Genomic DNA, 115,343 nt, shown 5'->3' on the forward strand with positions numbered 1-115,343 from the left:
CCCTTCGCCCCGCCTCGCAAACAGCGTGCCGCAAAATCCAATTCGCTGCTGTGGATTCTTGAACCGCTGGAACGAGACGGAAGCTACACGCATCGCAAGATGTTCGGCGCCGACGCCGCGTACCTGGACGGCTTGCTGTATCTGATCGTCGCTGACCGCGACGACCCGTGGAACGGGGTCATGGTCTGCACGTCGCAGGAACGCCACGCGGCGCTGCTGGCGGACATTCCCGAGCTCTTGCCGCACCCGGTGCTGGGCAAGTGGCTGTATCTGCCGCAGTCGAGCGAATCCTTCGAATCGACCGCGGCGACGCTAGCGGCATTGGCCGTGGCGCGCGATCCGCGCCTGGGGGTGGCGCCCAAGCCAACTGCGCGGCGCAGCAAGGCGCGCACGATCGGCCAATAGCACGCCATACCGCCAGTGCGTCAGTCCCCCACCCGCACCACCAGCTTCCCGAAGTTCTTCCCCTCGAGCAGACCGATCAACGCTTCGGGCGCATTTTCCAGACCGTCGACCACATCCTCGCGCCAGCGCAGCTTGCCCTCGCGGATCCACTGCCCGGCCACGTGCAGGAACTCGTCTTCCTGTTCCTTCGGAAAGTCGAACACGATGAATCCCTTCATGGTGATACGGCGGGAAAGGATCTCGCGCATGGTGGCGGGCAGGCGGTCCGGGCCGCTGCGGTCGGCGGGGCCGTCGTTGTAGTTGGCAATCAGGCCGCACACCGGCACGCGGGCAAAGTCGTTCAGCAGGGGCAGCACGGCGTCCCACACGTGGCCGCTGACGTTTTCAAAATAGACGTCGATGCCGTCGGGGCAGGCCTCGGCCAGCTTCTGCGCGAAATCCGGCGCGTGGTGGTCCACAACCACGTCAAAGCCCAGCTCTTCCTTCACAAAAGCGCATTTCTCCGGACCACCCGCGATGCCCACGACGCGCGCGCCCTTGATGCGCGCAATCTGCCCGACGACCGAACCCACGGCGCCGCTCGCGGCCGCGACGACGACGGTTTCGCCCGGCTTGGGCTGGCCGATGTTCAGCAGCCCGACGTAGGCCGTGAGGCCGGGCATGCCCAGCACGCCGAGCGCGGTCGAGGGCGGCGCGTTGGCCGGATCGAGACGGCGCAGGCCAGTACCGTCTGACAGCGCGTAGCGTTGCCAGCCGGCAGACGACAGCACGATGTCGCCTTCGCGCCAGTCGGGATGACGCGACGTATGAACGCGGGCAACGGTGCCGCCCACCATCACGTCGCCGATCTCCATGGGGGTAGCGTAGGATTTTTCGTCGCTGACGCGCCAGCGCATGTACGGGTCCAGCGACAGGGTCTGGACTTCCAGCAGCACCTGGCCATCGGCCGGTTGGGGAATAGGCGCGCGTTCGACGCGGAAATCGCTGGCCTTGGGGCGGCCAACGGGCCGGGATGCAAGGACGACGCGCTGATTTTGGGGTTGGTTCATGGTGGATGGCTCCTTGAATTGAGTCGGACATTTCGCGACAAGGGTCATCCTAGGCACGCGGCAGGGTTACAGCTAGACTGATATCTCGTAAACCAGATTTCAGGTATTGATAATGTCAGCCGATTTCGACCCCGCCCTGCTCCGCACCTTTGTTGCCGTCTGCCGCTACGGCAGCCTGAGCCGCGCAGCGGACCAAGCCGGCCGCGCGCAGTCAGCGCTTAGCACGCAGATCCGCCGGCTGGAGGAAATGGTGGGCAAGCGGCTGCTGCATCGCACCGGCCGCGGCATGGCGCCCACCACCGAGGGCGAAGTGCTGCTTAGCTACGCCAACCGCATCCTCGCGCTGGGAGAGGCCGCTGCGGCGCGGCTACGCGAACGCGCGGTGGCGGGCAGCGTGCGCATCGGACTGTCCGAGGACGTGGCGGTGGCCGCATTGCCGGCGGCGCTAGGCCGGTTGCGGCGCTCGTGTCCCAACCTGCATCTGGATGTCGTCATCGACGACGGCGAGCGGCTGGCCGCGCGCTGGCAGGATGGCACACTGGACGTGGCGGTGGGCGCCTGCGTGGGGTTCGTCGACGAACCCATCGAATCGTGGACGGTAGATCTGCATTGGGCATGCGGCATCGACGAAACCCTGGACCCGGACCAGCCGCTGGATGTGATCGTGTATGCGGAGCCGTGCTCGTGGCGCCGGCTGGCCTTTGATGCGCTGACGGCGTCAGGACGGGATTTCCGGGTTTCGCTGACCAGCCACAACGTGGGGGCCACGATCGCGGCTGTCGAGAATGGCTTGGGCGTTGCCTTGCTGACGACCGAGTGCCTGAGGCCCGACACCATGCGCGTGATTTCCATCGGCGATGAAGGCGCGCTGCCGCTGAGCGCGCAATTCGGCCTCTATGCGGCGCACCGCCTGAACGAAAGCGGCCAGGCTGCTGTATCGCTGCTGCGCGACAGCCTGCGGGGTTGGACCGCGAAGGCCATGCCGCGGGAGGCGGCGCTGATCCCTGCCTGACGCGGAACGGCTAGACCGCGCTGATTGTGCGGCACGCGTCTGGCGCACTTTCGCGCCAGATTTGTTACCCCTGCGCCGCCCCTCCCGGTGCCACACTGTTCCCACACCCCGCGCCGCCCCTGCGCCCACGGGATCAAAGCCACCAGGAGGATCAAGCCATGTCCACGCCCCCCGCATCCGCCGGCAATGGCGCCCGGCCCGCCATGCAAACGCCCCCGGTCGTATCCGCTGAAGACTGGGAAGCCGCCCGCCAACAACTGCTCGTCAAGGAAAAGGCCCACACCCGCGCGCGCGACGCGTTGGCTGCGGAGCGCCGCCGCATGCCCTGGACGGCAGTCGAGAAGGAATACGTCTTTGAAGGCCCGGCGGGCAAGACCACATTGCGCGACCTGTTCGACGGCCGCCGGCAGTTGATCGTCTACCGCGCGTTTCATGAACCAGGCGTGTTCGGCTGGCCGGACCACGCATGCCGCGGCTGCTCGATGGTGGCGGACCAGGTGGCGCACCTGGCGCATCTGAACGCACGCGACACGACGCTGGTTTTCGTGTCCCGTGCGCCGCAGCCGGACATTGAACGGCTGAAGGCGCGCATGGGTTGGACGATGCCGTGGTTCACGCTGACCGACGGTTTCGATGCGGACTTTGGCGTGGACGAATGGCACGGCACCAACGTGTTCTTTCGCGACGGCGACCGCATCTATCGCACGTATTTTCTAAACAACCGTGGCGACGAGCAGATGGGCGGCACGTGGAACTACCTGGACATCACGCCCCTGGGACGGCAGGAGACCTGGGAAGATTCACCGGCGGGCTATCCGCAAACGCCGCCGTACAAATGGTGGAACTGGCACGACAGCTACGTGCAGGACGCGCCGCCCGATCAGAAGTGGGTAGAGGTGTCCGACGCGGGCGAGAAGGCGTTCCGGAATCACTGCGATCCGAAGTAGGCAGGAATCGCGGAAAGGCGTGTGTTATAGCGCGTGTTTTTACGCGTTCTCTAGGGCCTGTTTAAAATTGGCGCTCGCAAATTCTGCAGCGCGCGCCATGAAAACAGACCAAGGCCCCCACTCACGCCGTCAACGTTTCTCCAGTCAGCCGGCATGAGCAGTGAACTGGCTGACTGGAAACGCGCCTTCCTGCCTTGCCGCATTCCCGCGATTGCCGCGCTCGTACTCGCCGGCATCGCCATCTACTGCTTCAACGCGGCGAAAAACATTCGCCTGCCTTACGACCCCGCGAAACTGAACACGATCAGTCTGCGGGTGGACAAGGTGGCAAGCTGCGACACCAAGGCGAAAATTCGCGGGCGGTGGGAGTCCTACGGTGCGCTCTGCGTGTATTCGGGCAACTATCCCTACATGGTCTTCAAGTTTTTTGAAGCGACCTACAAGGTCCCATACACCGAGGGCGAGCACGTGCAATTCATGGTGCTGGAAGACGACGCGCAGCTGACCGACAGCACGATTGCACTGCAGTACAACATGGCCATTCCCGTCCGGGTCTACGGCGTGCGCAAGAACGGTGAAACGCTGGTCGATGCCAAGCTGGTTCACGACGCGAACTACGCCCGCAAAATGAAGTTCAACATGAACGGCTGGATCGCGCTGATTCTGGCGGTCGGGGCGGCCGTCATCACGTTCAAGCGCGCCCGGAAGATCCTGAACGAAGGTATGTGGTGAATCTCAGGCGCGCTGGCCGGCGTCGTTGAACACGCGGGACCACGCGTGCAACAACGTAAGCGCGTCGTCGTCGGACACATACTGCGGCGCGGCACGTGCCATGGCCGCAAACAGCAGCGCGTCGCACGCCGCTTGCCACATCGGATTCAACACCTGCTCGGTCTCGCCGTCTTCCTCGATCAACGTAAACGCGTTGCCGCCGTCCAGTTGCTCGGCGCGCTGCCGCAATTGGCTGTGAATCAGCAGAAAGCCGGAATGAACCGGCGACCGAGCCTTGTCGCTCTGCCGGGTGGCGGCCAGCGCGCCGCGCCAATCGCCCTCTTCATCCACTGCCGGCTCGCCGTCCTGCTGCGACCAGCGCATCCAGGCGCGGCTATAGGCCATCCAGGCGTTCTCCGGCAGATGGTCCGCCAACGCCTGCGCGTCCGTGCGTGACAGCGTGCTGATCTGCGCGATGATCTCCAGCACCACCTCGCCCTTCGGACCAAACAGCGCCGACAAGGGCAACGCTTCCAGCAATTCGATTGCACTGGCGCGCCAATAGCCGGGCTGCGCAACCAGATCGGACATATCGCCCTGCTTCTCGACGCGCACGCGCCAAAGCTTCCCGGGCCAGCGGCTGCCGATGACGATGGACTCGAGCGACTCGTCCACCACGATCCACGGCGGAACGGGCTTGATCAGCGCCACGCGGCCGGCGGTCCTCATCAATTTGAATGCGGGGTCGGGCAGGTCGAACCAATATCCGGCGGGCATCGCTTGCCGCACCGCGGCCAGGCCGCTCTCCGTCACATCGCCCCCGCAATGCCGGCATACGCGCGCCTCGCGCAGAATGCGCTCGCCGCAATGCAGGCATTCGATATGCGCGGAAAGGAGCGGCTGGCTGGCGAGCGGCGACCGGTTCGGAATGCGCTTGAGGAAAATGCCGGCGACCGGCGCACTGATCAGGCCGGCAAGCAACGCCCACCCGATGCCATTGCGCCCGCGCTTTCGCGCCATGAAGCCGACCACGATGGCGAGCGCAATCCAGAGAAAGATGATGAATAGCATGGCGCGATGTTAAACCGGGGATGCGCGCCTTTTTTTCAAGGCATTCGTCCTTCGACGTCGCCTCCCCACGCGAGCCGGGGTAATCTCCCGCCAGGAGATGATTTGATGTGCATCGTTGGTCACCCACAAAAAGGAAGCGCAAATGCTTGATATCACTTCAAAATTCCGCAGAACCGCCGTCGCCGCCGTCACGCTGGGCATGGCGGGTTTTCTTTTTGCGGGCTGCACCACGACGGACTCGCGCGCCACGGCAAGCGCCGCCGAAAAGCGCCAGGAACTGGACGCCGCCACCGCGGCCACGTTGTCCAAGCTGTATGAATCCTCGCCGCAATCCCGGCAACTGGTGGAACGCGCCCGCGGCGTGCTGGTGTTTCCGGCAGTGCTGAGCGCCAGCTTCATCGTGGGCGCACAGCACGGGACGGGCGTGCTTCAGGTCAGCGGCCAGGACAAGGGCTACTACAGCGTCACGGGCGGATCCATCGGCCTGCAAGCGGGCGCGCAGTCCAAGGCGATGGTGCTGCTTTTCATGACGGATGACGCATTGGCCAAGTTCCGCGCCAGCAGCGGCTGGACCGTTGGCGCCGACGCCACCGTCGCCGTGGCCAACGTGGGCGTCAACGGCAGCATCGATTCCAACACCGCGCAGCAACCCATCGTGGGCTTCGTGATGAACAACGGCGGCCTGATGGCGGGCGTGTCGGTGGATGGCAGCAAGATTTCGCCGCTGTTGCTGTAGCTGTAGCTGTAGCTGTAGCTTTATCTTTAGCTGTCGCCCCCATGCCGGCGCGGGCGGATCCGCGCCGGCCTCAATCTTTACAAGGAGATCACGCGTGATTACCGAAGAGGACAAGAAGCACCTGGCACGCTGCGTCGAGCTGGCCCGGCAGGCCCTTGATGCCGGAGACCAGCCGTTTGGATCAGTACTGGTGTCCGGCGACGGGCGGGTGCTGTTTGAAGACCACAATCACGTCTCCAGCGGCGACCGCACGCGGCATCCGGAATTCGAGATTGCCCGCTGGGCCGCCAACAACGTGCCGGAAGCGGAGCGCGCCGCCTGCACGGTATACACGTCCGGCGAGCACTGTTCGATGTGTTCGGCGGCGCACGGCTGGGTGGGACTCGGCCGGATCGTCTACGCCGTGTCGTCCGAACAGTACGGTGAATGGATGCGCGGATGGGGTGTGCCGCCCTCGGCGGTGCGGCCCCTGCCCATCTCCGAAGTGGTCAACGGCATAGAGGTCGAAGGACCCGTGCCCGAGTTCGTCGAGCAGGTGCGCGCGCTTCACGAGGAGAACGTCCGACGCAGGGCTTGACGGCGTTCAGTACGCGGGGCGGTGAAGCATTCTGTTTTCCGTCTAACGATTGGATACAGCTACGCTAAAACCCGCAATTATTTGCGCGCAAGGGCGTGATAAGTTGGCGCCCGTGCCGTAATCGGGGTCAGGGTCGACGACCGGTCCCATCAAGACGAAAGCCGGCGCATCCCCTCTCCTCTCTTGATACAGACCATGCAAACTCACGTTGCCCGCGCCTCGGGAATCAAACGCAAGTCCGGAAACCTGCTGCTTGCGCTGGGCCTGGCCTTCGCCGCCTCCGCGCCCGCCTTCGCAGCGCAAGATCCTGGCGCCGCCATCCTGCCGCCGCGCGCCAACTCCGGCAATCAGGCGCCTGCCCCGCAGCAAGCCCCGGCCCAGCAGGCCCCCGCACAGCGCGCTCCGGTTCAACAGGCGCCCGCGCAACAGGCTCCTGCCCAGCAAGCGCCCGCGCAGCAAGCCGGCGGCGCCCTCGCGCCGGTGCAGAAGACCCAGATCAATGATCAGGCCGCCTACGAACGGCTCCTGAACAACAGCGGCGTCACGCTGCAATGGCTGTGGTCCGCCAAACGCGGCAAGATGAACGCCATCGACGACAACGATGTGGTTCGCCTGGAAGGCACGCAGGCCAACCATGAAGGCACCTTGAAGGTCAAAGGCGAGGTCGTCTCCATTGGCCGCGACAGCTTCGTGCTGCGCGGCACGATCCTGATCCTGGACGCGCCGGACAAGGGCCGCCGTTGCGAGCGCACCGGCGACTACGAGTTCAAGGCAACCGGCAAGCGCAAGTACTGGCGCCTGCAGCAGATGGAAGCGTGCGGCGGTCTGACCGATTACGTCGATATCTACTACTGACCTTTTAGAAGCGACCCGCCCCCATGCCCCCCACCGCAATCAAATGGCTCGTCAGCATCGTCTTCGGATTGCTGATCGGTAGCGCCAGCTTTGGCATCACCAATCCGCTGCTGCTGGCGGTGTTCGGCCTGTTTCCGGACGGGGGGGCAGCTTCTGAGCCGCTGGATTCCGGGTCGCTGGACCGCGTCACGCTGATAAGTGTGATCCTGTATGGCATGGTCGCGGTGATTGCCGCCGTGGCGCTGGCGCGCATTGCCAACCTGCGCCGTCTGTTCGGCTGGGGCTGCGCGACGCTGGGGGTGATGTTGCTGCTGACAGCGGCCATCGCCATGTTGCAGATCGATCCTGCGATGCACACCGGCGGCGGCGCGGGCGCGCGGGATGCCAATACGGCGCTGTTCTTTACCCTGCTGATCTTTGGCTTGCCGTATATCGGCGGCGGTCTGGTGCTGACGATCGGCGGCGCGGTGCTGATTCGGAAGAATCGGGATAAGCCCGCCGCCTGAACGCGCCAAATACCGCTTAAACCACCGGCAGCTTCAACACCTGCTCCGTCTCGTCAACACATCCCGAATGTGTCGTCGATGCTTGCCAGTGCGGCCCGAGGTAGGCTGTTGTGGTAGACCACCCTGTCGCCGGCGTGAGCCATCAGAGGGTCGCCACGCGACGCTCGGAACAGCGCTATGACGCGCCCGCCCCAAGTTCCCTGTCGAAGCGCAAATTGTGCAAAAATTGAAACTCGTTTTTTGCCATTTACACAGGGAGCGCGAAACCAATGGCTGATGAGCGGCATTCCGCTGTTGGCGGTCGGATCAGCATCTATCGCCGGCCGAACAGCAGGTTCTGGCAATGCCAAGGCACGTTTGACGGCAAGAGCCAGCGTGTCAGCACCAAGACTGACGATCTGACCCAGGCCCGGCATTTTGCGGAGAACTGGTATCTGGCCAAGACAGACGACGCATCAATTGCAGTGGGACAAACCACGGCTTCGCGCACTACTCCCCGCGCCGACCGCCCGACCTACAACTTGCCGCAGCACGACAAGCGTGCGCGATTTCTGGCGGCCGCCATTGATCTGGTCGCAAGCGTGGGCTTTCGCGAAACACAGGTCAACGCCATCGCCGAGCGCGCGGGGATGTCGCCGGCGACGCTATACCGATACTTCAAGTCGCGCGAAAGCCTGCTGGTCGAGGTCGTAGCGCACGTTTCGCAGCACGAGGTCAATGTCGTGGCCGGCGTTGCGATGGGCGACGACACCCCGGCAAATCTGTTGAAGGAGTGCGCATACACCTTCGGCAGCCGCGCCATCCGCGCCAAACAGCTCGGCTATGCCTTGGTCGCGGAGCCTGTCGATTCGGCCATCGAGATCGAGCGGCTCAAGTACCGCAGCAAACTGATGCGCGTGTTCGAAACGATCATCGAACGCGGCATCCGTGGCGGGGAGTTTGCCGACCAGAACCCGGACGTCTCGTCGGCGTGCATCGTCGGATCGCTGTTTGAAGCGCTAGTGGGTCCGCTTGCGCGTAACAACGACGTTCATGAGCGCCTGCGCCTAGATCGCGTCAGGGACATTGCGGATTTCTGCGTGCGGGGCGTTTCGCGGCGATGACGAGTGCGTGCGGCCGACGAACTGCGCCAGTCCCGTCTGCATGGCTGGCGTGCCGGCGTGCAACTCAAGTGTCCTGATTTCATTTTCCAACGCGTCCGCCTTGCTAAGCGTGTAGGACGCGACGAGCAACGACTTGGCCCTTGCAAGGGTGTCGCGATGCGCGACGGACATCTCTTGCGCAAGCGCGAGGGCGGAACGCGTCAAATCCTCTGCGGGTACGACGGAATGCAGAATGCCCCAATCCACCGCCTGCACCGCCGTGATGGATTGGCCAGACAGGATCATCCACTTGGCTCTTTGCACCCCGATGGTCCTGGGCAGCCGGACGCTGCTGCCCCCGCCTGGCAGCAACTCGCGCAAGGCGTGCGCATCGCCAATGGTGGCGTCTTTCGACGCGATCACTGCGTCGCAGCACAGCAACAACTCCAGCCCCCCCGCACGCACGGCGCCGTGAGCCATGCCCACGACAGGCAGCCGGGAGGTCTCGAATCGCCGGCACACCTCTCGGAAACGGTCCAGCAGGGTACGGACAGCCGTGCGTCCGCCTTCCAGCAGTTCTCCGAGATCGGCGCCCGCGCAGAAATTGCGGCCGGATCCGGAGAAAATGATCGCCTTTACGTCCGGCGCCGACTCTGCCGCGTCGATTGCGGCCAGCACCTCATCCAGCAGACCGGAACTGACAGCATTTGCCTTTTCGGGCCGGTTCAGCGTGATCCACGCCATGCCAGCCTTCACGATGCAAATGGGCGTCAGACGATGCCCCGTGCCATTCAATTCTGCGTCGTTCATCACATCACCTTGGTTTTTCATCGGCATTCACCTTGCAGCGGCCCTGCGCGCCGCGCTCGCATCGGCTCGTCATGGCGCAAACCGGGTTCCGCCGTCAAGCCGATAGCACGTCCCATTGACGTACGGATTGGCGAGAATGGACTGCACCATGGCAGCAAACTCCGCCGGCAGGCCGCAGCGCTTCGGATAGAGAAAGCCTTTCTCCATGGCCTCCATGCCCTTTTGCGGCACGTTCATGGTGAGCTCGGTTTCGAAAACGCCCGGTGCGATAGCCATGCAACGGATCCCGTACTCGGCCAGGTCACGCGCGATCGGCAGCGTCATTCCGGCGATCGCGGCCTTGCTGGCGCTGTAGGCGGCTTGTCCTTTCAGTCCGTCGAAAGCGGCGATCGAACTGGTGTTGACGATCACGCCGCGCTGCCCATCGGCGTCGGGGTGGTTATGGATCATCCTTTCGGCCGCCAGTCGCAACACGTTGAATGATCCCGTCAGGTTGATGGCCAGGACCCGGTTCCAGACATCCAGATCGTGTGCCACGCCGCGCGAGACCGTTTTGGCGGCCGATGGCACGCCGGCGCAATTGACAACGAATCGAAGGTCTCCGAAAGCTGCCGCGCCCGCGTCCACGCAGGCTTTCACCTCCTGCGCATCGCACACGTCGGCGTGAAGGGCCACATGCTCGCCGGGCAATTCCGATCGGGTGCGTTCCAGCCCTTCGTCGTTCATATCGAGCAGGACAAGCCTGGCGCCCTGCCTCGCTAACAACTCCGCAGTCGCCCGCCCCAGTCCGGAGGCGGCGCCGGTCACAATTCCAGCCGCGCCAGCAATGTTCATGCCTTGACCTCCACACTGCCGCGCAGCTCGTTGCGCAGCACGAATCGTTGGGTTTTTCCGGACGGGGTCTTAGGCAGTTCGTCGCGGTAGTGAATGCGGCGCGGATAGGCGTGCGCCGCGTAATCGGCACGCACCTTCTGCCTGAGGGCCTCGGACAGTTCTTCGGTGGCGGCGTAGCCGTGGTTCAGCACCACGACGGCTTCGAGGACCTCGCCCCTGATCGCGTCGGGGACCGCAACGACCGCCACGTCCCGCACCGCCGGATGCGAGGCGATGACAGACTCCACGTCAAAGGGGCCGATGCGATAGCCCGCCATGATGATCACGTCATCATCCCGCGACGAAAAGCGGAAGTAGCCCTCACCGTCATACGAGGCCAAGTCTCCGGTCAGATACCACCGCCCGCAGGGCGTCAGCCGGTCGGCGTTCTTTTCAGGAGTGCGGGCATAGCCGTCAAACCACGCCAACGGACTGCCGGAGAGCCGCGCGGCCAGCAGCCCGGGCTGGTTCGGACCCAACTCTTCATGCGTCGCTGGGTCGATGACCGTCATGTCCCAGCCCGGCAGCGCGCGGCCCATGGAGCCCGGCTTTATCGGCATTGCAAGGTCGGGATGGTGATGATTGTTAAGCAGCATCCCGGCTTCGGTCTGCCCGAAGTGATCATGCACCTGCGCGCCCAGACCGGCAGGCGCCCACAGATTGACGTCCGGCGTAAGCGGCTCACCCGCGCTGGATGCGCAACGCAAGGCGACATGACCATCCGGCACGCCATGCGCCTTCAAGCTGCGGTACACCGTGGGCGCCGCGGTGAAGTTGGTGACGCCTTGGCGCGTGAGGACAGCCAAGGTCCCGTCGGGCGTGAACTTCTCGACGTGCATGATGGACTCCACGCCGGTCGACAGCGAAACCAGCACGCCAAAATAAAGGCCATAAGCCCAGCCCGGATCGGCTGCATTCCAGAAGATATCGTCCGAAACGAGTCCGAGACCAAATTCCCCATAGGCCTGAAAGCCCGCGACTGCCCGCAGCGGCACCACGACCCCCTTGGGCTTGCCGGTGGTACCGGACGTGTAGACCTCGATGACGGCCCCATCGCCCGACGTGACGTGGGCAGGGAAGTTGGCTTCGCCGCTCATCTCGATGTCGGCAAGGGTCAGCTCGCTACCCGTCGCGGCCCCCGCCACGGCCAGCGCAAGCCCGGGAAGCTCGCGCACCAACGCATCGAGCTTGGGCTTCTGAGCCGCGTCGCAAACCACGAGCTTTGCCCCGCTGCTTGCCAGCCGCATCTCAATGGCCGGCTTGGCAAACGCCGTGAAGAGCGGCACATACACCGCGCCCAGCCGCCAGATGGCAAGCAGCGTGACGAGGTAATCCTCTCCCTTGGACATCAGCGACGCAATGCGATCACCGACGCCGTAGCCACGTCTTTTCAAACCCGACGCGAGCCTTTCGGAGCGCTCGCGCAGCTGGCCATAGGTAAGGACAACTGCTTCGCCGTTGCTTGTGACGATGCGATAGGCGATGGCCTGCGGATCGTGGCGGTCGCACAGCAGATAACTCGCGCACGCATCCTCGCCTCCGTAGGCGTCGATAAGGCTCGCAAGCCGTTGTCTTATCGCCGGGCTGTATTCCCCTGCCTTCATGGTTGTCTCCTTTCGTATGTCTTTTCATGCGTGCGCCAAAATCCAGGCGCGCGCGGCCACCTCTATCACCCGCGAGAGATATCAGTCCCTTTGGTTTCGCGCGCAAAGATCAGGCTGAGCACGGTGCAGGCCACCGCAATGCCGACCGGGTAATACAGGCCCGCGTAGATGTTTCCGGTGGCCGCCACGATCGCGAAGGCGGTCGCCGGCAGAAAGCCGCCAAACCATGCTGCGCTCAGGTGATACGGAAACGACATGGCGGTGTAGCGGATGCGCGACGGGAACATCTCCAGTAGCGACGTCGTGGACGGTGCAAAGGTGATGGTGCCGAAGCTGAGGAGCACCATCAGCAGCAAAACAATGACCGGCGCATTGACGTCCTGCGGGTTGGCCGTGCCAAGCGGATAGCCTTTGTCGACCAGCGCTGCGCGCAACTCGGCATCGAACCGCTGCTTCTCTTGCGCCGCGTTCGGGGCATCCGCCTGATACGACACGATCACCTTGTCGCCCACCCGGATTTCGGCAAGGGCCGTGTTCGTGCTGGCAAGGCTTGTGTAGTTCAGCCCGAGCCCCGTCATGGCGTTGGTTGCTACGTCGCAGGACGACGTGAATTTTTTCGTGCCCAGCAGGTTGAACTGCACGGAGCAATCCGCAGGGTTGGAAGCGACGGAGATGGGCGCGGCGCGTTGGGCGCGTTCCAGCGCGGGGTTGGCAAAGTGCGTCAGCCCTTGAAATATCGGAATGGTCAACAGAGCCGCGAGCACGTAGCCGCCGATGTAGACCGGGCGTCTGCCAATACGGTCCGAAAGATTGGCAAAGACGATGTAGAGCGGCGCCGTGAGCAGCGTCGCAACGATCAACATGAAATTCGCCGTCAGCGTTTCGACCTTGAGCACCTTGGTCAGGAAGAACAGCGAATAAAACTGCCCCGTGTACCAAAGCACTGCTTGCGCGGGCAGGATGCACAATGCACCGATCAGAATGAGGCGCACGTTTTTCCAGGTGCCGAACGTTTCGGCAAGGGGAGACTTCGACGCCCGGCCTTCGGCCTTCATCTTCTTAAATTCGGGAGACTCGTCCAGCTTCAGGCGGATCCACAACGAGATCAGAAGCAGCGCGATGGAAATGATGAACGGAATCCGCCAGCCCCACGCGCCGAACGCTTCCTGCCCCATCGTGAGCCGAAGCGGAATGATGACGGCCACGGCAAGCAGGAAGCCGACCGCGGCCGTCAGGATCACCCACGCCGTCCAGGTTGCGCGCTTGTTCGCCGGGGCATGTTCGGCCACGTAAATCATCGCGCCGCCGAATTCCCCCCCGAGTGCCAGGCCCTGGATCATGCGCATCACGACAAAGCCTATGGGAGCGATGAGGCCGGCAGTCTCGTACGAGGGCAGCACGCCGATCAGGAACGTCGAACCGCCCATCAGCACGATGGTGACCAGAAACGTGTACTTGCGTCCCACCAAGTCGCCCAACCGGCCAAAGACAATGGCGCCGAACGGACGAAGCATGAATCCCGCCGCGAACCCTAGCAGCGTGAAGATGAATCCCGCCGTGGGATTTACGCCAGAAAAGAACACGCGGGCGATCTCTGCCGCCAGCAGCCCGATCAAAAAGAAATCGTAGAACTCGAACACCGTGCCCAGGGATGCAGCGACGATGACGCGCTTGTCCCTTTTTGACATGGACGATGAACGCGGTGCAGTTGCGGTAGCTTCCATTTCCCCTCCTCCTGTGTGAAGGCCTTCATCTGTTAATGCTGAGGATTCACCCGTATTGCGCAGCGGATTTGCCGTGCGAACGCACTTCCGCTTTATGTGCAGGAATAATATTTTCAATTATCGTATTTGTCCATATATGTGAAAACCCTCATATCGGGGCGAAACTCGGAAGCAAGCGCGGTGCGAATCCTCAAGCGGCACCGCCCATCCGACCCCAGTGGTCTGGACGTTCGCCAGTACAATTCCCGCGCTCTCCCCTATTTCTTTCCCGGCAGTCCCATCCCCATGTCCAACCTCATCGTCCACGGCGGCACGCCTTTGCGCGGCCGCGTCGTCCCTTCGGCCAACAAAAACGCGGTGCTGCCGATCCTGTGCGCCACGCTGCTGACCGATCAGCCGTTGGCACTGCATGGGGTGCCGGACATCACCGATGTGCGCAAGATCCTGGACATCTTCCGCACGCTGGGCAGCGACGTCCGGCTGGACGATGCGACGCGCACGCTGGCGCTGCATCACAAGAACACGGTCTTCGATGCGGCGAACCACCGTCTGCCCGAGGAGATGCGTTCGTCGATCATGCTGGTGCCGCCGCTGCTGGCGCGCTTTGGCGTGGCGCGGCTGGAAGACAACGTCAAGGGATGCACGCTGGGGGTGCGCGAGATCGATCCGCACGTGGACATCTTCCGATCGTTCGGCGGCCAGGTGGAACGCGCCAGCGGGTCATTGCTGGTGCGCGCGAGCGGTCCGCTCAAGCCCACGCATCATTGGCTGGACTATGCGTCCGTGACCACGACCGAAAACTTCGTGTTGTGCGCGGCCGCAGCTGAAGGCGAGTCGTCGTTGACGAATGCAGCGTCCGAGCCGCACGTGCAGGAGTTCTGCCGGTTCATGGCGATGATGGGCGCCGATATCGACGGCATCGGCACCTCGCGGCTGGTGGTGCGCGGCGGCAAGCGACTGGGCGGCGGCGAATTCACATTTGAAGAAGACTTCCACGAGATCACGACGTTTCTCGCGCTGGGCGCGATCACGGGCGGCGACGTGGTGGTGCGCAACCGCACGCCGGGCAATTTCCCGCTGATCGACCGCACGTTCGCCAAGTTCGGCGTGCGGATCGAGCACAAGGACGGCTGGTCGCGCGCGCTGCGCGACGGCCCGCTGAAGGTGCAGACGCCGTTCACCAGCAACGTGCTGACCAAGGTCGAGGCGGCGCCCTGGCCGTACTTTCCGGTGGACCTGCTGCCGATCTTCATTGCGCTGGGCGTGTGCGCCGAGGGCAATGCGATGTTCTGGAACAAGGTCTACGACGGCGCGCTGGGCTGGACGGGCGAGCTGTCCAAGTTCGGCGCGCACGTGTTCTCGTCGGACCCGCATCGCGTGGTGACGTTTGGCGGCAATCCGCTGACACCGGGCGTGGTCGAAAGCCCCTACATCATCCGCGTGGCGATCGCGCTGTTCATGGTGGCCAGCAGCATCAAGGGCCGCTCCGAGATCCGCAACGCCACGCCGATCCGCCGTGCCCACCCGCGCTTTGTCGAGAACCTGCGCAGCCTGGGCGTGCAGGTCGAGTGGGCGAACGACGAATAAAGCGAAGACGAATCGACCGAAGTCGAATCATCCGCATTCGATTCAACCGCAGTTGATTCAAACGGCGCCGGCCCATCGAGTTGGCCCGCCAGTGCAATATGTCACGCCAGGCCATGAACTATGTGCCGGCGGAACTGGAGCGGCGCGGCTATCTGCTGCGACGGCCCGGCGCCGCGTCGAATTCGACAGCGTTGCAACTCACGCATAAGGGCCGGCAGATGTACGTGCCGATGCGCAGTTGCGTGACCGCCGTCGAACAGGAATGGAAGGAACACCTGGGCGAACAGCGCTTTAACGCGTTGCGCGAGACCTTGCAGGATCTGCCGTCGTGGCTGGGCAAAGTGGATTGATGCCATCGGACGGTGCGCGGTGCGGGACCGCGACTTTTTGATTTAAGCCACGCTGCTGACACGGAACTGAATGTTATTGTCTTGTCTTTCCGGCACGCGGGCGGCCCGCCGCAAGCGTGACTTGAACGCCATACCCAAGGAGCCGCAATGAAGTTGATCCCGTCCCTGTTGCTGGGCGCAAGTGCGCTGTCGATGACCTTCGCCGCGAATGCCGCGCCTGTCACTTATGACTTGGACCCGTCGCACACGTACCCCAGCTTCGAGGCCGATCACTTCGGCGGGTTGTCGACGTGGCGCGGCAAGTTCAACCAGTCCAGCGGCGTGGTCGTGCTGGATCGCGAGGCCCGCACCGGTACGCTGGAAGTCACCGTGGACATCAAGTCGGTGGACTTCGGCCACGACGAGATGAACCAGCACGCGGTCGCGCCCGACATCTTCGATGCCGCTAAATATCCCACCGCCACGTTCAAGGGCAAGTTCACCAAGTTTGACGGCGATAAGCCGGAAGAAGCCACGGGCGACCTGACGCTGCGCGGCGTCACGCGCCAGGTGAAGCTTGATATCGACGACTTCAAGTGCATCGATCACCCGATGGTCAAGCGTGAGGTCTGCGGCGCCGACGCTTCCACGGAGTTCAGCCGTAAGGATTTCGGCATGAATTTCGGGCTGGACATGGGCTTCAAACCCGAGGTCAAGCTGAAGATCCAGGTTGAGGCGATTCGCCGGCAGTGAGGCTGGCGCGGGCATTGCAGGGGACCGGCGTTGCCGGTCCCTTTTTTATTGGGCGTGAGCCGTCTTCGCTTGGCACGGTGTCAGACACCCTGTGCTTCGCTTGGCACGGTGTCAGACACCCTTGTGGCGCCTGATCCACTTGGTGGTCACTTCTGACGGGTGTCAGACACCTTGACGCAAATCGAGGTGTCTGACACCCGCAGAGCCGCTGTCACATGCTGACGACCCTCTTGCCCGGGTGTCTGACACCGGCCCGGCTGAGCCGCCGGCCCGCGCGGGATATCCTACCCTTGCCCAGTCCGCGCCTGCGCCAGGAAATCCAGCACCGCCCGGTACGATCCCTCGTTCCCGGCCGCGTTGGCCGACGGCGTGCCGCCCGCATCCAGCAGCAACCCCGACATCGCGTGCGGCTTGTTGATCAGTGTGGCGGGCAGGCAGGGATAGTGAACGTGGTGGCCCGCCCCGGCGCAGACGTAATGGTGCGTGGGCAGATCAAACGCCTGGCGCTGGCGCACCACCATTTCGGAATACGCGGTGCTGGGCCAGAAGCCGTCGTCCGATGCACTGACCAGCATGACCGGACCGGGATAGCTTTCGACGGGGATGCGCGCGCGCTCGAAGGCCGAGGCATCGCGCGTGGCGCTCAGGAACGCCAGCGTTTGACGGTACGGCGGCTCGCTGGCATAGGCGGCGTTCCAGTCGGCCGTGGCGTTGTCTTGCCACAAATGCGGCAAGGGCTCGCCATGCCGGGTCCAGACCTGCGCATCTCGTCCCGTGCCCGGCGCCCCGGCGCTGACCACGCCATGCGTCACGGGCGACGGCACGTACGCGACGACGGCGCTGACCAGGTCGGGAAAATGCGAGGCGACGAGCAATGAGGTTTCGCCGCCCCGGCTGATGCCCGACACCGCCACGAAGCCGTCGCGCGGCTGCAGCGATTTTCGGATCCATTTCAGCGCGGCTTCGAAGTATTCGAGCGGCATGTCGTTCAGGTACTTCGGACGGCCGTCGTAATTGAAAATGGCCAGCGCCAGGCACTGGTAGCCGCGGGCGGCAAACAGCGCGGCGCGCGGCGCGTTCACGCCGCCAGACGAGCCGTTCATGTACACCACGACGGGATGCGGGCCCGGGCCGGCAGGCACGTACAGTTCGCCGGACAGCGTCATGCCGTCCACCTCTTCGCGCACGGACCGGTGCGTGACGCCGTCGGCCAGAAATTCCTGGACCAGCGTCGCCTCGGCCGACAGTGCACCATTCGTGGCGTGAAGGTGCACGGTCAGCGCGTCAGTGCGGTCAGGCGGAAATACCACGCGGTCCATGTCCTGGCACACCATGGACCAGACAATGCCCATGGCGGAAGGCTCGGCGTAGGAACCCGACACGGGGCTGTCACGCCGCAGGTCCAGCCGGCCGTCGTGGCCGGCCACGAACACGGCCTCCGAACGCCACGCCGCGCCGCACATCTGCATGCTGGCCGTGACGGTGATGAAGGCATAGGCCGGAAAGCCTTCGATGTGGATGTCGCGCTCGACGTCGATCAGCGCGCGTTCGGGCGTTACGGTGATACGGGGCTGCGTCACAGTCGTCTCCTTGCCGCTCGCGGCCTCATGCCTTCAGATCGGTCTTGGGAACGCCGTTGGCCTTGATGACCTGCGCCCACATGGCGGATTCGTCGGCGATGACCTTGTCCAGGTCGGCGGACGACGTGAATTCCACGGCCACGCCCTGATCGGCGAATTGCTGCACCAGGCTGGGGTCGCGCGTGCCTTCGCGCACGGCGTGTTCCAGCGTCTTCACGACGTCGGCGGGCATGGCGGCGGGGCCCGAGATCATCATGCGGGTGTAGAGCTCGAAATCGTCGACGCCCGCTTCCTTCATCGTCGGCACATCGGGCAGGCTGGACAGCCGCTTGTCCGCGGTGACAGCCAGCACCTTCAGCTTGCCGGACTTGATGTTGGGCAGCGCCGAGGTCGGGAAATCGAACGTGCTTTGCACGGTGCCCGCCATCAGGTCCAGCAGCGCCGGACCGCTGCCTTTGTAGGGCACGTCCTGGAACTGGGTGCCGGTCTTCGATTGGAAATGCAGCAGCGCCAGATGATTGATGACGCCGCGGCCGGCATGCGCGCAGGTGATGTCGTTGGGCTTTTTCTTGGCCAGGGCAATGAATTCCTGCACGGTGTTCACACCCAGATCGGGATGCACGATCAGCAACATGGGAGATTTGCCCATGGAGCCCAATTGCTTGAAGTCCGACGGCTGGTACGGCAGGTTGTTGTAGAGCAAGGGGTTGAGGATCATGCCGTTGGTGCCGGCAAAACCCAGCGTGTAGCCGTCGGGCTCGGCGCGCGCCACCGCGACGGTGGCGATGATGGCCTGCCCGCCCGGACGGTTTTCAACGACGACGTTCTGCTTGAGGGTCTTGCCCATGCGATCGGCCAGTGCGCGCGCGGCGATGTCGGTCAGCCCGCCGGGCGCAAAGCCAACCAGCAGGCGTACGGGACGCGTCGGAAAGGCGTTCTGCTGAGCCCAGGCCGGGCGCGAGATCAACGGCAAGGCGGCAAGCGCGCCCAGGGCATGACGGCGGGTGAATCGCATACGGCTCTCCAGACAAAGGCAAAGGCCAACGCGCGGCCGTTGCGGGCCGCGAGGCAAGACAATGAAAAGGGGAAGGACGCACAGGCCGCCGCCGAACGGCGACGGTCACAATGATCGTATGTTGTATGCAATACAACCGATGGGCTATCTAGGGATATCCCGGTGGACGTCAGCCCGTCAGGCCTTGGTCATCAGCTTCTTCCAGCCTTCCAGACCAAGTTTGTTCATCGTGTCGATGTTCTTCTCGTAGATTTCTGCGGCATCCGGGAACGACTCCACCGCGCGGTCGATGCTGTCTTCGCGCAGCAGGTGCAGGATGGGATACGGCGAGCGGTTGGTGAAGTTCTCGATGTCGTCCGGCTGCGTGTCGGCGAATTGGAACTGCGGATGAAAGGTGGCGACTTGCAGTTCGCCTACCAGACGCATGCGCTTGAGCAGGCGGTCGGACAGATCTTCGAAGTCGTTGAACTCCATGAAGTCGTCCAGCGCGTCGGGGATGATGAGCAGCGTGGTGTCGATCTTGTCGGGATCGGTTTCAGCCAGCAGCGCCAGCTCGTCTTGCAGGTCGGTCAGCACGCCCTCGGCGTCCGTGGCGTCGCTGACGGCAAAGCGGATCTGGTCCTTGACCTGCACCGCCTTGGCGAAAGGACAGAGGTTCAGGCCGATCACCGCCTGGTTCAGCCAGTGGCGGGTTTCTGCGACCACGTTGGCGTAGGCATCGGAAGTGGAAATCATGGAATCAGTCCTGGAAATAGAAAGAGCGCAAGGCCGACGGCCCCGCGCTCTGCATGGCACGCGTGTGCGTCAGGCTGCCGGCATGGCGGCCATGGTCTGGGCCACGGCGGCGGTCAGCTTCTTGCCGTACGGCACGTGCAGGAATTCGTTGGGGCCGTGGGCGTTGGACTTGGGACCCAGCACGCCGCAGACCATGAACTGCGCCTGCGGGAAGCCCTTTTGCAGGATGCTCATCAGCGGAATGGTGCCGCCCTGGCCGATATAGCCGCACGGCGAGCCGTAATACTGCTGCGAAGCGGCGTCCAAAGCTTGGGTCAACCACGGCACGGTGGCGGGCGCGTTCCAGCCGGTGGCGGCGCCTTCGTTGGCCTTGAAGATGACCTTGGCGTTGTAGGGCGCGTCGGCTTCGAGCAGTTCTTTGATTTCCTGCGACGCGGCCACGGCGTCCACCAGCGGCGGCAGACGCAGCGACAGCTTGAACGCGGTGCGCGGGCGCAGCACGTTGCCGGCGCTGGACAGCGGCGGCAGGCCTTCGGCGCCGGTCACGGACAGCGTCGGACGCCACGTGCGGTTCAGCAGCGCCTGCTCGGGTTCGGTGGTCATCGGCAGCACGAAGCCGCCATCAGCGCCGCAGCTCCAGGGGAAACGGCGCCACACTTCGTCGCCCAGAATGCGCGCGGTGGCGCTGACCTGTTCGATGCGTTCGGCGGGGATTTCGCAGTGCAGGCTTTGCGGCAGCAGGCGGCCGGTGCCGCTGTCTTCCAGGCGGTCCAGCAGGTGACGCAGGATGCGGAACGAGGACGGCACGACGCCGCTGGAGTCGCCCGAGTGCACGCCTTCGTCCAGGACCTGGACTTCAAGCGTGCCCGACACCATGCCGCGCAGCGACGTGGTCATCCAGAGCTGGTCGTAGTTGCCGGCGCCGGAGTCCAGGCACACGACCAGGGCCACGTTGCCCAGGCGATCGCGCAGCGCGTCCACATACGGCAGCAGGTCGTAGCTGCCGGATTCTTCACAGGTCTCGACGATGCCGACGCAGCGCGGACGCGGAATGCCTTGCTTGTCCAGCGCCATGATGGCGGTGAGCGAAGCGTACACGGCGTAGCCATCGTCGGCGCCGCCGCGGCCGTAGAGCTTGCCGTCTTCGTACTTGGGCGTCCACGGACCGAGACCGGCACGCCAGCCCGAGAATTCAGGCTGCTTGTCCAGGTGGCCGTAGAGCAACACGGTGTCGCCGTTGTCGCTGCGGGTGGCGGGCGCGTCAAAGAAGATGACCGGCGTGCGGCCCGGCAGGCGCACCACTTCGAGCTTCAGGCCCGAGACTTTTTGCGCTTCGACCCACTGCGCCGCATCGCGCACCACGCGCTCGATGAACGCGTTCTTTTCCCAGTCGGCGTCAAAGGCTGGACTCTTGGCGGGAATGGCGATGTAGTCGGTCAGCGCGGGAATGATCTCGTTGTCCCACTTGTCGTCCACAAAGTCTTGTAGGGCTTTGGGGTCAAGGGTGGGCGGCAATGCGTCTTCGGGGATGCGTGCGTTCATGGCGCTGGCTTCCTGTGTGCGGGAAAGGGGCAAACCGCTATTTTATGCCTGCGCGGGTGGGATGTTTTGGTGGGGGTGGCTTTTTTATGACGGTGTCAGACACCCCGTGGGCGGGTGGCGGGACCTTGAAGGCTGTCTTGGCGGGGTGTCAGACACCTGAACTGGTCTGACTTTTGCCGCCAATGGGCGCTACTTGGCGGCGTAGGCCTCGATGCGGGTCCAGACCTCGCGGGCCAGGAGCTTGGCGTTGCTGACCGACTGGTACAGGCGGATTTCCATGTGGATGTCGTTGCGGGCGCCGTCGGCGCGGACCAGGCGGCCCTCGCGCAGGTCGGACTCGACCAGCGTATGCGGCAGCCAGGCCAGACCAAATCCCTGGCGCGCCATGGCGTGCAACGCGTCGGCCAGGTCGGACTCGTAGGTGGTCTGCAAGAGCGGCACCTCGCACAGGCCGCGCAGCTTGTCGTGCAGGATGCGGCCCAGCGACATGCTGTCGGCGTAAGCCAGAAACGGCACGGGCGGGTCGGACGCCAGCTTGGGCACGGCATGGCGAGGATGGTGGCCGCCAGGCGCGACCGGGGCGCTGACGGCCACCAGCTTGTCAGCGCCCACGCGCCGGTACCGGTAATTGGAATTGTCGATCTTGGCGTACAGCGGCTCGTGGGCGTGGCACAGCAGGAAATCGACCTCGCCGTCCTCCAGCATGTCCACGCCGTAATTCAGCGTCGTGGTGATCACCTTCAATTGAAAGGCAGGCAGACTGCGCTGCACGCCCGCCATCAGCCCGGGCAGCACGGAGTGCGCCAGCGTCTTGCCTGACGCGATGGTGATCTTGCGAGCGCGTTCCTGCTCGGGCTTTTGCAGCGTTTCTCGCGTCTCGTGCAGGATGTCCAGCACGTCGATGGCGGCGGCCAGCACGCTGCGGCCCGCGGCGTTCAGCGTGGACACCTGGTGCCCGCGCTGGACCAGCGGCACGCCCGCCCATTCCTCAAGCGCCTTGATGCGGCGCCCGAACGCCGGGTGCGTCACGTTGCGCGACTCCGCGGCCTGATACAGGTTGCGCGACTTCGACAGCGCGACGAAGTCTTCCAGCCATTTGATGTCCATACGTCTCGTCCTTCCCTGCCCGCCCCATGTCTGCCCGGGGCTGGGCGCGTGTTTGCCAGCGGCTCATCGTCTGTGCCGCTTCGGCACAACGAGTGCGCATTTTGCACAAGACAGAAACACCTTGCAACTAATATCCCCGCATCCACTCCTGGAAAACCCTATGCCCGACACGCCTGTCCAGCTCAAGTCCATCCGCAGCCACTACCTCGGCGGCGTCGAAGTCGTCGCCGGCGGCCTGCCGATGCAGCAGCAAAAAGTGGTCGGCAACGCGTCGCCCCGGCTGATCGACATGAACGGCGGCTACAGCGCCGGCCAGCTGTATGTGCAGGAATACCGGCTGGCGCAGCCGACCCAGCCCTACCCCGTCCTGCTGTGGCACGGCGGCGGCATGACAGGCGCGCAGTGGGAAAGCACGCCGGACGGGCGCGACGGCTGGTTGTGGCGTCTGCTGCAGGCCGGCTACGACGTCTTCGTGTCCGACGCGCCGGAACGCGGCCGTGCGGCCTGGGCGATGTTTCCCGAGATCTACGACTCGGCCCCGATCTTCCGCTCCAAGGAAGAAGCGTGGCGGCTGTTCCGCATCGGCCCGGCTTCGGGCTATGCGCGGGCCGGCGAGCCGCGCCATCCGTATCCCGGGCAGCAGTTTCCCGTCGACGCGTTCGACACCTTTTCCAAGCAGTTCGTCCCGCGCTGGCTGACGCACGGCGACATGGCGCTGGAGGCCTATCGCGCGCTGCTCGACTTCGTGGGCCCCTGCATCCTGGTGGGACACAGCCAGGGCGGCGGCTTTGCCACGCAGCTCGCCCAGGAGTATGCCGCGACCGTGCGCGCCGTCGTGGCGGTCGAGCCCACCGGCACCCCGGCCCAGGCCACCAGCGAGTTGCCTCCGCAACTCCTGGTCTGGGGCGATCACTTCACCGCGGACGACACCTGGCAGCGCTATCGCGCCCAGACGGACGCCTATTGGAACGCCCTGCGCGCGGCCGGCCAACGCGCCGACGTGCTGGACCTGCCCGCTGCCGGCATCGCCGGCAACTCGCACTTCTGCATGCTGGATCGCAACAGCGACCACATTGCCGGATTGATCGTCGATTGGCTCGATCGCAGCCTCGACTAACCTTCTCGTGGAGATACAGATGACCCTGAAGAAAACCACCATCGCCCTGGCGCTCTTGACCGGCGCCACGCTGGCGGCTGGCGCTTCGGCCCAGCAGTCCGACTACCCGAGCAAGCCCATCCGCATGATCGTGCCGTTCGCCCCGGGCGGCACCGCCGACATCATCGGCCGCGTCTTCGCCGCGCAACTGGGCACCGAACTCGGCGTCACGGTGGTGGTCGAGAACAAGGCCGGCGCCGGTGGTTCGATCGGCACGCGCTACGTCGCCGACGCCGCGCCCGACGGCTACACCATCCTCCTGGCCTCCTCCAGCACGCACGGCACCAACCCCGCCGTCTACAAGAACCTGACGTACGACGCGTCGCAGGACTTCACGGCCATCACGCAACTGGTCACCGTGCCGGGCGTGCTGAGCGTCACCAAGGACTTCCCCGCCGCCGACCTGAACGCGCTGATCGCGCAATCGAAGGCCAATCCGGACAAGTACACGTACGCGTCGTCCGGCGCCGGCGGCCTGGGCAACCTGGCAATGGAACTGATGAAGTCGATGACGGGTTCGCACCTGATGCACATCGCCTACCGCGGCGCGGGCCCGGCCTTCACCGACGTAATCAGCGGCCAGGTGTCGATGATCTGGGAACCGGTGCCGGCCTCCCTGCCCTACATCAAGAGCGGCCAGATCCGTCCGATCGCCATTGCCGCCGACGTGCGTTCGCCGGAACTGCCCGACACGCCGACGTTCAAGGAAGCCGGCCTGGCGCGCTACGAAGCCAACGCGTGGAACGGCCTGCTGGCGCCCAAGAACCTGCCCGAAGCTGTGAAGACCAAGCTGCACGACGCCTCGGTCAAGGCGCTGAACACGCCCGAAGTGAAAGCCAAGATGGCCAGCCTGGGCGGCACCGTGGTGGCCGGTTCGTCGGACGCCTTCCAGCAAGTGATCGCCAGCGACGTGAAGAAGTGGAAGAACGTCGCCAACGACGCCAAGATCCAGCTCGACCAGTAATACAAAAGGCCCCGGCGCGTTGCGTCGGGGCCTTGCGTGATACATGCAAGCCGGCCTTTTTCGGGGCCGGCTTTTTTGTTGGAGCGTAACCTCGCCGGGCGGAATCAGGCGCCGATGAGCGCCGGCTCGCCGCCGCGGTTGTCCAGCGCGGGGGCTTCGGCATCGATCACCCGGCCGGATTGCAGTTTGAACACCGCAACCGCGTCGCGCAGGCGCTGGGCCTGCGTTTCCAGCGATGCCGCCGAGGCCGCGGCCTCTTCGACCAGCGCCGCGTTCTGCTGCGTCACGCTGTCCATCTGCGACACGGCCTGATTCACCTGCTCGATGCCCTGCGACTGCTCTTCAGACGCGCTGGAGATCTCGTTGATGATGTCCGCCACGCGGCGCACCGACGTCACGATCTCCTGCATGGTGGCGCCGGCGGCCTCGACCTGGTCCGAGCCCACCGACACCTTCTGCACAGAGTCGTCGATCAGGCCTTTGATCTCCTTGGCGGCAGCCGCGCTGCGCTGCGCCAGCGCGCGCACTTCGCTGGCCACCACGGCGAACCCCTTGCCCTGCTCGCCGGCGCGCGCGGCCTCGACCGCGGCGTTCAGCGCCAGGATGTTGGTCTGGAAGGCGATGCCGTCGATCACGCCAACGATGTCGGAGATGCGGTGCGAGCTGTCGGCAATGCCGCGCATCGTGCCCACCACGTCGCCGACGGCCTGGCCGCCGCGCGTGGCCACTTCCGACGCCGCCATCGCCAGTTGCGCCGCGTTGCGCGAGCTGTCGGCGTTGTTCTTCACGGTGGAGGACAGTTCGTCCATGCTGGCGGCGGTTTCTTCCAGCGACGCGGCCTGCTGCTCGGTGCGCGAGGACAGGTCGATGTTGCCGGCCGCGATTTCGCGCGAGCCGGTGTGGATTTCTTCAACGCCCAGACGGACGGCCGACACCGTGCGCGCCAGGCTGTCCTGCATGCGCTTGACGGCGCCGTACAGGATGCCGATCTCGTTGTTGCCGCGCTGCTCGATGCGGTTGGTCAGGTCGCCGCTGGCGATGCGGTCGAACAGACGTCCGGCTTCATGCAGCGGACGGAAGACGGCGCGGCCGAAGACCACATACAGACCCACGACCAGTGCGGCCACCACGACCAGCAGACAGATCAGGAAGATGATCGCGGTATTGATGCGCGCGGCGGAATCGCGCGCCACGCGCTGGCCGACTTCGTCGGCAAAGTCCACGTATTGCTGGTTGGCCTGGGTGAATTTGGTGCCCAGCGGACTCACCTTTTCCTGATTGACGCGGCCAGCTTCCTTGGCGTCGCCGGCGCGAATGGCGGCGATCATGGGGCCAATGGCCTCGCGCACGTAGACGTCATAGGCAGCCAGCGCGGCCTCGAACAGGGGCTTACCCTGCGGCGACGTTTCCGGCAGCTTGCGCGCGGCTTCGATCTGACTGGTGGCCTTGGTGACGTAGCTGTCCATGCGCTGCATGTTGCTGGCCGTCGAGTCCAGGCTCTTGCCTTCCAGCAGCGCGCTGTGCGCCGCCAGCAGCACCACGCGGGCGCGCAGCAGGTCCGAGGCCGCGTCGTCCAGCGAATTGGCACGGACCAGATTGGTGTCCAGCATCACCTCGATCGAGGTGCGGTTGGACGTCAGTTGCTGGTAGACCGCGATGCCGGTCACCAGAAAGAGTGCAAAGAAGACGGCCAAGGCGGTCGTCAGGATTGCGCGGATACTTAAATTCTTGAACATTGAAAGCCACTCCGGGGGTTGCGTAACGCTTTCCCCTTAACGGCGCAATGCAATGAAAAGTTAAATATTTCACCGGGTTACACGTGATCGGGCGGCCCAGGCGCTGCAAGAAAACAGAGCGCGGGCCGCGGTTCGATAACCGGGCGCCGGGCTTTCAACGCAAAACCGCCGCGGACGTGCCGCGGCGGTTTTGGTGGCATAAGTTTCCGGGGCTTAGCCCCCGACGCTTACTTTAACCAGGCTCGCGCGTTGCGGAAGATGCGCATCCACGGGCTGTACGCGCCGCCCTTGTCCGCATTGCCCCATTTCTCGGGCGCCCACGACATCATGACGTTGCGGGTCACGCGTTCCGGGTGCGGCATCATGACCGTGAAGCGGCCATCGGCGGTGGTGACCGACGTCAGGCCGTTGGGGCTGCCGTTCGGGTTGAACGGATAGGCTTCGGTGGCCTGGCCGTAGTTGTCGATGAAGCGTGCGCCGGCCAGCACGCGGCTGGCGTCGCCCTGCTGGGAGAAGTCGGCAAAACCTTCGCCGTGGGCCACGGCGACCGGCACGCGGGCGCCTTCCATGCCGGCAAAGAAGATGGACGGCGACTTGGCGATTTCAACCATCGACAGGCGGGCTTCGTACTTTTCGGACTGGTTGCGCGTGAAGCGCGGCCAGTGCTCGGCGCCCGGGATCATGGGCGCCAGCGCGGCCATCATCTGGCAACCGTTGCACACGCCCAGCGCGAAGGTGTCGGGACGCGCGAAGTACGCGGCGAACTGGTCCGACAGCTTGCTGTTGAAACGGATGGTGCGCGCCCAGCCTTCGCCGGCGCCCAGCACGTCGCCGTAGCTGAAGCCGCCGACGGCGACCAGGCCCTGCATCTCGGCCAGGTCCAGGCGGCCGGACAAGAGGTCGGTCATGTGGACGTCGATGGCCTCGAAGCCCGAGGTGTCGAAGGCCCAGGCCATTTCGACCTGGCTGTTGCAGCCCTGCTCGCGCAGGATGGCAACGCGCGGACGCTTGCCGGTGTTGATGAACGGCGCCGCCACGTCCTCTTGCGGGTCGAACGCAACGGTCGGGCTCATGCCCGGGTCCTTGGTGTCGTTCCAGACGTCCAGTTCAGCCTGTGCGCACGCGGGGTTGTCGCGGCGCGCCATGATGCGGTGCGAGACTTCGGACCACGCGCGGCCCAGATCGGCGCGCGGCTGGCCCCAGACCTTGCGGCCGTCGCGGTAGAACTCGACTTCGTCGGCGCCGTTCAGGCCGCCGATGACGTGCGAGTGGGCCGACAGGCCCGCGCCGCGCAGCACCTGCATGACGGCATCGCGCTGCGAGGCCGGCACCTGAATGACCGCGCCCGCTTCTTCCGAGAACAGGGCCTTCAGCGTCAGTTCGTCGCGCTGCACCGCGACCTGTTCCGGACGGATCTTGTAGTCGCCCCAATCGGCCGACTGCGGATCGAAGGTCAGCATGTCCAGGTTGACCGAGATGCCGGTGCGGCCGGCAAAGGCCATTTCGACCAGCGTGGCGAACAGGCCGCCGTCGGAACGGTCGTGATAAGACAGGATGGTGCCGGCTTCGGCCAGCGTGCGAATGGTGACGAAGAACGCGCGCAGGTCTTGCGGCGCGTCGATGTCCGGCACGGTCTGGCCGACCTGGTTGTAGGTCTGCGCCAGGATCGAGCCGCCCATGCGGTGACGGCCGCGGCCCAGGTCGATCAGGATGAGGACGCTGTCGCCCGCGTCGGTGCGCAATTGCGGCGTCAGGCTGGCGCGCACGTCGGCAACGGGTGCGAACGCCGTGATGATCAGCGACACCGGCGCGACGACCTGGCGCTGCTCGCCGTCCTGTTCCCAGGAGGTTTTCATGGACAACGAGTCCTTGCCGACCGGAATCGACAGGCCGGTGGCCTGGCACAGTTCGCTTACGGCGGACACGGTGTCGTACAGCGCGGCGTCTTGACCGGCCACGCCGCAGGCGGCCATCCAGTTGGCCGACAGCTTGATGTCTTCAAGGCGCGCGACGTCGGCGGCGGCCAGGTTGGTCAGGGCTTCGGCGACGGCCATGCGGCCCGAGGCTGGGGCGTCCAGCATGGCGATGGGAGTGCGTTCGCCCATCGACATGGCTTCGCCGCGGAAGCCTTCGTAGTCGGCCAGCGTGACCGCGCAGTCGGCGACGGGAACCTGCCACGGACCGACCATCTGGTCGCGGCTGGACAGGCCGCCAACGGTGCGGTCGCCGATGGTGATGAGGAACGACTTGTTGGCCACGGTGGGGTGGCGCAGCACGCGGTAGGCGGCTTCGGTCAGGTCGATGCCGGCCAGATCCAGGGGCTCGGACACGCCAGGCAGGCGCGTCACGTCGCGCGTCATGCGCGGCGGCTTGCCCAGGATGACGTCGATGGGCACGTCCACGGGCCGCACTTCGGCGTCGCCTTGCGGGCGGATCGTGTCCAGGCCGGGCAGGCCTTCGCCGTCCACCACGCGCAGTTGGCGCTCTTCGGTGGCCACGCCCACCACCGCGTACGGGCAGCGTTCGCGGCGGGCGATGGCGTCGAAGCGTTCGAGGTCTTGCGGGAGGATCGACAGGACGTAGCGTTCCTGCGATTCATTGCTCCAGATTTCGGCGGGCGACAGACCCGATTCTTCGAGGGGCACGCGCTTCAGGTCAAAGATGGCGCCGCGGCCGGCGTCGTTGACCAGTTCAGGAAACGCGTTGGACAGGCCGCCCGCGCCCACGTCGTGGATCGCGATGATGGGGTTGTTCTCAGCCTGCTGCCAGCAGCGGTCGATGACTTCCTGGGCGCGGCGTTCGATTTCCGGGTTGCCGCGCTGGACGGAGTCGAAGTCCAGTTCAGCCGAGTTGCTGCCCATGCTGATGCTGGAGGCGGCGCCGCCGCCCATGCCGATGCGGAAACCGGGACCGCCCAATTGAATCAGCAGCGCGCCGGGGGGAATCACATCCTTGTGCGTGAGGCCGGCGTCGATGCTGCCCAGGCCGCCCGCGATCATGATGGGTTTGTGGTAGCCCCAGCGCGTGCCGCCGGCGGTCTGCTCGAACGAGCGGAAGTAGCCCAGCAGGTTGGGACGGCCGAATTCGTTGTTGAACGCGGCGCCGCCGATGGGGCCGTCGATCATGATGGACAGCGGCGAGGCGATGCGGTCCGGCAGGCCGTGGTGATCGGCTTCCCAGGGTTGCAGCGCGTCGTCAAAGCGCAGGTGCGACACGGTGAAGCCCGTGAGGCCCGCCTTGGGCTTGGAGCCGCGGCCGGTGGCGCCTTCGTCGCGGATTTCGCCGCCGTTGCCGGTGGACGCACCGGGGAACGGGGCAATTGCGGTCGGGTGATTGTGCGTTTCCACCTTCATGAGCGTGTGCACGGTGGTGTCGCGGCGGATGTACTTGGCGCTGTCAGTGCCCTGACCTGCCAGGCCCGGCACGCCAGCCTGGAAGCGCTGCGCGGGGCCGCCTTCCATGATGGCGGCGTTGTCCGAATAGGCGACGACGGTGCCTTGCGGCTGTGCCTTGTGCGTGGCGCGGATCATGCCGAACAGCGTGTTGGGCTGCGACTGGCCGTCGATGACCCATTCGGCGTTGAAGATCTTGTGGCGGCAGTGTTCGCTGTTGGCCTGCGCGAACATCATCAGCTCGACGTCGGTGGGATCGCGGCCCAGGTCGGTGAAGGACTTGGCCAGGTATTCGATCTCGTCGTCGGACAGGGCCAGGCCCAGCGTGGTGTTGGCTTCGACCAGGGCATCCGCGCCGCGCGTCTGGACGTCGACCGTGCGCATCGGCTTGCCCGCCAGCGGCTGGAACAGGGCCTGGCCGTCGAAGCTGGCGTCGACCACGGTTTCGGTCATGCGGTCGTGCAGGCAGTCGGCCGCGCGCGCCAGCATGGCTTCGTCGAGCGACTTGGCGCCGAGCAGGCCGCGTTCAGGGGTGATGACATAGCGCACGCCGCGTTCGATGCGATGCACGGACGACAGGCCGCAGTTGTGGGCGATGTCGGTGGCCTTGCTGGCCCAGGGGGAAATCGTACCCAGGCGCGGAATCACGAGCAGGGACACACTCTTGGCGGGCGCGTCACCCGTGGCCGGCGTGCCGTAGTCGAGCAGTTGCGTAAGTTGCTGCTGCTGTTCGGCCGTCAGGGCGGCGTCGGTGCTGACGAAGTGCTCGTAGCGGGCGGATATGTCGGCCACCGGCAGGCCGGCTTCCTTCAATTGCGCCAGAAGGCGATCACGTCGAAAGGAGGACAGGACGGAGGAACCAGGCAGATGCTGAACTAGGGACACGATGCGGGCGCCGTATAAAGAGGGGTGCAAAGAAGGGATTTTACCTGTTTAAGGGGTTTTCCCGGAGCCGAAGTTCGCGGCGGGTTCCGGCGATCCGATTCGGCCATTGTTACAAAAGAATTCCGCGCGTCTCGCACTACCATGGTGCATAGCAATATCGACGGCGTCACGGGATGGAAGGCGGTACTTTTGCCCTCCCTGGCGCGTTCCCGTGCGAGCCGTTTGACGCAGTGCAGCATGTTGCTTCGGCCCCGCATTGCGGGAAAACACGAAGACCTGCCCCGGCACTGCGACGGTAGGATGCAGCGACCCTTCCAACAAGAAAAGCGCCTCTCCCCGCGCCCGCTGGCCGCTGCCTCACATGTCCCGCCCAGAAGCCCCCGCCGAGCCCGTAGAACCCATCATCCCCGTAGAAGCAGATCCCGCCGTGAAGGTGCCGCTGGCCGTCGAGGACTGGCTGGCCGTGATCCTGCTGGCGACGCTGGCCATCATCACCTTCTTGAATGTGCTGGTGCGCTATTTCACCGATCAGTCGTTCGCCTGGACGGAAGAGATTTCCGTGTTCCTGCTGATCGTGCTGACGATGGCCGGCGGCAGCGTGGCATTCGTGCGCAACCATCACATCCGCATCGAGATCCTGGCGGACTCGGGCTCGCCGCGGCGCCAGCGCATCATGGCGCTGATCTCGAACGGCTGCGTGCTGGGATTCTTCGTGCTGCTGACCGTGCTGTCGGTCAAGCTGGTGTATGACGAATACATCTACGAGGAAACGTCGCCGGCCATCGGCGTGCCGACCTGGTGGTATTCGATCTGGCTGCCAGTGATGGCGGCTGCGATTTCGCTTCGCACGCTTGGCACGCTGCGCCGCATTGCGCGCGCCCCGGGCCAGGAAGCCCAGCGATGATCGCCGCCATCCTCTTTACCGTCTTCATCGTCCTGATGATCATCGGCGTGCCCGTTGGGGTGGCGCTGGGCATCGGCGGCACGGTTGCGATCGTGCTGACCAACCTGGACACGCCCTGGTATGGCCTGCTGACGGTGCCGCAGAACTTCTATGCCGGCCTGGCCAAGTACCCGCTGCTGGCGATTCCGATGTTCGTGCTGGTGGGCTCCATCTTCGACCGCTCGGGTGTGGCCAAGCGGCTGGTGGATTTTGCGATCGCCATCGTCGGACGCGGTCCGGGCATGCTGCCGCTGGTGTCGATCGCGGTGGCGATGTTTTTGGGCGGCATCTCGGGCTCGGGACCAGCGTGCGCCGCGGCCGTGGGCGCGGTGATGATTACCGCGATGTCGCGCGCCGGCTATCCCGGGTCGTTCTCGGCGTCCGTGGTGGCCGCTGGCGCCGCCACCGACATCCTGATCCCGCCGTCCGTCGCATTCATCATCTATTCCGTGCTGGTGCCGGGCGCGTCGGTGCCCGCGCTGTTTGCCGCCGGCATGATCCCCGGCATCCTGGCTGGCTTTGCGCTGATCATTCCCGCCGTGTGGCTAAGCCGCAAATACAAGATGGGCGCGCTGGAAGCGCACCTGCCCCGCCCGCCATTCTGGAAGAGCCTGCGCGAGGCGTCGTGGGGACTGGCGGCGCCGGTGCTGATCCTGGGCGGCATGCGGATGGGCTGGTTTACGCCGACAGAGGCCGCCGTCGTCGCGGTGTTCTATGGCCTGTTCGTGGGCGGCTTCATCCACCGCACCATCAAGTTCCGCGACCTGTACAAAATTCTGCGCGAAGCCGCCGAACTGTCCGCCGTGATCATGCTGGTGGTGACGCTGGCCGGGATCTTCGCCTGGGCGCTGTCCACGCTGAGCGTGATCGACCCGATCACGCATGCCATCGTCAATTCTGGCCTGGGTGAATGGGGCGTGCTGGCGCTGCTGATCCTGCTGCTGATGACCGTGGGCATGTTCCTGGACGGCATCTCGATCTTTCTGATTTTCGTGCCGCTGCTCATGCCGATCGCCAATGCCTACGGCTGGGATCCGGTGTGGTTTGGGGTGATTCTGACTTTGAAGGTGGCGCTGGGCCAGTTCACCCCGCCGCTGGCCGTGAACCTGATGGTGTCATGCCGCATCGCGCGCGTGCCGATGGAATCGACCGTGCGCTGGGTGGTGTGGCTGCTGGGCGCGATGTTCATGGTGCTGGTCGCGGTGCTGGTGTTTCCCGAACTGGCGCTGTGGCTGCCGCGCAAGCTGGGTTATTGAGAGAGGCTGGACGGGGCCGGCCCGGCAAGGGTTCTCGGCCATGGATGACAACAACAGAAAGACTCGCAGAGAGAGGAGACGCAACATGAAATTCCGCAACCTGATAGGCGCGGCGCTGTACGCGGCAGCCGTGGTGGGCATGTCGCCCGCGCATGCGCAGAACTACAAGCCCGAGTACAAGCTCTCCATCGTCGTGGGCACCACGTTCCCGTGGGGCCAGGGCGCCGAGATCTGGTCGAACCTGGTGCGCGAGCGCACCGAAGGCCGCATCAACATCAAGGTCTACCCCGGCACCTCGCTGGTCCAGGGCGATCAGACCCGCGAGTTCACCGCGATCCGCCAGGGCGTGATCGACATGGCCGTGGGATCGACCATCAATTGGTCGCCGCAGGTCAAGCAGTTGAACCTGTTCTCCCTGCCCTTCCTGATGCCCGACTACGCCGCCATCGACGCGCTGGTGCAGGGCGACGTGGGCAAGGACATGTTCAAGCTCATCGAGAAGGCCGGCGTGGTGCCGCTGGCCTGGGGCGAGAACGGCTACCGCCAGGTCAGCAACTCCAAGCGCGAGATCAAGCGGCCCGAGGACATGAAGGGCATGAAGCTGCGCGTGGTGGGATCGCCGCTATACATCGACACGTTCACCGCGCTGGGCGCCAATCCCACGCAGATGAGCTGGGCGGACGCGCAGCCCGCGCTGGCCAGCGGCGCGGTCGACGGCCAGGAGAATCCCCTGTCGATCTACACGGGTTCCAAACTCTACACCGTGGGCCAGAAATACCTGACGTTGTGGAATTACGTGGCCGATCCGCTGATCTTCGTGGTCAACCGCGAAGTCTGGAATTCCTGGTCGGAAAAGGACCGCGACATCGTGCGCCAGGCCGCGCTGGACGCCGGCAAGCAGCAGATCGTGATCGCGCGCAAAGGCGTCACGCCGGAAGACCCGTCGCTGCTCAAGGAAATCGCCGGCCATGGCGTGACCGTGACGACGCTGTCGCAGGCCGATCACGACGCCTTCGTGAAGGCGACCAAGCCGGTCTATGAAAAGTGGAAGAAGCAAATCGGCGAGGACCTGGTCAGCAAGGCCGAAAAGTCGATCGCAGAACGCAAGAAGTAAACCGCGGAAAGTTCGCAGCAAGCCCCAGGGGAACCGGCGGCGCAAGCCGCCAACCGAGGCAGGGACGCTAGAATCCCGCCCACCAAACGGGCGCCGGCCACAAACCGGCGCCCGTTATCTTTTTGGGTGTCTGACACCCAACAGGCATTCGTGCAGACTTGAGACCATGCTCCATGGGTGTCAGACACCTAGGCCGGCTTGATACGGCATAGGCGTAAAACACCCGGGCAGACTTGACGCAGCGTAGGCGTCTGACACCCCCGACGCATCCGCGCCGACTTGAGACCGTCTACCCGGGTGTCTGACACCGGGGACGATCGGTGACAGTCACCCGCCCCTATTCCGGATAGCTGACTTCCAGAATATCCAGCTCATCAATGCCAGCCGGCGTGCGCAGCACCACCGTGTCGCCTTCCCGCGCCTTGATCAAAGCGCGGGCCACCGGCGAGATCCAGCTGATCTTGCCGGCCAGGGGTTCGGCTTCGTCCACGCCGACGATGGTGACGGTGTGTTCCTCGCCAGCCTTGTCCACGTAGACGACCGTTGCGCCGAAGAAGGCCTGGTCGCGGTTGGGTTGGGCCGTGGGGTCCACGACTTCGGCGATGTCCAGCCGCTTGGTCAGAAAGCGCATGCGCCGGTCAATCTCGCGCAGGCGCTTCTTGCCGTAGAGGTAATCGCCGTTTTCCGAGCGGTCGCCGTTGGACGCGGCCCATGACACCACCTGCACGACCGCCGGACGCTCCACGTTCATGAGCTGCGTGAGTTCGGCGCGCAGGCGCTCGTAGCCCTCGGGCGTCATGTAGTTCTTGGTGCCCGCCGGCAGCGCCTGGGCCTGCGGCAGATCGTCGTCGTCCTCGTGGTCGGACTCTTTAACAAAGGCTTTGTTCATGGCGGTTGCATCGCGATGGCGCGATCACTATCGAAGCTTGCAGAATGAGCGGCGCGTGCCGCCCGCGTCAGAACCAGTCGTGCCAGACCGGCTTCAGGTCGGAAGGCAGCGGCGGCAGTTGGCCCAGGTCCATCCGGCTTTCCTTGGGACTGTGGAAGTCCGAGCCGCGCGAGGCCAGAAAGCCGTAGCGGCGCGCCACGTCGGCGTACTGGCGGGCTTCTTCCACGGTGTGGCTGCCCGTGTTGACCTCGATGCCCACACCGCCCAACTGCAGGAACTCGTCGAACAGCGCGGCAAACTGCAGCGGCGTGTACTTGTAGCGGCCCGGGTGGGCGATGACGGCTTGGCCGCCCGCGCCGCGGATCCAGCCCACGGCGTCGGCCAGCGTGGCCCATTTCATGGGTACATGGCCCGGGCAGTCGTCGCCCAAATGCTTGTTGAAGACGGTTTGCACGTCTGGGCAATAACCGGCTTGCACCAGGTATCGCGCAAAGTGCGTGCGGCTGATCAGTTCGGGGTTGCCGGCAAACGGCAGTGCGCCTTCGTAGGCGCCTGGCATGCCCATGTCCGCCAGGCGGTCGCCGATGCGCTTGGCGCGCTCGGCGCGTCCAGAACGGGTCTTGCGCAGGCCTTCGACCAGCGCCGCATTGGTGGGATCAAACCGTAGGCCGACGATGTGCACGGTCAGGCCGGCCCACGTGACGGAGACTTCGACGCCAGTGGCAAAGCGCATGCCCAGTTCCTGGGCAGCCGCGGAGGCTTCGGCAATGCCGCCCACCTCGTCGTGATCGGTCAGCGCCCAGACATCGACGCCATTGGCGAACGCCCGCTGCGCCACGTCCCGGGGCGCGAGCGCGCCGTCCGAAACGGTGGAATGGCAATGCAGGTCGATGTTCAGGGTGGGCGATTTCATGCGGCTATTGTAGAGAAGGCCCGGCAGCGCGCCTAGCGCGGTGCCGTCCCCACATTGCCGCCCGTCCGGTCACGCCAGCAGAAAATCCGCGACCGGATTCACTTGATCATCCGCGATGAGCGTGGGGGCATGGCCCACGCCCGGCACTTCAAGCGCCTGGGCGCGCGGATTGCGCTGGCGCATTTCGTCCACGGTGGCCCGCGTCAGCAGGTCGGACAGTTCGCCGCGCACAATCAGCACCGGGCAATCGAGCGCGTCGTACGACCGCCACAGGATCTGCTCGCCGGCCGCCAGTTCTTCGGGCGTCTGGGCCGCCAGCGCCTGGGCGATGGCCAGGTCGTAATGCTTGACCCACTTTCCGCCCTGCTGCGGGTACAGGTATTTGGCCAGCTCGGCCCACTGGAGGTCGGTGTGCGGACCAAAGGTTTCCGAATTGGCGCGCATCGTCGCGACGGCCTCTTCGAAGGTGGCGAACTCGCCGGGCGCCCCCACATACTGGCCGATGCGCGACAAGGCGCCGTTCTCCAGCCGCGGGCCCACGTCGTTGAGCACCAGTTTGTCCAGGCGCAGCCCCTGGTCGGGCGGCAGCATCCCGGCATGCGGGCGCATCGCCAGCATTGCCTTGGCGAACGCGGCGGCGCCTGACAACGCCATGCCGATCAACCCGCCCATCGACGTGCCGACCCACGACAGGCTGGCCGGGCGCAGGCGCGCGATGAGCGTCACCATGTCGGACACGTACTGGGGCACCGTATAGAACGCCGGGTTGACCAGCCAATCCGACCGGCCCCGCCCGACCACGTCGGGGCAGACCACGCGGTAGGTGCCCGCCAGCCGCCGCGCCAGCGCGTCAAAGTCGCGCCCGCTGCGGGTCAGACCGTGGACGCAGAGCAGCACGCGGTCATTGGCGGGATCGCCCCATTCCCAATAGGCCATGCGGTGCAGGCCCGCCGGGCTGGCGCACGTGACGAATTCCAAACGGGGTTCCAGGCTGGCATCCACTTCGATAGGCTCCACGATCGGCGCGCGCCGGCAGGGCCGCGCCACTTTGGCCGCTATCTTATCGGTTATGCAACGCCGGTGCGGCCTGCTCTGGACTATCGCGCCCGTCGTGGCTACGATCCTTGCATCCTCTGTGCGCCGGGTACGCGCCGCCTGCCCACCTGCCGCGCGACCGCTTCCAACCCGGCACACCCCGCCCGCCGGACATTGCCGGAGGCTATGGGCGCGATCTAATCATTAAATTGGAGTTGCACACCTTTCAAGGCGCACAGTAAAAAGCTTCAGGCATTGCCAGATCAGTCATCCCAAAATTGATATGGAGTCCGTATGCAGCAAAGCAGTCCCGTCACCCCGCTGACCGAGCAGCCTGCCGGTCAAACCAGCGTCATTTCGCCTCCCCCCGCCCCCCCGAAAATCCTGCAGGACCTGATGGCGCGCGCCGACGTGCAGATCAACGGCTCGCGGCCCTGGGACATGCAGGTGCATGACAAGCATATGTACGAGCGAGTGTTCGCCAGCTGGTCCTTGGGGCTGGGCGAGTCGTACATGGACGGCGAGTGGGACTGCGACCAATTGGACGAGCTCTTCACGCGCCTGCTGCGCGCCGACATGGGATCGGCGGCGCTGGGCGTGGCACGCATCAAGCTGATCGCCGAGCACCTGCGCCACAAGTTGTTCAATCTTCAGTCCAAGCATCGGGCGTTTGAGGTCGGCGAGCAGCATTACGACGCCGGCAACGACGTGTTCGAGGCCATGCTGGACAGCCGGATGATCTACTCCTGCGCGTATTGGGAACACGCCCAGACGCTGGAGGAGGCGCAGGTCGCCAAGCTGGACATGATCTGCCGCAAGCTGCAATTGAAGGAGGGCGAGACGCTGCTGGACATCGGCTGCGGCTGGGGCGGATTGGCCAAGTTCGCGGCCGAGCGCTACGGCGTCAAAGTGACGGGCGTGACCGTATCCAAGGAGCAACTGGCCCTGGCGCAGGAACGCGTGAAGGGCCTGCCCGTGGAGCTGCTGCTGCAGGACTACCGCGATCTTCAGGGCCGTTTCGACAAGGTGGTGTCGGTCGGCATGTTCGAGCACGTCGGCCCCAAGAACTACGACACCTACTTCACGAACGTGCAGCGGCTGATGGCGCCCGAGGGCATTTTCCTGCTGCACACGATCGGTATCGCCGCCACCAGCCAGAGCACCGATCCGTGGATCGACCGCTACGTGTTTCCCAACGGCAAGCTGCCATCGGCGCGCGAAGTCGCGGCGGCCGTGGAAGGACGCTTCATCGTCGAGGACTGGCATAACTTCGGGGCCGACTACGACCGCACGCTGATGGCGTGGTGGGACCGCTTCGAGCGCGCCTGGCCCACGCTGGAGTCGCGCTACGGCACCCGGTTCTACCGGATGTGGAAGTACTACCTGATGTGCTGCGCGGGCTTTTTCCGGTCGCGTGAAGGACAGCTTTGGCAGGTGATACTGACGCATCCGCAGCGGCACGAGACGTACCGGTCGCTGCGCTGAGGCGCCGCGTCCGCGCATGAATCGGCAAGCCGCCCCTGACCGGGCGACTTGTTTTCATGGACGCACGGCTACTGACCCGCCCCCGCCTCTTCCCGGATCATGTCCGCCGCCCGTTCCGCAATCATGATCGTCGGCGAGTTGGTGTTGCCCGACGTGATGCGCGGCATGATCGAGGCGTCGGCAATCCGCAGGCCTTGCAGCCCGTGCACGCGCAGCCGCGCGTCCACCACCGCGCCGCTGTCGGCGTCCTGCCCCATCGCGCAGGTGCCCACCGGATGGAAGATGGTCGTGCCGATCTTGCCGGCCGCCTGGCGCAATTCTTCTTCTGTCTGGAAGGCCGGACCCGGCAACCATTCATCCGGCCGGTAGCGCTGCAAGGCCGGCGCGGCGGCGATGCGGCGCACCAGACGGATCGAATCGGCGGCGACGCGCAGGTCGTCGTCGGTGCTCAAGTAGTTGGGGCGGATGACAGGCGCCTCGCAGCCCTTTTGACCCGCCGGCCCTTGCGCGTGAACGCTGCCGCGCGACGTGGGACGCAGGTTGCAGACGCTGGCGGTGAAGGCGTCGAAACCGTGCAGCGGCTCGCCGAACGCACCCAGCGACAACGGCTGCACGTGGAACTCGACGTTGGCGCGTTCCTGGCCAGGGTCGGATTTGGCAAACGCCCCCAACTGCGACGGCGCCATGCTCATCGGGCCGCTGCGGCTGACCAGGTATTCCAGCCCGATGCCCGCGCGGCCCAGCCACGTGGACGCGATGCGGTTCAGCGTCTTGACGCCGTTCACCTTGATGATGACGCGCAATTGCAGGTGGTCCTGCAGGTTCTCGCCGACGCCCGGCAAGGCGTGGTGCAGCGTGATGCCGGCTTCGCGCAGGCGCGCGGGCTCGCCGATGCCGGAGACTTCCAGCAGGTGCGGCGAATTGACGGCGCCGGCGGCCAGCACCACTTCGCGCCGCGCGCGCAGCGACTGAGAACGGCCGCCTTGGTTGACGCGCACGCCGACGCAGCGATTACCGTCGAAATCGAGTCGTTCGGCCAGCGCGCCGGTCATCACATGCAGGTTCGGGCGTTTGCGCACCGGCCGCAGAAACGCCTTGGACGTATTCCAGCGCCAGCCACTGCGCTGGTTGACCTCGAAGTAGCCGCTGCCGAAGTTGTCGCCGCGGTTGAAGTCCTGCACGCGCGGAATCCCTTCCTGTTCGGCCGCCGAGGCGAAGGCTTCCAGGATGTCCCAGCGCAGGCGCTGCGACTCCACGCGCCATTCGCCGCCCGCGCCGTGGAACTCGTCGGCGCCGCGGTGGTAGTCCTCGCTGCGCTTGAAGACCGGCAACACCTGGTCCCAGCTCCAGGCCGCGTCGCCCGAGAGCGCGGCCCAGTCTTCGTAGTCCTGCTTCTGGCCGCGCATGTAGATCATGCCGTTGATCGACGAGCATCCGCCCAGCACGCGGCCGCGCGGATAGATGAGCGAGCGCCCGCCCAGCCCCGGCTCCTCGGCGGTGCGGTACATCCAGTCCGTACGCGGGTTGCCGATGCAGTGCAGGTAACCGACCGGGATATGAATCCAGTGATAGTTGTCGCGCCCGCCGGCTTCCAGCAGCAGCACCTGCACGGCGGGATCGCGGCTCAGACGGTTGGCCAGCACGCAGCCAGCCGAGCCCGCGCCCACGATGATGTAGTCGTATGTCTCCATAAGCTCTTCTTATCAGGTCGCGGGCCCGAAACGGACGCCGGCACGGTGAGCCGCCCCGGCTACGGCATAGGATGCGCGCCGGGAATCTGGCAAGACTCTCGCTCAGGACAGGGCGGCTGTCCAATGAAATGTTGAAAAGGGGATTATTAGCGTCTCTAATAATGCTCAGCTGATTTCTGACTCGGGGCGAGGTGTCTGACACCCGTGCGAGACAGTCGTCAAGCCGAAACGCCCGCGCAAGGGTGTCAGACACCGGCGGCAGGCCAAGAAAGGCACCCATGGCTGCGTAGGACGAAATAAGGTGTCTGACACCCGTGCGAGACGGTCGTCAAGCCGGCACGCCCGCGCAAGGGTGTCAGACACCGGTGGCATGCCAAGAAAGGCACCCATGGCTGCGTAGGACGAAATAAGGTGTCTGACGCCCTCCAACTCGATTTCCAGGAGCATGCATGGACCTGAAGCACATCCGCACGTTTGCCGCCGTCGCGCGGGAAGGTAATTTGACGCGCGCGGCCGAGCATTTGCATTTGACGCAGCCTGCGCTGAGCCTGCAGCTCAAGAACTTCCAGGAGTCGCTGGACCTGACGCTGTTCTCGCGCACGGCGCTAGGGTTGGCGCCCAACGCGGACGGGCGGGCGTTGTTGCCTGCGGCGCAGCGGGTGCTGGACGCGCTGGATGACTTCCAACGCGCCATCGGTGCGTTGCGCGATACCGTGCAGGGCGAATTGCGCATCGGGACGATCCTGGACCCGGAATTCTTGCGGCTGGGCGCCACGCTGCAGTATCTGGTCGAGCATTATCCGAAGATCCGCCCCACCCTGCGGCACGGGATGTCGGGATCGGTCGGCCGGCAGGTGCGCACTGGGGAGTTGGACGTGGGTTTCTTTCTGGGACCGCAACCCCGCGACGAGGATGCGCGGGGCGGCCCGTCGCGGGACGGCCAGCCGCGGAACACTCATCCCCGCGGCAGCCAGCCATCCGGCCTGCACGCGCAGCCGCTCGCGTCCTTTTCCTATTACGTCGTTGCCCCAAAAAGCTGGAACGCGCAGGTCGCCGGCCGTGGCTGGGCTGAGATCGCGGCGCTGCCCTGGATATGGACCCCGCCCGATTCGGTCCATCATCGCCTGCTGTCCGACAAATTCGACGCCCTGGGCATTGCCCCGCACGCGGTGGCCGAGGTGGATCAGGAGGCTTCGATGCTGGATCTGGTGCGCTCGGGCGTGGGCCTGTCCCTCGCCCGCGATGCCATCGCGCTGCGCGAATCGCAGTCCAGCGGATTGCAGCTCGTAAAAGGCCTGTCGATCCAGGCAGAGCTGTCGTTCATCACCCAGGCCGCGCGGCGTGACGACCCGTTGGTGGCGGCGGCTTTCGCAGCGGTGCAGGCGGCGTTCGCCTGAATAGGCTTTCAGCCACCACCACCCGACTATGTTGCGCTGCGCCAAATGGGTGCAGGCCGCACGCAGAAATGCACCGATACGAAGCACGGGCGCGATCACCCGCAATCCGGCCGCTTCACCTCATCGCGCTTTCAAGGCCCCCTCCTTCCCTATGAATCGCAAGGGAATTTCCCCCAGAACATCGCGCTTCGACATACCTGGCACGGACTTTGCTTAATTGCCTATGTGCGGGTGCAAACCCGGCAAGACAACGTGAGCAGTACCGGCAATGGCGCCCCGACCGAAAGGTCCAGGGCGCCGTTTGCCTTTTGAAATCCGAAAATCCAAGCCTGGGGAAATCCCATGAATGCAGCGGCCACATCCGATTCCTTGCAGACGCTGGTTGTCATCGGCAACGGCATGGTGGGTCATCATTGCGTCGAGCAATTGATCGCCCGCGGCGCCCTCGAGCGCTATCGCATCACCATCTTTGGCGAGGAAACCCGCCGCGCCTATGACCGCGTCCATCTGTCCGAATACCTGAATGGGCGCGACGCCGAGTCGATGGCGCTGGGCGAGGCTTCGCTTTACGAGCAGGACGGCGTGTCGCTGCGACTGGGCGAGCCCGTGCTGGACATCGACAGCCACGCCCGGGAAGTCATCACCGCCAAGGGCCGCTTTGCCTACGACAAGCTGGTGCTGGCGACGGGCTCGTATCCCTTCGTGCCGCCCATCGCGGGCGCCGAGGGCAATTCGCGCCTGGTGTACCGCAGCATCGACGACCTGGACCTGATACGCGAGGCAGCCAGCGGCGCGCGGCGCGGCGTGGTCGTGGGCGGCGGGCTCTTGGGACTGGAAGCGGCCAACGCGCTCAAGTCGCTGAATCTGGAAGCACACGTGGTGGAATTCGCGCCGCGTCTGATGCCGGTGCAGCTGGACGAGGCCGGCGGCGCGGCGCTGAAAGCGCGCATCGAGGCGCTGGGCGTGGGCGTGCACCTGTCGCGCGCCACGCAGGACATCAAGCCGGGCACCCAATACCGTTACCGCATGCGTTTTGCTGAAGGCGCGCCGCTGGAAACCGACCTGATCGTGTTTTCGGCCGGGATCCGTCCGCAGGTGTTCCTGGCGCGCAAAGCCGGGCTGGCGCTAGCCGAGCGCGGCGGCGTCGCCATCGACGAACGCTGCCGCAGCAGCGATGAAAACATCTACGCCATCGGCGAATGCGCGTCCTGGAACGGCACCGTCTTTGGCTTGGTCGCGCCCGGCTACCAGATGGCCCGCATCGTCGCCGCCGACCTGTGCGGCGCGCCCGAACAGGCATTTTCGGGCGCCGACATGTCCACGAAGCTCAAGCTCTTGGGCGTGGACGTGGGCTCGATTGGCGACGCGCACGGCGTCACGCCCGGTTCGCGCAGCTACCGCTACATCGACGAGGCCGGCTCCGGTTACCGCCGCCTGGTGATCTCCGAAGACGGCAAGCGCGTGCTGGGCGCGGTTCTGGTGGGCGACAACAGCTACTACGACACGCTGCTGCAATACGCGCAGAACGGCATCGCGCCGCCCGCGGATCCGTCCAGCCTGATCCTGCCGCAAGGCCAGGCCGCGCCGCTGCTCGGCGTGGACGCCCTGCCCGCCACCGCCACGATCTGCTCCTGCCACAACGTCAACAAGGGCGCTATCTGCGACGCCATCGACGGCGGCTGTACGGACCTGGCCGGCGTCAAGGCCTGCACCAAGGCGGCCTCGGGCTGCGGCGGCTGCGCGGGTCTGCTCAAGCAGGTGGTCGAACACGAACTCGCCAGCCGCGGCGTCGTGGTGGACAAGAGCCTCTGCGAGCACTTTGCCTACACCCGTCAGGAGCTGTACGCGATCGTGCGCGTGAGCGGCGCCGAGACCTTCGAAGAAGTCCTGGCCAGCCACGGCCGCGGCCACGTCGGCTGCGAGATCTGCAAGCCCGCCATCGGCTCGATCCTGGCGTCCTGCTGGAACCGTCCCATCCAGGACCCGCACCTCGTGCCGCTGCAGGACACCAACGACACCTTCATGGCCAACATGCAGAAGAACGGCACCTATTCGGTGGTGCCGCGCATGCCGGCCGGCGAAGTCACGCCCGATGGCCTGATTGCCGTCGGCATGGTCGCCAAGAAATACAACCTGTACGTCAAGGTGACCGGCGGCCAGCGCATCGACCTGTTCGGCGCGCAACTGCACGAGCTGCCCGGCATCTGGTCCGAACTGATCGCCGCCGGCTTCGAGACGGGCCACGCCTACGGCAAGTCCACCCGCACCGTGAAGTCCTGCGTGGGCAGCACCTGGTGCCGCTTCGGCGTGCAGGACAGCGTGAAGATGGCGCTGAACATCGAGCACCGCTACAAGGGGCTGCGCGCGCCGCACAAGCTGAAGTTCGCCGTGTCCGGCTGCACCCGCGAGTGCGCCGAGGCGCAAAGCAAGGACATCGGCGTAATCGCCACCGAGAACGGCTGGAACCTGTACGTGTGCGGCAACGGCGGCATGCGCCCGCGCCATGCCGAGCTCTTTGCCACCGACCTGGACGACGCCACCCTCATCCGCTACATCGACCGCGTGCTGATGTTCTACATCCGCACGGCCGACAAGCTGCAGCGCACGTCGGTGTGGCGCGAGTCGCTGGAAGGCGGGCTGGACTACCTGAAGGCGGTCGTGATCGACGACAGCCTGGGTCTGGGCGCCGAGCTTGAAGCGCAGATGCAGCTGGTGGTGGACCGCTACGAATGCGAGTGGGCCAACGCCATCAGCGACCCCGAAAAGCTCAAGCGCTTCCGCACCTTCGTCAACGACAGCCAGGGCGACCCCGACATCCAGTTCGTGCAGGAACGCGGCCAGCCCCGCCCGGCCCCGGCGCGCGCCGCCCAGCGCGTCATCCCGATTGCCGAGGAGATCGTCTGATGGCCGCCTTGCCCAAAACCCAACCCGCCTGGCGCCGCGCTTGCGACCGCCAGGACCTCGTCGCCAATTCCGGCGTCGTCGCGCTGGTCGACGGCGCGCAGGTCGCACTGTTCTATCTGCCGGACGCGCCGGGCCAAACCCTGTACGCCGTGTCGAACCGCGATCCGAAGTCCGGGGCCAACGTCATTGGCCGGGGCATCGTGGGCCAACTGGCCGGCGACCTGGTCGTGGCGTCCCCCCTTTACAAGCAGCACTTCCGGCTGGCGGACGGCAGCTGCGTGCAATTTCCCGAGCAGCGCCTGCAGACCTGGCAGGCGCGCTTTAACGGCGACGCGGTCGAAATCGCCTGACGGCCGCCGCGAACGTATTCAACACATCAGCACAGCAACAGGAAACATCATGTCCTACCTAGCTCCCTCCGAGTTCGTCACCAAGATGGTGGATGCCGGCGAATCGAAGCTCTACATGGCGACCCGCGACGTCCTGATCCGCGCCTTCATGGCCGGCGCCATCCTCGCGATCGCCGCGGTCTTCGCCGTCACCGTCACGGTGCAAACCGGCTCGCCCATCCTCGGCGCCGCGCTCTTTCCGGTCGGCTTCTGCATCCTGTACCTGATGGGCTTCGACCTTTTGACGGGCGTATTCGTGCTGACCCCGCTGGCGCTCTTCGACAAGCGGCCCGGTGTCACGATGGGCGGCATCCTCAAGCACTGGGGCAAGGTCTTCGTGGGCAACTTCCTGGGCGCGCTGACCGTCGCCGTGCTGATGGCCATCGTGTTCACTTACGGCTTTTCGGTGCCGCCCAACAAGGTCGGCCAGGTCATCTCGCACATCGGCGAAGACCGCACGCTGGGCTACAAGGAATACGGCGCGGGCGGCATGCTGACCATCTTCATCCGCGGCGTGCTGTGCAACTGGATGGTGTCGCTGGGCGTCGTGGGCGCCATGATCTCGACCACCGTCAGCGGCAAGGTCATCGCCATGTGGATGCCCGTCATGCTGTTCTTCGCCATGGGCTTCGAGCACTCCATCGTCAACATGTTCCTGTTCCCGTCGGCCATGATCATGGGCGGCAACTTCTCGATCATGGATTACATGATCTGGAACGAGATCCCCGTGGTGCTGGGCAACCTGATCGGCGGCATTTCGCTGACGGGCCTGACGCTCTACACCACGCACATGAAGACCGCGCCCAAGCGCCGCTTCAACTGATACGCCCCGGCATGGACAGCTTCTCGCCCGCCACCTCGCCCGCCGTCTCGCTCAGGGTGGCGGTGGGCCAGCACACCGATCCCGGCGTCAAGTCCGTCAACCAGGACTTCCACGGACTGTGCGTGCCGGGCGAGCCGCTGCTCGGCGCCAAGGGCATCGCCATCGCGCTGGCCGACGGCATCAGCAGCAGCAACGTCAGCCACATCGCCAGCGAAACGGCAGTGGCAAGCTTTTTGGAAGATTATTACTGCACGCCCGAAACGTGGTCGGTGAAGAAGTCCGCCCAGAAGGTGCTCAGCGCGGCCAATGCCTGGCTGCATTCGCAGAGCCGCCAGCGCCACGGGCAGGATCAGGACAGCGGCTACGTCTGCACGCTGACCGTGATGGTGCTCAAGGGCGCCACCGCGCACATCCTGCATATCGGCGACGCGCGCATCTATCGTCTACGGGACGGCGTGGTCGAGCAACTGACCGAGGACCACCGCGTCTGGGTCGCGCACGACAAAAGCTACCTGGGCCGCGCGCTGGGCCTGGCGCCGCATCTGGAAATCGACTATCACACGCAGGCCGTGGAACCGGGCGATGTGTTTTTGCTGGCGACCGACGGCGTGTACGAGCATGTCGGCGACGACGATCTGCGTGCGGCCGTCACCGCCAATACCGGCGATCTTGACGCGGCCGCGCGCGCATTGGTCGCGCTGGCGCTTGCCCGCGGCAGCGACGACAACCTGACCATGCAGATCGTGCGAGTCGACGCCCTGCCCGCGCGCCAGGCCGGCGAGCTGGCCCAGTACTCCGGCAGCCTGCCCTGCCCGCCGCTGCTGGACGTGGGTCAGACATTCGAAGGCTTTCGCATCACCGACGAGTTGCGCGCCAGCAGCCGCAGCCACGTCTACCTGGCCGAAGACATCGACAGCGGCGACACCGTCGTCATCAAGATACCGTCGCTGGATCTGCGGCACGATCCCGCCTATCTGGAGCGCCTCTTGACCGAGGAATGGCTGGCGCGCCGCATCGACAGCCGCCACGTCGTGCGGGCCTGGCCGCGCACGCGGCAGCGCCGCTCGCTCTACACCGTCAGCGAATACATCGAAGGCCGCACGCTGACGCAATGGATGGCCGCCAACCCGCGTCCCGCGCTGGAACCGGCGATCGCCATCATCGAGCAGATCGCGCGCGGCCTGCAGGCCTTTCATCGGCTGGAGATCGTGCATCAGGATCTGCGGCCGGACAACATCCTGATCACGCCGGACGGCACGGCAAAGATCATCGACCTGGGCTCGGCCCGCACGGCGGGCATCCAGGACCTGAGCGCCGAGGGCGACGACGCCTTGCCGGTGCTGGGCACCGCCCAATATTCGGCGCCCGAGTACTTTCTGGGCGAAGCTGGCACGGCGCGGTCCGACATCTATTCGCTCGCGGCGATCCTGTACCAGATGCTCTCCGGCCGCCTGCCGTACGGCGCCGACGTGGCGCGCTCGCGCAGCCGCGCCGCACAATTGCGTCTGACCTACGTGTCGGTGCTGGACCGGGAACGCGAGATTCCGGCCTGGATCGACAGCGTGCTTAGCCGCGCCCTGCATCCCGACCCGCAGCACCGCACGCCCGAGCTGTCCGAATTCACGCACGCGCTGCGCAATCCGCCCGACGTGCGCGGCGGCGAGCGACTGCCCCTGCTGGAACGCAATCCGGTGGCTTTCTGGAAAGGCCTGTGCCTTGTCCTGGCCATCGTGATCGTGATCCAGGCCCTGAACTCCTGATACGAGACGACCATGCCCGCCACGAATCCCACCGTGTCCCTGATCGGCGCCGGCCCCGGCGACCCCGAGCTGCTGACCTTGAAGGCCGTCAGGGCGCTGGCCCGCGCCGACGTGGTCCTGGTCGACGACCTGGTCAACCGCGAGATTCTGCAGCACTGCCCCCACGCCCGAATCGTTCGCGTGGGCAAGCGCGGGGGCTGCCGTTCCACGCCGCAGGACTTCATTCAACGCCTGATGCTGCGTTATGCGCGCCAGGGGCTGCGCGTGGCGCGCCTGAAGGGTGGCGACCCGTGCATCTTTGGCCGTGGCGGCGAGGAAGCGCAGTGGCTCAGCGACCACGGCGTCGCCTGCGAGATCGTGAACGGCATTACCGCCGGGCTGGCCGCGGCCACCTCCGCCGGCATCCCGCTGACGCAACGCGGCATGGCTCAGGGCGTTACACTCATCACCGCGCATTCGCAGGACGGCGCAACGCCCGATTGGTCCGGATTGGCGCGCAGCGGCACGACGCTGGTGGTCTACATGGGCGTGGCAAAGGTGCACGACATGACCCGCCAGTTGCTGGCCGCCGGGATGGCCCCGGACACGCCGGTGGCGATGATCGAGCGCGCGTCGCTTCCCGGCCAGCGGGTCTGTGCGTCGACGCTGGCCGGCATGGCGTTGGACGCCCAGGCCTTCCGGTTACGCAGCCCGGCCGTGCTGGTCATCGGCGAGGTTGCCGCCTGCCGGATGTTCGGCGTGCTGGACGACGCGGCAGGCGCGATTGCGCCGCAACGCCGGACGGCCTGATTTCCGCGAAGACACCGCGCCTCACCCCGCATAGAGATTTCGATGGCCGAACGCCACATGCCGCCGCCGCTGCGCTTTCTGCTTGCTGCCCGACGCAGCGAGCTCCAGGGCCTGGAAATCCTGGCCGCCACCTGCGACCTGGTGCTGCGCATCAGCGCGCTGGTGCATGCGCTGCAAAAAGAGCGCGGCTATTCCAACCTGACCCTGTGCAGCCCCGCAGGCCGGCTGCAGCCGGCGCTGGCCGGCCTGTCGAGCGACGCGCAGGTCGTGGAAGCCGACGTGCGCGCATTCCTGGATGGGCTGGAGGCCGACACCGCGGCCGGCAGCAGCCGCGCGCGCCTGCTCAATTGCATTGCGTACGCCCTATTCCGTCTGGACGAATTGCCGGCCTTACGCCGCCAGATCCGCGACCGGTGCGTGGCGGTGGAAGACGCCGATACCCACTTCACCCAAGTGATCGGCAGCCTGCTGGCAGTGGTCTTCGAAGCCGCCGACTCGTCGCTGGACCCGGACGTGACGCGCCTGTTGGTGGCGCTGTTGAATTTCATGCAAGGCAAGGAACTGAGCGGCCAGGAGCGCGCCTGCGGCGTCATGGGCTTTACGGCCGGCTGGTTCGACGACGCGCGCAAGGCGCGCATGCTGGGCCTGGCGGCCAACCAGGCGCGCAGTTTCGGCGTCTACACGCAGTACGCGCAAGGCGCGCCGCTGCAGGCCTGGGATCAAGTTCAGCAGCAGGCGCAGCCGGTGCAACGCATGCGCGACATGGCGCAGCACACGTCAGACGCGCAGCGTGTCGACAGCGGTCTGGCCGAGTTGTGGTTTGACTTGTGCACCGCGCGCATCGACGCCATGCGCAGCGTCGAGACACAGTTGGCACAGGAACTGGCGCAGCAATGCGCCCGGCGCATCGCCGACACCCGCCAGGAATTGGACGACCGCCGCCTGCTGCTTAGCCGCTACACCGATCACGCCAGCGGCCGCGCCCCCAGCATGGTGTTCAGCGTGCAGAGCCGCATTCTGGACGTGCCGCCCGAGGACGGCGTGGGCAGCGAGCTGGAACGGTCGATCCTGGACATGTTGCGCGAGCAGACGCTGCGCATGCAGCACGCCGACGATGCGCTGACCAGCGTGCGGGGCGCGCTGGACGACAGGAAGCGCATCGACCGCGCCAAGCTGCTGTTGATCAGCCGCTATGGCCTGACCGAGCAGGCGGCGCATGAACGCCTGCAACGCGCGGCGATGGACGGCGGCCTGTCGCTGGCGGACGTGGCGCGGCAGATCATTGCGCAGCTTGGCGGCAACTGAACCGCCCCCCCCTAGCGGAACACGCGCTGCACCAGGCTGACGGCCGCCGCCGCCAGCGCCACCCCCGCCACGATCTGGAAATGATCCAGGCTGGCCAGCAGCACCGACTGCTGGTTCAGCAGTTGCGCGATCTGCGCCGTGGCAAGTTGCGGCGCCGCTGCCGGCCCCACCGCCGCGGTGAAATAGGCGGTCAGCTGCGCCATCGCCGCCTCGAACTGCGCGTTGCCGGTCGCGATGCTTTCCTGCAACACCGTGTAGTGGCGGGAGGTGAACCACTGCTGGCCGACGGTGGCCAGCATGATGCCCAGCGCCTGGCCGATCTGCGCCAGCATGTTCTTGACCTGCTGCGCATGGGCGAACACCGCAGGGTCGCCCGTCAGGCCGGTGAAGGTCTGCATCGCGGTCGTGGGCATGAGGGTCATGATGAACATGCCGTAACAGGCCAACGCGGGAAACACGTCGGTCCACATATTGGCTGTGGGCGTCAGACGCGACATCCACACCCCGAACGCCGCCAGCGCCAGGAAGCCGGTCACGAAGAACTTGCGTGGCGACGGCCAGCGCGGCAGCAGTTGCGACATGACGGCCCAGGTCAGCACGCCCGCCCCCAGCCCCATCGCGAAGAACTCGCCTGCCGTGATCCATGCCTGCCCCAGCGCGCGTTGCAACATCAGCGGCACCAGGTAGCCATTGGCGCCAAGCATCACGTAGCAGACCATGAAGAGGCCCAGCCCGCACAGGAACCGCACTTCCTTCATGCCGCCCAGCCTGAGCAGCGGCGCGCCGTTGCGCGTCTCCGACCACACGAAGTAACCCAGCGCGGCCACGCCCGCCGCGGCCGACAGCGCCAGGAAGCTGCCCTGGCTGAAGAAGTCGTAATAGGCGCGCTGCAACGCATGCAGCACAAGAAAGCTGCCCGCGCCCAGCGCGGCGATCGGCAGCAAACGCACGTTGCCAGCCAGCACCGACCCCGCTTCACGGCCCGGCATGGCCAGCATGACGGGCGCCATCGCCAGCAGCGACAGCGCGGCGATCAGCCAGAACATCAACGGCCAGCCATCGTGCTCGACCGCCATCGCGGCCAACCAGGGCGCCAGCGCCGTGCCCACGCAAAGCCCTGTCGCCAAGGCCTTGATGCCCAGAAAACGCGCCGGACTGGGCGGAATCAGGTTCACGGTCAGCCGGGACGACGTGAGCATCGCCGCGCAGCCCATCGCCATCAGCACCCGCCCGAGCAGGAACCCGGCCTGGTCCTGCGCCAGCGCGCACACGGCCGCGCCCACGCCCGCCGCGGCCAGCGACGCCAGCAGGTAGACCCGCAGACCCAGCCGATGCGTCAGCCAGCCCTGCAACGCGATCATCATCACCGCCACGCAGGCGTAGATCAGCGCGATATGGGTGTATTCCTCGGGGCTGGCGCCGATTTCGCCCATGATGGGCGCGGCGCCGAACGTGGCCATGCCGTTCTGCAGGAAGTCGATGAACGTCAGCGCGCCGATGACCAGCAGCAGCGAGACCGGGGGCTTGGGGTGGGACATGTGCGCCGCCCGATCAAAGGTTGGCGTCGATGATGGCGCGCACCTGGGCGTCGGCCTGGGCCAGCTCGTCGGCATATACCGCCGTCGTGTAGGCCTGCGCCTGCCCTTGCGCCGCGACCAGGCGCTTGCCGTCGCGCGCCTCGGTGTCCACCTCGACCCGCATCGACAGGCCAAGCTGCAGCGGCTGCGCCGCGACCTCTGCCGGGTCCAGCGCGATGCGCACCGGCACGCGCTGCACCACCTTGATCCAGTTGCCGGTGGCATTTTGCGCCGGCAACAGCGAGAACGCGCTGCCCGTCCCCGCATCCTGGCCCAGCACGCGTCCGTGATAAACCACGCCGCCCCCGTACAGATCGGTGGTCAACTTGACGGGCTGGCCGATCCGCACATTGCGCAACTGCGATTCCTTCAGGTTGGCGGTGACCCACAGCTGATCCAACGGCACGACCGACATCAGCGCCGCGCCGGCCGCCACGCGCTGTCCGACCTGCACGCCGCGCTTGGTCACCACGCCGCCCACCGGCGCCGGGACCTTGGTCCGCGCAAGCGCCACGCTGGCATTGCGCAGTTGCACGGCCGCGGCCCGCACGTCCGGGTGCGACTCGACCGTCGTGCCGTCGATCAGCGCATGGTTGCGCTTGAGCTGTTCGTTCGCAACGTCCAGCGCGGCGCGCGCGGTGCGCACGGCCTGCTGCGCATGGACCAATTCCTCGCCGGGGATGGCGCCGATCTTGGCCAGCGCAGACCGGCGCGACACGTCCTCCTGCGCGCGGGCCAGATCGACCTTGCGCAGCGCCACGGTGGCGCCGTCCTGCCCGGCCATCGCAAACTGGCCGCGCACCTGCCGCACGCTGCGCGCCAGATTCGCGCGCGCGGCGTCCAGCGCCAGCTGCGCGTCCACGCCATTCAGCTCGATCAGGACCGCGCCCGCCTCGACCCTGTCGGTGTTGTCCGCGCGGATCGCGGTCACCACGCCGCCGACCTGCGGCGTCACCTGCACGACGTTGCCTTCGACATAGGCGTCTTCCGTCGATACCCAACGGCCGTCGGAATACTCGGCATAGGCGCCGGCCAGCACGGTGAAGGCCAGGATCGCGGCGCCGCCGACGGCGACTTTGCGTGCCAGGCTGCCGCGCGGACGGGACGAGGAGGAAGGCGGGTTCGGGGTGGCTTCGGGCTTCATGGCTTGCGGGGAATCGGTATGGGAAGGAGCGGATGGATGGGGATGACGGTTCATGACGGACGCCCGGCTTCGGTGAGCGCGGCCGCGCCGGATGCCGCGGCTGATGCGGAGGCTGCGGACGTCTTTGACGCCTCGGGCACATAGCCCCCGCCCAGCGCCCGGATCAGTTCCAGATGCAGCGCGCGGTTGCGCGTATCCAGTTCGATCAGCAACTGCTTTTGCTGCAGCACCTGACCTTCGGCGGACAGCACCTGCAGATAGCTGCCCACGCCGCTGCGGTAGCGCGCGGACGCCATGTCGTAGGCTTCCTGCGTCAGCCGCAGCGCTTCCTGCTGCTGCGCTGACCGCTCGGCCTGCCAGCGCAGCGACACCAGCTGGTCCACCACGTCGTGCAGCGCCGTGACCAGCGTGCCGTTGTATTGCTCGACCGCGACGTCGTACTCGGCCTGCCGCGCGCCCAGGTTGCCGCGCAGCCGGCCGCCGTCAAAGACCGGCAGCGAGATCGCCGGGCCGATGCCCAGCACGCGGCTGCCGGCGTTCATCAGGTCCGACAGGCCCAGGCTTTGCAGCCCGGTAAATGCCGTCAAGCTGACGTTGGGATAGAACTGCGCGCGGGCGACCTTGATCTCTGCGCCGGCCGCTTCCACACGCCAGCGCTGCGCCACCACGTCGGGACGTCTCCCGATCAGTTCTGCCGGCACCGTCGTCGGGATCGCGCCGGCAAAACCGCCGCGCAGCGACGGCCGGCCCACCTGAATGCCCGCGTCCGGTCCGCGGCCCACCAGCGCCGCCACCTGATTGCGCGTCAGCGCGATCTGTTCGTTGAGTGCGGCGATGCGTTCGCGCGTCGCGGGCAGCGCGGCTTCGGCCTGCTTCATGTCCAGGCGCGAATCCAGTTGGGCGTCGACGCGGCGCTGGGTCAGTTTGAGCGTGTCCTCGCGCTGGCGCAGCGTGTCTTCGGCCAGGTCGCGCAGCAGATACGCGGTGTCCAGCTTCAGATACGCGCGCACCAGCGACGTCGTCAGCATCAGTTCGGCGGCATGGCGGTCCACCTCGGCGGCCTGCGCGCGCTGCAGCGCGGCGTCCAGCGCCGCCCGGTTCTTGCCCCAGAAGTCGATTTCGTAGCCCACGCCCGCCTGCAGGTCGGCCGTCCAATCCCACGAGCCGGCCAGCGGCTGCGGCGTGGTGCTGTGCTCGCTGAAACGCTGGCGCGTTGCGCGGCCATTCAGATTGCCCTGCGGCGACAGCGGCGCCCCCGCGACGCTGGCCAGCGCATCCGCCTGCCGCACCCGCGCGGCCGCGACCCGCAGACTCGGCTGCTCGGCCAGCGCGGCGACCACAAGCTGGGTCAGCTGCGCGTCGCCAAAACTTTCCCACCACGCCTCGGTCGGCCATACGGCCGGGGACACCGGCGTCCCGTCGAGCGACGCGGTTGCCGCCAGCTGGTTGGCGCTGCCCACCGTCGAATGGGTATGCAGGTCGCCCGTGCTGGCGCATCCGGCCAGCAGCAGCGCCGACAGGGTGAGGCCCAGGATGTGACGGGGGCACCTTGGGCTCAGGAGAGTTGGGGAGGAGACTTGCATGGTGAAGGGGCCTTTCTTTTGCTCAGGCCGTATATGCCTAGGCAGATAAATAGATAAAAAAAATCGGCGGACCCGGGAAACGCTAGTCCGCCCGCGCGTTGATCAGGATGCGGGACAGCAGCTTTTGCAGCAGTTCCGCTTCCGCTTCGGAAAACCCGTCCAGCAACCTGCGAAACGCCACCTCGGTGAGCTGCCGTGCCTGGGGGAATGCCGCCTTGCCCTGCTCGGTGAGTTCGATGAGCGAGCTGCGGCGGTCGGACTCGTTTTCCACCCGGCGGATGAAGCCCTTGGCGGCGATCCGATCCAGCAGCCGGGTCATGGCGCCCGAGTCATAGGCCAGGACGCGGCAGAAGTCGCTAAGCGTGCGGCCCCACCCCTTGACGATGCAATTGAGCACGACATACTGCTGAACGGTGATCTGCAGCGGGGCCAGCTCGCGGTCCAGCGCTTCGTGAATGCCGTTGCGCACGGAGGTCACCAGGAAACCCAGCTCGCCGGTGCACAGTTCGTCCAGTACGGAAGGTGATGCGTTGCTCATGATGGGCCTGGCGCGTAGTCGTTGGAATCAACGGACGCATATTAGCTGCCTAGGCAGTTATTTAGCAAGCGAAATCTGACGGTGGGTGCCGGATTTCATACTTCCCGTTCCCCCGGCTACCCCCGACGTGTCATCCGATCCCGATCCGCCGCGCGCCCTCGCGGAACAGCGCCTGCGTGTCCGGCTCCAGCCGGAACGATGCCAGGAAGTCCTCTACCCGATAGGACGACTGCGCCTTGCGGATGGCGGGCAGAAAGCCCAATGCCTCGTCGGTCCGGCCGGCCAGCGACAGACAGCACGCGGCAATCGCCAGAATGTGCACGTGCGCGTTGGGCCGCGCGGCCGCCTTGATCGCCCATCCAGCCGCCTCGTCGATCCGGCCGAGCCGCACCAGCGCCAGCGCGCGCACCGCCAGCATGCCGAAAAGCAGCGGATCGAAGGGGCTCAGATGGCGAGAATGGTCGGATGCGCCGATGGCGGCCTCTGCGTCGCCCATCTGGCAGTCGACAAAACCTAGCGTGTAATGGCCCAGCGCGAAGTTCGGGCTGAGGTCCACGGCGATCTGCAGTTCACTGACCGACTGGTCCTGGCTGCCGCGCAGCCACAGCGCCCGCCCCATCGCCCAATGCGCCGCCGGATCCCGGTCATCGGCGATCAGGCTTTGGCCGGCCGTTTCGAATGCCCGATCGATGGCGCCGCCCTGCTCGTCCCAGCGCTGAAACGCCGTCTGCCAATGCGTGAACGACAAGCCCGCGTAGGCCCGCGAAAACGTCGGATCCAGCCGCACCGCCAACTCGAAGAAATGCCGCGCCTGCTCGTTGTCGGTACGGTTGAACCGGTACATGTGCCACAGGCCGCGGTGATGCGCCTGCCACGCGTCCAGCGAATTGGGCGGCGTGAGGATCGCGCGGTTGCGCTCGGCGGCTTCAATTTCAATATCGACGGACGCCACGATCCGGTTGCCGATCTCGTCCAGCGCCAGCAGCGCGTCGTCATAGGGGTGGTCAAGGACATCCGCCCAGACGATGCGCGCCGTGCGCGAATCAACCAATTGCACGTCCACGGCAAGCCGCTGGCCGTGACGCCGCAGCGAGCCGCTGACGACGTAATCCACGTTGAGTGTGCGGCCCGCTTCCTCCGGTCCCACGCTGCGCTGATCCAGCGCAAACACCGTGCCCTGCGCGATGACGAACAGGCTGCGCAGCTTCGCCAGCCTCGCGATGACGTCAAAGGCCAATCCGTCCGCCAATCCGCCGCGTACGCCCGCCTGCGCGGACCGGTCCACAAACGGCATCACCGCGATGGAGGCGCGCCCGCGCCGGTCGGGCGGGGGGTCGGTAAGGCGGGAAGGAGGATCGGCTTCGGGTGGCGGCTGGCCCGTTGTGTCGGCCGCAAACGGCGCGGCGGTGTCCGTCGTGATCGTTGCTGCGGCCTCTCCAACCCGCGGCATCGCTTCCGATGTCCCGACCTGATCCGAGGCGGAGCTGGGGATCTGCCCTGACGCCTGCACGCCGCCCGCCCGTCGGGCGCGCACGTCGCGCCACGCCTCGCGCAGCAGCCGCCCGTCCAGTCCCTCGGCCTCAAACGCGCGCACGGCCGCAGCCAGATGCTCCTCGCCTTCGCGCCACTGCCCGCGCAGTCCCAGCGCGTCCAGCATCAGTTCATGCGCCTGCGAATCGAACGGCGCCAGTTGCAGCCATTTATCCAGGCAGGCGAAGCGTTCTTCCGCCCTCGCCGGCAGGCTCGCGGCCTGGTGCGCCAGCACGGCCGCATGGCACGCCCGCAGGCGCCGCCGCTGCGCGGTCAGCCAGCTATGGAAGAACGGGCTGCGGCCGATTTCCAGCCCTTCCAGGAAATCACCCTTGAACAGCGCCGACAGGGCGCGCAGCCTGTCTGGGCTTGCCTTGTCGATGCCCGCCTGCATCGCCGTGCCGATTTCGATGACATCCACGCGGCAATCGGACAGGTCCAGACGCACGGCGTCCTGCACCGTCTCGACCCGGCGCCGGCCCGGCTCGTCCAGGAGGCCGCGCGCCTTGCTCAGGCACCAGCGCAACTCACCGCGCGGATCGTTCGGAATGTCCCACAGCAATTCGCACAGGTGCGAGCGCATCACGGCATTCGGGGCCAGCGCAAGGTAGGCAATCAGCGCCCGCAGCTTGCGCGACGGCGGCAACGCCAGCGGGTCGCCGCCGCGGCTGATCGCCATCGGCCCCAGCATGCGCACGTGAATGCCCGCGCCGGTCGAATCCACGGCAGATTCCACGCCGGCTACCACGCTCGCCTCCACGCCCGGTTTTTATCGTTGTTTCCGGGGCGCACGGCACGCGAATTCCTTCGCGGCGCTGGTTGCACTACCCCGGCGCGCTGGCAATGGATGCCGTCGCGCACCCCACGCAATAACGGAGAATCACCATGTCCATTTCCTCCCTTGCCACCAGTGACGTGCGCGAAACCGCACAGCCCGACCTGGCCGCCTTGAAGACTCGCCAGCAGGGCACCTGGTCCTCCGGGGACTACGCCGTCGTCGGCACCACGCTGCAGATCGTGGGAGAACAGCTTTGCGAAGCCCTTGATGTCCGAGCCGGCCAGAAGGTGCTGGACGTTGCAGCCGGCAACGGCAACGCCACACTGGCCGCTGCCCGCCGCTGGTGCGACGTCACGTCGACCGACTACGTGCCCGCGCTGCTCAGCCGCGGCCGCGAACGCGCCGCCGCGGAACGCCTGAAGATCGAATTCCAGGAGGCCGACGCCGAGGCGCTGCCCTTCCCCGACGCGGCGTTCGACGTCGTCATGTCGACTTTCGGGGTGATGTTCACGGCCGACCAGGACAAGGCCGCGTCCGAACTGATGCGCGTGTGCAAGCACGGCGGCAAGATCGGCCTGGCCAACTGGACGCCCGACGGCTTCATCGGCCAGATCTTCAAGACCATCGGCAAGCACCTGCCCCCGCCCGCCGGCGTCAAGTCGCCCGCGCTGTGGGGCACCAAGGCGCGCATCGAAGAGATGTTCGGATCGCAAGCCGCGTCGATTCAGTGCGAACCGCGTCATTTCGTGTTCCGCTACCGTTCGCCCGAGCACTGGATGCAGGTCTTCAAGACCTACTACGGCCCGCTGCTCAAGGCCTTCGGCGCGCTGGAACCGGCGGCGCAGACGGCGCTGACGGCCGACATCACGGCGCAGATCCAACGCTTCAACCGCTCTGGCGATTCGGCGGTCGTGGTGCCCAGCGAGTACATGGAAATCGTGATCACCCGCCGGTGATCGCGCGGCGAGCCCCGCCTCGCAAGTGGCGGGGATGGCCTGGCGGTCGGCTGTGTGGTCCATGGCGCAACGCCTTCACGGCCGCCCACCGGCAAGCGCCGGGCAACCGTTGTTGAGGAACCATCGTTGAAGTAGGCAGCGGCGTACCCCGCCGCTGCCGCACTGGGTGCGAGCCCATAGCCGAAATAATACGCCCGCGATCCGCCGATTGGCGCAGATGCGGACGCTTGACCGATCCGACGTGTAGGACTGAATGAGGTGTCAGACACCGGCTCAAAACGTAGGACTGAATGAGGTGTCTGACACCCTGGGGAGACAGTCGTCGTGCCAAGGGCTTGCCTCAAGGGTGTCAGACACCGGGCCACATGAGACACCGCGGCCACATGAAGGGTGTCGATGAGGTGTCTGACACCAGCCCAAAACGTAGGACTGAATGAGGTGTCTGACACCCTGGGGAGACAGTCGTCGTGCCAAGGGCTTGCCTCAAGGGTGTCAGACACCGGGCCACATGAGACACCGCGGCCACATGAAGGGTGTCGATGAGGTGTCTGACACCAGCCCAAAACGTAGGACTGAATGAGGTGTCTGACACCCTGGGGAGATGGTCGTCGTGCCAAGGGCTTGCCTCAAGGGTGTCAGACACCGGGCCACATGCACGCCGCCGCCCCTACGGCAAGTTCTCCCGGAATATCACCTGGCTACGTGCCAGCTCCACCCCATTCATCGCGCTGCGCTTGTCCCGCAGGTTGCTGAAAATCCGAACGCAGCTCATCAGCGCTTCCATCGGGCTCTGCGTAATCACCGCGTCCATCGTGCCGTCGATCAGCAGCGACCGTGTATCCGGCGTCAGTCCATGCCCGATGAAAACAACCCGGTGCTGCTGCCCTGCCTCTTTCAGCGCGCGAGCCACGCCGTCTGACGCGCCGCCGATGTTGTAAATCCCGGCGAGCTGCGGATATTGCTCCAGCAGCTGCCGCGTCTGCTCGTAGTTGCGCTGCGCGTCGTCATACCCTTCGCGCAGGTCCACCACCTGCATCGCCTGAAACTGTTCGGCGTAGAGCTGCAGAAAACCGCTTTCCCGCTCTTCATGGGCGCGGTAATGCCGCGACCCCGCGATCAGCGCCACATGGGCCGCGCGTAAACCGATGAAGCGCGCGATCAGGTAGCCGGCCGTGCGCCCGGCGGCGCGGTTGTCCAATCCCACATACGCCGTGCGCGCGCTGTTGGCGATGTCCGAAATCACCGTCACTGTCGGCACGCCCTGTTGCGCCAGCGCGTTCACGGCTTCGCGGACCACGGGGTGCTCCAGCGCCATGAACGCAATCCCGTCGGCCCGCTTGCCATGCTTGACCAGCGCCTGCGCCAGCGCGTCGGGGTTGAAGCTCTCTACATATTCGACGTGGCACTTGGCATTGAGCGGCGCGAAGTGCTCGTGCGCGAAGCTGACCGTGTCGCCCAGCATGCGCAGGTAGCGGTTGCTGCCGCGCGGCAGCAGGAACACCAGCCGCATGGGCTCGGGCGCGGGGGCCGCGTACGCCTCGTCGTCCGGCAGGTAGTCCAGATCGATGGCGGCCTTGAAGACCTTTTGCGCCGTGGCCGGGCGCACGCCGGGCCGGCGGTTCAGCACGCGATCGGCCGTGGCGGTCGACACGCCGGCGCGGGCGGCCACATCCGCCAGCCGGGCCAGTCCACGAGAGGAAGCACTTTTATTCACATCAAAAACCATCATGAATAAGATTTGACGATGATAGCGCCTATTCACTATTGTCCACAGTGCCGCATGGCTCAGGCGGTTTTGTGGCACATCAAAAAACATCATAAGTAAGACAACGGAGACAACCATGAAGCTGCTTACTCGCCGCAGTGCCCTGCGCCGCCTTTGCGCGGTCCCCGCCCTTGCCGTCGCCGGCACCGGCTTTCCGCTGATCGCCCGCGCCGCCGATTACTCGCTCAAGTACGGCAACAACCTGCCGGTGACGCATCCGCTGAACATCCGCGCGCAGGAAGCGGCCGAACGCATCCTCAAGGAAAGCAACGGCCGCGTCGACATCAAGATCTTCCCGAACAATCAGCTGGGCGGCGACACCGACATGCTGGCGCAGGTGCGTTCCGGCGGCATCGACTTCTTCACGCCGTCCGCCCTGGTGATCGCCACACTGGTGCCGGTGGCCGCCATCAACGCCGTCGGCTTCGCGTTCAAGGACTACGACCAGGTCTGGAACGCCATGGACGGCGCGCTCGGCGCCCACGTGCGCGCCGCCATCGCGCAGCGCAAGCTCTACGCCTTTGAAAAGATGTGGGACAACGGTTTCCGCCAGACCACCAGCAGCAAGAGCCCGGTCAACACGGCCGCCGACATGGACGGCCTGAAGATCCGCGTGCCGGTGAGCTCGCTGCCGATCTCCATGTTCAAGGGCCTGGGCGCTGCGCCCGCCAGCCTGCAGTTCAGCGAGGTCTACTCGTCGCTGCAGACCAAGGTGGTGGACGCGCAGGAAAACCCGCTTCCCATCATCCAGGTCGCCAAGCTGTACGAAGTGCAGAAGTACTGCTCGCTGACCAAGCACATCTGGGACGGCTACTGGTTCATCGCCAACGGCCGCATGTGGGAAGGCCTGCCCGCCGACTTGAAGACGGTTGTGGCGCGCGGCATCAACGAAGCCGGCCTGGCCCAGCGCGAAGACATCAAGAAGCTCAACGCCTCGGTGCAGGCAGACCTTGAAGCCAAGGGTCTGGTGTTCAACCAGCCGTCCGCGGACAGCTTCCGCGAACAGCTGCGCACCGCGGGCTTCTACAAGGAATGGCAAGGCCGGTTCGGCAACGAGGCCTGGGGCTTGCTGGAGCAGTCCGTCGGCAAGCTGGCCTGAGGTCGCGCGTCATGTCCTCCCTGTCCGCTCCCCACGCCGCGGCGCCCGCGCTGCCGGCCAATCCCCTGCGCCGGGCGGCCGGCGCGCTCGACAGCGTGTTGGGCACCGTGGTCGAACACGTTGCCGCGGCCATCGTGCTGGTCGAGATCCTCGTCCTGTTTGCCGGCGTGGTGGCGCGCTACGCGTTCCACAGCCCGCTGGTCTGGTCCGACGAACTCGCCTCCATCCTGTTCCTCTGGCTGTCCATGCTGGGCGCCGTCGTGGCATTGCGGCGCGGCGAGCACATGCGCATGACCGCGCTGGTGAACAACGTCAGCCCCGCGCGGCGCGCGCAGCTTGAAACCGCGGCACTGGCGGCCTCGCTGGCCTTCCTGGTGCTGATCCTGGCGCCCGCCATCGAGTACGCGCATGAAGAGCACTTCATCATCACGCCCGCGCTGGAGCTCAGCAACGCCTGGCGCGCCGCGGCGATTCCGGTGGGCATGGGGCTGATGGGCATCATCGCGCTGCTGCGCCTGCTGCGCACGCAGCCGCTGCCGCAGGTCGCAATGGCGCTGGCTGGCGTGGCGGCGGTCGTCGGGCTCTTCTGGATGGCGCAGCCGATGTTCGCGGGCCTGGGCAAGCTGAATCTGGTGATTTTCTTCGTGGGCATCGTCGCCGCCACCGTGTTTTCGGGCGTGCCGATTGCCTTCTCGTTTGCGCTTGCCACGTTCTCGTACCTGGCGCTGACCACCAACACGCCGATGGTCGTCATGGTGGGCCGGCTGGACGAAGGCATGTCGCACCTGATGCTGCTGGCGGTGCCGCTCTTCATCTTCCTGGGCTCGCTGATCGAGATGACCGGCATGGCGCGCGCCATGATCCAGTTCCTGGCCAGCCTGCTCGGCCACGTGCGCGGCGGGTTGTCGTACGTGCTGATCGGCGCCATGTATCTGGTGTCGGGCATCTCGGGCTCGAAGATCGCCGACATGGCGGCCATCGCGCCGGTGCTGTTCCCGGAAATGAAAAAGCGCGGCGCCAAGCCCGGCGATCTGGTCGCCCTGCTGTCCGCCACCGGCGCGCAGACCGAAACGATTCCGCCATCCATCGTGCTGATCACCATCGGTTCGGTGACCGGCGTGTCGATCGCCGCGCTGTTCACGGGCGGCCTGCTGCCCGCCGTCGTGTTGGGTCTGGCCCTGTGCGCCGTGGTCTGGTGGCGCTACCGCAAGGAAGACCTGAGCCTCGTCCAGCGCTTCACCTTCAAGGAGATCGGTCGCTTCTTCATGATCGCGCTGCCCGCCGTGGCCCTGCCCTTCGTGATCCGCGCCGCCGTCGTCGAAGGCGTGGCGACCGCCACCGAGGTCTCCACCATCGGCATTGTGTACTCCGTCGTCGTGGGCCTTGTGATCTACCGCTGCTTCGACTGGGCGCGTGTGAAGCCCATGCTCATCGAGACCGCCTCCCTGTCCGGCGCCATCATGCTGATCGTGGGCTGCGCCACCGCCATGGCATGGGCGCTGACGCAATCCGGATTCTCGGGCGACTTGGCCAAGCTGATGGCGGGCATGCCCGGCGGCAGCTACGGCTTCCTGGCTGTCTCCATCGTGGCCTTCATCATCCTGGGTAGTGTGCTGGAAGGCATTCCCGCCATCGTGCTGTTCGGTCCGCTGCTGTTCCCGATCGCAGTGCAGGCCGGCGTGCACGAGGTCCACTACGCCATGGTCGTGATCTTCGCGATGGGCATTGGCCTGTTCGCACCGCCCTTCGGCGTCGGCTACTACGGCGCCTGCGCGATCAGCCGGGTCGATCCCAACGAGGGCATCCGCCCGATCTGGGGCTACATCGGCGCGCTGCTGATCGGTCTGATCGTCGTGGCCGCCTTCCCCTGGTTCTCCATCGGTTTCCTGTGACGCGACGCGGCCCCTTGCGGGCCGCGCCCTTCCCGTCTCTCAGCCACCCTTCTTAAAAAGATCCAACATGAGTCGTTTCCTGGGCGAGATCCGCCAACTCGGTTATGTCGTGCACGACATCGAAGCCGCCATGGACTACTGGAGCACCAAGCTCGGCGTGGGCCCCTGGTACTACAACCCGCACGTGCCCATCGTCAATTACCAATACGATGGCGAACGCCACGAGCCGCACAACTCCGTCGCCCTGGCCAACTCCGGCTATGTGCAGGTCGAACTGATCCAGACCCGCAACGACGTGCCCTCCATGTACCGCGACTTCCTGCAAGCCGGCCGCACCGGCCTGCAACACGTCGCCTACTGGACCGAAAGCTACGACGCCGACCTCGAGCGCCTGCTGGCGCAGGGCTTCAAGCCCAAGATGAGCGGTGAAGTCGGCGAGAAAGGCCGCTTCATCTACTTCGACACCGAATACCACCCCGGCACCGTCATCGAGCTCTCCGAAGTGGCCGGCCCCAAGGGCCGCCTCTTCGACCTGATCCGCGAAAGCTCGGTGAACTGGGACGGCAAGGACCCGGTCCGCGCCTTCCCCGACCTGAGCCGCCTCTGATACGCCCCTGCCGCACACCGCCACCATGAATTCCCAATCGTTTACCGCCACCTACCTGATTGAAACCCCCGTCGACCCCGCCAAGGTTGCGGAGGTCATGGCCGGCGAGCAGTCCTGCGGCACGTTCACGCGCGTTCAGGGCGAAACGGACGAGCTGCGCGCCCGCGCACGCGCCCGCATCGAATCCATCGAAACGCTGGAAACGGTCGGCACGCCCAGCCTGCCCAACGCCTACCTCGCGCGCCAGCCGGGCGGCATGCCCGCCAAGTTCCAGCGCGCGCGGATTCGCATCGCGTTTCCCGTCGCCAACGTGGGCGCCAACCTGCCCACGCTGGCCGCCACCGTCGGCGGCAATCTGTACGACCTGGGCGAAGTCACCGGCCTGCGGCTCGAAAGCATGGAGCTGCCCGCCAACTACCGCGCCCAGTTCGACCTGCCGCAAGTCGGCATCGCCGGCACACGCGCACTGACCGGCGTGGACAAGGGCCCGCTGGTCGGCACCATCATCAAGCCCAACGTCGGCCTCTCGCCCGAACAGACCGCGCATCTGGTGGCGCAGCTGTGCGCGGCCGGCGTGGACTTCATCAAGGACGATGAGGTGTGCGCCAACCCGGCCCACGCCCCGCTCGCCCAGCGCGTGGCCGCGGTCATGGCCGTCGTGCGCGCGCACCGCGAACGCACCGGCCGCAACGTGATGGTCGCGTTCAACATTACCGACGAGACCGACGCCATGCGCCGCCACGCCGACCTGATTGAACGTGAGCGCGGCACCTGCGTCATGGCCAGCCTGAACTGGTGCGGCTACTCGGCCATCCAGACCCTGCGGCGCAGCACGCCGCTGGCGCTGCACGGTCACCGCAATGGCTTCGGCGCGCTGTCGCGCCATCCGCTGCTGGGCATGGGCTTTCAGGCGTACCAGACGCTGTGGCGGCTGGCCGGCGTGGACCACATGCACGTGCATGGGTTGCAAGGCAAGTTCTCGCAGGAGGACAGCGAAGTCGTGGATTCGGCCCGCGATTGCCTCGCGTCGCTGACGCCGGGGATCGACGACGCCGTCATGCCTGCTTTCTCGTCTGGTCAATGGGCCGGGACGGTGCCTGCCACGTGGGCCGCCGTGCGCAGCGACGATCTGCTGTTCATGTCCGGCGGCGGCATCCTGGCGCACCCGGACGGTCCTGCGGCGGGTGTGCAGAGCATCCGGCAAGCGTGGCACGCCGTGCGCGACAACCAGCGCCTGGAAGACTACGCCCGCAACGCGCCCGAACTGCAGCGCGCGCTGGAATTTTTTGGAAGCCGCGCATGATTGGCGGCACCGCGCCGCAGGTCTGTTGGTATGGCGACGACTTCACCGGCGCCACTGACACGTTGGCCGAGGTCGCCCGGGCGGGCCTGCGCAGCCTGCTGTTTTTAGGCGTGCCGTCTTCTGCGCAACTGGAGCGTGCCGGCCCGCTGGACGCCATCGGCATCGCCGGCGCCGCGCGTGGCATGACGCCTGCGGAGATGGAGCCCGAACTGGACGCCGTGGGCCGGTTCATGGCAAGCACCGGTGCACGCGTGCTGCACTACAAATGCTGTTCCACCTTCGACAGCGCGCCGCATGTTGGCAGCATCGGCGCCGCCGTCCGCACGCTGCGGCGCCACCTGCCCAATCCGCTGGTGCCCATCGTCGGCGGACAGCCCAGCATCGGGCGCTATTGCAGCTTCTCCCAACTCTTTGCGCGCGCGGGCGCCGCGCCGGAGATCCACCGCATCGACCGCCATCCGGTCATGAGCGTGCATCCGGTTACGCCGATGCACGAGGCCGACCTGCGGCTGCACCTTCACGCGCAGGGGCTCTCCAGCATCCACGCCGTGCCGCACATTGCCTATCCGCCGGCCGCCGACAAGCCCGCGCTCGACGCGTGGATCGACCACGTGATCGATACCATCGACGGTCCCCTTCTGCTGGACCTGGTGGATGAATCGCAGCTAGCCATCATCGGCCGTCTGATCCGCCGCGCGGCGGCGCGCGCGCCGCTCCTGGCCGTGGGGCCGAGCAGCGTGCAGCAGGCGCTGGCCCGCGCCACCACGCCCGCCCCCGGACACGGCACGCAAGCGGCGCCCCTGGGCCTCGCAGACGGACCCGTGCTGGTGGTGGCGGGCAGCCTGTCGCCGGTCACCGCGCGGCAGATCGCTGCCTGCGAGCATTACGTCCGGCAGCCGCTGCAGGTCGATCGGCTGCGAACGGATGCCGCCTACGCGGCCGAGCAGGCGCAATTCGCGGCCGCCACGCTGGCCCGGGGCCGCAACGTGCTCGCGCACACGGACAAGCCGCCCGGCCCGGTGAGTGCGCAAGACACCGCCGCCACCGCCCGCGCCACCGGCCGCCTCGTGGCGGACATCGTGCACGCCAGCGGTCAGGCCGGCAGGCGCCTGGCGCGCATCGGCATCGCCGGCGGCGACACCTCCAGCCAGGCCACGCTGGCGCTGGGGTTGTGGGGGTTGGCATTCAGATGCGTGCTGGCGCCGGGCGTCACCGTCAGCGTCGCCCGCAGCGACGATCCCCTGACCGACGGCATCGAGCTGATGCTCAAGGGCGGGCAGATGGGCGGGGACCGGTTGTTTGATCAGTTGGCCACAGGGAACGGCTGAGACGCCTGCGGTCGTTAGCGACCATGCCAATACCGTCCCGCTCGCTCCCGCTGTGCCCACACTTCCAACCCATCGGGTCCCGATTCCGCCCTCACCGCGCCGTCCCGATCGCTGCGCCAGAACTTGCCCCCCGCGCGCATCCAACGCAGTTCCACCGCCCGCGCCGGATGCTTGAACCGATTCAGGTGTCCCGCCTGCGCAATGACGTGCTTGGCCTGCGCTGCCGCCACCAGTTCACGGCTGGACGATGAAGACGAACCGTGATGCGGCGCCAGGACGACGTCAGCATCCGCCAGCCCCAGCGCGACCAGCGCCCTCTCTTGTGCCACGCCCACATCTCCGGTCAACAACAGGGAATGGTCCTTACCCTCCACACGAAGCACGCAACTATCAGCATTGCGGTCATCCGCCTTGCCACTGCGTTCCGAAGGCCCCGGATGCAGGAAAGTGAACACCACCCCATCCGCCTCCCACCGCCCTCCCCGTTCGCACCGCTCCATCTCATCAGGCAAGACCGGCTGCGCATTGCCCACGTCCGGCCACATGCGGGCGTCCCGCCGCACGTAGGCCGGCAGATCGAACGACGTATAACTTCGCCGCACCGGCACCGCCGCCAGCACCGCGCGCGTGCCGCCGACATGATCCATATCGGCATGCGACAGCACCAACACATCCAGCCGTCCGATCCCCCGCGACTGCAAGAATGGCGCGACGACGCGTTCGCCCGCGTCGCTGCCGCCGTAGCTGCGCGGCCCGGCATCGAACAGCAACGATTGGCTGGCCGTTTCCACCAGGATCGCGCTGCCCTGTCCCACGTCCATCGCGCTCATGCGCCAATAGCCGGGTTCCGGCTTGTCCGGCCGCCAGAACAGCAATGGCAGCATGCAGGCCCATCCCAGATGACGCCCCGGCCAGCCGCGCGCCTGCAGCGCCCACGCCATGCCCGCGACCGCCAACAGCAGCCACATCCAGCCGGCCGCCGCAACCGGCACGCTGGCCCAGCTTGCGTTGCCCACCCATGCCACCGGCACCATGGTGAGGTCGAAGGTGCCCAGCCCTGCCTGCCCCGCCCACGCCGCCAACGTCTCCGCCCCGGGCAGGCAGGACAGCGCCGCGCACAGCAGCGCCAGCGGCGTCACGATGAACGTCACGACCGGTATCGCCACCGCATTCGCCAAAGGCGAGCCCAACGAGACTTGATGCACCAGAAAAGCCAGCAACGGCATCAGCCCCACGGTCACCATCCATTGCACGCGCACCGCCTGCCCCAGCCGCGCCGCGCAGCGCGCGCGCCAACCGGCATCGATATCAATCGGCGCGGCGGCAATACGCAACAGCACCGCCACCGCGCCGAACGACAACCAGAAGCCGGCGGACACAGGCGCCCACGGGTCCAGCGCCACGACGGCAGCCGCCGCGCACGCCAGGACGCGGCCGCCCGACAACGGCAACCTCGACAACGCCGCCGCCAGCACCACCAACAACATGAAGAACGTGCGGCGCGCAGGCACGCCCCAGCCGGCAAGCAGGCAGTACAGCAGCGCGACCATCGCGGCTACCGCCCCGCCCGCGATACGCGCGGGAACACGCTCAGCCAGTCCCACGCCGCGCCAGCGCAATCGTCGCCATAGCGCCGAGGCGAGCAGACCGCCAATGCCCGCGATCGACGTCACGTGCATCCCGCTGATCGACACCAGATGCGTAATGCCGCTGCGGTTGAAGATCCGCCAGTCGTCGCGCGACACACCGGCCTGGTCCCCGATCGCCAACGCAATCAACACCGGTGCATAGCGATGCTCGCCCAGCGCAGCACGCATGCCTTCGCGCACGTGGTGCCGCGCGCGTTCAATCGCGATGCCAGGCGACGCCCATGGCCGGTCGTCCAGCAGCACGGGTTGTCCGCGCACGGTTCCCGTCGCGCGAATACCTTGGGCAAACATGCGCCCCTCCGTATCCGGCCCTGCGGGATTGAGCAGGCCATGCGGTCTGCGCAACACCAAAGCCATGCGCCACACCTGACCGGGCAGCACCAGCGGCACGGTCTGATTGGCGCCGGCCCCGGCCTGCCACGTGACCTGGATATGCGAGGGAATACCGGGGCGCGCGGGCGAATCAAGCTCCGCCAGGAACCGCAGCCGGTTCGCGTCGCCATCGGGCAATCCCACCACACGCAACACCAGCCGCGAGACCTGATCCTGGTGCTCGTCGGCCAGCGTGTCGTCCAGGCGGTGCTGGGCTTGCAGGGCCGCGTTGAAAAGCCCGGCGCAGGATCCCAGCGCCAAGGCGGCAAGCACACGCAAGCAAGGATGCCGAACGAGCGCCCATGCGGCGCAGAAAGCCGCGCCGGCGGCAACGAGCAGCCACAGCACAAACGCACCGGGCAAGCACGGCGACATCTGCACCAGCCCCGCACCGGCCACGAACGCGAGGCAGAATGATCGGCCCGTAATCGCCTTCTCCTGAAAAGAGAAAGCGTAGGACGCCACACAATCGGCGGACGAGCCAGTGAACGGATTGATCCACCTCGGCTAACCGCCATTGTCCGGGCGCGCGAAGTACAGTAGCGCCAAATCAGCCCAAACCCGTCACCCGCTTACCGCCCCGTATGAAAGGCACCCGCAACTCCCTATCCTCCCTGCGCATCTTCCTGACCGCCGCCGAAACCCTGAATTTCAGCCGCGCCGGCGAAGCGCTGAACCTGACCCAAAGCGCGGTCAGCAAACACGTTGCAGCGCTGGAGGACAGATTAGGCACGGCCCTCTTCAAACGCATGCCCGCCGGCTTGCGGCTGACCTACGCCGGCGCCCTGTATCTGGAACGCATCAGCGCCGCGGTGCGCCTCATCGACGAAGCCGACGCGCTGGTCGCCAATCCCGCCTCGCGCGTTGCCCTGAATGTGGCGGTATCGCCGTCCTTTGCGCAGTTTTTCCTGCTGCCCAGGTTGTCCGAGTTCTTCGAACTGCACCCCGAGATCCGCGTCAACATCCGTCCTCGCCTGCTGCATGCGCGCGACCGCTCGGAACGGTTCGACGCGGAGATCCAGCTCCATACAGGCTATGTGTCCGGCATGAGCGCTCAGTATCTCTGCGGCCGTGAGATGACGCTGGTCGCGGCGCCGTCTCTGCTGGAACGCCATCCCGTGAAGTCGGTGGATGACATCGCCCAATTGCCGCTCCTTAAGCGTGCCCAGCGCGGTTACGGCTGGGACGAATGGCGAGCCGACGTCGCTCCGCTGTGGTCCGGCCCTGCCGCCACCGCGCCAGAGTACGAAGGCTTTTCCATTCTGCTGCCTGCCGTGCTGAACGGATTGGGTGCGGGCATCATGCCGTTGTGCATGGTGCTGGACCATTTGGAATCCGGACAGTTGGTGCGGCCGTTCAAAGAGACGGTGGAAGGCCGTTATGGCTATCACCTGATGCAGCCTCGGCCCAACGTCGGCGGGCCGTACAGTCAGGCGTTTTGCGACTGGGTCATCGCCCAAGGCCAGGCGCTGAATATTCGAACGCGTCGCTACGCGGGAATGGCGTAAAGACCAGCGCAACCGGCCAGTCAACCTTCTCGCACCCGAAAGGGCGCGTTATAGGTATTCCAATTCGGAATATCCCATGCGCATACTTCCTTTGCCCGTGGAAAATGCAGCCGCCACAATGACGTGAATTATTCATGGATCACCATAAAAATCATGTTCAAGTGGAAAAAACTGCTGGCCGCCGTCGCCATCCCCACGGCCCTGGCCGCCGCACAAACAGCGTCCGCCGCCTATCCCGATAAACCCGTCAAGATTGTCGTGCCGTACTCGGCGGGAGGCAGCTCGGATGTGGTCGCCCGCGCCATCAGCGACCAATTGAGCGCGCAGCTGGGCCAGTCCGTCGTTGTTGAAAACCGCGCCGGCGCAGGCTCGATGCTGGGAACCGCCTATGTGGCCACCGAAGCGCCCGATGGCTATACGCTGCTGCTGGCCGACGTGCCCTTCACCATCGTGCCGGCGCTGTACAAGGACCGCGTGAAGTACGACGCCAAAAAGGACTTTGCGCCGATCACGCTGCTGGGCCTGTCGCCCATGTACCTGTTCGTGAATCCCGGGTTCGAGGCGCAGGACGTCCCGGCGCTGGTGAAGACCGCCGCCGGCAAGCCGGACACCGTCTCCATCGGCTCGGGCGGCAACGGCTCGCTGACCCATCTGATGGCCGAGCTGTTCATGCAGAACACCAAGACCAAGCTCGCGCACATCCCCTACAAGGGCGCATCCGCATCCGTCAATGACCTGGCTGGCCGTCAAATCGATACCAGCTTCACCACCATGGCCTCGGCCGTTGCCCTGTTCCAGAGCGGCAAGATCAAGCCGATCGCCGTGTCCTCGCCCGCACGCCAGGCCGACACGCCGAATGTGCCGACGTTTCAGGAACTCGGCTATCCGGGATTGACGGTGCAAAGCTGGTGGGGACTCGTCGCGCCGGCCGGAACGCCTGAGCCCGTGCGCCAGAAGCTGTCGGAAGCCATGGCCAAGGTCATGCAGTCCGATCCCGTCAAGCAACGGCTGGCGAGTGTCGGCATGAATCTTCCGCCGGATACCAGCGCCAACGCGCTGAACGCGTTGCTGGCGCAGGACTTTGCGCGCTGGGCCGACCTGGTGCAACGCGCCAACATCACCTTCGAATAACAACGTTGCAGCGCCGCGCGGCACGCGCGCGGCGCCGGAGACATCCACAATGACGACACCCTGGCAACAGGCGGCCGCTGACGACGCGGCCCTGATGAGCGATTTTCAGACCATTTGCCGCTTTGGCGGACGGCTGTCCGGCTCCGGGCAGGACGAGGCGGCCATGGACTGGGCGCTGGACCGTCTTCGCGAAATCGGGTCCGACGTGCGGCGCGTGCCGGTGCCCTACGACGGGTGGCGCTGCCTCTCCAGCAATCTGACCCTGCTGGGCGACACGCCCATGGCGTTGGAATGCGTTCCCCTGCTGCGCTCCGCGTCTACTGACGGCGAGGGGCTGGAAGGCGTGATCCTGGATCTGGGCGCGGGCCGGCCGGAAGACTTTGAACGTGCCGGCGAATCCGTGCGCGGAAAAGTCGTGCTCGTGCGCCATGAGTACCCGTTCTCGCAAACGCACGTGCACCGCCGCCGCAAGTACGACATGGCGGTGGCGCAAGGGGCGGCCGCCTTCCTCATCGCCAATCCGCTGCCCGGCGCCGGCCCCTTGTCCGGTTCCTCTGGCCGTCCCCGTGACGGTGCGGGTATCCCCGCGGCGTACATCGGCCACGAAGCGGCATTGGCGTTGACGGCAGCCGCTGACGCGCGCGTGCGCTTGCATATCCGGGGAGAAGAATTGCGGGATTCGATGGCCTGCGCCGGAGTTCTGGACTTGCCTGGCGGCCGGGAAAGCCGGATCGTGATCAGCGCCCACATGGACGGCCATGATCTGGGCCAAAGCGCGCTGGACAATGCCACGGGCGTTGCCGTCGCGCTGGCTGCGGCCCGGCTGCTCGCCAAGCACTTGGGTCCGGACACCCCGGGCCTGCGCATCTGCTTCTTCACAGCCGAGGAATGGGCGCTGGCCGGGTCGGCCCGCTATCTGGCCGACATGCCCACTGCAGAACGCCAGCGCCTGAAGCTCGACATCAATCTGGACACGGTGGCAGGTGACGACACCCTTTGCGCGCTGATCAGCGATTATCCGGCGCTGGCGGGCGTGGTCGACGACACGGCCGCGCGCGCGGGCGTGCCGGTGTCGCACTGGCTGCCCTTCATGCCGAACTCCGATCACGCCAACTTCGCCAGGCATGGCATCCCCGCCCTGCGGCTGGTGGCCGGCTTCGAGAAACCCGATTCGCGCGTGCGCCATATCCTGTCGCGCGGCGACGTGCCGGACATCATTCTGGAAGACGAAATGCGCAATGCCCTGGCGGTCACGTGCGCGATGGCATCGCTGGCGCTGGAAATGACGGATCAGGCGCTGGATGCACTGAAAGCCGGCTCGAACTGCCCGCGCGTCTGACGCGTAAAAGACAATCACCCAGGCCATTGCCCAGCCAGGCACGCCACTTGCTGAGTCTCCAATTCTCAGGCGGCCCACGCCGCCTGTTCCTTCCAAACCAAGGAGACCAACATGGCCGAACATGTAATCAAGGTGCTGAACAATCTGATCGAAACGTCGAAGAACGGCGAAAAGGGCTTTGCCGCGGCGGCTGAAGACGCGAAGGCGCCCGAGATGCAGGAACTGTTTCGCAACCGTTCGCGCGACTGCGCAGCCGGCGCCACGGAGTTGCAGACCCTGGTGACGCAACTGGGCGGCGAGCCCGAGGACAGCGGCACGGTGGCCGGCGCCATGCATCGTGGCTGGACGAACATCAAGGCGGCGGTATCCAGCCGCACCGACCTGACGCTGCTCGAGGAATGCGAGAAAGGCGAGGACGTGGCCAAGGCGGACTACGAAAAGGCGCTCAAGGAAACGCTGCCTGACAACGTGCGCGCAGTTGTCGAGCGCCAGTATCAAGGCGTGCTGCGCAACCACGACCAGATCCGCGATCTGCGTAACCGCTACCGCGCGTCGACGTAAGCACGTCAAGCTGCAATACGCGTTGTATTGAAACCGCCCGCCCGCCGCACCATGCGCCGGGCGGGCGTTGTGTTGCAGTGGCCTTCGAATGCGCAAAAGTACGGTGTCAAAAATTCCCCGGCGCATAACGTGAATTTTCTTCAATCTGCCCGCAAACCCAATTCACGCTATATCGCCTATAAACCCGGGTCCGCTTTTTACGCCTTTTCCGTCCGGAGTCCGCATGTCCATCCTGTTGCCCACCACGCTCGTCGGTTCATATGCCCAGCCCGACTGGCTGATTGATCGCAAGCGTCTTGGCGATCGCTTTCCGCCGCGGGTGCGCGCCAAGGAACTGTGGCGCGTCGCGCCGGAGTGGCTGGAGCAGGCGCAGGACGACGCCACGCTGCTCGCGATCCGCGACCAGGAAAACGCGGGCATCGACATCATCACGGACGGGGAAGTTCGCCGTGAAAGCTATTCCAATCGCTTTGCCACGGCGCTCGAAGGTGTTGATCTCGACAACCCGGGCGAGGCCCTGGACCGCAGCGGCCACCCCAATCCCGTGCCGCGCGTCGTGGGCAAGATCCGCCGCAAGCACGCCGTGCAGGTGCGCGACGTGCAATTCCTGCGCGTGAACACGGACCGCCAGATCAAGATCACGGTGCCGGGCCCCTTCACCATGGCGCAGCAGGCCCAGAACGATTTCTACAAGTCGGAGGCCGAAATGGCCTACGACTATGCGCAAGCCGTCAACGAAGAGATCCGTGACCTGTTCGCCGCCGGCGCCGACGTGGTGCAGATCGACGAGCCCTACATGCAGGCGCGCCCCGAGAAGGCCCGTGAGTACGGCGTCGAGGTGCTGAACCGCGCCCTCGAAGGCGTGACGGGCCGCACCGCGGTGCACATCTGCTTCGGCTACGCCGCCGTGATCCACGCGCGTCCGAACGGCTACTCGTTCCTGCCCGAGTTGTGCGGGTGCTCGGCGCACCAGATCTCGATCGAGACCGCGCAATCGAATCTGGACTGCACCGTGCTGGACAGCCTGTCCAACAAGGAAATCATGCTGGGCGTGCTGGACCTGTCCACCAATGAGATCGAGCATCCCGAGGTGGTCGCTGCCCGCATCCGCCGTGCGTTGCCGCACGTGTCGCCCGAGCGCCTGATCATCGCGCCCGATTGCGGCCTGAAGTATCTGCCGCGCGACGTGGCCTACGGCAAGATGAAGGCCATGGTCGAAGGCGCCGCGATCGTGCGCGCCGAACTGGCCGAACGCGCCTGACCGCCCGCCGCTGCCCCAGGTGACCTCCATGTTGCGCAAACTGATCGCCCTTTCGTTCTCGCTGCTCGCGCCGCTGGCTGCCGCGCAGGATTTTCCGACGCACCCAATCACGATCGTGGTGCCGGTGCCGCCGGGCGGCATCGTGGATCTGGCCGCGCGCCTGGCGGGCGAGCCGCTTGCCACCGGCCTGGGCCAGCCCACCGTCATCGACAACCGCGCGGGCGCCAGCGGCAACATTGCGTATGGCGTCGTGGCGGGCGCGCGTCCCGACGGCTATACGCTCCTGGCCTCTTATTCGATGTACCACGCGGGCAATCCGTCGATGTTCACCGGCTTGCGCTGGAGCGCCGAGTCGTTCAAACCGGTCGGCATGATCGCCGTGTCTCCGCACGTGGTGACGGTGCATCCGTCGCTGCCGGTGCACAACCTGAAGGAACTGGTCGCCTACGCCAAGGCGCATCCGGGCGAAATCAACTACGCCTCGCAGGGCAGCGGTTCCGTGCCGCATGTGGGCACGGAACTCTTCAAGCAGATGACGGGGACCGATATGGTTCACGTGCCGTACAAGGGTTCCGGCCCGGCCATCCAGGACGTGCTGTCCGGCCGCGTGCAGCTCTTCGTGACCACGCCGCCGTCGGTGATCGGCCACGTGCAGATGGGCAAGTTGCGCGCGATTGCCATCGCCGGGGCGGCGCGCCATCCGATGATTCCGGACGTGCCGACCGCCGCCGAACAGGGCTACCCCGGGTTCGAGCTGGACGCGTGGGTATCGCTGTTCGCGCCGGCAGGCACGCCCGACGCCGTGGTGCGGAAGATCAGCGCCGCGCTGGAGGCGGGACTGAAGAAGCCCGAGCTCATCAAGACCGCCAATGAAGCGGGCGTGCGGGCGAACTACCAGAATCCCGAGGAACTGGGCCGCACCGTCGCGCAGGATACGGCGCATTGGTCGCAGGTGATCAAGTCGGCCAATATCACGGTGAATTGAGACGCCGCCTGCCTGCATGGCCATCAGGGCGCCGGCGCGGGATGCGGCCGGCGCGCGGCTGCGCCTTTATCGCATCAGTTCGGCATAGACCTGCTTGAACAAGGCGAAGCGCTCTTTCAGCCCCACCAACCCGCCATTTATCCGCCGCGTGATCCTGGCGAAATCCTCCAGGTCATCGTCATGCGTGCGGTCGTCCGCCAGCTCGTTCAGCCCGCGCGACTGCCAATACCACCCGGCGCTCAGCGCAGCCCATTTCGGGTCGGACAGTAATTCGGGCGTCTCAAGCAAATTGACGCCCATGGCGTCGCCAGCCGAGTCGTAATTGCTGCGCCCGGTCAGCTGGATGATGCCGCGTCCGCGATACCGGAATCCGTCGTTGCTTTGCGCATCACCATTACCCATCCGGTTCGCATAAACCAGATTTGCAAGTCCTTGCGGATTGTTCACATACGGCATGGCCGACGCCTCATTGGGAAATCGCTTTGGCCACACCTTGGTCAACCGCGAGGCCGTCGAGTAATTGAGGTTTTCCTCGATCCGGTTGTATTGGCCGGATTCATAGCCCGTCTGCGCCAGAAAGCTTGCGATGCGATCCGGAGTTTCGATTTCGTATTTCTGAAATGCGGGCGCCAACGCATCGGCCCACACGGCGGGCGTTTTGCAGCTGGGAAATATACGTTGGATTTGTTCGGCACTCAGCATGGAGGCACCTCTTTTGCTGGCGGGGCCAATGATTGTGATCCAGCCCGCACAACCGCCAATACCTCAAATTGAGTATGCGCCCGCGCAGCATTTGCGGCGTGGCGGAGCCATGGACGATTCAATCAAGTTGTGACACACTCAGATATTTTTGGATACGTTCTAACTTTTCCATTAACAACTGACACCCACGACCATGAATCGATCGACCAAGAATAAGCTGAAACTGGCAGTTGCCTGCGCCGCCGTCCTGGCAGCGACGGGATGCGCGAATGTTCCGCTGGCTTCGCAAGAAAACAACCAGAAGGCCAAAACGTTTGCGGCGCCGGACGAAGGTAAATCCGGCTTGTACGTGTATCGGGACAGCTTCGTGGGCAAGGCGTTGAAGAAAGACGTGTATATCGATGGAAACTGCCTGGGCGAAACCGCCGACAGAGTCTTCTTCTATACCCAGGTCCAGGGCGACCAGCAGCACAAGGTGTCGACGGAATCCGAGTTTTCTCCGAACGATCTGCTGCTGACCATGCAAGCCGGAAAGAATTATTTTGTCCGCCAGTTCATCAAGATGGGCGTATTTGTGGGCGGCGCCGGCGTTGAAGAGGTGTCCGAAGAAGAAGGCAAGCGGGTAATCTCCAAACCCGAAGTGAAGCTGGCCGCCGAAGGCCAGTGCGGCTGATCATTCGCGCATTCCGCCGCAGGGCCCAAGCACGGGTCGGCGGCGGGAACTTGACACCTCTGCGCCCCCCCGGGAACATACGGCACCGATCCGGGGAGCTTCGCGTCCCCGGCCCAAACCCCGCCCGGCATGACGCATTCCGACATCACTTCCCTCGCCCAACAATCCCAGGACCTCCTCGCCGCTGTCCGCCGTGACGCGCCGTTGGTGCAGTGCCTGACCAATTTCGTCTCCATGAATTACGCGGCCAACGCGGTGCTTGCGATCGGCGCGTCCCCCGCCATGGTGCACGCCGAAGAAGAGGCGCCGGAGTTCGCGCGCTTTGCCGGTGCGGTGGTCGTCAACATCGGCACGTTATCGTCGCCCTGGCTGCGCAGCATGCTGCTGACCGCGCAAGCCGCGGCAGAAGCCGGCACGCCCTGGGTCCTGGATCCGGTGGCGCATCACGCCACCGCTTTTCGCCGCGACGCCATCCAGCGGCTGCTGGACCTTGAACCGGCCATCATCCGGGGCAACGCATCGGAGATCATCGCCTTGGCCGGCGGCCACAGCGCCGGCAAAGGCGTGGACGCCCGCGACGCCGTGGCGCAGGCCGAGCAGTCTGCCCACGACATCGCCGCGCGCCGCAAGACCGTGGTAGCCGTCACCGGCGAGGTCGATTACGTCACGGACGGCACCCGCGCCGTGCGCATTGCGGGCGGTTCGCCGCTGATGCCACGCGTGACCGCCACCGGCTGCGCGCTTAGCGCGGTGGTCGGCGCCTTTGCCGCCGTGTCGAAAAACGATGCGTATGCCGCGGCCGTGGCCGCCCTGTCCTGCTTCGGCATCGCGGGCCAGCACGCGGCGGAGCATGCCGACGGGCCCGGCTCGTTCGCGTGGCGATTCCTGGACGCGTTGGCGGCGCTGGACGCGGATTGCCTGACCCGCGAGTCCCCGCTGCGTTGATTTGCCCCCGTGCATGTCACGGGTAGGTCACACACCGTCCCCAAAATTCTTTCCTTCAACACGGAGGAAAGACGGTGAAGCCACACGTACGCAAGATCTTTGCAGTGACCGCCAGCTTTGCGCTGGTGGCCGGCCTGTCCGCCTGCGGCGGCGATGACGATGACGATGACACCGCCGCGCCCGAGACCCCGCCGCAGGCCAGCGTGCCGCAAGGCACCACGCTGGACGTTGCGATTCTCGGCACCACGGACCTGCACGCCAATGTGCTGGGCTACGACTACTACAAGCTTGCCGAAGACAAGAGCTACGGCATGGACCGCACGGCCACGCTGATCGCCAATGCGCGCAAGCAGTATCCGAACACGCTGCTGCTCGACAACGGCGACACCGTGCAAGGCACGGCACTGTCGGACTACCAGGCGCTGGTGTCGCCGGTGCAGTGTTCCGACATGATCGCGATCTACAAACAGATGAAGCTGCTGTCGTACGACGCGGCCACGATGGGCAACCACGAGTTCAACTACGGCCTGCCCTATCTGTCGCAGATCACCAACGTGGATTTCGGGCTGGCCGGCATCGGCAAGGGCACGGCGCAGACCAACCCCGCGGGCGCCAAGGATTGCGCGGCCCCGGCGTTCCCGTTCGTGTCGGCCAACGTCGTGTCGGCAGCCTCCAAGCAGCCGATCTTCAAGCCTTATGTCCTGCTTGAAAAAACCTTCACGGCCACGGACAGCACGGGCAAGTCCATCGACGTACCGCTCAAGGTAGGCGTGATCGGTTTTGCGCCGCCGCCCATCATGCAATGGGACAAGGCGAATCTGGAAGGCCACGTGGAAGTCACCGGCTGGAAGGAAACCGCGGCGCGCTACGTGCCCGAAATGAGGGCGGCGGGCGCGGACCTGGTCGTGGCGCTGGCGCACGGCGGCATCGACCTGGCCACGGCCTATAGCCCGGACATGGAAAACGGCGCGGGCTATCTGAGCCAGGTGCCGGGCATCGACGCGCTCATCACGGGCCACCAGCATCTGCTCTTTCCCGACACCAATGCCAAATCGCAGTTCGCCGGGCAGCCGGGCGTCGAACTGGAAAAGGGTTTGATCAATGGCGTACCGACCGTGCAGGCCGGCCAATGGGGCAACAACCTCGGCCAGATCACTTTGACGCTGTCGTATGACCAGGGCTGGAAGGTGCAGAAGGAGGCGACGCAGGTGCAGCGCATCTCCACGCGCCTGACCGCGCAAAGCGGCTCGACGCCGGCAACCTATGTGGCGCCGGACGCGGCCGCGCAGCAACTGGTGCAGGCCGAGCACGCCGCGACGATCGACTACGTCAAGACGCCGATCGGCCAGAGCCAGTTCGACATGGCCACGTACTACGCGCTGGCGGGCGACGTGTCCGCGCTGCAGATCGTGAACATGGCGCAGATCGATTACCTGACGGATTACATCGCCAAGAACGGCCCGTCGTACGCGGGCCTGCCGATCCTGTCGGCCGCCGCGCCCTTCAAGGGCGGGCGCAACGGTCCGGGCGACTTCACCTATGTGAAGCAAGGCAACGTCGCCATCAACAACGCGGCCGACCTGTATCTGTACCCCAACACGCTGCAAGTCGTGCGGGTCAGCGGCGACATCGTGCGCCAGTGGCTGGAAAAGACGGCCGAGCAGTTCAAGCAGATCGACCCCGCGCAGGTCGCGCCGCAGGATCTGATCGACACCGGCTTTCCGACGTTCAACTTCGACGTGCTGTATGCGGCCGGCAATGCGCTGCAGTATGAAATCGACGTGACCAAGCCAAAGGGCTCGCGCATCACGGCGCTGACGTACAACGGCGCGCCGCTGGACCTGACCGCGCAATTCCTGGTGGTGACCAACAACTACCGCGCCAGCGGCGGCGGCGACTTCCCCGGTCTGGCCGGCGGCAAGGGCGACATCGTGCTGCAGGCTCCGGACGCCAGCCGCGACGTGTTGATCAGCTATATCAAGAAGAACCCCACGCTCGACCTGGCCACGTTCGGCCTGGATCGCAGCTGGCGTTTCGCGCAGGTCAGTTCGCTGGCCGGACCGGTGGTGTTTTCGTCGGTGCCGGGCACGCTGGCGATGGCCACGGCCCACGACGTGACCAACGTCTCGGTGTTTGACGCCACGCCCGATCCGGTGACGCAGCTGTCGCGTTACGCGATCGATCTGACCCAGTAAGCGGTTCGATCCGGCGGGCGCCCAGCAATGGGGCGCCCCGCCTCAGCGGTAGTACACGCAGATGCGCTTGCCGCCGATCTCATGCACATCGATCGGCAGTTCATACAGATCGCTCAGCACGTCCGGCCGGATCAGTTCGGCCGGCGTGCCGTGCCGCGCAATCCGCCCCTGCCGCATCGCCACGATGCGGTCCGCATAGCTGGACGCAAAGTTGATGTCGTGCAGCACCAGCACTACCGTCTTGCCCAGTTCATCGGCCGCGCGCCGCAAGGTGCCCATCATCGCGACGGCATGCTTCATGTCCAGGCTGTTCAAGGGCTCGTCCAGCAGCACGTAGCGCGTGTCCTGGCACAGCACCATGGCCACGAACGCGCGTTGGCGCTGGCCGCCGGACATCTCGTCCAGATAGCGGTCCGCCAGCGGTTCCAGGTTCAGGTACGCAATGGCCTGATCGATGTGGACCTTGTCGTCCATCGTCAGCCGCCCGCCCGTGTGCGGGTAGCGGCCGAACGCCACCAGGTCCTTTGCCGTCAGCCGCAGCGGCAGGTGGTTGTCCTGCCGAAGAATGGCCAGGCGCCGGGCCAGTTCGCGGCTGTCGGCGCGCGTGACGTCCAGACCTTCGACCAGCACCCGCCCCGCGCTCAGCGGCAGCAAACGGCTGACCATGGACAGCAACGTCGACTTGCCCGCCCCGTTCGGCCCGATGATGGCGGTGACGCCGCCGGCAGGCAGGTCCAGGCTGACATCGTCGATCACAACGGTGTCGCCATATTGCTTGCTGACGTTCTGGATTTCTATCATCGGCGCCCCCTGCGCAAGATCAGGACGAGGAACATCACGCCGCCCACGAATTCAATCACCACGCTGACCGTGGTGTTCAGCCCAAGCACGCGCTCCAGCAGCGTCTGGCCGCCCACCAGGAAAATGACGCTGAGCAGCGTCGCGGCCGGCACGGTGTACCGGTGCCTGTCCGAGCCCATGGCTTGATACGCCAGGTTGCTGACCAGCAGACCGAAGAACGTCACGGGACCGACCAGCGCCGTCGACACGGACACCAGCACCGCAATCGCCGCCAGTGTCACCACCAGCGTGCGGCGATAGTCAACGCCCAGGTTCAATGCCATGTCGCGGCCCAGCGCCAGCACGTCGTAGCGCCGGCGCATGCGCCAGACGAAGAACGACGCGGTGCACACGGCGCCGAAAGCGATCGGCAGCAGCTCAACGCGTACCGAATTGAAGCTGGCGAACATGCGGTCCTGCAGGACCAGGAATTCATTCGGATCGATCAGCCGCACCACAAAGCTGGACAGGCTGCGAAACAGCAGTCCGAAGATGATGCCCACCAGCATCATCAAATGCAGGCTGCGCACGGCGTCGGAAAACAGCCAGCGGAACAGCAGGCACGCGAACGCCGTCATCGCGCACACTTCCAGGAGAAACGCCGCGACCGGATGACTGGCGGCGGCCGCCGCCTGCCCGAAGCCGAACACCACGACCGCCTGGATCAGCAGGTACAGGGCGTCGAAGCCCATGATGGCGGGCGTGAGGATGCGGTTGTGCGTGATGGTCTGGAACAGCACGGACGACACCGCCACCGCATACGCCACCAGCAGCATGGCCAGCAGCTTGCCGCCACGAAAGGGAATGACGAACGACCATTGGCCATTCGCGCCCAACGTCATGAAGGCGGCAACGCAGATCAGCGCGCCGGCGCCCAGTGCCGCAAGGCGCCACCTCTGCGGCGCGCGCGGGGCCACGCGGAGAATCGAGGCGGTTTCAGCCAAGGCGGTTCCTCCGCGAGCGCAGCAGCCACAGGAACAGGATGCTGCCCAGCACGCCCACCACGGTGCCGATGGGGATCTCGTAGGGGTGGATGACCAGCCGGCCGATGATGTCGCAGGCCAGTACGAATGCGCCCCCAAGCAACGCCACCCACGGAATGGCGCGGCGCATGTTGTCGCCCAGCACCAGGCTGACGGCATTGGGCACGATGAGGCCCAGGAACGGGATGCTGCCGGCCGTTACGACCACCACGGCCGATATGGCCGAAACGATCAGCAGGCCGACCAGCGTCAGCCGTGCATGATTCAGCCCCAGGTTGGACGCGAACTCGCGGCCCATGCCCGCCACGGTGTAGCGGTCGGCAGCGGCATAGGCCGCGCAGGCCAGCGCAAACCCGATCCACAGCAGCTCATACCGGCCGCGCAGCACGCCGGAGAAGTCGCCGGTAGTCCACGCATGCAGCGACTGCAGCAGGTCGAAGCGGTACGCCATGAAGGTCGTCACCGCCTGGATCACGCCGCCCAGGATCAGCCCGATCAGCGGCACGATGAACGGCGTGCGCAGCGGCACGCGGCGCAGCAAGGCCAGAAACAGCAAGGTGCCCGCCAGCGCAAAGCCCGTGGCCGTCACCATCTTGCCGATCACGGACGTATCGGGCGCCAGCAAGGTGATGACCAGGATGCCGAGGGTGGCGGATTCGACGGTGCCGGCCGTCGTCGGCTCCACAAAGCGGTTGCGCACCAGCATCTGCATGATGAGGCCGGCGACGGCCAGCGCCGTGCCTGCCAGCAGCAACGCGAGGGTGCGCGGGATGCGGCTGACCATCAGCAGCCGCCATGCTCGCTCGCCCTCTTCGCCGCCGTTCCACAGCGCGGCCCAATGCATCTGGCCCGCGCCCAGGCTGATGCTTGCCACGCACAACAGCAGCAACACCACCACCACGGCCGTCAAGCCGCCCCACCCGCCGATTGCGCGCCGCCAGCTCACCGGCAGCCCTTCCCGTCTTGCATGCTGCTTACTTTCCTTGCGACAACGCCGCGGCGATCTGATCCACGTTGTGCTGCATGGCCGTCAGGCCCGCGCTGCCGAGCAGATACCAGTTGAAGCCGTTCAGATAGACCACGCGCTGGTTCTTCCACGCCTTGGTCGGACGCACCAGTTCGTTGTCCAGCATGCGCTGCGCCGACACGCCTTCACGGCCGATGGCCGCGTCGCGGTCGATCACGAACAGCCAGTCCGGATCGGTCTGGGCAATGAACTCGAACGAAATCGCCTGGCCGTGGTTGGACACGTTCAGGCCGGTCGCGGCAGGCTTGACGCCGAAGGCGTCGTGGATCACGCCAAAGCGCGAGCCCGGCCCGTAGGCGCTCATCTTGCCGCCGGTTGTCAGCACGATCAACGCGGTGCCGGCGTTGGCGGCCTTGCCTTTCAGGGACGCAATCGACGCATCCAGCGCGGCCAGCTTTTCCTTGGCCTCGCTCGCTTTGCCGTATAGCGCGGCCAGCGTTTCGGTGTTGCGCCGGACGCTGCCGACCAGGTCCTTGGCGTCGACCGTCAGGTCCACGGTTGGCGCGATCTTGGACAGCTCGTCATACTTGGGCGCCGAGCGGCCGGCCACGAAAATGACTTGCGGCGCGGCGGCGTGAATGACCTCGTAGTTGGGCTCGAACATCGTGCCGGCCTTCAGATATCGCTTGTCGGCGAACTGGCTCAGCTGCGGGGGCAGCTTGGCGGCGCTGGGCACGCCCACGGGGTCCACGCCGAGCGTGTGCAGGGTGTCCAGCACGGCCAGGTCCAGCACGATCGTCTTGGACGGATTGGCCGGCACCGCGGTTTCGCCGCGGGCGTGCTTGACTGGCGTGGTGGACTGCGCGGCGCACACGGCTGCCGCGGCGCTCAAGGCCAGTGCCACACCGGCCCGGGTTGCCCAGCGGCGGGCGGCGCCCGCCTGTTTTCCATTGTTCATGCAAACCTCTCTGTAATGGGGCGCCAGGCGCCCCGTCATTCTCAGAACTTCACGCCCACGCCTAGCCAGTAACGGCGGCCGTCTTCGACGTAGCCGAAGTCGTCGTAGGCGACCTGCTTGTCGAACAGGTTGTAGATGCCGGCATACACCGACACGGTCTTGTTCACGGCGTACGAACCGCCCAAGTCCACGAACGTGTAGGACGGCGCGACCAGCGCGTCCGACGACGGGCCCGTGGTCGGCTGGCTCTCGCGGCCGCGGAAGTTTAGGCGGGCCCACGCCTGCAGCGCGTCGGACGGCTGCCAATTCACCGTGGTCGTGAACAGATGCTTGGGCAACTGGTTCAGAGGCTCCCCCTTGTACTGGCCGGACTTCTGCTCCGACTTCGTGAAGGTGTAGCTGCTGGTCATCGACCAGTCGGCCGCCAGCGGCAGCTTCAGGCTGGCTTCCACGCCGCGCGACACAGCCTTGTCCACGTTCATGTACGTGGTGGGGTCCGAGCCGAACTGGTTGGGGCCGTCCGTGCACTGCGACAGGGGGCACGCCACGCGGGTGATCTTGTCCTTGAAGTCGTTGTTGAACAACGTGATGCCGGCGTTCATGCCCTCGCCGTCGTCATACAGCAGGCCGATTTCCTGGGTCACCGACTTTTCGGGCGTCAGGTCCGGATTGCCGTACATGTTGCCGCCGCGGCTGGTCTGGCCCCAGCCGGCCACGGTCTGGCGCAGGTCGGGCGCCCGGAAGCCGGTGGACACGCCGCCCTTCAGCGTCCAGCGTTCGGCCATGTGCCACACGCCATACAGGCGCGGGCTGAAGTGGCTGCCGAAATTCTCGTCCTGATCCATGCGCAGGCCGGTCGTGAGAGCAAAGCTTTCGGTCAGGCGCCATTCGTCTTCGGCGAACAATGCCCATTGATACCGTTCCACGTTGCTGGGGCCGCCGGGCAACTGATTGCCGTTCTGGTCATCCAGACGTTGATTGAGATAACTGCCGCCCAAGGTCAGCATGTGCGAACCCAGCGGCAGCGACCAGCTCGTCTGCAGGTCCAGGTTCTTGATCTTCATCTGGCGCGAGCGGTTGTCGAACTCTTCCTGCTGCACATAGCTGTCGGACACGCCCCAGCCCCAGCGGCCGGTGTGCGACAGCGCCCACTTGCTGCTGCGGTAATCGGTTTCCGACGACGCCGGGCAGCCCGTGCGCGGGCACGCGGTGCCGGGCGGCAGCGGCTCCACCGTCTTGCCCAGGGTGTCCTGGAACTTCTGGCGCATCGTGGTCGCTTCCAGCACGATGTCGTGATCGCGATTGGGCGTCAGCGCCAGCTTGGCGGTCACGCTTTCAGCGTTGCGCTTGCGGTAGCCGTTGTAGATGTTGTCTTCGTCGCGCTGCGTGGCCTGGCCGTAGATCTGCAGGCCCAGCAGGTCGTTCTTGATCGGGCCGGCCAGGTAGAAGTTGCCCTGGTAGATATCGCCCGACTTGCTGCTCTCCTGGATCGTCGTATCCATGCGGATTTCGCCGTGCCATTCGTCGGGCACCTTGCGCGTGATGATGTTGATCACCCCGCCCATGGCGTCCGACCCGTACAGCGACGACATCGGGCCGCGCACCACTTCAATGCGCTCGATGGCCGACAGCGGCGGCGTCCAGCCACCCTCCACACCCGTCGAATCCGAGTTGGTGCGAGTTTCGCGCGAGCTCTGGCGCTTGCCGTCGATCAGGATCAGCGTGTACTTCGGGCCCATGCCGCGCAGGCTGATGTCCTGGCGATCGCCGCCGCCCGTGACGATGACGCCCGGCACTTCCACCAGCGCGTCGTTCAGGTCGCGGTAGAACTTCTTGTCCAGATCCTCACGCGTGATGACGCTGATCGAGGCCGGCGCATCCTGGATGCGTTGCTCGAAACCGCTGGCCGTGACGACGACCGTGTCCATCGTCGTGGCCGCGTCCGCGGCCTGTGCCCAGACGGCGGACGGCCCCAAGCCAAAACCCGCGGCGCACAAGGCGGCGGCCAGTTGCGTGCGCGACGCGGCGATGCGCTGGCCGCCGGCCAGTTCTTTCCTGCTCATGATTCCAACTTCTCCCGTCCCCGGTTTACGCCACGCCCCACGCGCGGCACGCCCCGGCTCCAACTTATTAATGAAAACCATTCTCATATTAGAATTGGGGCTTGCAGCACGCCGCAACACGCTTTCCGCAACTTTTATCTTCTTTGCATTTCTTGACACTCCGGCGCGCAGCGTTCGGCCACACTGCCGGATGCTCGACGCCCAACACGCATGCCTTTCACTCATTCAGCGGTGGCGCGCCGCATCTTGCTGATCGACGACGACGTCGAGCTGGCGCAGATGCTGCGCGAATACCTGGAACCCCATCAATGCCAGCTGACGCTGGCGCACACCGGCGCTCAAGGCATGTCCTTGCTGGCGCAGGACGATTTCGACCTCGTGCTGCTGGACCTGATGCTGCCCGACGGCAACGGTCTGGATCTGCTCAAGCACTACCGCCAGCGCTCGCGCCGCCCCTTCATCATGTTCACCGCGCATGGTGGCGAGACCGACCGCGTGCTGGGCCTGGAGTTCGGCGCCGACGATTACCTGGCCAAACCCTTCAGCCCGCGTGAGCTCAAGGCCCGCGTCACCGCCGTGCTGCGCCGCTTTGAAGAAACGCCCGTCCCCGCCAGTCCGTCGCTCAGCCTGGGCGCCCTGTCGCTGGACCCGGCCACCGGCCGCGCGCGCATGGGCGCCGACGAAGTCATGCTGACCGGCGCCGAGCAGCGCATCCTGGAGATCCTGATGCGCGCCCCAGGGCAGGTGATCGCGCGCGACCAGATCGGCCTGTATGCGCTGGGCCGCGCGCCAGACCGCTACGACCGCAGCATCGACACGCACATCAGCAGCCTGCGCAAAAAGCTGCGCCTGGATCAACACGCCGACACGCTGTCCATCCGCAATCTGCGCGGGCTGGGCTACGTGCTGGCGGGCGCTGCGTGATGACGTTGTTGCCCGCCCGCTCGCTTTTCTGGCGTGCGTTCCTGACGTTCTGGGGCGCCATGGCGGTCATCCTGGTCTGCGGCATGGTGCTGACGGCATCGGTGGCCTGGTACCGCTTCAACTCGCTGGACGGCTTGAATCCCGGCAACCTTACGCGCGATGCCGCGCAGGTCGCGCGCACGCAGGGCCGGGACGGCCTGGAACGCTGGGTGCGCGCCATGGACGACAGCTACTCGGCGCTGAAGATCTATGTCATGGATGCGCAGGACCAGGAGATCCTGGGCCGGCGCCTGCCCACGCGCCTGCATGACTGGCTGGTCGCGTACCGCGCCGCGCCCGAGCGGCCGCCGCAGTCCGACTATGTGCCGGCCGATCCCGCGGGCGAACGCGTGTCGTGGTGGGAACCGCAGATCCTGATCCTGCCGGATGGCTCGGAACTGCTGATGCTGTTTCTGCCGTTCGATTCGTCGCGCTGGGAAGTCCTGGCGTTGTCGCCCGTCGCGCTGGCGCTGCTGCTGTTCGCGCTGGCGGTGACCGCGCCCTTCTGCTGGGCATTGACGCGCCACATTACCGCGCCGCTGGCGCAATTGCGCCAGACCACGCACGCGCTGGCCGCTGGGAAACTGGACACGCAGACACCGCCAAGACTCGCCACGCGCCAGGATGAACTTGGCCTGCTGGCACGCGACTTCGACGCCATGGCCGTGCGATTGAAGGCGCTGGTCGACACGCGCGAGCAACTGCTGCATAACGTGGCGCACGAGCTCAGGTCACCGCTTGCGCGCCTGCGCCTGGCCTCTGAACTGGCGCGCCGCAACGACGAACGGCGCGATCTGCAGCTCGACCGCATCGAACGCGAATGCGAGCGGCTGGACGCCTTGGTGGGCAACACGCTGCGGCTTGCCCGCGTGGGTGCGCTGCCCGTCCCGACCGAACCGCTGGACCTGTCGGATGTCGTGGCCGGCGTCGTGGACGATGCCCGCTACGAGGCCGAAGGGCGGCATCTGCAAATCGATTGGGACACGCCAGCGCCCATCCGCATTGCCGGCGACCGCGCCAGCCTGGCCAGCGCCATCGAGAACGTGCTGCGCAATGCCCTGCGTTTTGCGCCCGCGCACAGCGTCATCCGCGTGCGGCTCTTGACCAGCGCCAGCGAAGCCAGCCTGGAGATCGAAGACCGCGGCCCGGGCGTTGCCACGCAAGAGCTCACCTCGCTTTTCGAACCGTTCTATCGCGCGGGCTCTGCCGGCGCCGCCAGCACGCCCGGCGGCGGCGCGGGGCTGGGACTTTCCATCGCGCAGGCCGCGATTGCCGCGCACAAGGGATCGATATCGGCCCGCAACGTCGCCCCGCATGGCTTGAGCGTGCGCATGGACCTGCCGCTGCTATCCGCCTCCGTGGCGCGCCCCGCTACGGGATGACGCCACGGTCGACGCCCAGCATCAGAACGTGATGTTCGCCGACATCCACAGACGGCGGCCTTCCAGCACCTGCCGGTACGCGTTGCTCCAGCTGGCATTGGCCGCTGGCGCCGTCGCGCCGACCTTGGCCGGACCGTAGTCCACAAAGTTCTTGTCGAACAGATTCAGCACCGAGGCCGACAACGTCACGTTCTTGCTGACCACATACGAGCCCCCCATGCTGGCCAGCCAGTACGGGCTATAGAACACCTGTTTCTTCTCCCAGTTCATGTCGTTGAACTGACCCGCGCGGTATTCGCCGCGGACCCACGCGTTGAACTGATCGTTGACGCGCCAGTTCAGCCCCAGATTCACTGCGTGACGCGGCTGCGAGCCCAAGGGCTGACCGCGCCTCGCGCCCGAGGTGACCTCACTTGCGGTCAGCGTGTAATTGCCATTGAACGACAGCCCCGCGTACAGCGGAATCCGGCCGCCCAGCTCAAAGCCCTGGATGGTGGCCGAATCGATGTTCACGCGTTGCGAGAAGTTGGCCACGGGCACGCCGTTGCGCTCCCACACGCCCAGGTCCAGGCAGCCCGGCGCGGGGCCGCCCGCCGCCAGGCAGTTGGGCACGCTCTGGCTGTCGATCTTGTCCTTGAACTTGGTATGGAAAGCGGTCAGGTTGCCGGACAGCCCTGCTCCATCGTCAAACAGCACGCCCAACTCGGACGAGGTGCTGGTCTCCGGCTTGAGCTGCGAATTGCCGAGCAACGGCATGGTGCCCTGCGCGCCGAGGCCGATGATGCCGTCGGTCATCAGGTTGATGTCGGGCGTCTTGTAGCCCTTGCTGACGCCGCCCTTGAAGGTCCACGCCGGCGTGGCGTTCCAGACCAGGTAGCCGCGCGGACTCCACTTGCCGCCGAACTGCTCGTTGCGGTCGTAACGCGCGCCGGCGGTCAGCGCCACGCTGTCCACGATGCGCCATTCGTCTTCCGCGAACAGCGCCCATTGGTACTGCCGCAGATTCAGCGGCGCCGACACCAGCGTGTCCTTGAACTGCTGCTCGCGCCACTGGCCGCCCAGGGTCAGGTTGTGGCGGTCATTAAACAACGGCATCGTCCACTTGGTGTCGAACACCCAGTTGTCGTATTCCAGGTCGCGGCTGGACCCGTCGGTGGGTTGGCGCGGCGTGCTCATCGGATTCGTGCGGCCGATGGTCTCGGTGGTGTCGGAGACCAGGCTGGTGTCCGAACTGACCGAACCGCCGTAGCGGCCCAGATGCGTCAACGCGTAGCGCTGCCGGTTGAACTTCATCTCGGGATCGTAGCCGCCGCCCTGGCGGTTGGGCGCCACGTCGGCGTTCAGCGTGCCTAATTCCCCGTTGCTGTTGTCGAAGGTCTGCCAGTTGCTGTCCACGTCGAACAGGATGTCGTGGTTGCGGTTCGGCGTCAGCGACAGGCGCAGCCCCATGTTCTGCTGCGTGCTGTCGCCCAGTCCGCTGAAGCTGGCAATGTCGCCGGTGTAGTCGCCGCTGTCGTAGTCGGCCTGGGTGGCGGGGTAGCTGCCTGTTGCGCTCAGGCGCCGGTAGTGGCCGCCGCGCAGGCTCAGGCCGAGCTTGTCCGTCTTCAGGGGGCCGCTCAGGTAGAAGCCCGCGCCGTAGGTGTTGCCGAAACGGTTGTCGCCCTGCAGCGTGCCGTCCAGCGTCAGTTGGCCCGTCCATTCGCGGGCGACCTTGCGCGTGATGATGTTGATGACGCCGCCCATTGCGTCCGAGCCGTACAGCGTGGACATCGGGCCTCGCACCACTTCGATGCGCTCGATCGCGGCCATCGGCGGAATGAAGTTGGTGTCGACGTCGCCGAAGCCGTTGGCCCGCGCCCCCGAACTGTTCTGATTCATGCGCTTGCCGTCCACCAGCACCAGCGTGTAGTCGCTGGGCATGCCGCGGATGCTGATGTTCATGCCGCCAGCCTTGCCGCCGCGCTCGACCGACACGCCCTCCACGTCGCGCACCGCGTCGGCCAGATTGTGGAAAGGCCGCGCTTCCAATTGCTCGCGCGTGATGACCGAAATGGACGCGGGCGCGTTCCGGATCTCTTGTTCAAACCCCGATGCAGTGACCACGACGGTGTCCAGCTGCGTCACGCCCAACGTGTCTTCCATTCCGGCCGTGCCGGTCTGCGCGTGGACGTTTGCGGCGGCAAGCGCCAACACGATCGGCAAAAGACGGAATCGCGCGCAGGGTGTTGAAGCGGCTCGTGCAGAGCCGTTAAAGCGTTTCTGAGTCGACATGGGAATCAAATGAAAAACCGCCCGATCAAGGCGGCTCGCGCTGTGCGCTGATTGACGTGCTAACGAACGCCAATGATAGGTATTCCCATTACCCAAACTCAATGCCACGAAGGCGTTTTCGAAGAATCGTTAGAAGAGTCGATAGGAGATTCGGACTGGTCCGACGAACGCAATCTTCCCGCACGACGACATCATCATCGCGCACGCGTCTTCGAAGTCAGACAGGTCAGTCCGCGTCAGCCAGAATCGCTGCCGGCAACCTTGGCAACACCCGCATCGCGTTCGCGGTGGTGGCGTGCGCCACCTGCCCCGGCGTGATGCCGCGCAGTTCCGCCAGCACCTGCGCAATGCGCGCCAGTTCGCCGGGACGATTGCGCCGATTGGGTTCGTGCAGCCAAGCGGGCGGGATGTCCGGTGCGTCGGTCTCCAGCACCAGATGCTCCAGCCCGACGTCCACCGCGTGGCGACGAATCTGCAGCGCCCGCTCGAACGTCATCGCGCCGCCCATTCCCAGCGCAAAGCCATGCTCGATGAAGGCCTGCGCCTGCTGCGCGCTGCCATTGAACGCGTGCGCGATGCCGCCGATGCGCGGATGGCGGCGCAGGTACTTCAGCAAGATGTCCTGGGATTTGCGCACGTGCAGCAGCACGGGCAGGCCAAACTCGACGGCCATGTCCAGTTGCGCGGCGTAGAACCGTTCCTGACGTTCGCGCGGCGCACCCGAGGCGATCTCCGGCACGAAGAAGTCCAGCCCGATTTCGCCGATGGCGACAAAGCGCGGATCGCCCAGGGATTCCTTGATGGTCTGGCGCAGCACGTCCAGATCGGCGTCGTCGGCGCGCGCGACGTACAACGGATGAATGCCCAACGCATAGGCGCCGCCGGCAATGCTGGCGGCCAGGTCACGCACGACCGCAAAGTTTGCCCGTTCGATGGCGGGGATCACGATGGCCTGGACGTCCGCGTGGGCGGCGTGGTCCGCCACCTCGGTCCGGTCAGCGTCGAACTCCCGGGCGTCCAGGTGGCAATGAGTGTCGATGAGCATGGGCGTGTCCTCCTTGTGCGGATTATCCGCCCGCGGCCGCCGCGCGGACCCGCGCGGGCGGCTGTCGCTGCGGACCGGGCTAGCCTGACACCAGGCGGCCGTTTTCCATCAGCAACTGACGGTCGGCGCGGGCGGCAAGCTCGGGATCGTGCGTGACGATCGCAAATGCAGTCCCCGACTCCTGGTTCACCCGCGTCAGCAGTTCGAACATGTTGTGGGCGGTGTGGCGGTCCAGGTTGCCCGTGGGCTCGTCCGCCAGCACGCACACCGGGCGCGTCACCAGCGCGCGCGCCAGCGCCACGCGCTGCCGTTCGCCGCCCGACAACTGCCCCGGGAAGTGCCCTTCCCGGGCGGACAGGCCGACCAGTCCGAGCACTTCGCGTGCCGCCTCGCGCGCCTTGTCGCGGTTCTCGCGGCGCACGATCAGCGGCATCGCCACGTTGTCCAGCGCTGAAAACTCGGCCAGCAGGTGGTGGAACTGGTAGACGAAGCCCAGGCTGCGGTTGCGCACCGCGCTTTTCTTGGATTCGGACAGTCCGATGCCCACCTGGCCGTCAACGGAAACCGAGCCGCTCGTCGGCACGTCGAGCAGCCCCAGGATGTGCAGCAAGGTGCTCTTGCCGGATCCCGATGCGCCCACGATGGCGACCATCTCGCCGCGCGCGACGGACAGGCTGACATTGCTGAGCACTTCGATCCGGGCAGGGCCTTCGTCGTAGACCTTGACGATGTTCTCGGCCTGCAGCGCCGGTGTCGTTCCGGCCTGCGGCTTCTGCGTCGGGGTATCAATCATGGCGCAGCACCTGTGCGGGTTGCAGGCGCGAGGCGCGCCAACTCGGATACAAGGTCGCCAACAGCGAAAGCACCAGCGACGTCACGCCGATGGTGACGATGTCGCCCACCTGCGGGTCGGACGGCAGCGCGCTGATGAAATAGATTTCGCGCGGCAGAAAATGCACGCCCAGCATGCGCTCGATGAACGGCACGATCACGTCGACGTTGTAGGCGATGGCAATGCCGCCGGCCACGCCCAGCAAGGTGCCGATCACGCCGATCAGCGCGCCTTGCACCAGGAAGATGCGGGCCACTTCGCCTGGTCCCGCCCCCAGCGTGCGCAGGATGGCGATGTCGGATTGCTTGTCCTTGACGGCCATGACCAGCGAGGACAGCAGGTTGAACGCCGCCACGGCCACGATCAGCGCCAGGATCAGGAACATCATGCGCTTTTCGGTCTGCACCGCCGCAAACCACGTGCGGTTGTTGCGCGACCAGTCGCTGGCCATGACGTACGGCGGCAGGACGTTGCGCAGCTCGGCCGCCACTTCGGGGGCCTTCTGCATGTCGGCAATGCGCAGACGCACGCCGGCGGTGCCGCTTTCGCGGAACACGCGCGCGGCGTCTTCGTTGTCCACGAACGCCAGCGAGGAATCGTATTCGTAGTGGCCCGACGAGAATACACCCACGACGGTGAACTGGCGCATGCGCGGCGCAAAGCCGGCGGGACTGATCGAGCCCTGCGGCGCCATCATCAGCAACGTGTCGCCGACCTTGACGCCCATGCCGTCGGCCAGCTCGTTGCCCAGCACCACGCCGAAGCCACCGGGTTTCAGGTCGGTCAGCTTGCCAGACACCATCTGGCGCGGCAGGTCCGACACGTTGCCCTCGGTGCCGGGGTCGATACCCCTGACCTGCACGCCGCGCAGCGCCTGCCCGCGCACCAGCATGCCCTGCGCCGCCACGAAGGGCGCGCCAGCCTTGACCTCTGGATTGCGCTCGGCGGCGGTGGCAAACTGCTGCCACTGCTCAAGCACCCGTTCGGGCGATGCGCCAGGAAGATAGAGTTCGATGTGCGGCAGCACCGACAGCATGCGGTCCCGCACTTCCTTCTGAAAGCCGTTCATCACGGACAGCACCACGATCAGGGCGGCAACGCCCAGCGCGATGCCCGCCATGGAACTGGCGGCGATGAAGGAGATGAAGCGATCGCGGCGGCCGCGTCGCTGGCGGATCCGGGCAAGGCCCGCATAGCGGGCGCCGATCCATAGTTCGTAGGGTATTTTCAGCACGTGCGCATTATTGCATTAACCGCCCGGAAATCGCCCCGCGGATGTGCGGATCCTAGACCAGGCGTGACAACGTATGGCAGTTGGCCGCGGCGCTAAGTTCCCCATCCCGCCGCGGACTACAATCGCCGCCATGCTGATCGTCATTCCGGGCGCCCTGCCCGCCCTTCCCTTTGCTGCCGAACTGGCCAAGCTCCTGCCCGAGCGCGCGCCCACGCTGCACGGCTGGCTGCAGGCCGCAACGGCCCGTCCGCAAGGCTACGACCTGCGCGCGCACGGCTGCACGGCCTTCGAATCCTGGCAGCTCGAGCGCGCCGGGTATGCACCCGAGCCGGGCCTCTTGCAAAGCGCAGGCCTCGGCCCGCTGCTGGCCGGGCAACATTCCCACACACCGGCATCCGAACCGGTCTGGCTGTGCGAACTGGTCCATCTTGCGCTGGGCGCGGATCAGGCTTCGCTGCTGGATCCGGGGTCGATGGACCTGACCGAATCGGAAACCGCCGCCCTGCTAGACACCGCGCGCCCACTCTTTGAGGGCACCGGCTTCTCGGTCGAGCCGCTGTCGCCGCAGCGCTGGCGCCTGCGCTTGCCGGCGGACCTGCGCCCCCAGACCGCCAGCCCCCTGGCCGTGGCAGGAAAGCGCCTGAACGACTGGTGGCGCCAGGACACCGAGACGCGCCCGTGGCGGCGCCTGCTGAACGAAATCCAGATGGCGTGGCACGAACACCCCGTCAACGACGTCCGGGCCGCCCGCGGCCTGGCGCCTGTCAACGCGCTGTGGCTCTATGGCGGGGGCACGCCCTGGACGGCGGCGCCCGCCGGCCCGGCGCAGGTGCTGACCGGACTGGACGCCCCGCAACGCGCCGGCGACTGGGCCGCCTGGCTCGACGCGCTGACCGAACTCGACACGCAGCATCTGCGTCCGCTGGCCGCCGGCAAAGGCCTGCCCGCGACGCCCGTGCAGATGCTGCTGCTGGGCGATGACCGCAAGGTCGCCCTTGACCTGAAACCGCGCGGGGGCCTGCTTGGCTTGCTGCCCGCGCCCAAGAAGAACTGGAGCGCCTGGTGGTCTCACCCCGCTTAACGATCCGTCCGGCCGACCTGGCCGCCTGTCACGTCCTCGAATCTTCCGGCATCCACCCGCTGCTGGCCCGCTTGTGGGCCGCGCGCGGTGTGACGCATCCGGATCAGACCCGGCTTGCCTGGCCGTCCCTGCTGCCGCCGGCCGGCCTGACCCATTCTGCCCACGCGGCGGCCGTCCTGGCCGACGCCATCCAGGCCGGCAAAAAGCTGCTGATCGTGGCCGACTACGATTGCGACGGCGCCACCGCCTGCGCCGTCGGCCTGCGCGCGCTGTCGGCGATGGGCGCCGATGTCGACTTCCTGGTGCCCAATCGTTTCGAGACCGGCTACGGCCTGTCTCCCGCCGTCGTGGAACTGGCCTGCCGCCACCGCGCGGGCAAGCCCGACATCATCATCACGGTCGACAACGGCATCGCCAGCGTCGACGGCGTGGCCGCCGCCAACGACGCCGGCATCGGCGTGGTCATCACCGATCACCACCTGCCGGGCGACACCCTGCCGGACGCGCTGGCCATCGTGAACCCCAACCAGCCCGGCTGCGGCTTTCCGTCCAAGAACCTGGCCGGCGTGGGCGTCATCTTCTACATGATGCTGGCGCTGCGCGCCGAACTGCGCCGCCGCGGCGTGTACGCCCCCGATGGCGGACCACGCCTGGACGCGCTGTCCGACCTGGTCGCGCTGGGCACGGTGGCCGACGTGGTCAAGCTGGACGCCAACAACCGCCTCCTGGTCACGCAGGGCCTGCAGCGCATGCGCAGCGGCCGTCTGCAGCCCGGACTGCGGGCGCTCTTCGCCGTCGCCGGCCGTGAGCCGCGCAGCGCCAACGGTTTCGACCTGGGCTTCGCGCTGGGACCGCGCATCAACGCCGCGGGCCGCCTGGCCGACATGAGCCTGGGCATCGCCTGCCTGACCACCGACGACGAGGCGCAGGCGCTGGAAATGGCGCGCGAGCTGGACAACATCAACCGCGAACGCCGCACGATCGAAGCCGAAATGCGCGAGCAGGCGCTGGCCGCCATGGAAGCGCCCGACGCCGCCGCGGGCGCCACCGTCTGCGTGTTCGACCCGGGCTGGCACCAGGGCGTCGTGGGGCTGGTCGCCTCACGCCTGAAAGAGAAATTCTGGCGCCCCACTCTGGCGTTCGCGCCGGCCGGCGACGACGAGATTCGCGGCTCCGGCCGTTCGATCCCCGACGTGCACCTGCGCGACGCGCTGGATCTCGTGTCCAAGCGCCATCCCAACCTGATCCGCAAGTTTGGCGGCCATGCCATGGCGGCCGGTTTGACGCTGGGAAAGACCGATTTCCCCGCCTTCGCCCCCGCTTTCGACGCCGCCGTGCGCGAGCTGACCGGACGTGATTCCTTCGAGCCCGTCATCGAAACCGACGGCTCACTGGAAACCGGCTACGCCAACGCCGACGTGGCCGGCATGCTGCAACAGCAGGTCTGGGGCGCAGGCTTTGCCGCCCCCCTTTTCCTGGACGAATTCGTCGTGCGCAACCAGCGCCTGGTCGGCGAAAAGCACCTGAAGCTGTCCCTGGAACGCGGCCACCAGCGCTTCGACGCCATCTGGTTCGGCCACGACCAGTCTCTGCCGGAACACATCCAGGCGGCGTACCGTCTGGAACAGAACGTGTGGAACGGCATGGTGTCGGTGCAACTGGTAATCGAACACGCCGGCTAAAGCACGACGGTGTCTGACACTTGGGCACCGTCGGCGCTTGAAGGTGTCTGACACCATCTGAGACGCCGGCTCAAGCCGATGCGCCTCTTCCCCAGGGTGTCAGACACCTTATGGGACACCGCCACCCAGCAGCGTTACTTGTTCACCAGCTTCAAAAAGGTGTCTGACACCCTCTGAGACGCCGGCTCAAGCCGACGCGCCTCTGCCCAGGGTGTCAGACACCTTATGAGACACCGTCCACCAGCAGCGCTACTTCAAAAAGGTGTCTGACACCCTCCGAGACGCTAACTCAAGCCGACGCGCCTCTCCCCAGGGTGTCAGACACCTTATGAGACACCGTCCACCAGCAGCGCTGCTTCAAAAAGGTGTCTGACACCCTCCGAGACGCTAACTCAAGCCGACGCGCCTCTGCCCAGGGTGTCAGACACCTTATGAGACACCGTCCACCAGCAGCGCCACTTCAAAAAGGTGTCTGACACCCTCTGAGACGCTAACTCAAGCCGACGCTCCTCTTCCCCAGGGTGTCAGACACCTTATGGGACACCGCCACCCAGCAGCGTTACTTGTTCACCAGCTTCGCCGGCTGCGCCAGCGCCACCAGCGCGCCCACCACCAGGCAGCCGGCCAGCATGTACAGCCCCGTATTCGTGGTGCCGGTCAGATCCTTCAGCCAGCCCACCAGATACGGGCTGACGAAGCCCGCCAGGTTCCCCACCGAATTGATCAGCGCAATACCCGCGGCGGCCGCCGTGCCACCCAAGAGCGCCGTCGGCAGACTCCAGAACAGCGGCAGCACCGTGCAGATGCCGATGTTGGCCACCGTCAGCGCCAAAATCGCCAACACCGTATTGCCGCTCCACAGCGCCGACAGGAATAGCCCCACCGCGCCGAACAGCGCCGGCAAGGCCACGTGCCAGCGGCGCTCGCGCTGCCGGTCGGAATTGCGCGAGATCAGAATCATGCCGATCACGGCAAACAGATTCGGCACCGCCGTCAACAGCCCGATCGCCAGCGGACTTTGCACCCCGGTGTTCTTGATGAGGCTCGGCATCCAGAACCCCACCCCGTACAGGCCCATCACGAACGAGAAATAGATCAGCGCCATCGCCCACACGCGCGGCTTGGTCAGCGCGGCGCGGATCGGCGGATCCTCCTTCTGCTGCTCCTCGGCCGCGATATTGCGGATCAGCACGGCCTTTTCGTTGGCCGTCAGCCACTTCGCTTTGTTGATGCGGTCATCCAGATAGATCAGCACCAGCACGCCAATCACCACCGACGGAATTCCCTCCAGAAGGAACAGCCATTGCCAGCCCGACAGGCCGTGGTCGCCGTGGAAGGTCGCCATGATCCATCCCGAGATCGGGCCGCCGATCAGGCCGGACATGGGCACGGCGGTCATGAAGAACGTCGTGATGCGCCCGCGCCGGGCCGCCGGATACCAATAGGTCAGATACAGGATGATGCCGGGAAAGAACCCAGCCTCCGCCGCGCCGAGCAGAAAGCGCAGGAAATAGAACATGTGCACGCTGGTCACGAACATCATGCAGGCCGAGATGATGCCCCACGTGATCATGATCCGCGCAATCCAGATCCGCGCTCCCACCTTGTGCAGGATGATGTTGCTGGGAATCTCGAAGATGAAGTAGCCGATGAAGAAAATACCGGCGCCCAGCCCGTACACCGTCTCGCTGAACTGCAGCTCCTGCAGCATCTGCAGCTTGGCGAACCCCACGTTGACGCGGTCCAGGTACGCCACGACATAGCAGACCACCAGCAGCGGCACCAGCCGCCAGCCCACCTTGCGGTAGATCCGGTCCTCTTCACTGGCGTCAAGCGCCGGCGAGACCCCGGGGGGCATCGTGTTTTCCATCTCTGTCTCCATTCCTCTGGCGGGATAGGCCGGCACGGGCCGGCGTCATCGCGGTCCATCCGCCCCAAACGGGGACACGACGGCCACCCGGCAAGCCTAGAGCGGCCGGGTTGACAAAAAACTGAACAACTCCATTTGCGTGCCGCCAAACGCTGGAAATCGGACCCGGCCCCCGTCTGCCGCCGCGCGCCCGCGCAGTCGGTCCATCCACGGTAAAATGCCAGGTTTCGCACAAAAGTCATCAGACAGGATCAATCATGGAAGCCGAACGTCAGAACCAGCTCGCAGCCCGCCTCGCCGACTACGCGGAGCGCGAACAGGCTCTACGGAGGTATCTTTGACTACGATGCCAAAGCTGAACGCCTCCACGTCGTAAACGCCGAACTCGAAGACCCGGCCGTCTGGAACGACCCCAAGCACGCCCAGGATCTGGGCCGTGAAAAGAAATCGCTCGAGGTCGTGGTGGAAACGCTCACGAGCCTGGGCGCCGGCGTGGCCGATTCCCAGGAACTCTTCGAAATGGCCGCCGCCGACGATGACGGCGACACCCTCGAAGCGATCGAACTGGATGCCAACGAATTCCAGGAAAAGCTCGAAGCCCTGGAATTCCGCCGCATGTTCTCCAATCCGGCCGATCCCCTGAACTGCTTCCTGGACATCCAGGCCGGCGCGGGCGGCACGGAAGCGCAGGACTGGGCGTCGATGCTGCTGCGCCAGTACCTCAAGTACGCCGAACGCAAGGGATTCAAGGCCGAGATCCTTGAAGAATCCGACGGCGAAGTCGCGGGCATCAAATCGGCCACGATCAAGATCGAAGGCGACTACGCCTTCGGCTACCTGCGCACCGAAACCGGCGTGCACCGCCTGGTCCGCAAGAGCCCCTTCGACTCGTCGGGCGGCCGCCACACGTCGTTCGCCAGCGTCTTCGTGTATCCGGAAGTCGACGATTCCTTCGAGGTCGAAGTGAACCCCGCCGACCTGCGCGTCGACACCTACCGCGCCTCGGGCGCGGGCGGCCAGCACATCAACAAGACCGACTCGGCCGTGCGTCTGACGCACATCCCCACCGGCATCGTCGTGCAGTGCCAGAACGACCGTTCGCAGCACCGCAACCGCGCCGAAGCCATGCAGATGCTGAAGTCCAAGCTCTACGAACTCGAAATGCGCAACCGCATGGCCGAGCAGCAGAAGCTGGAAGACTCCAAGACCGACGTGGGTTGGGGCCACCAGATCCGTTCGTACGTGCTGGACCAAAGCCGCATCAAGGACCTGCGCACGAACGTCGAAATCTCCAACACGCAGAAGGTGCTGGACGGCGACCTGGATCCCTTCATCCAGGCCAGCCTGAAGCAAAACGTCTAAGTTCCGCGATTCTTCCCGCTTTCACGCACCCAGAGGTCCACGAATGTCCGACACCATTGCAATTCTCACCGGCGCTTCGCGCGGCATCGGCGCCGCCATGGCGCGCGGCCTGGTCAAACCCGGCACCCGCCTCATCACCCTGGCGCGCCGCGAAGACCCCGAGCTCACCGCCCACGCGCGCTCGCAGGATGTGCAGCTGGATCAACTGTCCGTGGACCTCTCGGACCTGAAAGCGGCCGAATCCGCGGCCGAACGCATCTGCGCCGCGCTCCCGCGCGACGCCAAGCGCTATCTGCTGATCAACAACGCGGGCACCGTGCATCCCGTGGCTCGCACCGACGAACTCACCGACGGCGCTGCCATCACCGCCGCCTTCAACCTGAACGTCACCGCCGTCATGCTGCTCACGGCGCGGTTCCTCGCCGCCGTGGCCGACATCAAGGCCGACCGGCGCGTGCTGAACATCTCCTCCGGCGCGGGCCGCAACCCGAACGCCGGCTGGGGCGTGTACTGCGCGACCAAGGCCGCGCTCGACATGCACGCCCGCGTCGTCAAGCAGGAACAAGGCGCCGACGGCGCGCGCATCGTCGCGCTGGCCCCCGGCATCGTCGACACCGACATGCAGGCCGCCATCCGCGCCAGCTCCGTCGACAGCTTCCCCGCGCTGGCCAAGTTCCAGGACTTCCATGCCACCGGCAAGCTGTCCTCGCCCGCCAACGTAGCCTCCCGCATCCTCGCCTACCTGGATCGCGAAGATTTCGGCACGACCGAAATCGACGACATCCGCAATTACGACTGATCCCCCGACCATGACCGACCACTCGACCACTCCGGCTCCCGCCCAGGATGAAAACCGCTTGATCGCCGAACGGCGCGCCAAGCTGGCCAAACTGCGCGAAACCGGGGTCGCGTACCCCAACGATTTCGTCCCGGACGCCCGCGCCGCGGCCCTGCATGACAAGTACGACGGCGAGGAGCAGGAAGCCCTGGCCGCCGCCGCCGTCACCGTCAAGGTCGCCGGCCGCATGATGCTCAAGCGCGTCATGGGCAAGGCCAGCTTCGCCACGCTGCAGGACAGCACCGGCCGCATCCAGATCTACCTGGACCGCGGCACGCTCGGCGAAGACGTCTACGCCGCATTCAAGCAATGGGACATCGGCGACATCATCGCGATCGAAGGGTCGGTCTTCAAGACCAACAAGGGCGAACTCTCGGTACACGCCGCCTCGGCGCGCCTCTTGTCCAAGTCGCTGCGCCCGCTGCCCGACAAGTTCCACGGCGTCGCCGACCAGGAACTGCGCTACCGCCAGCGCTATGTCGACCTCATCATGACCGACGCCACGCGCCGCACGTTCGAAGCGCGCAGCAAGGCCGTGGGCAGCATCCGCCAGTTCATGCTGAACGCGGGCTTCCTTGAAGTCGAAACGCCCATGCTGCACCCGATCCCGGGCGGCGCGGCGGCCAAGCCGTTTGTCACGCACCACAACGCGCTGGACATGGAAATGTTCCTGCGTATCGCACCCGAGCTCTATCTCAAGCGCCTGATCGTGGGCGGCTTCGAACGCGTGTTCGAAGTCAACCGCAATTTCCGCAACGAAGGCGTCAGCCCGCGTCACAATCCCGAATTCACGATGATGGAGTTCTACGCAGCCTTCGCGGACTACCGCTGGCTCATGGACTTCACTGAAGAGCTGATCCGCCAGGCTGCCATCTCGGCCTGCGGCAGCGCCGTCCTGACCTACCAGGAACGCGAGCTGGACCTGTCCAAGCCCTTCGATCGCCTGACCATCTGCGAAGCCATCCTCAAGTACGCCGACGGCTACTCGCAGGCCCAGCTGGATGACCCGGCCTTCGTGCGCGCCGAACTGAAGAAGCTTGGCGCCGACGCCGACGGCCCCGTGCTCTCGCGCGCCGGCCTGGGCGCGCTGCAACTGGCGCTGTTCGAAGAGACCGCCGAAGCCAAGCTCTGGAACCCCACCTACATCATCGACTACCCGGTCGAAGTCTCGCCGCTGGCACGCGCCTCCGATTCGCGCGAAGGCATCACCGAGCGCTTCGAGCTCTTCATGACCGGCCGCGAAATCGCCAACGGCTTCTCGGAACTGAACGACCCCGAAGACCAGGCCGAACGCTTCCGCTCGCAAGTCGAAGCCAAGGACGCCGGCGACGAAGAAGCCATGTTCTACGACGCGGACTACATCCGCGCCCTGGAATACGGCATGCCCCCGACAGGCGGCTGCGGCATCGGCATCGACCGTCTGGTCATGCTGCTGACCGACAGCCCGAGCATCCGAGACGTCATCCTCTTCCCGCATCTGCGCCGTGAAGACTGATCGTCGGCGCGCGTCATGATCTTCAAGATCCTGATGCTGTTGCTGGTCGTGGCGGGGCTGGTCTACTGGATCAAGCAACCCCGCCGCATCCAGCCGGGCGCTCCCTACCGGACCGTCCCCGCGCGCCGGCCGGTATTCATCGTGCTGTGCGTGGCCACCGCCATTTCGCTGATCGCCGCCATCCTCACTGCCCTGCTCTGGATGGGCGGCGTGGCCGGCGGTATCACCGGCGGCGGGTATCACGGCGAAGCCGATTTCCTGCTGCCCGTCGCGGCCTCGCTGCTCGCACTGTCCGTTGCCTGCGCCGTGGGTGCGTTCCTCAAGCGGCGGGGTTAGGGTCCACCGGCCACCTGCCCGCGTTCGCCGGCAGCGCCGGCAATGACGCCTGCAGCATCGCGTCGATGAACGCGGCGGGCGCCAGACGCCCGCCCGGCTTGTACCACTGCACCGTCAGGTTCATCGCGCCCAGCACGCATCGCTTGATGACGCGCGCATCGCCGCGCAGCAACCCCGCTTCCACCGCCCCCGCCACCACCGACTGCCACATCGCCTCGTAGCGGTCGCTCAGGACCTTCACCGCGGCCTGGCTGGGCGCAGACAGGCTGCGCCATTCGTACACCAGTGCGTTCATTGCGTCCCCGCCCGCGCCGTGCAGCATGCTCCACATGTGCACGCGGAACAGCGCCGCCAGGCGGTCCTCCGGCTCGACATAGCTGGCCAGCGCCTTGCCGCCCAGGTCGATCACTTCCTGGATGCCGTTGTTCATGACGGCGACCAGGATTTCCTCCTTGCTGCGAAAGTGATGGAAAAGGCTGCCCGACTGCAGCCCCACGGCCTTGGCTAGCTCGCGGACCGTCGTGCGTTCGTAACCCCGCTTGCTGAAGAGCCTTCCGGCCGCCAGGACCAGTTCCCGGCGCCGCTCGGTCTCCGCTCCATCGTCCCGCGGCGCGGCGGTCCCGGTCTTGTCCATGGCGTGTCAAACCCTCTGGATGATGGTCGCAGTCGCCATGCCGTGGCCGATGCACATGAGCTGCATGCCCAATTCTCCTTCGGTGGCCTCCAGCCCCGCCAGCATCTTGGCCATCAAACCCGCGCCCGTGGCGCCCAGCGGATGGCCATGCGCGATCGCGCCGCCCCACGGATTCACGCGCGCCAGGTCGGCGCCCAGTTCGCGCTGCCACGCCAGCACCACACTTGCAAAGGCCTCGTTGATCTCGATCCAGTCGATGTCCTCCAGCGCCAGGCCCGCGCGGGACAGCGCCTGCCGCGCCGCCGGGATCACGCCCGTCAGTTGCATCACCGGATCCGACCCCAGCACCACCCGCGCCAGGAATCGCGCCCGGGGCCGCAAGCCGTCGGCCAGGGCCGTATCCTTGTCGGCCAGCAGCACCGCCGCCGCGCCGTCGGCGAGCTGGCTCGCATTGGCGGCGGTGACGCCGCCCTGACCCGGCTGCCGCAACGCCGGCGCCATGGCCGCCATGCGGGCCGAGTCCGTGGTCTCGCGGATACCCTCGTCGCGCAGCGCCGGCGTGCCGGGCAGCAGCTCCGCATGCAGTCCGGCGCTGGCAGCCGCCCAGGCACGCGCGTGGCTCTCCCGCGCCCACTGATCCATCTCGGCCTGCGACAGTCCCCAATGGCTGGCGATACGTTCCGCGCTTTCGATCTGATGGATCAGCGGATATCGCGCCAGCAGCGCCGGGTTCAGCGATTCAAAGCCGCGGAATTCCGTCTGGCCAAGCGTGACGTCCAGGAACATGGGCACGCGGCTCATGCTCTCGACACCGCCCGCGACCACGTACCGCATGTCGCCCGCGGCGATGGCCTGTGCGCCGAAATGCACGGCCTGCTGGCTGGACCCGCACATCCGGTTGAGCGCCACGCCGGGCACGCTCTCCGGCAGCCCGGCTAGCATCGCGGCCAGCCTGCCGATGTTGGCGCCCTGCTCGCCCGCCTGGCTGACGCAGCCGGCAATCAGATCCTCGACCTTGCCGCCCGGCAGTCCCGCGCGCGTCAGCAGGCCCTGCACGGTCTCGGCCAGCAGCGCGTCCGGCCGCGTCTGCGCCCACCATCCACCGCGCCGCCCGAACGGCGTGCGCACGGCTTCCAGGATCACGGCTTGGTTCATGCCGTCGTCTCCTCAACGTAGAGCGTTTCGATTTCGTTGGCGTAAGCGCGGTAGATGCTGGCGCGCCGCACCTTCATCGTCGCGGTCACTTCGCCGTCGTCGTGGTCCAGTTCCTTGGTCAGCAGATGAAAGCGCTTGATCTGCGATACCGGCGCCAGCCCGGCATTGGCCCGCGCGACCTCTTGCTGCACCAGTTCGCGCACCTGCGGGCATTCGGCCAGCGACCGGAAATGCGTGAACGCGATGCGCCGCGATTCGGCCCATTTGCCCACCGTGTCGAACTCCAGCTGGATCAGCGCGGACACGTACTTCCTGCCGTCCGCGATGACGATGCATTCCTTGACGTACGGGCTGCCCTTGACCGCGTTCTCGATTTCCGACGGCGTCAGGTTCTTGCCGCCCGCCGTGATCATGATGTCCTTGAGCCGGTCCACGATGCGCACGCGTGCCCCGTCCTGCGCCACGACATCGCCCGTGTGCAGCCAGCCGTCGCGCGTCGCCTCGGCCGTAGCCTCCGGGTTCTTGTAGTAGCCCTGGAACACCATGTCGCCGCGCACGAGCAGCTCGCCGGCATCGCCGATTTTCCATTCCACGCCAAGGATCGGCTCGCCCACCGTGCCCACCTTCACGCGGTCGGGATGCTGGCCAAAGATCATCCCCGTCGACTCCGTCAGGCCGTATACCTCGACCAGCGGCACGCCCAGCGTGCGAAAGTAGCGCACGACGTCTGGCGGTATGGGAGCGGCGCCCGTCATTGCCACCCGCACGCGCCGCAGCCCGATGAAGTTCTGCAGCGCGCGCAACACCAGCCAGTACCACAGCCAGTGCGTCAGGCGTTCGCCCAGCCGGTACTGCGCGGGCGATTTTTCCAGGAACGGCGCGCATTGCACCAGCGCGCGGCCGTACAGCCAACGCTGCACCGGGCCGGCCTCCTGCATCTTGATGGAGATCGCGGCATGCAGCTTTTCCCAGATGCGGGGCACGCCCAGGAAGATCGTCGGCGCGACTTCGCGCAGGTCTTCCTGCACGGTGCGCAGCGACTCGCCAAAATTCACCTGCGAACCCAGGTAGATCGGCACGAACGTGGACAGCATCTGCTCGGCAACGTGGCACAGCGGCAGGTACGACAGGTGCACGCTGGACGCATCCATCGACACGCGATCGGCAATCCCGGGCGCAACGCCGCGCATGTTGCGGTAGCTCAGCATCGCGCCCTTGGGCTTGCCGGTCGACCCGGACGTGTAGATCATCAGTCCGGTGTCGTCCAGGCGCTGTCCGTCCAGCATGGCATTCAGCGCGGCCAGTTCCACGGCTTCGCGCTGGCCGCCATCGGCCTCGACCTCCGCAAATGTCACAATGCGCGCGCGATCCGCGGCCGCATACGAACGCAGGCCTTTCGTCTCGATCACCACGATGCGGCGCAAGCGCGGCAGCCTGTCCGCCACCTGCAGCACCTTGTCGGTCTGTTCCTGGTCTTCACACACAACCAGTTCGACGTCCGCATGCGCCAGCACGTAGCCCATTTCCTCGGCCGGACTGGTGGAATAGACCCCTACCGCCACGCCGCCGGCCGCGCAAGCGCCCATCTGCGTCAACAGCCACTCCACCCGGTTGTCCGACACGATGGCGACCCGGCCGCCCACGCTCAGCCCCAGCGCGCGCAGTCCCAGGCCGACCCGGCAGGCGCGCTGCCAGTATTGATCCCACGTCAGGGGCTTCCAGATCCCAAAGTCCTTTTGCCGGATCGCAACGGCGGATGGCTGCCGTCGCGCCTGCTCGCGCAGCATCTGCGGCAGCGTCAGCAGCGGCCAGCCGCCGGGATCGGTATGCGCGTCCGTCATGACAGCCAGCGCTTGCGGCGCTTGTAGTGCTTGATATCGCGAAAGCCCCGAGCCTCGCCCGAGCCGCCGATGCCCAGATAGAACTCGCGCACGTCGGGGTCGGCCGCCAGCTTGTCGGCAGACCCGTCGATCACCACCTTGCCGGTCTCCATGATGTAGCCGTAATGCGCCACCGCCAGCGCCACGGACGCGTTCTGCTCCACCAGCAACATCGACACCCCCTGTTCGATATTGATGCGCGCAATGATCGAAAAAATGCTTTCCACCAGCATCGGCGACAGGCCTAGCGACGGCTCGTCCAGCAGCATCAACGTGGGCTGGGCGATCAGCGCGCGGCCGATCGCCAGCATCTGCTGCTCGCCGCCGGACAGATAACCGGCCAGCCCGCGCCGCCGTTCGAAAAGCCGCGGGAAATAGCCGTAGACCAGATCGAAGTCCGCGCGCGCAGCCGGCCGCCCTGTCAGCGCATACGTCGCCGCCACCAGGTTCTCTTCCACGGTCAGGTCCTCGAACACGCGCCGCCCTTCCATCACGTGCGCCAGACCGGACCGCACCAGGTTCTGCGGCTTGATGCCCGCCGTGTCGCCGCCACCGAATACGATCTGGCCGCGCACCAGCTCGCCGTCCTCCAGATCCAGCAGACCCGAGACGGCCTTGAGCGTGGTGGACTTGCCGGCGCCGTTGCTTCCCAAGAGCGCCACGATACTGCCGGCCGGTACCGACAGGGACAAGCCGCGCAGCACCTGCACCGCCTTGTTGTAGACGACCTCGATGTTGTTGATGTCGAGCACCGCCTTGGGCGGCGCCGCGGCGTTCGTGCCCGCTCGCACGTCAGGTCCCCGCGCGTCATGTCCCGGATTCACGGCTGCCTCACTTGAGCACGATCCAATCGGACGCCGGCACCATCTGCTTCTGCTTCACGTCCGCGCGATAGATCCGGCCCACGGGGATCGAGTTGCCCTTGATGGAGATCGGCACGCCGATCAGCCCGCCCGTATCGAAGTCCTTGATGCCGTCCAGCGAGGCCTTCATGTTGGCGGCGGTCAGCTCCTTGCCGGCGTCCAGCGTGCGCTTGGCCACCTCAGAGAACAGCATGGCGGCCAGAAAGCCCTGCATGTAGCCCGTGCTCTGATACTGCGGCCGCATTTCACGGATTTTCTTCAGCATCGGCGCGTCGGCCGCCTGGTCGTAGTAATAGCGGTACGGCATCACGCCCATGAAGCCCTCGGCATCCTCGCCCATCTGCATCACGGTCGAGTTGTCCATCGTCCAGAACGTGCCCATGTAGCGCGTCTTCAGCCCCATGCGCTTGCCCTGCCCCACGAACTCGGGAATCGGCGCCAGCACGTAGCCATGGAAGATGGTGAAGTCCGGATCCGCACGGCGCAGCTTGATGACCTCGGTCGACACGTCCACGCTGCCCGGCGGCGTCATGATCTCGGTCGCCACCTTCAGGCCCAGCTTCTCGGCCACCGCGCGCGAACTGGCGATCGGATCGCGCCCGAACTCCGTGTCCGAATACACGAACGCCACCTTGGCGCCCGGCTGCTCCTTGGCGATGTAGCGCAGCAGGATGCCGAACATCTCGGTGTAGTCCGGCCCCAGCATGAACTGGGCGGGATACTTGGCCGGGTCGTTCAGCTCGGTCGCAAAGGACGCGCCTGTCATCAGGATGTCGCCCGTACGGTTCAGCTCGGCATTGATGGTCTTGGAAAAGCCGGTCGAATCGCCGTAGTAGAAGTTCACCTTGTTCTGGCTGGTGATCTTCTTGAACGCCGCCACCGACGCGTCCACCTTGTACGCGGTGTCCTCCGGCACGTAGCGCAGCTTGCGGCCCTTGATGCCGCCCTGGTCGTTGATGATCTTCACGTAGTCCGTGATGCCGGCGTGGATGCCCTGCCCGGCAAAGGCGAATACGCCGCTCAGCGGAATCGAGCCGCCCAGCACCAGGTCTTCGGCCGCCTGCGCGGCGGGCGCCGCCGCCAATGCCGCCGCCAGGCCCAACGGGGCCAACAATCTCGATAAACCGCTGCCTATCCGGATGCGCTTCATGGTTTGTCTCCTGGGTCTTATAGGTGGCCGCCGTCACGCCGCACGCATCGCGCTACGTGCGAAAAGGCCAGAGGTGAAAGAATCGGCGCACGCGCCGCCAGATTTCCGCGAGCCCGTGCGGCTCGAAGATCAGGAAGCCCACGATCAGCAGGCCGAAAACAATGGTGCGCACCGGCGATATCAGGCGCAGAGCATCGCCGCCCACCGGCAGCCAGCCGACGACCAGCTTCAGGAACTCGGGCACCATCGTCATGAAGATGGCGCCCAGGATGGATCCCAGAATCGAGCCCATGCCCCCCACGATGATCGCCGCCAGAAAGAAGATCGACATGATGAGCGGAAAGCTCTCGGGCGTGACGACTCGGAAAAAGTAAGCCCACAGGCCGCCCGCCACGCCCGCGTAGAACGAGGAAAGGCCGAATGACAGCAGCTTGTAGCGCAAGAGCCGGATGCCCAGCACCTCGGCGGAAATGTCGCGGTCGCGGATCGCGATGAATGCCCGGCCGATGCGGGTGCGGAACAGATTGGCCGCGCCCAGCACCATCAGCACCGTCACCGGCACGATCAGCCAATAGATCTTGAACGAGGTGTCCAGGTCCATGCCCAGCACACGTGCCGGCGGCACCTGCAGTCCGCTTGTGCCGCCCGTGAACTGCCAGTTTGCAAAGATGAAGTGCGCGATGAAGGACGCGGCGATCGTCGAGATCGCCAGGTACAGTCCCTTCACCCGCAACGACGGAATGCCGACCAGCAGCCCGCCCAGCATGGCGACGATGCCGCCGGCCAGCAGGTTGACGAGAACCGGCGTGCCCAAGAGCAGTTCCATCACCGCCACGGTGTATGCGCCCAGGCCCATGAACGCCGCCTGGCCCAAGCTGACCAGCCCGGTGTAGCCAGTCAGGATGTTCAGCCCCGTCGCGCTGGCGATGTTGATCGCGACCAGACACGCCAGGTAGAGCCAATAGGCGTTCGCCATGAAGGGAAACAGCACCAGCGAGGCCGCCAGCAGCGCCAGCCACACGTGCTGCGTGCGCGTGTCGAAAAGCGCCTCGTCGGCCAGGTAGGTCTGCTTGGCGGTCGCGATGCGCATGGTTCAAAGCCTCTCGATTTCACGGGTGCCGAACAGGCCATAGGGCCTTGCCATCAGCACGACCACCAGCACGACAAACGTGGCCAGCAGCTTGTACTCGCCCCCCAGATAGGCGCCGGCCCACGCTTCCAGCAAGCCGATGAAGATGCCGCCGACCAGCGCGCCTGCAACGCTGTCCAGGCCGCCCACGATCACCACCACCAGCACCGACAGCCCGAACACGCCCATCGACGACGAGATGCCGCCGATCGCACCCACGATCACGCCGGACACCGCGGCGATGGCGCCCGCCGCCACCCACGCCAGCGAAAACACGCGCGGCACGTTGATCCCCATGGCATAGGCCGCGCCCTGATCCGACGCGGTCGCGCGCAGAGCCACCCCGCCGCGCCAGTAACGGAACACCACCAGCACCAGCAGCGCCAGCACCACCGCCACCCAGAAGCCATAAAACACCTTGGGGGCCACGAACGCTTCGCCCACCATGACGGGCGCGCGCGGCATGAATTCCGGCAGGCGCCGCTGGTCTGCTGTCCAGATGAGTTCGACCGCGCCCACCAGAATGGACGCCAGACCCACGGTGATCATGAAGACGGAGATCGGCGACTCGCCCAGCATTGGCCGGATGGTCAGGCGCTCGACGACCGCGCCCAGCGCACCGGACACGACGACCGCGCCCACAATGGCCAGCCAGATGGGCCATTGCATGCCTGTCGCGAACGCGTAGAACACGTACGCGCCCAGCATCAGGAACTCGCCGATGGCGATGTTGACCACCCGGGTCGCCTTGTACACGATCACAAAGGCCAGCGCGGCCAGGGCATACAGGCCGCCGCTGCCCAGCCCGGCCAGCGACACCTCCAGCAGGAACAGCCAGTCCATCAGGCCGCCTCCCGCAGCCGCCGGCGCAGATCGCCCACGTCGCCCGCGCCAAGATATGCCTTGACGACCTCGGGGTTGGCCTGCACCTGCGCCGGCGTGCCGTGGGCGATCACCTGCCCGAAATTCAGCACCACGACGTGGTCCGACAGGTCCATCACCATGCCCATGTCGTGCTCCACCATCAGCACCGTCACGCCCCACTCGGAGCGCGCGTCCAGGATGAAACGCGCCATGTCGTCCGTCTCTTCGCGGTTCATGCCGGCCACGGGCTCGTCCAGCATCAGCACCTTGGGCTGCATTGCCAGCGCCCGCGCCAGTTCCACCCGCTTTTGCAGCCCGTAAGACAACGCCGCGACCGGCGCGTGGCGGATATGGTCGATCTCAAGAAAGTCGATGATGCGTTCTTCGATGTCCGCCCGCAGCGCCATCTCCTCGCGGCGCGCGCGGCCCAGGTAGAACAGCGCATCCAGTACGTTGGTGCGCAGATGCGCGTGGCGGCCCAGCTTGATGTTGTCCAGCACCGTCATGCCGCGGAACAGCGCAATGTTCTGGAAGCTGCGCGCCAGGCCAAGCTCGGCGCGTTCCGGCGCATGCACGCGCGTGATGTCGCGGCCCTCGAAGCGGATGCGCCCGGCGGCTGGCTTGTAGAAACCCGAGATCGTGTTGAACAGCGAGGTCTTGCCGGCGCCGTTCGGGCCGATGACCGTGGTGATGGAACCGGGCGCGACGCGAAAGCCCACATTGGTGAGCGCCTTCACCCCGCCGAACGCCAGCGTCACCCCCTCGGCCTCCAGCAACGCAGGCCTGTCGGACTGATCCACCATTTGTCTCCCCGCTTTTGATGCGAAGCTTTTTTGCCGCCTGAGGCGGGCATTTTTTACGACGGTGAACCTGGCGACCCTGCGAGGCAGGTGATGCAACGAACCTGTCTTTACCTTCGCCAGTACAGCGCCGGAAAATCGTTCTATGCGTTACGCTAAGCGTGCTCAAACCCCAACCAAGCAAGCGCTCGGTTCAGACCATAGCATCGCGGTTTTTTGATCGAAAGTTGGTATTTACCCGACAACGGAGACTCGCCATGAACCAGGAACCACCGGTGTTCCAGACGCTGTTGCTCGAGACTGACGGCGCCCTCGCCACCCTGACGCTGAACCGCGCGGACGCGCTCAATGCCATCGATGTCGCCATGGCTCGCGACCTGCTGCGCGCCGCGCAATGGCTCGACACGCGCGATGCCGTGAAGGTCGTGCTGTTGCGCGGCGCGGGCAAGGCCTTCTGCGCGGGCGGCGACATCAGCATGTTCACGGGCGACACCGCGACGGTGCGCGCCACCCTGTCGGATCTCTTCACGCCGCTCAATGAATTTGTCGCGCGCATACCGCGCATGGACAAGGTCTGGCTGGCGCAGGTGCACGGCGTGGCGGCAGGCGCGGGCCTGTCGCTGGTCCTGGCTTGCGACCTCGCCATCGCCGAGGCCGGCACGCGCTTCATGACGGCCTATCTGAAGCTCGGCGCCACGCCCGACGCCGGCATGACGCACGGCCTCTTCCGCGCCGCCGGCCCCAAGCGCGCACTGGATCTGCTGTTGCGGCACGACGCCTTCACCGCCGACGAGGCGCAGGCCTGGGGCATCATCACACGCACCGCGCAGGCTGGCGAACTGGCAGCGTCGGCGCAGACATATGCGCAGGGCCTCGCCCATCACGCCCCGCACGGCATCGCGGGCGCCAAGGCGCTGCTGCGCAGTGCCGCCCATGCGCCGCTTGAGACCCAGCTTGCCGAAGAAACCGCACGTTTCCTGCAGTCGGCCGCGCGGGCCGACTTCGCGGAGGGCGTCGCGGCATTCCGCGAAAAGCGCCCTCCCCGTTTCACCGGCCAATAGCGCTAGCGCGTCTCGGCGACGCTGGCCCAGTCGGGCGCGCGCTTCTGCACGAACGCGTTCAGGCCTTCGCGCGCTTCCGGCGTGGCCGCGGCGTTGCAAAACACCTCCACCGCCGTCGCCACCCGGCGGCGGTATTCGTTGTCGTTGCTGTACACGAACGCGCGGCGCCCCATCGCCAGGACTTGCGGGGGCTTTGCGGCCAGCGCCCGCGCCAGCGCGCGCGCCTGATCCAGCAGCTCGGCCTCCGGCGCCACGCGCGTCACAAGGCCCATCGTGTGCGCCTCTTGCGCGTCGAAGGTGCGGCCCGTGAACAGCAGATCGAACGCCCGGTGCTTGCCCACAATGGCCGGCAGATGCACGTAATGAATGGCGGGCAACACGCCCACGTCGATCTCCGGATAGCCGAATGTCGCGGTGTCGGCAGCCACGATCATGTCGCTGGAAATCGCCACCGTCATACCGCCGCCGCGCACCGCGCCCGACACGACGGATATCGACGGCTTGGTCAGATTGAACTGCGCGTCGTACAGCTTGATGTAGAGCCGGGTCAGCAATTCACGCACGCGTGCCGGCGTGCTTTGCAGCAGCTGCTTCATGTCCAGCCCCGCGCAGAACCGTCCCGGCAGGCCGCTCGCCAGCAGCACCGCGCGCACGGACGGGTCCGCATTGGCCTCGTCCAGCGCACCGATCAGCGCGTCCAACACGTCCACGTCCAGCGCGTTGACGGGCGCATGGCACAGCTGGATCTCCGCGACGCCGTCGAGGACTTCGTAACGCAATGAACTCATTTCGCATCTCCGTTGGAGGCGTGTTGCTGCACGCTGCCATGGGCCAGCATCGCTGCGATCTCAGCGTCTTCAAAGCCCAGCTCCGCGAGGATCTCGCGGCTGTGCTCGCCCAGCATCGGCGCGGGCCGTGCGGCGACGCGCGGCTGACGGCCGAAGCGCACGGGCAGGCCCACGTTACGCACCTCGCCCAGCACTGGATGCTGGCTCGTCACGATCAGCTCGCGCGCCGCGACCTGAGGATGGGCCAGCGCCTGGTCCAGCGTGTGGATGGCGGAGCAGGCAATGCCCGCAGGCTTGAGCAGTGCCAGCCATTGCGCCACCGTGCGCGTCTCGATGCAGGACTGCACCAGGGCAACCGTCGCATCAAAGTTGCGGACGCGTTCGGCATTGGTCGCAAACGCCGGTGCAGTCACGTAGTCCTGCAAACTCGCCGCCGCGCAGAAACGCTGCCACTGCGCGTCGTTGCCCACGCCCAGCATGAGGTCGCCATCGGATGCGCGAAAGGCCTGGTAAGGACACATGGCCGGATGCCCAGTGCCCATGCGACGCGGCACCTTTCCCGTGCGCCAATAGTTCTGCGCCATGTAGGACATCAAGCCCAACGACGTATCCAGCAGCGACACGTCCAGGTACTGCCCCTTGCCCGTCTGGCCGCGCTCGAGTAGCGCCGCCAGAATCCCGCTCAGCGCAAACGATCCCGTGCCCAGATCCACCGGCGAAAAGCTGGCGCGCGCAAAATTTCCGCCCGGATCGCCCATCGTGCTGATCATGCCGCTGAAGGCTTGCAGCATGACGTCATAGCCCGGCTCCTGGCCCATGGGTCCCTCGCGGCCATAGCCCGAGATCTCGCAGTACACGAGGCGAGGATTGATACCGGCAAGCGTCTCGTAATCCACGCCCAGACGCGCGGCCGTCTTACCACCAAAGCCCTGCAGCACGACGTCGGCCTGAGCGGCCAGGCGATGCACCACGGCGCGCCCCGCCTCCGTCTTCAGGTCCACTGCCAGGCTGCGCTTGTTGTGATTGACGGCCAGAAAGGTCGCGGACTCGCCCGCATCCTGCGGCAGCCACGCCCGCGTATCGTCCCCGGTGCCCACCGGCTCGACCTTGATCACGCGGGCGCCCAGTTCGCCCAGATATTGCCCGCACAGCGGCCCCGCCAGCACCTTGCTCAGGTCCAGGACCGTGATGTTCTTCAATGGAGTCATGCGATGCCCGCCTGCCGTAGTCACTGTTCCGCCTTCAGCCCAATGGTGTTCGCCGCCTGCGTCCATTGCGCGGTTTCCTGCTTGAAGAAGTCATCCAGCTTCGACGGCGCCACCTGGAAGGCCTCGGCCCCGCGCTCCTGCATCGCTTTTCGAAACGCGTCGCTGGCCACCACCTTGGCGACCGCGGCGCGCAGCGTCTGCACCACGTCGTCCGGCGCGCCGGCGGGCGCCTGCAGCGAGAACCAGAACTTCAAATCCAGACTGGGGTAGCCCGCTTCCTTCAACGTCGGCACGTTCGGCAGCAGGGGCGATCGTTCGGCCGACGTGATGGCCAGCGCCTTCAATCGGCCGCCTTGCACCTGCCCAATGCTGGTGGACATGCTGTCGAACAGAAAATCGACCTGACCGCCGATTACGTCCGTCACCGCATTCGCGCTGCCCTTGTAGGCCACGCCCACAGCCTGGAAGTTGGCCAGCTTCTGCAGCGACGCGCCGTACACATGCGGCGAGCTACCCGGCCCGAACGTCGCATAGCTCAGGCCATGCGGCGCGCTGCGACCGCGCTCGACCAATTCGGCCAGCGTATTGACGGGGGTGCGCTCGGGGTTCACCACCAGCAGGTTCGGCATGGCGCCCGTCGTACCGACCGGCACATAGTCCTTCAACGGATGCATCTTGGCGCTGGGATACATCAGCGGATTGATGGCCTGCATGGCCACCGTGTTGTGCATCAGCGTGTAGCCGTCGGCCGGACCATTGAGCACGCTCTGATAGCCCACATTGCCGCTCGCACCCGGCTTGTTCTGCACGATGACCTGCTGTCCCAGTTCGTGCGACAGCGGCTCGGCCACCAGCCGCGCGATGAAATCCGTCGGCCCGCCCGCCGAAAACGGCACGACCAGCGTGATGGGCTTGGACGGCCACGCATCCGCAAACGCGGGCGCGGGCAGCGCCGAGCAAGCGAGGCAGGCGGCAAAAATTTTGTTGAGTGTCATGACGTCTCCTGTGGTTCTTCTTGGATGACGCTCATTATCGGAAGCGGATTGCTATATTAGAAATACCGTTTAAATATGCGGGCCATAACAAAAACATGATGGCCTGCCTCTTTCCGGAGCCCTTCATGTCCATGTCCATACGCGCGATGCAGTGCTTTGTCGCGGTGGTGTCAACGGGTTCGATCAGCCGCGCCGCGGCGGCGCTGCATGTGGCCCAGCCTGCGCTCAGTTTGCAGATCCGTAACCTGGAGGAAGAACTGGGCGTCGTGCTGCTCTATCGCAGCGCCCGCGGCGTCACGCCCACCGCAGCGGGCACGCGCCTCTTGGCGCACGCGCGCGAAATCCTCGGCCGCATCGATGCGGCGCGCGCGGACGTGCGAGAAGACCTCAGCGCCCCGCGCGGCACGGTGTCGCTGGCCATGTCGATGTCCATGGCAAAGATGCTGACCGTGCCATTGCTGCGGTTCAGCCTTGCCCATTGGCCGGGCGTCTACTTGAAGATCATCGAATCCAGCACGGGCTATATCCCCGGCTTTGTCAGCTCAGGCCACGCCGATCTGGGACTGACATTCAGCGATGAGGCGTCCGTCGATCTGCGTTTTCAGCATCTGATCGACGAGGAACTGGTGGTCGTTTCGCCGCCCGTGGCAAAACACGCTAAACAAGCTAAACGCGCGTCATCGGAGCTGGCTGCACTGCCGTCCATCAGCTTGCGCGCGCTGTCCGCGTTGCCGCTGGTGCTGCCGGGCAATCCGCACAGCCTGCGCCGCTTGCTCGATCAATATCAGCAGCGCGAACAGGTTGCATTTCGTGTCATTGCCGAAGCCAACGCCATCCCGCAGCTGATCGAGCTGGCGCAGGCCGGCGTCGCCCATACGATCCTGTCGTTTGAAGCGGTGCGCCAGGAGGCCGAACGCGGCCTGGTGCAATTGCGGCGGATCAGCCGGCCCCGGCTGACCCGTCCGGTCTTCCTGTGCCGTTCGGATGTGCTGCCGCTGTCGATGGCAGCGGCAGCCGTCGCGGACCGCGTCGCCCGCATCATCACGGACGCAGGGCCTGCCGCGGCGCGCGCGTAGCGCTCAAACGATCCGCTTTTCGACCGCTTGCGCCCAGCGCCGCGCAACCGTGGGCGACGTCGCGCATGTGGCCGACTCGGTCACCACGCGCACCGCGCGTTCCAGCAACTGGATGTCGGCCTCGTGCTGGCGCGCGACATGGGGGTCTTCGAAAAAGATGACGCGCTGGCACTGATGCTCAAGCACCAGTTCCGCGATCTGCGCATCGCCACCCAGCGGTCCGCTCAGGTAACGATGCACCCACGGCGTGTCCTTGGGCCAGCCGCGCGACCAGGCCAGCTCATTCAGCCGGCCACCCGTCGTGCCGGTGGCCACGCGCCGCGCAAAGCGCGAAAGCACATCGAAATGCTCGCTGGCAAACGCCACCATTTCGTCCTTGAGCGCATCGTGGGCGATCATCGCCAGCGTCTGACCCGAGAAATTGAAGTGGCGCGACGCCGACGCGTCCGGCGCCAGCCCGGCGTGGATGCGTTCAACTTCCATCCATTCGATGGCGCCAGCCAACGTCGAGATGAACGGACGGCCGTGCGTGATGCACTGCCGCTTGAGCGCCAGCGCTTCGGGAAAAATCGACGACGGGTCGACGGGATCAATCAGGTAGATCGCGCCGTCAAATGGCGCCTGCCCATCGCGCCCTTCGGTCACGCGCGCCACCAGCTTCATCAGGCCGCCCTCGCGGCC

At 65.9% G+C, this 115,343-nt stretch carries 97 protein-coding genes (1 of these 97 running past the window's edge); 50 read left to right on the forward strand and 47 right to left on the reverse strand.

The genetic code is table 11. From position 1 onward, the window contains the following. Window positions 1-405, forward strand: a 405-nt coding sequence (locus AC6LJW_RS02670; RefSeq protein WP_498086448.1) for a hypothetical protein, incomplete at its 5' end; no start/stop codon positions are given. Between the two features lie 20 nt (window positions 406-425). Here the strand turns inward: AC6LJW_RS02670 and curA are convergent. Beyond that, the gene (gene curA / locus AC6LJW_RS02675) at window positions 426-1,454 is read right to left on the reverse strand and encodes an NADPH-dependent curcumin/dihydrocurcumin reductase (protein ID WP_498086449.1); all 1,029 of its coding nucleotides are present in this window, start codon (window positions 1,452-1,454) and stop codon (window positions 426-428) included. 112 nt (window positions 1,455-1,566) lie between these two features. Between curA and AC6LJW_RS02680 the strand changes: the two genes are divergently transcribed. From AC6LJW_RS02680 to AC6LJW_RS02690, 3 genes are all read left to right on the forward strand, one after another. Continuing rightward, entirely contained in the window at window positions 1,567-2,466 is a 900-nt protein-coding gene (locus AC6LJW_RS02680) for a LysR family transcriptional regulator (protein ID WP_498086450.1), read from the forward strand. Window positions 2,467-2,624: 158 nt separating this feature from the next. Next, window positions 2,625-3,413 (forward strand): DUF899 domain-containing protein, encoded by a 789-nt coding sequence (locus tag AC6LJW_RS02685; protein ID WP_498086451.1) that lies wholly within the window; start codon window positions 2,625-2,627, stop codon window positions 3,411-3,413. A 153-nt stretch (window positions 3,414-3,566) separates the two neighbouring features. After that, complete coding sequence (locus AC6LJW_RS02690) at window positions 3,567-4,145, forward strand: hypothetical protein (RefSeq protein ID WP_498086452.1); 579 nt, start codon at window positions 3,567-3,569, stop codon at window positions 4,143-4,145. 3 nt (window positions 4,146-4,148) lie between these two features. Here the strand turns inward: AC6LJW_RS02690 and AC6LJW_RS02695 are convergent, their stop codons facing one another. After that, window positions 4,149-5,195 carry a hypothetical protein gene (locus AC6LJW_RS02695; protein WP_498086453.1) on the reverse strand — a complete coding sequence of 349 codons (1,047 nt, stop codon included), beginning with the start codon at window positions 5,193-5,195 and terminating at the stop codon, window positions 4,149-4,151. A 142-nt stretch (window positions 5,196-5,337) separates the two neighbouring features. On the opposite strand from AC6LJW_RS02695, the gene AC6LJW_RS02700 reads away from it, so the two are divergent. The 5 genes from AC6LJW_RS02700 to AC6LJW_RS02720 all read left to right on the forward strand — a co-directional run bounded on the left by AC6LJW_RS02700 (window position 5,338) and on the right by AC6LJW_RS02720 (window position 8,972). Next, the gene (locus AC6LJW_RS02700) at window positions 5,338-5,931 is read left to right on the forward strand and encodes a BPSL1445 family SYLF domain-containing lipoprotein (RefSeq protein WP_056566652.1); all 594 of its coding nucleotides are present in this window, start codon (window positions 5,338-5,340) and stop codon (window positions 5,929-5,931) included. 94 nt (window positions 5,932-6,025) lie between these two features. Next, window positions 6,026-6,508, forward strand: coding sequence for a nucleoside deaminase (locus tag AC6LJW_RS02705; protein WP_056562157.1), 483 nt, complete (start codon window positions 6,026-6,028; stop codon window positions 6,506-6,508). Window positions 6,509-6,703: 195 nt separating this feature from the next. Beyond that, window positions 6,704-7,363 (forward strand): hypothetical protein, encoded by a 660-nt coding sequence (locus AC6LJW_RS02710; RefSeq protein WP_056562160.1) that lies wholly within the window; start codon window positions 6,704-6,706, stop codon window positions 7,361-7,363. 23 nt (window positions 7,364-7,386) lie between these two features. Further along, entirely contained in the window at window positions 7,387-7,869 is a 483-nt protein-coding gene (locus AC6LJW_RS02715; protein ID WP_498086454.1) for a hypothetical protein, read from the forward strand. Between the two features lie 269 nt (window positions 7,870-8,138). Then, window positions 8,139-8,972 carry a TetR/AcrR family transcriptional regulator gene (locus AC6LJW_RS02720; protein WP_082578837.1) on the forward strand — a complete coding sequence of 278 codons (834 nt, stop codon included), beginning with the start codon at window positions 8,139-8,141 and terminating at the stop codon, window positions 8,970-8,972. On the opposite strand, the gene AC6LJW_RS02725 is transcribed toward AC6LJW_RS02720, so the two are convergent. From AC6LJW_RS02725 to AC6LJW_RS02740, 4 genes are all read right to left on the reverse strand, one after another. Beyond that, window positions 8,916-9,782: an enoyl-CoA hydratase/isomerase family protein gene (locus AC6LJW_RS02725; RefSeq protein WP_162253554.1), complete on the reverse strand. Its 867-nt coding sequence runs from the start codon at window positions 9,780-9,782 to the stop codon at window positions 8,916-8,918. The two genes, AC6LJW_RS02720 and AC6LJW_RS02725, sit on opposite strands and share 57 nt — an antisense overlap. A gap of 48 nt (window positions 9,783-9,830) precedes the next feature. After that, window positions 9,831-10,595: an SDR family NAD(P)-dependent oxidoreductase gene (locus AC6LJW_RS02730; protein ID WP_498086455.1), complete on the reverse strand. Its 765-nt coding sequence runs from the start codon at window positions 10,593-10,595 to the stop codon at window positions 9,831-9,833. Continuing rightward, on the reverse strand, window positions 10,592-12,238 hold the full coding sequence (locus AC6LJW_RS02735; protein ID WP_498086456.1) for an AMP-binding protein: 1,647 nt from the start codon (window positions 12,236-12,238) through the stop codon (window positions 10,592-10,594). The genes AC6LJW_RS02730 and AC6LJW_RS02735 overlap by 4 nt, the downstream gene beginning before the upstream one ends. Window positions 12,239-12,303: 65 nt before the next feature. Next, window positions 12,304-13,962, reverse strand: a complete 1,659-nt coding sequence (locus AC6LJW_RS02740; protein WP_498086457.1) for an MFS transporter — start codon at window positions 13,960-13,962, stop codon at window positions 12,304-12,306. A 285-nt stretch (window positions 13,963-14,247) separates the two neighbouring features. On the opposite strand from AC6LJW_RS02740, the gene AC6LJW_RS02745 reads away from it, so the two are divergent. The 3 genes from AC6LJW_RS02745 (at window position 14,248) to AC6LJW_RS02755 (ending at window position 16,631) form a co-directional block, all read left to right on the forward strand. Next, window positions 14,248-15,549: a UDP-N-acetylglucosamine 1-carboxyvinyltransferase gene (locus AC6LJW_RS02745; protein WP_498086458.1), complete on the forward strand. Its 1,302-nt coding sequence runs from the start codon at window positions 14,248-14,250 to the stop codon at window positions 15,547-15,549. Window positions 15,550-15,662: 113 nt separating this feature from the next. Then, entirely contained in the window at window positions 15,663-15,899 is a 237-nt protein-coding gene (locus AC6LJW_RS02750) for a winged helix DNA-binding protein (protein ID WP_427985041.1), read from the forward strand. A gap of 147 nt (window positions 15,900-16,046) precedes the next feature. Further along, window positions 16,047-16,631 carry a YceI family protein gene (locus AC6LJW_RS02755; protein WP_056562184.1) on the forward strand — a complete coding sequence of 195 codons (585 nt, stop codon included), beginning with the start codon at window positions 16,047-16,049 and terminating at the stop codon, window positions 16,629-16,631. 284 nt (window positions 16,632-16,915) lie between these two features. On the opposite strand, the gene AC6LJW_RS02760 is transcribed toward AC6LJW_RS02755, so the two are convergent. The 5 genes from AC6LJW_RS02760 to AC6LJW_RS02780 all read right to left on the reverse strand — a co-directional run bounded on the left by AC6LJW_RS02760 (window position 16,916) and on the right by AC6LJW_RS02780 (window position 22,610). Next, entirely contained in the window at window positions 16,916-18,211 is a 1,296-nt protein-coding gene (locus tag AC6LJW_RS02760) for an acyl-CoA thioesterase/bile acid-CoA:amino acid N-acyltransferase family protein (RefSeq protein ID WP_056562187.1), read from the reverse strand. Between the two features lie 25 nt (window positions 18,212-18,236). Further along, complete coding sequence (locus AC6LJW_RS02765) at window positions 18,237-19,226, reverse strand: Bug family tripartite tricarboxylate transporter substrate binding protein (protein WP_056562190.1); 990 nt, start codon at window positions 19,224-19,226, stop codon at window positions 18,237-18,239. Window positions 19,227-19,403: 177 nt separating this feature from the next. Then, a complete protein-coding gene (locus AC6LJW_RS02770; protein WP_056562193.1) occupies window positions 19,404-19,961 on the reverse strand; it encodes a DUF1415 domain-containing protein in 558 nt (185 codons plus the stop codon). 69 nt (window positions 19,962-20,030) lie between these two features. Beyond that, window positions 20,031-21,503 (reverse strand): M20 family metallopeptidase, encoded by a 1,473-nt coding sequence (locus tag AC6LJW_RS02775; protein WP_056562196.1) that lies wholly within the window; start codon window positions 21,501-21,503, stop codon window positions 20,031-20,033. 189 nt (window positions 21,504-21,692) lie between these two features. Next, complete coding sequence (locus tag AC6LJW_RS02780) at window positions 21,693-22,610, reverse strand: LysR family transcriptional regulator (protein ID WP_498086459.1); 918 nt, start codon at window positions 22,608-22,610, stop codon at window positions 21,693-21,695. A 160-nt stretch (window positions 22,611-22,770) separates the two neighbouring features. On the opposite strand from AC6LJW_RS02780, the gene AC6LJW_RS02785 reads away from it, so the two are divergent. Together AC6LJW_RS02785 and AC6LJW_RS02790 are read left to right on the forward strand one after the other, a co-directional pair. Continuing rightward, window positions 22,771-23,727: an alpha/beta hydrolase gene (locus tag AC6LJW_RS02785; RefSeq protein WP_498086460.1), complete on the forward strand. Its 957-nt coding sequence runs from the start codon at window positions 22,771-22,773 to the stop codon at window positions 23,725-23,727. Window positions 23,728-23,746: 19 nt separating this feature from the next. Beyond that, window positions 23,747-24,730: a Bug family tripartite tricarboxylate transporter substrate binding protein gene (locus tag AC6LJW_RS02790; RefSeq protein WP_056562204.1), complete on the forward strand. Its 984-nt coding sequence runs from the start codon at window positions 23,747-23,749 to the stop codon at window positions 24,728-24,730. A 104-nt stretch (window positions 24,731-24,834) separates the two neighbouring features. Here the strand turns inward: AC6LJW_RS02790 and AC6LJW_RS02795 are convergent, their stop codons facing one another. Together AC6LJW_RS02795 and purL are read right to left on the reverse strand one after the other, a co-directional pair. Next, window positions 24,835-26,466 carry a methyl-accepting chemotaxis protein gene (locus AC6LJW_RS02795; RefSeq protein ID WP_056562207.1) on the reverse strand — a complete coding sequence of 544 codons (1,632 nt, stop codon included), beginning with the start codon at window positions 26,464-26,466 and terminating at the stop codon, window positions 24,835-24,837. 227 nt (window positions 26,467-26,693) lie between these two features. Then, window positions 26,694-30,743 (reverse strand): phosphoribosylformylglycinamidine synthase, encoded by a 4,050-nt coding sequence (gene purL, locus AC6LJW_RS02800; protein ID WP_056562210.1) that lies wholly within the window; start codon window positions 30,741-30,743, stop codon window positions 26,694-26,696. 361 nt (window positions 30,744-31,104) lie between these two features. On the opposite strand from purL, the gene AC6LJW_RS02805 reads away from it, so the two are divergent. The 3 genes from AC6LJW_RS02805 to AC6LJW_RS02815 all read left to right on the forward strand — a co-directional run bounded on the left by AC6LJW_RS02805 (window position 31,105) and on the right by AC6LJW_RS02815 (window position 34,056). Beyond that, complete coding sequence (locus AC6LJW_RS02805) at window positions 31,105-31,647, forward strand: TRAP transporter small permease (RefSeq protein WP_056562215.1); 543 nt, start codon at window positions 31,105-31,107, stop codon at window positions 31,645-31,647. After that, window positions 31,644-32,942: a TRAP transporter large permease gene (locus AC6LJW_RS02810; protein WP_056562218.1), complete on the forward strand. Its 1,299-nt coding sequence runs from the start codon at window positions 31,644-31,646 to the stop codon at window positions 32,940-32,942. The genes AC6LJW_RS02805 and AC6LJW_RS02810 overlap by 4 nt, the downstream gene beginning before the upstream one ends. An 85-nt stretch (window positions 32,943-33,027) precedes the next feature. Further along, the gene (locus tag AC6LJW_RS02815; protein ID WP_498086461.1) at window positions 33,028-34,056 is read left to right on the forward strand and encodes a DctP family TRAP transporter solute-binding subunit; all 1,029 of its coding nucleotides are present in this window, start codon (window positions 33,028-33,030) and stop codon (window positions 34,054-34,056) included. 337 nt (window positions 34,057-34,393) lie between these two features. Here AC6LJW_RS02815 and greB read toward each other — a convergent pair whose 3' ends face one another. The 3 genes from greB to AC6LJW_RS02830 form a co-directional block, all read right to left on the reverse strand. Then, on the reverse strand, window positions 34,394-34,945 hold the full coding sequence (greB, locus tag AC6LJW_RS02820) for a transcription elongation factor GreB (protein ID WP_498086462.1): 552 nt from the start codon (window positions 34,943-34,945) through the stop codon (window positions 34,394-34,396). Window positions 34,946-35,012: 67 nt separating this feature from the next. Continuing rightward, window positions 35,013-35,858, reverse strand: coding sequence for a 3',5'-nucleoside bisphosphate phosphatase (locus AC6LJW_RS02825; RefSeq protein WP_056562228.1), 846 nt, complete (start codon window positions 35,856-35,858; stop codon window positions 35,013-35,015). A gap of 69 nt (window positions 35,859-35,927) precedes the next feature. After that, a complete protein-coding gene (locus tag AC6LJW_RS02830; RefSeq protein ID WP_427986018.1) occupies window positions 35,928-36,860 on the reverse strand; it encodes an alpha/beta fold hydrolase in 933 nt (310 codons plus the stop codon). Window positions 36,861-37,187: 327 nt separating this feature from the next. On the opposite strand from AC6LJW_RS02830, the gene cfa reads away from it, so the two are divergent. Continuing rightward, window positions 37,188-38,378, forward strand: a complete 1,191-nt coding sequence (gene cfa / locus AC6LJW_RS02835) for a cyclopropane fatty acyl phospholipid synthase (protein WP_200949371.1) — start codon at window positions 37,188-37,190, stop codon at window positions 38,376-38,378. A gap of 68 nt (window positions 38,379-38,446) precedes the next feature. On the opposite strand, the gene AC6LJW_RS02840 is transcribed toward cfa, so the two are convergent. Then, window positions 38,447-40,069, reverse strand: coding sequence for a GMC family oxidoreductase (locus AC6LJW_RS02840; RefSeq protein WP_498086463.1), 1,623 nt, complete (start codon window positions 40,067-40,069; stop codon window positions 38,447-38,449). Between the two features lie 449 nt (window positions 40,070-40,518). Between AC6LJW_RS02840 and AC6LJW_RS02845 the strand changes: the two genes are divergently transcribed. The 7 genes from AC6LJW_RS02845 (at window position 40,519) to AC6LJW_RS02875 (ending at window position 49,436) form a co-directional block, all read left to right on the forward strand. Continuing rightward, on the forward strand, window positions 40,519-41,466 hold the full coding sequence (locus tag AC6LJW_RS02845) for a LysR family transcriptional regulator (protein ID WP_498086464.1): 948 nt from the start codon (window positions 40,519-40,521) through the stop codon (window positions 41,464-41,466). Between the two features lie 342 nt (window positions 41,467-41,808). Further along, the gene (gene nirB, locus AC6LJW_RS02850; protein ID WP_498086465.1) at window positions 41,809-44,370 is read left to right on the forward strand and encodes a nitrite reductase large subunit NirB; all 2,562 of its coding nucleotides are present in this window, start codon (window positions 41,809-41,811) and stop codon (window positions 44,368-44,370) included. Further along, entirely contained in the window at window positions 44,370-44,720 is a 351-nt protein-coding gene (gene nirD, locus AC6LJW_RS02855; RefSeq protein WP_056562243.1) for a nitrite reductase small subunit NirD, read from the forward strand. Before nirB ends, nirD begins: the two co-directional genes overlap by 1 nt. Before the next feature lie 49 nt (window positions 44,721-44,769). Beyond that, window positions 44,770-45,582, forward strand: coding sequence for a formate/nitrite transporter family protein (locus AC6LJW_RS02860; RefSeq protein WP_056562246.1), 813 nt, complete (start codon window positions 44,770-44,772; stop codon window positions 45,580-45,582). A gap of 11 nt (window positions 45,583-45,593) precedes the next feature. Beyond that, window positions 45,594-47,342 carry a bifunctional protein-serine/threonine kinase/phosphatase gene (locus tag AC6LJW_RS02865; protein WP_498086466.1) on the forward strand — a complete coding sequence of 583 codons (1,749 nt, stop codon included), beginning with the start codon at window positions 45,594-45,596 and terminating at the stop codon, window positions 47,340-47,342. Between the two features lie 12 nt (window positions 47,343-47,354). Next, window positions 47,355-48,131 carry a uroporphyrinogen-III C-methyltransferase gene (cobA, locus tag AC6LJW_RS02870; RefSeq protein ID WP_498086467.1) on the forward strand — a complete coding sequence of 259 codons (777 nt, stop codon included), beginning with the start codon at window positions 47,355-47,357 and terminating at the stop codon, window positions 48,129-48,131. Between the two features lie 42 nt (window positions 48,132-48,173). Continuing rightward, complete coding sequence (locus AC6LJW_RS02875; protein WP_498086468.1) at window positions 48,174-49,436, forward strand: nitrate- and nitrite sensing domain-containing protein; 1,263 nt, start codon at window positions 48,174-48,176, stop codon at window positions 49,434-49,436. A gap of 11 nt (window positions 49,437-49,447) precedes the next feature. On the opposite strand, the gene AC6LJW_RS02880 is transcribed toward AC6LJW_RS02875, so the two are convergent. The 5 genes from AC6LJW_RS02880 to AC6LJW_RS02900 all read right to left on the reverse strand — a co-directional run bounded on the left by AC6LJW_RS02880 (window position 49,448) and on the right by AC6LJW_RS02900 (window position 56,532). Continuing rightward, entirely contained in the window at window positions 49,448-50,974 is a 1,527-nt protein-coding gene (locus AC6LJW_RS02880) for an MFS transporter (RefSeq protein WP_498086469.1), read from the reverse strand. Between the two features lie 13 nt (window positions 50,975-50,987). Further along, window positions 50,988-52,211, reverse strand: coding sequence for an HlyD family secretion protein (locus tag AC6LJW_RS02885; RefSeq protein WP_056562261.1), 1,224 nt, complete (start codon window positions 52,209-52,211; stop codon window positions 50,988-50,990). Continuing rightward, the gene (locus tag AC6LJW_RS02890; protein WP_498086470.1) at window positions 52,208-53,740 is read right to left on the reverse strand and encodes an efflux transporter outer membrane subunit; all 1,533 of its coding nucleotides are present in this window, start codon (window positions 53,738-53,740) and stop codon (window positions 52,208-52,210) included. Before AC6LJW_RS02890 ends, AC6LJW_RS02885 begins: the two co-directional genes overlap by 4 nt. 82 nt (window positions 53,741-53,822) lie before the next feature. Continuing rightward, entirely contained in the window at window positions 53,823-54,278 is a 456-nt protein-coding gene (locus tag AC6LJW_RS02895) for a MarR family winged helix-turn-helix transcriptional regulator (protein WP_056562264.1), read from the reverse strand. A gap of 130 nt (window positions 54,279-54,408) precedes the next feature. Then, on the reverse strand, window positions 54,409-56,532 hold the full coding sequence (locus tag AC6LJW_RS02900; protein ID WP_498086471.1) for a transcriptional regulator: 2,124 nt from the start codon (window positions 56,530-56,532) through the stop codon (window positions 54,409-54,411). 161 nt (window positions 56,533-56,693) lie between these two features. Here AC6LJW_RS02900 and AC6LJW_RS02905 point away from each other — a divergent pair, with 161 nt between their 5' ends. Continuing rightward, entirely contained in the window at window positions 56,694-57,542 is an 849-nt protein-coding gene (locus AC6LJW_RS02905) for a class I SAM-dependent methyltransferase (protein WP_056562271.1), read from the forward strand. A 667-nt stretch (window positions 57,543-58,209) separates the two neighbouring features. Here the strand turns inward: AC6LJW_RS02905 and AC6LJW_RS02910 are convergent. Then, entirely contained in the window at window positions 58,210-59,271 is a 1,062-nt protein-coding gene (locus AC6LJW_RS02910; protein ID WP_498086509.1) for a LacI family DNA-binding transcriptional regulator, read from the reverse strand. A gap of 112 nt (window positions 59,272-59,383) precedes the next feature. Between AC6LJW_RS02910 and AC6LJW_RS02915 the strand changes: the two genes are divergently transcribed. The 5 genes from AC6LJW_RS02915 (at window position 59,384) to AC6LJW_RS02935 (ending at window position 65,536) form a co-directional block, all read left to right on the forward strand. Beyond that, window positions 59,384-60,406, forward strand: coding sequence for a TRAP transporter substrate-binding protein (locus tag AC6LJW_RS02915; RefSeq protein ID WP_056562279.1), 1,023 nt, complete (start codon window positions 59,384-59,386; stop codon window positions 60,404-60,406). A gap of 11 nt (window positions 60,407-60,417) precedes the next feature. Then, the gene (locus tag AC6LJW_RS02920; RefSeq protein WP_427988040.1) at window positions 60,418-62,298 is read left to right on the forward strand and encodes a TRAP transporter large permease; all 1,881 of its coding nucleotides are present in this window, start codon (window positions 60,418-60,420) and stop codon (window positions 62,296-62,298) included. Window positions 62,299-62,365: 67 nt separating this feature from the next. Next, window positions 62,366-62,905 carry a VOC family protein gene (locus tag AC6LJW_RS02925; protein WP_498086472.1) on the forward strand — a complete coding sequence of 180 codons (540 nt, stop codon included), beginning with the start codon at window positions 62,366-62,368 and terminating at the stop codon, window positions 62,903-62,905. A gap of 25 nt (window positions 62,906-62,930) precedes the next feature. Next, window positions 62,931-64,208, forward strand: coding sequence for a ribulose-bisphosphate carboxylase large subunit family protein (locus tag AC6LJW_RS02930; RefSeq protein WP_498086473.1), 1,278 nt, complete (start codon window positions 62,931-62,933; stop codon window positions 64,206-64,208). Beyond that, window positions 64,205-65,536, forward strand: a complete 1,332-nt coding sequence (locus AC6LJW_RS02935) for a four-carbon acid sugar kinase family protein (RefSeq protein WP_498086474.1) — start codon at window positions 64,205-64,207, stop codon at window positions 65,534-65,536. Before AC6LJW_RS02930 ends, AC6LJW_RS02935 begins: the two co-directional genes overlap by 4 nt. A gap of 14 nt (window positions 65,537-65,550) precedes the next feature. Here AC6LJW_RS02935 and AC6LJW_RS02940 read toward each other — a convergent pair whose 3' ends face one another. Further along, window positions 65,551-67,932, reverse strand: a complete 2,382-nt coding sequence (locus tag AC6LJW_RS02940) for a DNA internalization-related competence protein ComEC/Rec2 (RefSeq protein ID WP_498086475.1) — start codon at window positions 67,930-67,932, stop codon at window positions 65,551-65,553. Window positions 67,933-68,141: 209 nt separating this feature from the next. Between AC6LJW_RS02940 and AC6LJW_RS02945 the strand changes: the two genes are divergently transcribed. The 6 genes from AC6LJW_RS02945 (at window position 68,142) to AC6LJW_RS02970 (ending at window position 74,342) form a co-directional block, all read left to right on the forward strand. Further along, window positions 68,142-69,065, forward strand: coding sequence for a LysR substrate-binding domain-containing protein (locus AC6LJW_RS02945; RefSeq protein WP_427987243.1), 924 nt, complete (start codon window positions 68,142-68,144; stop codon window positions 69,063-69,065). A gap of 153 nt (window positions 69,066-69,218) precedes the next feature. Next, a complete protein-coding gene (locus tag AC6LJW_RS02950) occupies window positions 69,219-70,196 on the forward strand; it encodes a Bug family tripartite tricarboxylate transporter substrate binding protein (protein WP_498086476.1) in 978 nt (325 codons plus the stop codon). 49 nt (window positions 70,197-70,245) lie between these two features. After that, window positions 70,246-71,535, forward strand: a complete 1,290-nt coding sequence (locus AC6LJW_RS02955; RefSeq protein WP_498086477.1) for a M28 family peptidase — start codon at window positions 70,246-70,248, stop codon at window positions 71,533-71,535. Window positions 71,536-71,646: 111 nt separating this feature from the next. Beyond that, entirely contained in the window at window positions 71,647-72,096 is a 450-nt protein-coding gene (locus AC6LJW_RS02960) for a PA2169 family four-helix-bundle protein (protein WP_056562302.1), read from the forward strand. A 223-nt stretch (window positions 72,097-72,319) separates the two neighbouring features. Continuing rightward, complete coding sequence (locus tag AC6LJW_RS02965) at window positions 72,320-73,357, forward strand: uroporphyrinogen decarboxylase family protein (RefSeq protein WP_056562305.1); 1,038 nt, start codon at window positions 72,320-72,322, stop codon at window positions 73,355-73,357. Window positions 73,358-73,385: 28 nt separating this feature from the next. Further along, a complete protein-coding gene (locus AC6LJW_RS02970) occupies window positions 73,386-74,342 on the forward strand; it encodes a Bug family tripartite tricarboxylate transporter substrate binding protein (protein ID WP_498086478.1) in 957 nt (318 codons plus the stop codon). A gap of 66 nt (window positions 74,343-74,408) precedes the next feature. Here the strand turns inward: AC6LJW_RS02970 and AC6LJW_RS02975 are convergent, their stop codons facing one another. Beyond that, entirely contained in the window at window positions 74,409-75,044 is a 636-nt protein-coding gene (locus AC6LJW_RS02975) for a glycoside hydrolase family 19 protein (RefSeq protein WP_056562311.1), read from the reverse strand. Between the two features lie 193 nt (window positions 75,045-75,237). Between AC6LJW_RS02975 and AC6LJW_RS02980 the strand changes: the two genes are divergently transcribed. The 3 genes from AC6LJW_RS02980 (at window position 75,238) to AC6LJW_RS02990 (ending at window position 78,857) form a co-directional block, all read left to right on the forward strand. Continuing rightward, the gene (locus tag AC6LJW_RS02980) at window positions 75,238-75,717 is read left to right on the forward strand and encodes a DUF2846 domain-containing protein (protein ID WP_498086479.1); all 480 of its coding nucleotides are present in this window, start codon (window positions 75,238-75,240) and stop codon (window positions 75,715-75,717) included. Between the two features lie 129 nt (window positions 75,718-75,846). After that, window positions 75,847-76,662, forward strand: a complete 816-nt coding sequence (thiM, locus tag AC6LJW_RS02985) for a hydroxyethylthiazole kinase (protein WP_056562314.1) — start codon at window positions 75,847-75,849, stop codon at window positions 76,660-76,662. A gap of 74 nt (window positions 76,663-76,736) precedes the next feature. Further along, window positions 76,737-78,857 carry a 5'-nucleotidase C-terminal domain-containing protein gene (locus tag AC6LJW_RS02990; RefSeq protein WP_498086480.1) on the forward strand — a complete coding sequence of 707 codons (2,121 nt, stop codon included), beginning with the start codon at window positions 76,737-76,739 and terminating at the stop codon, window positions 78,855-78,857. Between the two features lie 42 nt (window positions 78,858-78,899). Here the strand turns inward: AC6LJW_RS02990 and AC6LJW_RS02995 are convergent, their stop codons facing one another. Genes AC6LJW_RS02995 through AC6LJW_RS03015 form a run of 5 tightly spaced genes read right to left on the reverse strand, consistent with a single transcriptional unit; the run spans window position 78,900 to window position 84,668 of the window. Further along, window positions 78,900-79,658 carry an iron ABC transporter ATP-binding protein gene (locus AC6LJW_RS02995; RefSeq protein WP_427987236.1) on the reverse strand — a complete coding sequence of 253 codons (759 nt, stop codon included), beginning with the start codon at window positions 79,656-79,658 and terminating at the stop codon, window positions 78,900-78,902. After that, window positions 79,655-80,641, reverse strand: a complete 987-nt coding sequence (locus tag AC6LJW_RS03000; RefSeq protein WP_498086481.1) for an iron chelate uptake ABC transporter family permease subunit — start codon at window positions 80,639-80,641, stop codon at window positions 79,655-79,657. Before AC6LJW_RS03000 ends, AC6LJW_RS02995 begins: the two co-directional genes overlap by 4 nt. Next, the gene (locus AC6LJW_RS03005) at window positions 80,634-81,626 is read right to left on the reverse strand and encodes an ABC transporter permease (protein ID WP_056562323.1); all 993 of its coding nucleotides are present in this window, start codon (window positions 81,624-81,626) and stop codon (window positions 80,634-80,636) included. Before AC6LJW_RS03005 ends, AC6LJW_RS03000 begins: the two co-directional genes overlap by 8 nt. A gap of 28 nt (window positions 81,627-81,654) precedes the next feature. After that, complete coding sequence (locus AC6LJW_RS03010; protein ID WP_498086482.1) at window positions 81,655-82,605, reverse strand: siderophore ABC transporter substrate-binding protein; 951 nt, start codon at window positions 82,603-82,605, stop codon at window positions 81,655-81,657. 41 nt (window positions 82,606-82,646) lie between these two features. Further along, window positions 82,647-84,668, reverse strand: coding sequence for a ligand-gated channel protein (locus AC6LJW_RS03015; RefSeq protein WP_056562327.1), 2,022 nt, complete (start codon window positions 84,666-84,668; stop codon window positions 82,647-82,649). Window positions 84,669-84,878: 210 nt separating this feature from the next. Between AC6LJW_RS03015 and AC6LJW_RS03020 the strand changes: the two genes are divergently transcribed. Both AC6LJW_RS03020 and AC6LJW_RS03025 read left to right on the forward strand, forming a co-directional pair. Further along, on the forward strand, window positions 84,879-85,592 hold the full coding sequence (locus AC6LJW_RS03020) for a response regulator (protein ID WP_498086483.1): 714 nt from the start codon (window positions 84,879-84,881) through the stop codon (window positions 85,590-85,592). After that, a complete protein-coding gene (locus AC6LJW_RS03025) occupies window positions 85,592-87,013 on the forward strand; it encodes a HAMP domain-containing sensor histidine kinase (RefSeq protein ID WP_498086484.1) in 1,422 nt (473 codons plus the stop codon). The genes AC6LJW_RS03020 and AC6LJW_RS03025 overlap by 1 nt, the downstream gene beginning before the upstream one ends. A gap of 21 nt (window positions 87,014-87,034) precedes the next feature. On the opposite strand, the gene AC6LJW_RS03030 is transcribed toward AC6LJW_RS03025, so the two are convergent. The 4 genes from AC6LJW_RS03030 to AC6LJW_RS03045 form a co-directional block, all read right to left on the reverse strand. Then, window positions 87,035-89,284, reverse strand: coding sequence for a TonB-dependent receptor domain-containing protein (locus AC6LJW_RS03030; protein ID WP_498086485.1), 2,250 nt, complete (start codon window positions 89,282-89,284; stop codon window positions 87,035-87,037). Between the two features lie 226 nt (window positions 89,285-89,510). Continuing rightward, window positions 89,511-90,329: a TatD family hydrolase gene (locus AC6LJW_RS03035; RefSeq protein ID WP_056562338.1), complete on the reverse strand. Its 819-nt coding sequence runs from the start codon at window positions 90,327-90,329 to the stop codon at window positions 89,511-89,513. A 79-nt stretch (window positions 90,330-90,408) separates the two neighbouring features. Continuing rightward, window positions 90,409-91,122, reverse strand: a complete 714-nt coding sequence (locus AC6LJW_RS03040) for an ABC transporter ATP-binding protein (RefSeq protein ID WP_056562341.1) — start codon at window positions 91,120-91,122, stop codon at window positions 90,409-90,411. Beyond that, complete coding sequence (locus AC6LJW_RS03045; RefSeq protein WP_056562344.1) at window positions 91,115-92,395, reverse strand: lipoprotein-releasing ABC transporter permease subunit; 1,281 nt, start codon at window positions 92,393-92,395, stop codon at window positions 91,115-91,117. The genes AC6LJW_RS03040 and AC6LJW_RS03045 overlap by 8 nt, the downstream gene beginning before the upstream one ends. Before the next feature lie 130 nt (window positions 92,396-92,525). On the opposite strand from AC6LJW_RS03045, the gene AC6LJW_RS03050 reads away from it, so the two are divergent. Then, window positions 92,526-93,476 carry a hypothetical protein gene (locus tag AC6LJW_RS03050; protein ID WP_498086486.1) on the forward strand — a complete coding sequence of 317 codons (951 nt, stop codon included), beginning with the start codon at window positions 92,526-92,528 and terminating at the stop codon, window positions 93,474-93,476. Then, window positions 93,458-95,158 (forward strand): single-stranded-DNA-specific exonuclease RecJ, encoded by a 1,701-nt coding sequence (gene recJ / locus AC6LJW_RS03055; protein WP_056562349.1) that lies wholly within the window; start codon window positions 93,458-93,460, stop codon window positions 95,156-95,158. The genes AC6LJW_RS03050 and recJ overlap by 19 nt, the downstream gene beginning before the upstream one ends. Window positions 95,159-95,717: 559 nt before the next feature. Here recJ and AC6LJW_RS03060 read toward each other — a convergent pair. Next, a complete protein-coding gene (locus AC6LJW_RS03060) occupies window positions 95,718-97,028 on the reverse strand; it encodes an MFS transporter (RefSeq protein WP_056562351.1) in 1,311 nt (436 codons plus the stop codon). A gap of 257 nt (window positions 97,029-97,285) precedes the next feature. On the opposite strand from AC6LJW_RS03060, the gene prfB reads away from it, so the two are divergent. From prfB to AC6LJW_RS03080, 4 genes are all read left to right on the forward strand, one after another. Next, window positions 97,286-98,390 (forward strand): peptide chain release factor 2 gene (gene prfB / locus AC6LJW_RS03065; protein WP_156395105.1). Its coding sequence is split into 2 segments (ribosomal slippage): window positions 97,286-97,366 and window positions 97,368-98,390, totalling 1,104 coding nucleotides; the frame shifts between segments, so codons are not numbered across the junction. 43 nt (window positions 98,391-98,433) lie between these two features. Beyond that, complete coding sequence (locus AC6LJW_RS03070; protein ID WP_056562358.1) at window positions 98,434-99,189, forward strand: SDR family oxidoreductase; 756 nt, start codon at window positions 98,434-98,436, stop codon at window positions 99,187-99,189. Window positions 99,190-99,199: 10 nt separating this feature from the next. Beyond that, a complete protein-coding gene (gene lysS, locus AC6LJW_RS03075; RefSeq protein ID WP_498086487.1) occupies window positions 99,200-100,723 on the forward strand; it encodes a lysine--tRNA ligase in 1,524 nt (507 codons plus the stop codon). Between the two features lie 15 nt (window positions 100,724-100,738). Beyond that, window positions 100,739-101,059 (forward strand): preprotein translocase subunit TatB, encoded by a 321-nt coding sequence (locus AC6LJW_RS03080; protein WP_498086488.1) that lies wholly within the window; start codon window positions 100,739-100,741, stop codon window positions 101,057-101,059. Here the strand turns inward: AC6LJW_RS03080 and AC6LJW_RS03085 are convergent. The 8 genes from AC6LJW_RS03085 to AC6LJW_RS03120 form a co-directional block, all read right to left on the reverse strand. Beyond that, window positions 101,043-101,693, reverse strand: coding sequence for a TetR/AcrR family transcriptional regulator (locus AC6LJW_RS03085; protein WP_056562365.1), 651 nt, complete (start codon window positions 101,691-101,693; stop codon window positions 101,043-101,045). The two genes, AC6LJW_RS03080 and AC6LJW_RS03085, sit on opposite strands and share 17 nt — an antisense overlap. A gap of 6 nt (window positions 101,694-101,699) precedes the next feature. Next, entirely contained in the window at window positions 101,700-102,848 is a 1,149-nt protein-coding gene (locus AC6LJW_RS03090) for a thiolase family protein (protein WP_056562369.1), read from the reverse strand. Further along, window positions 102,845-104,689 carry an AMP-dependent synthetase/ligase gene (locus AC6LJW_RS03095; RefSeq protein ID WP_498086489.1) on the reverse strand — a complete coding sequence of 615 codons (1,845 nt, stop codon included), beginning with the start codon at window positions 104,687-104,689 and terminating at the stop codon, window positions 102,845-102,847. The genes AC6LJW_RS03090 and AC6LJW_RS03095 overlap by 4 nt, the downstream gene beginning before the upstream one ends. Next, window positions 104,686-105,480, reverse strand: a complete 795-nt coding sequence (locus AC6LJW_RS03100; protein ID WP_056566675.1) for an ABC transporter ATP-binding protein — start codon at window positions 105,478-105,480, stop codon at window positions 104,686-104,688. Before AC6LJW_RS03100 ends, AC6LJW_RS03095 begins: the two co-directional genes overlap by 4 nt. A gap of 79 nt (window positions 105,481-105,559) precedes the next feature. Beyond that, window positions 105,560-106,741, reverse strand: coding sequence for an ABC transporter substrate-binding protein (locus tag AC6LJW_RS03105; RefSeq protein ID WP_056562375.1), 1,182 nt, complete (start codon window positions 106,739-106,741; stop codon window positions 105,560-105,562). 52 nt (window positions 106,742-106,793) lie between these two features. After that, window positions 106,794-107,831 carry a branched-chain amino acid ABC transporter permease gene (locus AC6LJW_RS03110; protein ID WP_498086490.1) on the reverse strand — a complete coding sequence of 346 codons (1,038 nt, stop codon included), beginning with the start codon at window positions 107,829-107,831 and terminating at the stop codon, window positions 106,794-106,796. Between the two features lie 3 nt (window positions 107,832-107,834). Next, entirely contained in the window at window positions 107,835-108,713 is an 879-nt protein-coding gene (locus AC6LJW_RS03115) for a branched-chain amino acid ABC transporter permease (RefSeq protein ID WP_056562382.1), read from the reverse strand. Next, entirely contained in the window at window positions 108,713-109,537 is an 825-nt protein-coding gene (locus AC6LJW_RS03120; protein WP_498086491.1) for an ABC transporter ATP-binding protein, read from the reverse strand. The genes AC6LJW_RS03115 and AC6LJW_RS03120 overlap by 1 nt, the downstream gene beginning before the upstream one ends. A gap of 254 nt (window positions 109,538-109,791) precedes the next feature. Between AC6LJW_RS03120 and AC6LJW_RS03125 the strand changes: the two genes are divergently transcribed. Further along, on the forward strand, window positions 109,792-110,595 hold the full coding sequence (locus AC6LJW_RS03125; protein ID WP_427984552.1) for an enoyl-CoA hydratase/isomerase family protein: 804 nt from the start codon (window positions 109,792-109,794) through the stop codon (window positions 110,593-110,595). 2 nt (window positions 110,596-110,597) lie between these two features. On the opposite strand, the gene AC6LJW_RS03130 is transcribed toward AC6LJW_RS03125, so the two are convergent. From AC6LJW_RS03130 to AC6LJW_RS03140, 3 genes are read right to left on the reverse strand one after another with little or no spacing between them, the layout of a single operon-like run. Next, entirely contained in the window at window positions 110,598-111,383 is a 786-nt protein-coding gene (locus tag AC6LJW_RS03130) for an enoyl-CoA hydratase/isomerase family protein (protein ID WP_427984550.1), read from the reverse strand. Further along, window positions 111,380-112,591 (reverse strand): CaiB/BaiF CoA transferase family protein, encoded by a 1,212-nt coding sequence (locus AC6LJW_RS03135; RefSeq protein WP_427984549.1) that lies wholly within the window; start codon window positions 112,589-112,591, stop codon window positions 111,380-111,382. The genes AC6LJW_RS03130 and AC6LJW_RS03135 overlap by 4 nt, the downstream gene beginning before the upstream one ends. 20 nt (window positions 112,592-112,611) lie before the next feature. After that, complete coding sequence (locus tag AC6LJW_RS03140; protein ID WP_498086492.1) at window positions 112,612-113,586, reverse strand: Bug family tripartite tricarboxylate transporter substrate binding protein; 975 nt, start codon at window positions 113,584-113,586, stop codon at window positions 112,612-112,614. Between the two features lie 125 nt (window positions 113,587-113,711). On the opposite strand from AC6LJW_RS03140, the gene AC6LJW_RS03145 reads away from it, so the two are divergent. After that, entirely contained in the window at window positions 113,712-114,662 is a 951-nt protein-coding gene (locus AC6LJW_RS03145) for a LysR family transcriptional regulator (protein ID WP_498086493.1), read from the forward strand. 3 nt (window positions 114,663-114,665) lie between these two features. Here AC6LJW_RS03145 and AC6LJW_RS03150 read toward each other — a convergent pair whose 3' ends face one another. After that, on the reverse strand, window positions 114,666-115,343 hold the 3' portion of the coding sequence (locus AC6LJW_RS03150; protein ID WP_056562398.1) for a methylglyoxal synthase. The gene runs 207 nt beyond the window's last position; the window shows 678 of its 885 coding nt (coding positions 208-885); its start codon lies beyond the right edge, outside the window; the stop codon is at window positions 114,666-114,668.

Source organism: Achromobacter sp. 1012554356, from assembly GCF_059760815.1.

Bases quoted from the DNA above. Each gene is read 5' to 3' on its own strand.
- AC6LJW_RS03085 (WP_056562365.1), bottom strand. From the start codon at position 101,693: ATGGACAAGACCGGGACCGCCGCGCCGCGGGACGATGGAGCGGAGACC.
- AC6LJW_RS02685 (WP_498086451.1), top strand. From the start codon at position 2,625: ATGTCCACGCCCCCCGCATCCGCCGGCAATGGCGCCCGGCCCGCCATG.
- AC6LJW_RS02750 (WP_427985041.1), top strand. From the start codon at position 15,663: ATGAACTATGTGCCGGCGGAACTGGAGCGGCGCGGCTATCTGCTGCGA.
- curA (WP_498086449.1), bottom strand. From the start codon at position 1,454: ATGAACCAACCCCAAAATCAGCGCGTCGTCCTTGCATCCCGGCCCGTT.
- lysS (WP_498086487.1), top strand. From the start codon at position 99,200: ATGACCGACCACTCGACCACTCCGGCTCCCGCCCAGGATGAAAACCGC.
- AC6LJW_RS02935 (WP_498086474.1), top strand. From the start codon at position 64,205: ATGATTGGCGGCACCGCGCCGCAGGTCTGTTGGTATGGCGACGACTTC.
- AC6LJW_RS02700 (WP_056566652.1), top strand. From the start codon at position 5,338: ATGCTTGATATCACTTCAAAATTCCGCAGAACCGCCGTCGCCGCCGTC.
- AC6LJW_RS03140 (WP_498086492.1), bottom strand. From the start codon at position 113,586: ATGACACTCAACAAAATTTTTGCCGCCTGCCTCGCTTGCTCGGCGCTG.
- AC6LJW_RS02710 (WP_056562160.1), top strand. From the start codon at position 6,704: ATGCAAACTCACGTTGCCCGCGCCTCGGGAATCAAACGCAAGTCCGGA.
- AC6LJW_RS02930 (WP_498086473.1), top strand. From the start codon at position 62,931: ATGAATTCCCAATCGTTTACCGCCACCTACCTGATTGAAACCCCCGTC.
- AC6LJW_RS03060 (WP_056562351.1), bottom strand. From the start codon at position 97,028: ATGGAAAACACGATGCCCCCCGGGGTCTCGCCGGCGCTTGACGCCAGT.
- nirD (WP_056562243.1), top strand. From the start codon at position 44,370: ATGGCCGCCTTGCCCAAAACCCAACCCGCCTGGCGCCGCGCTTGCGAC.
- AC6LJW_RS02795 (WP_056562207.1), bottom strand. From the start codon at position 26,466: ATGTTCAAGAATTTAAGTATCCGCGCAATCCTGACGACCGCCTTGGCC.
- AC6LJW_RS03095 (WP_498086489.1), bottom strand. From the start codon at position 104,689: ATGACGGACGCGCATACCGATCCCGGCGGCTGGCCGCTGCTGACGCTG.
- AC6LJW_RS02825 (WP_056562228.1), bottom strand. From the start codon at position 35,858: ATGAAATCGCCCACCCTGAACATCGACCTGCATTGCCATTCCACCGTT.
- AC6LJW_RS03090 (WP_056562369.1), bottom strand. From the start codon at position 102,848: ATGAACCAAGCCGTGATCCTGGAAGCCGTGCGCACGCCGTTCGGGCGG.
- thiM (WP_056562314.1), top strand. From the start codon at position 75,847: ATGACGCATTCCGACATCACTTCCCTCGCCCAACAATCCCAGGACCTC.
- AC6LJW_RS02940 (WP_498086475.1), bottom strand. From the start codon at position 67,932: ATGTCGCCGTGCTTGCCCGGTGCGTTTGTGCTGTGGCTGCTCGTTGCC.
- AC6LJW_RS02780 (WP_498086459.1), bottom strand. From the start codon at position 22,610: ATGGACATCAAATGGCTGGAAGACTTCGTCGCGCTGTCGAAGTCGCGC.
- AC6LJW_RS02895 (WP_056562264.1), bottom strand. From the start codon at position 54,278: ATGAGCAACGCATCACCTTCCGTACTGGACGAACTGTGCACCGGCGAG.
- AC6LJW_RS02875 (WP_498086468.1), top strand. From the start codon at position 48,174: ATGGCCGAACGCCACATGCCGCCGCCGCTGCGCTTTCTGCTTGCTGCC.
- AC6LJW_RS02960 (WP_056562302.1), top strand. From the start codon at position 71,647: ATGGCCGAACATGTAATCAAGGTGCTGAACAATCTGATCGAAACGTCG.
- AC6LJW_RS02845 (WP_498086464.1), top strand. From the start codon at position 40,519: ATGGACCTGAAGCACATCCGCACGTTTGCCGCCGTCGCGCGGGAAGGT.
- AC6LJW_RS03120 (WP_498086491.1), bottom strand. From the start codon at position 109,537: ATGGTGGATCAGTCCGACAGGCCTGCGTTGCTGGAGGCCGAGGGGGTG.
- AC6LJW_RS03115 (WP_056562382.1), bottom strand. From the start codon at position 108,713: ATGGACTGGCTGTTCCTGCTGGAGGTGTCGCTGGCCGGGCTGGGCAGC.
- AC6LJW_RS03110 (WP_498086490.1), bottom strand. From the start codon at position 107,831: ATGCGCATCGCGACCGCCAAGCAGACCTACCTGGCCGACGAGGCGCTT.
- AC6LJW_RS02865 (WP_498086466.1), top strand. From the start codon at position 45,594: ATGGACAGCTTCTCGCCCGCCACCTCGCCCGCCGTCTCGCTCAGGGTG.
- AC6LJW_RS02970 (WP_498086478.1), top strand. From the start codon at position 73,386: ATGTTGCGCAAACTGATCGCCCTTTCGTTCTCGCTGCTCGCGCCGCTG.
- AC6LJW_RS02925 (WP_498086472.1), top strand. From the start codon at position 62,366: ATGAGTCGTTTCCTGGGCGAGATCCGCCAACTCGGTTATGTCGTGCAC.
- AC6LJW_RS02840 (WP_498086463.1), bottom strand. From the start codon at position 40,069: ATGGAGACATACGACTACATCATCGTGGGCGCGGGCTCGGCTGGCTGC.
- AC6LJW_RS02765 (WP_056562190.1), bottom strand. From the start codon at position 19,226: ATGCGATTCACCCGCCGTCATGCCCTGGGCGCGCTTGCCGCCTTGCCG.
- AC6LJW_RS02860 (WP_056562246.1), top strand. From the start codon at position 44,770: ATGTCCTACCTAGCTCCCTCCGAGTTCGTCACCAAGATGGTGGATGCC.
- AC6LJW_RS03130 (WP_427984550.1), bottom strand. From the start codon at position 111,383: ATGAGTTCATTGCGTTACGAAGTCCTCGACGGCGTCGCGGAGATCCAG.
- AC6LJW_RS02915 (WP_056562279.1), top strand. From the start codon at position 59,384: ATGAAGCTGCTTACTCGCCGCAGTGCCCTGCGCCGCCTTTGCGCGGTC.
- AC6LJW_RS02745 (WP_498086458.1), top strand. From the start codon at position 14,248: ATGTCCAACCTCATCGTCCACGGCGGCACGCCTTTGCGCGGCCGCGTC.
- AC6LJW_RS02720 (WP_082578837.1), top strand. From the start codon at position 8,139: ATGGCTGATGAGCGGCATTCCGCTGTTGGCGGTCGGATCAGCATCTAT.
- AC6LJW_RS03135 (WP_427984549.1), bottom strand. From the start codon at position 112,591: ATGACTCCATTGAAGAACATCACGGTCCTGGACCTGAGCAAGGTGCTG.
- AC6LJW_RS02770 (WP_056562193.1), bottom strand. From the start codon at position 19,961: ATGATTTCCACTTCCGATGCCTACGCCAACGTGGTCGCAGAAACCCGC.
- AC6LJW_RS02785 (WP_498086460.1), top strand. From the start codon at position 22,771: ATGCCCGACACGCCTGTCCAGCTCAAGTCCATCCGCAGCCACTACCTC.
- AC6LJW_RS02805 (WP_056562215.1), top strand. From the start codon at position 31,105: ATGTCCCGCCCAGAAGCCCCCGCCGAGCCCGTAGAACCCATCATCCCC.
- AC6LJW_RS02775 (WP_056562196.1), bottom strand. From the start codon at position 21,503: ATGAACGCACGCATCCCCGAAGACGCATTGCCGCCCACCCTTGACCCC.
- AC6LJW_RS02880 (WP_498086469.1), bottom strand. From the start codon at position 50,974: ATGTCCCACCCCAAGCCCCCGGTCTCGCTGCTGCTGGTCATCGGCGCG.
- AC6LJW_RS02690 (WP_498086452.1), top strand. From the start codon at position 3,567: ATGAGCAGTGAACTGGCTGACTGGAAACGCGCCTTCCTGCCTTGCCGC.
- cfa (WP_200949371.1), top strand. From the start codon at position 37,188: ATGCAGCAAAGCAGTCCCGTCACCCCGCTGACCGAGCAGCCTGCCGGT.
- AC6LJW_RS02755 (WP_056562184.1), top strand. From the start codon at position 16,047: ATGAAGTTGATCCCGTCCCTGTTGCTGGGCGCAAGTGCGCTGTCGATG.
- AC6LJW_RS02955 (WP_498086477.1), top strand. From the start codon at position 70,246: ATGACGACACCCTGGCAACAGGCGGCCGCTGACGACGCGGCCCTGATG.
- AC6LJW_RS03020 (WP_498086483.1), top strand. From the start codon at position 84,879: ATGCCTTTCACTCATTCAGCGGTGGCGCGCCGCATCTTGCTGATCGAC.
- AC6LJW_RS02735 (WP_498086456.1), bottom strand. From the start codon at position 12,238: ATGAAGGCAGGGGAATACAGCCCGGCGATAAGACAACGGCTTGCGAGC.
- AC6LJW_RS03070 (WP_056562358.1), top strand. From the start codon at position 98,434: ATGTCCGACACCATTGCAATTCTCACCGGCGCTTCGCGCGGCATCGGC.
- AC6LJW_RS03015 (WP_056562327.1), bottom strand. From the start codon at position 84,668: ATGAGCAGGAAAGAACTGGCCGGCGGCCAGCGCATCGCCGCGTCGCGC.
- AC6LJW_RS02980 (WP_498086479.1), top strand. From the start codon at position 75,238: ATGAATCGATCGACCAAGAATAAGCTGAAACTGGCAGTTGCCTGCGCC.
- AC6LJW_RS02920 (WP_427988040.1), top strand. From the start codon at position 60,418: ATGTCCTCCCTGTCCGCTCCCCACGCCGCGGCGCCCGCGCTGCCGGCC.
- cobA (WP_498086467.1), top strand. From the start codon at position 47,355: ATGCCCGCCACGAATCCCACCGTGTCCCTGATCGGCGCCGGCCCCGGC.
- greB (WP_498086462.1), bottom strand. From the start codon at position 34,945: ATGAACAAAGCCTTTGTTAAAGAGTCCGACCACGAGGACGACGACGAT.
- AC6LJW_RS03050 (WP_498086486.1), top strand. From the start codon at position 92,526: ATGCTGATCGTCATTCCGGGCGCCCTGCCCGCCCTTCCCTTTGCTGCC.
- AC6LJW_RS02950 (WP_498086476.1), top strand. From the start codon at position 69,219: ATGTTCAAGTGGAAAAAACTGCTGGCCGCCGTCGCCATCCCCACGGCC.
- AC6LJW_RS03030 (WP_498086485.1), bottom strand. From the start codon at position 89,284: ATGTCGACTCAGAAACGCTTTAACGGCTCTGCACGAGCCGCTTCAACA.
- AC6LJW_RS02885 (WP_056562261.1), bottom strand. From the start codon at position 52,211: ATGAACCGTCATCCCCATCCATCCGCTCCTTCCCATACCGATTCCCCG.
- nirB (WP_498086465.1), top strand. From the start codon at position 41,809: ATGAATGCAGCGGCCACATCCGATTCCTTGCAGACGCTGGTTGTCATC.
- AC6LJW_RS02995 (WP_427987236.1), bottom strand. From the start codon at position 79,658: ATGATAGAAATCCAGAACGTCAGCAAGCAATATGGCGACACCGTTGTG.
- AC6LJW_RS03025 (WP_498086484.1), top strand. From the start codon at position 85,592: ATGACGTTGTTGCCCGCCCGCTCGCTTTTCTGGCGTGCGTTCCTGACG.
- AC6LJW_RS02725 (WP_162253554.1), bottom strand. From the start codon at position 9,782: ATGAAAAACCAAGGTGATGTGATGAACGACGCAGAATTGAATGGCACG.
- AC6LJW_RS02715 (WP_498086454.1), top strand. From the start codon at position 7,387: ATGCCCCCCACCGCAATCAAATGGCTCGTCAGCATCGTCTTCGGATTG.
- AC6LJW_RS02790 (WP_056562204.1), top strand. From the start codon at position 23,747: ATGACCCTGAAGAAAACCACCATCGCCCTGGCGCTCTTGACCGGCGCC.
- AC6LJW_RS02910 (WP_498086509.1), bottom strand. From the start codon at position 59,271: ATGATGGTTTTTGATGTGAATAAAAGTGCTTCCTCTCGTGGACTGGCC.
- AC6LJW_RS03080 (WP_498086488.1), top strand. From the start codon at position 100,739: ATGATCTTCAAGATCCTGATGCTGTTGCTGGTCGTGGCGGGGCTGGTC.
- AC6LJW_RS03105 (WP_056562375.1), bottom strand. From the start codon at position 106,741: ATGAAGCGCATCCGGATAGGCAGCGGTTTATCGAGATTGTTGGCCCCG.
- AC6LJW_RS02815 (WP_498086461.1), top strand. From the start codon at position 33,028: ATGAAATTCCGCAACCTGATAGGCGCGGCGCTGTACGCGGCAGCCGTG.
- AC6LJW_RS02975 (WP_056562311.1), bottom strand. From the start codon at position 75,044: ATGCTGAGTGCCGAACAAATCCAACGTATATTTCCCAGCTGCAAAACG.
- AC6LJW_RS02680 (WP_498086450.1), top strand. From the start codon at position 1,567: ATGTCAGCCGATTTCGACCCCGCCCTGCTCCGCACCTTTGTTGCCGTC.
- AC6LJW_RS03145 (WP_498086493.1), top strand. From the start codon at position 113,712: ATGTCCATGTCCATACGCGCGATGCAGTGCTTTGTCGCGGTGGTGTCA.
- AC6LJW_RS02905 (WP_056562271.1), top strand. From the start codon at position 56,694: ATGTCCATTTCCTCCCTTGCCACCAGTGACGTGCGCGAAACCGCACAG.
- AC6LJW_RS02695 (WP_498086453.1), bottom strand. From the start codon at position 5,195: ATGCTATTCATCATCTTTCTCTGGATTGCGCTCGCCATCGTGGTCGGC.
- AC6LJW_RS02740 (WP_498086457.1), bottom strand. From the start codon at position 13,962: ATGGAAGCTACCGCAACTGCACCGCGTTCATCGTCCATGTCAAAAAGG.
- AC6LJW_RS03040 (WP_056562341.1), bottom strand. From the start codon at position 91,122: ATGATTGATACCCCGACGCAGAAGCCGCAGGCCGGAACGACACCGGCG.
- AC6LJW_RS03125 (WP_427984552.1), top strand. From the start codon at position 109,792: ATGAACCAGGAACCACCGGTGTTCCAGACGCTGTTGCTCGAGACTGAC.
- AC6LJW_RS02965 (WP_056562305.1), top strand. From the start codon at position 72,320: ATGTCCATCCTGTTGCCCACCACGCTCGTCGGTTCATATGCCCAGCCC.
- AC6LJW_RS02890 (WP_498086470.1), bottom strand. From the start codon at position 53,740: ATGCAAGTCTCCTCCCCAACTCTCCTGAGCCCAAGGTGCCCCCGTCAC.
- AC6LJW_RS02945 (WP_427987243.1), top strand. From the start codon at position 68,142: ATGAAAGGCACCCGCAACTCCCTATCCTCCCTGCGCATCTTCCTGACC.
- AC6LJW_RS02810 (WP_056562218.1), top strand. From the start codon at position 31,644: ATGATCGCCGCCATCCTCTTTACCGTCTTCATCGTCCTGATGATCATC.
- AC6LJW_RS02730 (WP_498086455.1), bottom strand. From the start codon at position 10,595: ATGAACATTGCTGGCGCGGCTGGAATTGTGACCGGCGCCGCCTCCGGA.
- AC6LJW_RS03035 (WP_056562338.1), bottom strand. From the start codon at position 90,329: ATGCTCATCGACACTCATTGCCACCTGGACGCCCGGGAGTTCGACGCT.
- AC6LJW_RS03010 (WP_498086482.1), bottom strand. From the start codon at position 82,605: ATGAACAATGGAAAACAGGCGGGCGCCGCCCGCCGCTGGGCAACCCGG.